Source organism: Methylobacillus gramineus, from assembly GCF_020532675.1.
GTDB classification, from domain to species: Bacteria; Pseudomonadota; Gammaproteobacteria; order Burkholderiales; family Methylophilaceae; genus Methylobacillus; species Methylobacillus gramineus.
This window is the reverse complement of sequence record NZ_JAJAVE010000001.1, coordinates 634,386-749,728: the sequence shown is the minus strand read 5'-3', so window position 1 is coordinate 749,728 and position 115,343 is coordinate 634,386. Positions and strand designations below refer to the sequence as shown.

The 115,343-nt window shown below is 49.6% G+C and carries 102 protein-coding genes, 2 tRNA genes, 1 other RNA gene and 1 pseudogene (2 of these 106 cut by a window edge); 43 read left to right on the top strand and 63 right to left on the bottom strand.

From position 1 onward, the window contains the following. The 5 genes from queG to LG201_RS03480 form a co-directional block, all read left to right on the top strand. Positions 1 to 961: the 3' portion of a tRNA epoxyqueuosine(34) reductase QueG gene (gene queG, locus LG201_RS03500; RefSeq protein ID WP_226770787.1), read on the top strand. Its footprint begins 119 nt before the window's first position; the window shows 961 of its 1,080 coding nt (coding positions 120-1,080); the start codon falls outside the window, past its left edge; the stop codon is at positions 959 to 961. A gap of 109 nt (positions 962 to 1,070) precedes the next feature. Beyond that, positions 1,071 to 2,657, top strand: coding sequence for an ArnT family glycosyltransferase (locus LG201_RS03495; RefSeq protein WP_404809721.1), 1,587 nt, complete (start codon positions 1,071 to 1,073; stop codon positions 2,655 to 2,657). 28 nt (positions 2,658 to 2,685) lie between these two features. Next, the gene (locus LG201_RS03490) at positions 2,686 to 3,657 is read left to right on the top strand and encodes a glycosyltransferase family 2 protein (RefSeq protein ID WP_226770785.1); all 972 of its coding nucleotides are present in this window, start codon (positions 2,686 to 2,688) and stop codon (positions 3,655 to 3,657) included. Continuing rightward, entirely contained in the window at positions 3,654 to 4,061 is a 408-nt protein-coding gene (locus LG201_RS03485) for a GtrA family protein (RefSeq protein ID WP_226770784.1), read from the top strand. The genes LG201_RS03490 and LG201_RS03485 overlap by 4 nt, the downstream gene beginning before the upstream one ends. Continuing rightward, positions 4,058 to 4,888, top strand: coding sequence for a ChbG/HpnK family deacetylase (locus LG201_RS03480; RefSeq protein WP_226770783.1), 831 nt, complete (start codon positions 4,058 to 4,060; stop codon positions 4,886 to 4,888). Before LG201_RS03485 ends, LG201_RS03480 begins: the two co-directional genes overlap by 4 nt. Positions 4,889 to 4,912: 24 nt before the next feature. Here the strand turns inward: LG201_RS03480 and LG201_RS03475 are convergent, their stop codons facing one another. After that, positions 4,913 to 5,434 (bottom strand): hypothetical protein, encoded by a 522-nt coding sequence (locus LG201_RS03475; RefSeq protein WP_226770782.1) that lies wholly within the window; start codon positions 5,432 to 5,434, stop codon positions 4,913 to 4,915. Between the two features lie 253 nt (positions 5,435 to 5,687). On the opposite strand from LG201_RS03475, the gene LG201_RS03470 reads away from it, so the two are divergent. Both LG201_RS03470 and LG201_RS03465 read left to right on the top strand, forming a co-directional pair. After that, positions 5,688 to 7,295, top strand: a complete 1,608-nt coding sequence (locus tag LG201_RS03470; protein WP_226770781.1) for a glycoside hydrolase family 17 protein — start codon at positions 5,688 to 5,690, stop codon at positions 7,293 to 7,295. Positions 7,296 to 7,347: 52 nt separating this feature from the next. Beyond that, positions 7,348 to 9,927, top strand: coding sequence for a glycosyltransferase (locus LG201_RS03465; protein ID WP_226770780.1), 2,580 nt, complete (start codon positions 7,348 to 7,350; stop codon positions 9,925 to 9,927). A 69-nt stretch (positions 9,928 to 9,996) separates the two neighbouring features. Here the strand turns inward: LG201_RS03465 and LG201_RS03460 are convergent, their stop codons facing one another. The 7 genes from LG201_RS03460 to glgC form a co-directional block, all read right to left on the bottom strand. Then, positions 9,997 to 12,450 (bottom strand): TonB-dependent receptor, encoded by a 2,454-nt coding sequence (locus tag LG201_RS03460; RefSeq protein ID WP_226770779.1) that lies wholly within the window; start codon positions 12,448 to 12,450, stop codon positions 9,997 to 9,999. A gap of 107 nt (positions 12,451 to 12,557) precedes the next feature. After that, on the bottom strand, positions 12,558 to 13,550 hold the full coding sequence (locus LG201_RS03455) for a FecR domain-containing protein (RefSeq protein ID WP_226770778.1): 993 nt from the start codon (positions 13,548 to 13,550) through the stop codon (positions 12,558 to 12,560). After that, complete coding sequence (locus LG201_RS03450) at positions 13,537 to 14,052, bottom strand: sigma-70 family RNA polymerase sigma factor (RefSeq protein WP_226770777.1); 516 nt, start codon at positions 14,050 to 14,052, stop codon at positions 13,537 to 13,539. Before LG201_RS03450 ends, LG201_RS03455 begins: the two co-directional genes overlap by 14 nt. A gap of 112 nt (positions 14,053 to 14,164) precedes the next feature. Then, a complete protein-coding gene (locus tag LG201_RS03445; protein ID WP_226770776.1) occupies positions 14,165 to 15,085 on the bottom strand; it encodes an ROK family protein in 921 nt (306 codons plus the stop codon). A gap of 34 nt (positions 15,086 to 15,119) precedes the next feature. Continuing rightward, positions 15,120 to 17,144: an alpha-amylase/4-alpha-glucanotransferase domain-containing protein gene (locus tag LG201_RS03440; RefSeq protein ID WP_226770775.1), complete on the bottom strand. Its 2,025-nt coding sequence runs from the start codon at positions 17,142 to 17,144 to the stop codon at positions 15,120 to 15,122. A 56-nt stretch (positions 17,145 to 17,200) separates the two neighbouring features. Next, positions 17,201 to 18,940 carry a glycoside hydrolase family 57 protein gene (locus LG201_RS03435; RefSeq protein WP_226770774.1) on the bottom strand — a complete coding sequence of 580 codons (1,740 nt, stop codon included), beginning with the start codon at positions 18,938 to 18,940 and terminating at the stop codon, positions 17,201 to 17,203. A 66-nt stretch (positions 18,941 to 19,006) separates the two neighbouring features. Continuing rightward, positions 19,007 to 20,290, bottom strand: coding sequence for a glucose-1-phosphate adenylyltransferase (gene glgC / locus LG201_RS03430; protein WP_226770773.1), 1,284 nt, complete (start codon positions 20,288 to 20,290; stop codon positions 19,007 to 19,009). A gap of 172 nt (positions 20,291 to 20,462) precedes the next feature. Here glgC and glgB point away from each other — a divergent pair, with 172 nt between their 5' ends. Beyond that, entirely contained in the window at positions 20,463 to 22,640 is a 2,178-nt protein-coding gene (glgB, locus tag LG201_RS03425; protein WP_226770772.1) for a 1,4-alpha-glucan branching protein GlgB, read from the top strand. 25 nt (positions 22,641 to 22,665) lie between these two features. On the opposite strand, the gene radA is transcribed toward glgB, so the two are convergent. The 7 genes from radA to rpsF form a co-directional block, all read right to left on the bottom strand. After that, a complete protein-coding gene (radA, locus tag LG201_RS03420; RefSeq protein WP_226770771.1) occupies positions 22,666 to 24,027 on the bottom strand; it encodes a DNA repair protein RadA in 1,362 nt (453 codons plus the stop codon). Next, complete coding sequence (gene alr / locus LG201_RS03415; protein WP_226770770.1) at positions 24,027 to 25,103, bottom strand: alanine racemase; 1,077 nt, start codon at positions 25,101 to 25,103, stop codon at positions 24,027 to 24,029. The genes radA and alr overlap by 1 nt, the downstream gene beginning before the upstream one ends. A 2-nt stretch (positions 25,104 to 25,105) precedes the next feature. Next, complete coding sequence (gene dnaB / locus LG201_RS03410; protein ID WP_226770769.1) at positions 25,106 to 26,488, bottom strand: replicative DNA helicase; 1,383 nt, start codon at positions 26,486 to 26,488, stop codon at positions 25,106 to 25,108. Between the two features lie 85 nt (positions 26,489 to 26,573). After that, positions 26,574 to 27,023 carry a 50S ribosomal protein L9 gene (rplI, locus tag LG201_RS03405; protein ID WP_226770768.1) on the bottom strand — a complete coding sequence of 150 codons (450 nt, stop codon included), beginning with the start codon at positions 27,021 to 27,023 and terminating at the stop codon, positions 26,574 to 26,576. Between the two features lie 11 nt (positions 27,024 to 27,034). Next, the gene (gene rpsR / locus LG201_RS03400) at positions 27,035 to 27,262 is read right to left on the bottom strand and encodes a 30S ribosomal protein S18 (RefSeq protein ID WP_025869803.1); all 228 of its coding nucleotides are present in this window, start codon (positions 27,260 to 27,262) and stop codon (positions 27,035 to 27,037) included. Positions 27,263 to 27,273: 11 nt separating this feature from the next. After that, positions 27,274 to 27,573 carry a primosomal replication protein N gene (gene priB / locus LG201_RS03395; protein WP_226770767.1) on the bottom strand — a complete coding sequence of 100 codons (300 nt, stop codon included), beginning with the start codon at positions 27,571 to 27,573 and terminating at the stop codon, positions 27,274 to 27,276. After that, the gene (gene rpsF / locus LG201_RS03390) at positions 27,574 to 27,960 is read right to left on the bottom strand and encodes a 30S ribosomal protein S6 (protein WP_226771912.1); all 387 of its coding nucleotides are present in this window, start codon (positions 27,958 to 27,960) and stop codon (positions 27,574 to 27,576) included. Positions 27,961 to 28,341: 381 nt separating this feature from the next. On the opposite strand from rpsF, the gene pgi reads away from it, so the two are divergent. Then, a complete protein-coding gene (gene pgi, locus LG201_RS03385; protein ID WP_226770766.1) occupies positions 28,342 to 29,991 on the top strand; it encodes a glucose-6-phosphate isomerase in 1,650 nt (549 codons plus the stop codon). A 75-nt stretch (positions 29,992 to 30,066) separates the two neighbouring features. Here the strand turns inward: pgi and LG201_RS03380 are convergent, their stop codons facing one another. The 4 genes from LG201_RS03380 to LG201_RS03365 are packed head-to-tail and all read right to left on the bottom strand — an operon-like array spanning position 30,067 to position 32,977. After that, on the bottom strand, positions 30,067 to 31,005 hold the full coding sequence (locus LG201_RS03380) for a S49 family peptidase (protein WP_226770765.1): 939 nt from the start codon (positions 31,003 to 31,005) through the stop codon (positions 30,067 to 30,069). 4 nt (positions 31,006 to 31,009) lie between these two features. Then, positions 31,010 to 31,360: a Rieske (2Fe-2S) protein gene (locus LG201_RS03375; RefSeq protein WP_226770764.1), complete on the bottom strand. Its 351-nt coding sequence runs from the start codon at positions 31,358 to 31,360 to the stop codon at positions 31,010 to 31,012. Continuing rightward, a complete protein-coding gene (locus LG201_RS03370; RefSeq protein WP_226770763.1) occupies positions 31,339 to 31,995 on the bottom strand; it encodes an HAD-IA family hydrolase in 657 nt (218 codons plus the stop codon). Before LG201_RS03370 ends, LG201_RS03375 begins: the two co-directional genes overlap by 22 nt. Beyond that, positions 31,988 to 32,977 (bottom strand): RluA family pseudouridine synthase, encoded by a 990-nt coding sequence (locus tag LG201_RS03365; protein WP_226770762.1) that lies wholly within the window; start codon positions 32,975 to 32,977, stop codon positions 31,988 to 31,990. Before LG201_RS03365 ends, LG201_RS03370 begins: the two co-directional genes overlap by 8 nt. Positions 32,978 to 33,562: 585 nt before the next feature. Between LG201_RS03365 and LG201_RS03360 the strand changes: the two genes are divergently transcribed. Continuing rightward, complete coding sequence (locus tag LG201_RS03360) at positions 33,563 to 36,247, top strand: Rne/Rng family ribonuclease (RefSeq protein WP_226770761.1); 2,685 nt, start codon at positions 33,563 to 33,565, stop codon at positions 36,245 to 36,247. Between the two features lie 82 nt (positions 36,248 to 36,329). Here the strand turns inward: LG201_RS03360 and uvrB are convergent, their stop codons facing one another. Continuing rightward, positions 36,330 to 38,369, bottom strand: a complete 2,040-nt coding sequence (gene uvrB / locus LG201_RS03355; RefSeq protein WP_226770760.1) for an excinuclease ABC subunit UvrB — start codon at positions 38,367 to 38,369, stop codon at positions 36,330 to 36,332. 119 nt (positions 38,370 to 38,488) lie between these two features. Between uvrB and LG201_RS03350 the strand changes: the two genes are divergently transcribed. The 3 genes from LG201_RS03350 (at position 38,489) to LG201_RS03340 (ending at position 41,963) form a co-directional block, all read left to right on the top strand. Next, positions 38,489 to 39,499: a S1 family peptidase gene (locus LG201_RS03350; protein ID WP_226770759.1), complete on the top strand. Its 1,011-nt coding sequence runs from the start codon at positions 38,489 to 38,491 to the stop codon at positions 39,497 to 39,499. A 134-nt stretch (positions 39,500 to 39,633) separates the two neighbouring features. Continuing rightward, positions 39,634 to 40,827, top strand: coding sequence for a pyridoxal phosphate-dependent aminotransferase (locus LG201_RS03345; protein WP_226770758.1), 1,194 nt, complete (start codon positions 39,634 to 39,636; stop codon positions 40,825 to 40,827). Between the two features lie 176 nt (positions 40,828 to 41,003). After that, positions 41,004 to 41,963 (top strand): hypothetical protein, encoded by a 960-nt coding sequence (locus LG201_RS03340; protein ID WP_226770757.1) that lies wholly within the window; start codon positions 41,004 to 41,006, stop codon positions 41,961 to 41,963. 52 nt (positions 41,964 to 42,015) lie between these two features. Here LG201_RS03340 and LG201_RS03335 read toward each other — a convergent pair whose 3' ends face one another. From LG201_RS03335 to LG201_RS03280, 12 genes and pseudogenes are all read right to left on the bottom strand, one after another. Next, positions 42,016 to 42,516 (bottom strand): DUF2059 domain-containing protein, encoded by a 501-nt coding sequence (locus LG201_RS03335; protein ID WP_226770756.1) that lies wholly within the window; start codon positions 42,514 to 42,516, stop codon positions 42,016 to 42,018. A gap of 424 nt (positions 42,517 to 42,940) precedes the next feature. Continuing rightward, complete coding sequence (locus LG201_RS03330) at positions 42,941 to 43,348, bottom strand: hypothetical protein (protein WP_226770755.1); 408 nt, start codon at positions 43,346 to 43,348, stop codon at positions 42,941 to 42,943. Positions 43,349 to 43,607: 259 nt separating this feature from the next. Then, positions 43,608 to 44,210 (bottom strand): annotated as a pseudogene (locus LG201_RS03325) (CCXG family PEP-CTERM protein); the annotation flags it as partial. A 351-nt stretch (positions 44,211 to 44,561) separates the two neighbouring features. Continuing rightward, positions 44,562 to 44,648: transfer RNA gene (locus LG201_RS03320), tRNA-Leu, on the bottom strand. 305 nt (positions 44,649 to 44,953) lie between these two features. Then, positions 44,954 to 45,592 carry a TonB-dependent siderophore receptor gene (locus LG201_RS03315; protein WP_226770754.1) on the bottom strand — a complete coding sequence of 213 codons (639 nt, stop codon included), beginning with the start codon at positions 45,590 to 45,592 and terminating at the stop codon, positions 44,954 to 44,956. Between the two features lie 82 nt (positions 45,593 to 45,674). Beyond that, on the bottom strand, positions 45,675 to 46,022 hold the full coding sequence (locus LG201_RS03310; protein ID WP_226770753.1) for a type II toxin-antitoxin system PemK/MazF family toxin: 348 nt from the start codon (positions 46,020 to 46,022) through the stop codon (positions 45,675 to 45,677). Beyond that, positions 46,022 to 46,270: an AbrB/MazE/SpoVT family DNA-binding domain-containing protein gene (locus LG201_RS03305; RefSeq protein ID WP_226770752.1), complete on the bottom strand. Its 249-nt coding sequence runs from the start codon at positions 46,268 to 46,270 to the stop codon at positions 46,022 to 46,024. Before LG201_RS03305 ends, LG201_RS03310 begins: the two co-directional genes overlap by 1 nt. Before the next feature lie 210 nt (positions 46,271 to 46,480). Further along, complete coding sequence (locus LG201_RS03300; RefSeq protein ID WP_226770751.1) at positions 46,481 to 47,860, bottom strand: sensor histidine kinase; 1,380 nt, start codon at positions 47,858 to 47,860, stop codon at positions 46,481 to 46,483. Beyond that, on the bottom strand, positions 47,857 to 48,528 hold the full coding sequence (locus tag LG201_RS03295) for a response regulator (protein ID WP_226770750.1): 672 nt from the start codon (positions 48,526 to 48,528) through the stop codon (positions 47,857 to 47,859). Before LG201_RS03295 ends, LG201_RS03300 begins: the two co-directional genes overlap by 4 nt. 9 nt (positions 48,529 to 48,537) lie before the next feature. After that, on the bottom strand, positions 48,538 to 51,627 hold the full coding sequence (locus tag LG201_RS03290; protein ID WP_226770749.1) for an efflux RND transporter permease subunit: 3,090 nt from the start codon (positions 51,625 to 51,627) through the stop codon (positions 48,538 to 48,540). Beyond that, on the bottom strand, positions 51,627 to 52,739 hold the full coding sequence (locus LG201_RS03285) for an efflux RND transporter periplasmic adaptor subunit (protein ID WP_226770748.1): 1,113 nt from the start codon (positions 52,737 to 52,739) through the stop codon (positions 51,627 to 51,629). Before LG201_RS03285 ends, LG201_RS03290 begins: the two co-directional genes overlap by 1 nt. 4 nt (positions 52,740 to 52,743) lie before the next feature. After that, positions 52,744 to 54,015, bottom strand: coding sequence for a TolC family protein (locus LG201_RS03280; protein WP_226770747.1), 1,272 nt, complete (start codon positions 54,013 to 54,015; stop codon positions 52,744 to 52,746). A gap of 194 nt (positions 54,016 to 54,209) precedes the next feature. Here LG201_RS03280 and LG201_RS03275 point away from each other — a divergent pair, with 194 nt between their 5' ends. The 3 genes from LG201_RS03275 (at position 54,210) to LG201_RS03265 (ending at position 55,333) form a co-directional block, all read left to right on the top strand. Then, positions 54,210 to 54,509, top strand: a complete 300-nt coding sequence (locus tag LG201_RS03275) for a hypothetical protein (RefSeq protein ID WP_226770746.1) — start codon at positions 54,210 to 54,212, stop codon at positions 54,507 to 54,509. A 41-nt stretch (positions 54,510 to 54,550) separates the two neighbouring features. Beyond that, complete coding sequence (locus LG201_RS03270; RefSeq protein ID WP_226770745.1) at positions 54,551 to 54,733, top strand: hypothetical protein; 183 nt, start codon at positions 54,551 to 54,553, stop codon at positions 54,731 to 54,733. Positions 54,734 to 54,892: 159 nt separating this feature from the next. Further along, positions 54,893 to 55,333: an HAD domain-containing protein gene (locus LG201_RS03265; protein ID WP_226770744.1), complete on the top strand. Its 441-nt coding sequence runs from the start codon at positions 54,893 to 54,895 to the stop codon at positions 55,331 to 55,333. A 13-nt stretch (positions 55,334 to 55,346) separates the two neighbouring features. On the opposite strand, the gene LG201_RS03260 is transcribed toward LG201_RS03265, so the two are convergent. From LG201_RS03260 to ada, 4 genes are all read right to left on the bottom strand, one after another. Beyond that, complete coding sequence (locus LG201_RS03260) at positions 55,347 to 56,060, bottom strand: GNAT family N-acetyltransferase (RefSeq protein WP_226770743.1); 714 nt, start codon at positions 56,058 to 56,060, stop codon at positions 55,347 to 55,349. Positions 56,061 to 56,078: 18 nt separating this feature from the next. Then, the gene (locus tag LG201_RS03255) at positions 56,079 to 56,777 is read right to left on the bottom strand and encodes a glutamine amidotransferase (RefSeq protein ID WP_226770742.1); all 699 of its coding nucleotides are present in this window, start codon (positions 56,775 to 56,777) and stop codon (positions 56,079 to 56,081) included. A 116-nt stretch (positions 56,778 to 56,893) separates the two neighbouring features. Continuing rightward, complete coding sequence (gene alkB, locus LG201_RS03250) at positions 56,894 to 57,547, bottom strand: DNA oxidative demethylase AlkB (protein WP_226770741.1); 654 nt, start codon at positions 57,545 to 57,547, stop codon at positions 56,894 to 56,896. A gap of 27 nt (positions 57,548 to 57,574) precedes the next feature. Continuing rightward, positions 57,575 to 58,666, bottom strand: coding sequence for a bifunctional DNA-binding transcriptional regulator/O6-methylguanine-DNA methyltransferase Ada (gene ada, locus LG201_RS03245; protein ID WP_226770740.1), 1,092 nt, complete (start codon positions 58,664 to 58,666; stop codon positions 57,575 to 57,577). A 190-nt stretch (positions 58,667 to 58,856) separates the two neighbouring features. On the opposite strand from ada, the gene LG201_RS03240 reads away from it, so the two are divergent. Beyond that, positions 58,857 to 59,495, top strand: coding sequence for a DNA-3-methyladenine glycosylase family protein (locus LG201_RS03240; RefSeq protein WP_226770739.1), 639 nt, complete (start codon positions 58,857 to 58,859; stop codon positions 59,493 to 59,495). On the opposite strand, the gene LG201_RS03235 is transcribed toward LG201_RS03240, so the two are convergent. After that, positions 59,492 to 61,720 (bottom strand): RelA/SpoT family protein, encoded by a 2,229-nt coding sequence (locus LG201_RS03235; RefSeq protein WP_226770738.1) that lies wholly within the window; start codon positions 61,718 to 61,720, stop codon positions 59,492 to 59,494. The two genes, LG201_RS03240 and LG201_RS03235, sit on opposite strands and share 4 nt — an antisense overlap. Before the next feature lie 277 nt (positions 61,721 to 61,997). On the opposite strand from LG201_RS03235, the gene LG201_RS03230 reads away from it, so the two are divergent. The 6 genes from LG201_RS03230 (at position 61,998) to cyoE (ending at position 67,958) form a co-directional block, all read left to right on the top strand. Beyond that, complete coding sequence (locus tag LG201_RS03230) at positions 61,998 to 62,360, top strand: hypothetical protein (RefSeq protein ID WP_226770737.1); 363 nt, start codon at positions 61,998 to 62,000, stop codon at positions 62,358 to 62,360. A gap of 839 nt (positions 62,361 to 63,199) precedes the next feature. Beyond that, positions 63,200 to 64,087 (top strand): ubiquinol oxidase subunit II, encoded by an 888-nt coding sequence (cyoA, locus tag LG201_RS03225; protein WP_226770736.1) that lies wholly within the window; start codon positions 63,200 to 63,202, stop codon positions 64,085 to 64,087. Positions 64,088 to 64,089: 2 nt separating this feature from the next. Beyond that, positions 64,090 to 66,069 carry a cytochrome o ubiquinol oxidase subunit I gene (cyoB, locus tag LG201_RS03220; RefSeq protein WP_226770735.1) on the top strand — a complete coding sequence of 660 codons (1,980 nt, stop codon included), beginning with the start codon at positions 64,090 to 64,092 and terminating at the stop codon, positions 66,067 to 66,069. 2 nt (positions 66,070 to 66,071) lie between these two features. After that, complete coding sequence (locus tag LG201_RS03215) at positions 66,072 to 66,689, top strand: cytochrome o ubiquinol oxidase subunit III (RefSeq protein ID WP_226770734.1); 618 nt, start codon at positions 66,072 to 66,074, stop codon at positions 66,687 to 66,689. Continuing rightward, the gene (locus LG201_RS03210; RefSeq protein ID WP_226770733.1) at positions 66,690 to 67,022 is read left to right on the top strand and encodes a cytochrome o ubiquinol oxidase subunit IV; all 333 of its coding nucleotides are present in this window, start codon (positions 66,690 to 66,692) and stop codon (positions 67,020 to 67,022) included. Between the two features lie 12 nt (positions 67,023 to 67,034). Beyond that, positions 67,035 to 67,958 carry a heme o synthase gene (gene cyoE, locus LG201_RS03205; RefSeq protein WP_226770732.1) on the top strand — a complete coding sequence of 308 codons (924 nt, stop codon included), beginning with the start codon at positions 67,035 to 67,037 and terminating at the stop codon, positions 67,956 to 67,958. A gap of 78 nt (positions 67,959 to 68,036) precedes the next feature. On the opposite strand, the gene LG201_RS03200 is transcribed toward cyoE, so the two are convergent. Beyond that, a complete protein-coding gene (locus LG201_RS03200; RefSeq protein ID WP_226770731.1) occupies positions 68,037 to 68,561 on the bottom strand; it encodes a hypothetical protein in 525 nt (174 codons plus the stop codon). A 55-nt stretch (positions 68,562 to 68,616) separates the two neighbouring features. Beyond that, positions 68,617 to 68,910 (bottom strand): hypothetical protein, encoded by a 294-nt coding sequence (locus LG201_RS03195; RefSeq protein ID WP_226770730.1) that lies wholly within the window; start codon positions 68,908 to 68,910, stop codon positions 68,617 to 68,619. Between the two features lie 140 nt (positions 68,911 to 69,050). Here LG201_RS03195 and LG201_RS03190 point away from each other — a divergent pair, with 140 nt between their 5' ends. Next, on the top strand, positions 69,051 to 70,253 hold the full coding sequence (locus LG201_RS03190; RefSeq protein WP_226770729.1) for a CynX/NimT family MFS transporter: 1,203 nt from the start codon (positions 69,051 to 69,053) through the stop codon (positions 70,251 to 70,253). 70 nt (positions 70,254 to 70,323) lie between these two features. Here LG201_RS03190 and ykgO read toward each other — a convergent pair whose 3' ends face one another. The 3 genes from ykgO to LG201_RS03175 form a co-directional block, all read right to left on the bottom strand. After that, a complete protein-coding gene (gene ykgO, locus LG201_RS03185; RefSeq protein WP_226770728.1) occupies positions 70,324 to 70,449 on the bottom strand; it encodes a type B 50S ribosomal protein L36 in 126 nt (41 codons plus the stop codon). Positions 70,450 to 70,544: 95 nt separating this feature from the next. Next, complete coding sequence (locus LG201_RS03180; RefSeq protein ID WP_226770727.1) at positions 70,545 to 71,543, bottom strand: serine/threonine protein kinase; 999 nt, start codon at positions 71,541 to 71,543, stop codon at positions 70,545 to 70,547. An 88-nt stretch (positions 71,544 to 71,631) separates the two neighbouring features. Continuing rightward, positions 71,632 to 72,159 carry a glutathione peroxidase gene (locus LG201_RS03175; RefSeq protein WP_226770726.1) on the bottom strand — a complete coding sequence of 176 codons (528 nt, stop codon included), beginning with the start codon at positions 72,157 to 72,159 and terminating at the stop codon, positions 71,632 to 71,634. Between the two features lie 354 nt (positions 72,160 to 72,513). Between LG201_RS03175 and LG201_RS03170 the strand changes: the two genes are divergently transcribed. The 4 genes from LG201_RS03170 to LG201_RS03155 all read left to right on the top strand — a co-directional run bounded on the left by LG201_RS03170 (position 72,514) and on the right by LG201_RS03155 (position 77,578). Beyond that, positions 72,514 to 72,603: transfer RNA gene (locus LG201_RS03170), tRNA-Ser, on the top strand. Between the two features lie 1,052 nt (positions 72,604 to 73,655). After that, on the top strand, positions 73,656 to 75,020 hold the full coding sequence (locus LG201_RS03165; RefSeq protein ID WP_226770725.1) for a sensor histidine kinase: 1,365 nt from the start codon (positions 73,656 to 73,658) through the stop codon (positions 75,018 to 75,020). 3 nt (positions 75,021 to 75,023) lie between these two features. Beyond that, positions 75,024 to 75,470, top strand: coding sequence for a response regulator (locus tag LG201_RS03160; protein ID WP_226770724.1), 447 nt, complete (start codon positions 75,024 to 75,026; stop codon positions 75,468 to 75,470). Between the two features lie 14 nt (positions 75,471 to 75,484). Further along, entirely contained in the window at positions 75,485 to 77,578 is a 2,094-nt protein-coding gene (locus LG201_RS03155) for an EAL domain-containing protein (RefSeq protein ID WP_226770723.1), read from the top strand. Positions 77,579 to 77,668: 90 nt separating this feature from the next. Here the strand turns inward: LG201_RS03155 and LG201_RS03150 are convergent, their stop codons facing one another. Then, the gene (locus LG201_RS03150) at positions 77,669 to 78,958 is read right to left on the bottom strand and encodes an adenylate/guanylate cyclase domain-containing protein (protein WP_226770722.1); all 1,290 of its coding nucleotides are present in this window, start codon (positions 78,956 to 78,958) and stop codon (positions 77,669 to 77,671) included. A gap of 142 nt (positions 78,959 to 79,100) precedes the next feature. On the opposite strand from LG201_RS03150, the gene ffs reads away from it, so the two are divergent. From ffs to recR, 4 genes are all read left to right on the top strand, one after another. Then, positions 79,101 to 79,198: signal recognition particle sRNA small type (ffs, locus tag LG201_RS03145), an RNA gene on the top strand. Between the two features lie 150 nt (positions 79,199 to 79,348). Further along, positions 79,349 to 81,136 (top strand): DNA polymerase III subunit gamma/tau, encoded by a 1,788-nt coding sequence (gene dnaX / locus LG201_RS03140; RefSeq protein ID WP_226770721.1) that lies wholly within the window; start codon positions 79,349 to 79,351, stop codon positions 81,134 to 81,136. Between the two features lie 27 nt (positions 81,137 to 81,163). After that, positions 81,164 to 81,490: a YbaB/EbfC family nucleoid-associated protein gene (locus LG201_RS03135; RefSeq protein ID WP_226770720.1), complete on the top strand. Its 327-nt coding sequence runs from the start codon at positions 81,164 to 81,166 to the stop codon at positions 81,488 to 81,490. Positions 81,491 to 81,506: 16 nt separating this feature from the next. Next, positions 81,507 to 82,106, top strand: a complete 600-nt coding sequence (gene recR, locus LG201_RS03130) for a recombination mediator RecR (protein ID WP_226770719.1) — start codon at positions 81,507 to 81,509, stop codon at positions 82,104 to 82,106. A gap of 35 nt (positions 82,107 to 82,141) precedes the next feature. Here recR and LG201_RS03125 read toward each other — a convergent pair whose 3' ends face one another. The 19 genes from LG201_RS03125 to LG201_RS03035 all read right to left on the bottom strand — a co-directional run bounded on the left by LG201_RS03125 (position 82,142) and on the right by LG201_RS03035 (position 103,252). After that, positions 82,142 to 82,828 carry an HAD family hydrolase gene (locus tag LG201_RS03125; RefSeq protein WP_226770718.1) on the bottom strand — a complete coding sequence of 229 codons (687 nt, stop codon included), beginning with the start codon at positions 82,826 to 82,828 and terminating at the stop codon, positions 82,142 to 82,144. Positions 82,829 to 82,831: 3 nt separating this feature from the next. After that, positions 82,832 to 83,551 (bottom strand): bifunctional 2-polyprenyl-6-hydroxyphenol methylase/3-demethylubiquinol 3-O-methyltransferase UbiG, encoded by a 720-nt coding sequence (gene ubiG, locus LG201_RS03120; RefSeq protein WP_226770717.1) that lies wholly within the window; start codon positions 83,549 to 83,551, stop codon positions 82,832 to 82,834. Beyond that, a complete protein-coding gene (locus LG201_RS03115) occupies positions 83,518 to 84,894 on the bottom strand; it encodes a TRZ/ATZ family hydrolase (RefSeq protein WP_226770716.1) in 1,377 nt (458 codons plus the stop codon). The genes ubiG and LG201_RS03115 overlap by 34 nt, the downstream gene beginning before the upstream one ends. Positions 84,895 to 84,952: 58 nt before the next feature. Next, a complete protein-coding gene (locus LG201_RS03110) occupies positions 84,953 to 86,050 on the bottom strand; it encodes an OmpA family protein (RefSeq protein ID WP_226770715.1) in 1,098 nt (365 codons plus the stop codon). Positions 86,051 to 86,131: 81 nt separating this feature from the next. Further along, positions 86,132 to 86,842 carry a (5-formylfuran-3-yl)methyl phosphate synthase gene (locus LG201_RS03105; RefSeq protein ID WP_226770714.1) on the bottom strand — a complete coding sequence of 237 codons (711 nt, stop codon included), beginning with the start codon at positions 86,840 to 86,842 and terminating at the stop codon, positions 86,132 to 86,134. Next, positions 86,839 to 87,414 (bottom strand): DUF447 domain-containing protein, encoded by a 576-nt coding sequence (locus LG201_RS03100; RefSeq protein ID WP_226770713.1) that lies wholly within the window; start codon positions 87,412 to 87,414, stop codon positions 86,839 to 86,841. Before LG201_RS03100 ends, LG201_RS03105 begins: the two co-directional genes overlap by 4 nt. Beyond that, positions 87,411 to 88,904, bottom strand: coding sequence for a DUF6513 domain-containing protein (locus LG201_RS03095; protein WP_226770712.1), 1,494 nt, complete (start codon positions 88,902 to 88,904; stop codon positions 87,411 to 87,413). The genes LG201_RS03100 and LG201_RS03095 overlap by 4 nt, the downstream gene beginning before the upstream one ends. Further along, positions 88,880 to 89,428, bottom strand: a complete 549-nt coding sequence (locus tag LG201_RS03090; protein ID WP_226770711.1) for a flavoprotein — start codon at positions 89,426 to 89,428, stop codon at positions 88,880 to 88,882. Before LG201_RS03090 ends, LG201_RS03095 begins: the two co-directional genes overlap by 25 nt. 9 nt (positions 89,429 to 89,437) lie before the next feature. Beyond that, entirely contained in the window at positions 89,438 to 90,760 is a 1,323-nt protein-coding gene (locus LG201_RS03085; RefSeq protein WP_226770710.1) for an adenylosuccinate synthase, read from the bottom strand. Between the two features lie 18 nt (positions 90,761 to 90,778). Further along, positions 90,779 to 91,951 carry an ATP phosphoribosyltransferase regulatory subunit gene (locus tag LG201_RS03080; protein WP_226770709.1) on the bottom strand — a complete coding sequence of 391 codons (1,173 nt, stop codon included), beginning with the start codon at positions 91,949 to 91,951 and terminating at the stop codon, positions 90,779 to 90,781. Between the two features lie 27 nt (positions 91,952 to 91,978). After that, on the bottom strand, positions 91,979 to 92,164 hold the full coding sequence (locus LG201_RS03075; protein WP_226770708.1) for a DUF2065 domain-containing protein: 186 nt from the start codon (positions 92,162 to 92,164) through the stop codon (positions 91,979 to 91,981). Between the two features lie 17 nt (positions 92,165 to 92,181). Beyond that, entirely contained in the window at positions 92,182 to 93,066 is an 885-nt protein-coding gene (gene hflC / locus LG201_RS03070) for a protease modulator HflC (protein ID WP_226770707.1), read from the bottom strand. Continuing rightward, positions 93,066 to 94,244: an FtsH protease activity modulator HflK gene (gene hflK, locus LG201_RS03065; protein WP_226770706.1), complete on the bottom strand. Its 1,179-nt coding sequence runs from the start codon at positions 94,242 to 94,244 to the stop codon at positions 93,066 to 93,068. The genes hflC and hflK overlap by 1 nt, the downstream gene beginning before the upstream one ends. A 24-nt stretch (positions 94,245 to 94,268) precedes the next feature. After that, a complete protein-coding gene (hflX, locus tag LG201_RS03060) occupies positions 94,269 to 95,396 on the bottom strand; it encodes a GTPase HflX (protein ID WP_226770705.1) in 1,128 nt (375 codons plus the stop codon). Between the two features lie 22 nt (positions 95,397 to 95,418). After that, entirely contained in the window at positions 95,419 to 95,664 is a 246-nt protein-coding gene (gene hfq, locus LG201_RS03055) for an RNA chaperone Hfq (protein ID WP_226770704.1), read from the bottom strand. Positions 95,665 to 95,917: 253 nt separating this feature from the next. After that, positions 95,918 to 97,312 carry a glutamate--tRNA ligase gene (gene gltX / locus LG201_RS03050; protein ID WP_226770703.1) on the bottom strand — a complete coding sequence of 465 codons (1,395 nt, stop codon included), beginning with the start codon at positions 97,310 to 97,312 and terminating at the stop codon, positions 95,918 to 95,920. Positions 97,313 to 97,463: 151 nt separating this feature from the next. Further along, the gene (locus LG201_RS03045; RefSeq protein WP_226770702.1) at positions 97,464 to 98,909 is read right to left on the bottom strand and encodes an efflux transporter outer membrane subunit; all 1,446 of its coding nucleotides are present in this window, start codon (positions 98,907 to 98,909) and stop codon (positions 97,464 to 97,466) included. Next, positions 98,906 to 102,019, bottom strand: a complete 3,114-nt coding sequence (locus tag LG201_RS03040; RefSeq protein WP_226770701.1) for an efflux RND transporter permease subunit — start codon at positions 102,017 to 102,019, stop codon at positions 98,906 to 98,908. The genes LG201_RS03045 and LG201_RS03040 overlap by 4 nt, the downstream gene beginning before the upstream one ends. A 12-nt stretch (positions 102,020 to 102,031) precedes the next feature. Next, positions 102,032 to 103,252 carry an efflux RND transporter periplasmic adaptor subunit gene (locus LG201_RS03035; RefSeq protein WP_226770700.1) on the bottom strand — a complete coding sequence of 407 codons (1,221 nt, stop codon included), beginning with the start codon at positions 103,250 to 103,252 and terminating at the stop codon, positions 102,032 to 102,034. A gap of 106 nt (positions 103,253 to 103,358) precedes the next feature. On the opposite strand from LG201_RS03035, the gene LG201_RS03030 reads away from it, so the two are divergent. Together LG201_RS03030 and LG201_RS03025 are read left to right on the top strand one after the other, a co-directional pair. After that, positions 103,359 to 103,979: a TetR family transcriptional regulator gene (locus LG201_RS03030; RefSeq protein ID WP_226770699.1), complete on the top strand. Its 621-nt coding sequence runs from the start codon at positions 103,359 to 103,361 to the stop codon at positions 103,977 to 103,979. Between the two features lie 77 nt (positions 103,980 to 104,056). After that, a complete protein-coding gene (locus LG201_RS03025; protein ID WP_226770698.1) occupies positions 104,057 to 104,401 on the top strand; it encodes a hypothetical protein in 345 nt (114 codons plus the stop codon). Between the two features lie 13 nt (positions 104,402 to 104,414). On the opposite strand, the gene LG201_RS03020 is transcribed toward LG201_RS03025, so the two are convergent. After that, the gene (locus LG201_RS03020) at positions 104,415 to 105,212 is read right to left on the bottom strand and encodes a ZIP family metal transporter (protein ID WP_226770697.1); all 798 of its coding nucleotides are present in this window, start codon (positions 105,210 to 105,212) and stop codon (positions 104,415 to 104,417) included. Between the two features lie 299 nt (positions 105,213 to 105,511). Between LG201_RS03020 and LG201_RS03015 the strand changes: the two genes are divergently transcribed. The 9 genes from LG201_RS03015 to LG201_RS02975 all read left to right on the top strand — a co-directional run. Continuing rightward, positions 105,512 to 106,207: a PEP-CTERM sorting domain-containing protein gene (locus LG201_RS03015; protein ID WP_226770696.1), complete on the top strand. Its 696-nt coding sequence runs from the start codon at positions 105,512 to 105,514 to the stop codon at positions 106,205 to 106,207. 142 nt (positions 106,208 to 106,349) lie between these two features. Beyond that, entirely contained in the window at positions 106,350 to 108,641 is a 2,292-nt protein-coding gene (locus LG201_RS03010; RefSeq protein ID WP_226770695.1) for a TonB-dependent receptor domain-containing protein, read from the top strand. 124 nt (positions 108,642 to 108,765) lie between these two features. Continuing rightward, the gene (locus LG201_RS03005; protein ID WP_226770694.1) at positions 108,766 to 108,981 is read left to right on the top strand and encodes a hypothetical protein; all 216 of its coding nucleotides are present in this window, start codon (positions 108,766 to 108,768) and stop codon (positions 108,979 to 108,981) included. 150 nt (positions 108,982 to 109,131) lie between these two features. Further along, positions 109,132 to 109,827 (top strand): PEP-CTERM sorting domain-containing protein, encoded by a 696-nt coding sequence (locus LG201_RS03000; protein ID WP_226770693.1) that lies wholly within the window; start codon positions 109,132 to 109,134, stop codon positions 109,825 to 109,827. A gap of 88 nt (positions 109,828 to 109,915) precedes the next feature. Further along, positions 109,916 to 110,536, top strand: coding sequence for a PEP-CTERM sorting domain-containing protein (locus LG201_RS02995; protein WP_226770692.1), 621 nt, complete (start codon positions 109,916 to 109,918; stop codon positions 110,534 to 110,536). Between the two features lie 53 nt (positions 110,537 to 110,589). After that, a complete protein-coding gene (locus LG201_RS02990; protein WP_226770691.1) occupies positions 110,590 to 111,216 on the top strand; it encodes a PEP-CTERM sorting domain-containing protein in 627 nt (208 codons plus the stop codon). Between the two features lie 85 nt (positions 111,217 to 111,301). Continuing rightward, on the top strand, positions 111,302 to 113,608 hold the full coding sequence (locus LG201_RS02985) for a TonB-dependent receptor domain-containing protein (RefSeq protein WP_226770690.1): 2,307 nt from the start codon (positions 111,302 to 111,304) through the stop codon (positions 113,606 to 113,608). 47 nt (positions 113,609 to 113,655) lie between these two features. Continuing rightward, positions 113,656 to 114,699 (top strand): hemin-degrading factor, encoded by a 1,044-nt coding sequence (locus tag LG201_RS02980; protein ID WP_226770689.1) that lies wholly within the window; start codon positions 113,656 to 113,658, stop codon positions 114,697 to 114,699. Between the two features lie 18 nt (positions 114,700 to 114,717). Then, on the top strand, positions 114,718 to 115,343 hold the 5' portion of the coding sequence (locus tag LG201_RS02975) for a heme/hemin ABC transporter substrate-binding protein (RefSeq protein ID WP_226770688.1). Its footprint extends 214 nt past the window's final position; 626 of the gene's 840 nt are visible here — the first part of the coding sequence; its start codon is at positions 114,718 to 114,720; its stop codon lies off the right edge, out of view.

Genomic DNA, 115,343 nt, shown 5'->3' with positions numbered 1-115,343 from the left:
CCACCGGCAATGGATAGAGAAAGGGTTCCATGGCGCCATGGATTATATGGCAAAACATGGCGACAAACGCACCCGCCCCCATGAATTGGTGCCGGGCACGGTCAGAATCATTTCTGCCCGCATGGATTACATGCCCCCCCACGCACGTGATAGCGACGAGGTCATGAGCAATAGTGAGCTGGCCTATATCTCACGTTATGCACTGGGACGTGACTACCATAAGGTATTACGTAACCGCCTGCAAAAGCTCAGTGAAAAAATTGCGGAACGTGTCGGTGAATTTGGCTATCGCGTATTCACCGACAGTGCGCCCGTGCTGGAAGTTGAGTTGGCACAGAAAGCCGGACTGGGCTGGCGCGGCAAGCACACCCTACTATTGTCCCGTACTGCGGGCTCCTGGTTTTTCCTCGGAGAGATTTACACCGACTTACCCTTGCCAATTGATGCGCCATTGGGCGGTCATTGCGGCAAATGCACGGCATGTATAGACATCTGTCCGACACAGGCTATCGTGGCGCCTTATGAGGTTGATGCAAGGCGCTGCATCTCCTACCTGACTATAGAGCTCAAGGAAAGCATTCCAGAGCCGCTACGCCCGCTGATTGGCAACCGCGTCTACGGCTGCGATGATTGCCAACTGACCTGCCCCTGGAATCGCTTTGCAAAGATGACCCAGCAGGCAGATTTTCATGTCCGCAATGGCTTGGATAATGTCAGCCTGATCGAGCTATTTGCCTGGGATGAGGCCACCTTTCAGGAAAAAATGGCAGGCAGTGCGATCTATCGTATCGGCCACACCCAATGGCTACGCAATATCGCGGTCGGATTGGGCAATGCCGCCAGCAGCCCTGCCGTGATCAATGCACTGGAGCAGCGTCGACATGACCCTTCCGCGCTTGTGCGCGAGCATGTCGCATGGGCACTGAACCAGCATGCAACATACGGATTAAAAAACGCATAAGAATTCTTTTTGCAGTCATATCAAAACAATATTGACTGACTGTATAATCGCCGCAATTTCAACCCTTTATAAAGACCAGCGCTTGTTTACACCTATCCTGTTCCGTCGTATGAGCCTGGTACTGTTTGCTGCGCTAGGCCTTTTTATTGCCTTCACCTTTTATCAGTATGGCATCAGCAATGATGAAGAGGTGCAGCATGTCTATGGTCGACTCCTTCTAGATTTCTACACCTCCGGCTTTGCTGACAAATCCGCTTTTGAGTATCGCAACCTGTTTCTTTATGGTGGTTTCTTTGACCTGATTGCCGCCCTGCTCGAACGCATGCTGCCAATCTGGGTATGGGATATGCGCCATTTGCTGTCAGCCCTGTTTGGGCTGGCCGGCATTGTGGCAGCCTACAAAATTGCACGATTACTTGGGGGCGAGCGTGCAGGATTTTTTGCTGTCCTGCTGCTGGCGGTCACTGGCTCATGGTCAGGCGCCATGTTCACCCACACCAAGGATGTGCCATTTGCCACCTGCATGGCCTGGGCACTTTATTACACCATCCTGATCGCCCAGCATCTGCCTAAACCCTCTTTAAAGTTGTCTGTCAAACTGGGTATCGCGATTGGATGCGCACTGGGCCTGCGAATTGGCGGTGCTTTTGCCGTCATTTACCTATTCATCATCATAGGCATCGCAGGCATGGTGAACAGCCACGGCATTCAGGCCCGCTTGCGCTATTGGCTGGATAGCGCCACCTCCCTGGTTCCGGCTGGCGTGGTGGCTTTTGTATTAATGGCGATTTTCTGGCCTTGGGGCGTCATGTCTCCAGACCATCCTTTAGAGGCAGCAAAATCTTTCTCGCACTTTGCCTTTAATATGCTGACCATCATGGATGGGGAAGTCATGAAGATCGGCGATGTACCGCGCTATTACCTGCCCGCATACTTGCTGGTGCGCTTGCCGGAGATTTTTCTCCTGGGCCTGTTTGGCTTGTTACTCAGCATTACGCTTGGATTCAAGCAGCTGCGTCAACACCAGCAGAATCTGCTGCCATGGCTAGCGGTTCTAGTGGCAGCACTATTTCCTATCCTATTCAACGTGCTCGACAAACCGGCGCTTTATAACGGTATACGACACTTCACATTTGTAGTGCCACCGATTGCAGTGTTAGCGGCCCTGGGGTTGACCATGAGCTGGGACACTTTGCAAGCATGGCCGCGCATACGCCAGGGATTTGGGGTGGCTTTTGTTGCCCTTGGCGCACTCACGTTGATTACCCTGCTCAGGTTGCATCCTTACGAATATATTTACTACAACAACCTCGCTGGCAATATGGCAGAAGCAGAAGTCGAGTGGGAAGGCGACTACTGGTCCAGTAGCCTGCGCGAAGCTTCCGACCTGCTGGAAGAGGAAATTTCCAGCAAGCCACGCCGTGATGCCAATGGCAAGATTATCCCTTATCTGGTGGCGGTATGCGCAGAGAGCATCCAGGGTACTGCCTATCTTGATCACCGCTTCAGTGTCACCAAAAACTGGGAGGCTGCAGACTTTTATCTGTCGACCACTAATATGGGGTGCAATAATGTCATGAACGGAAAGATCATTGCAGAAGTCGAACGCATGGGTGTGTTGCTTGCCGTGGTGAAAGACAGGCGTTCATTGCTTGCCCATCTGCGCAAGCCACGCATGGCTTCACACCGACACTAACCCTGACAACATACCGTAGACCGGATTTATGACGATAGATCGCACAACCGTTTCGCCGCACATCACAGTGATTGTGCCTGCCTACAATGAGGCATCGGCCATCACTGCCACGGTAGAAAACATTGCCAACCAGCTGTCCACCATGGGTCCACATTGGGATATCGTCGTTATTGATGATGGCAGCCGGGACAATACAGCGGGCATCGTACGTGCCCTGCCCGCCTACCTGCGCACCACGTTAGTCAGATTTTCCCGCAATTTTGGCAAGGAATACGCCATCACGGCAGGCCTGGAATATGCAACAGGGGAAATCGTCATCTGCATGGATGCAGATGGCCAGCACTCCTCAGATCTGCTGGATGTGATGCTGGAGAAGTGGCGCGAAGGTTACGATATGGTGTATGCCGTACGCCAGGACAGGGAAGTGGAATCTCAGTTCAAGCGTTGGGGCTCACGTATTTTCTACGAAATCATGACCTTAGGCGAACGCATCAGCATCCCGCGAGATGCCGGTGACTTCAGGCTGATGAACCGCAATGTAGTCGATGCCTTGCGCGCGCTGCCTGAGCACAACCGCTTCATGAAGGGCATGTATGCCTGGGTCGGCTTCAAATCGATAGGCATTCCCTACACCCCCTTGCCTCGCCTGCATGGAGTCAGCACCTTTTCCCGTATCAAGCTGATGCAACTAGCCTGGACCGGTATCACCAGTTTCTCAGTGATTCCCCTGCGGCTGGCAAGCGCAGTCGGCGGCTTGCTGGCGTTGCTGGCTTTTATTTATGGCATATGGGTCATTCTGGAAAAAATGTTTTTCCATGAGAGTATTCCAGGCTGGCCTACCGTGGTCGCCAGCCTGATGTTTTTTTCTGGGGTGCAACTACTGTTTATCGGGATATTGGGCGAATATATCGCCCGTATCTATGATGAAGTGAAGGGACGTCCGGCTTATATCGTGGCTGAGGTTTCCGCGGCTTACCAGAACACTTCCCCTGACGCATGAGTTTGCCACTTTCTACCCAGCTACGTTCGGTTTCCTGGTTTACCATCATCGGGGCACTGGCGGCTATCGTGCATTACGTGGTGGCCGTCACACTGGAATCACACAGCAGTCTGCGTCCAGCCTGGGCCAACCTGAGCGGATTCCTGCTTGCTTTTCCTGTGAGTTACCTCGGCCATCACTACCTGTCTTTCTCTGCCAACCAGTCATCCCATCTGCATGCATTACCCCGCTTTCTAGTGGTTGCCTGTAGCGGCTTTATTGCCAATCAGGTCTTACTGCTCAGCCTGTTGTACCTGTTGCCGCTCCCATTCTGGCTGATCCTGGGAGGGGTGATGGTTATTGTGGCGGTTGGCACTTATTTACTTAGTCATTACTGGGCATTTTCACGCCAGAACGGATCATGAGCACTCCCCTGATTCTCAGTGCAGACGACTATGCACAAAGCGATGCGATTGATGCAGGCATACTCTCATTAATCCAGCAGAAACGACTGACTGCTACTTCCTGCCTGACACTAAGCCCGCGCTGGCCTCTCGCTGCCAGGCGCATCACTGCCGAGATCAGGTACCAGGCAGATATCGGACTTCACCTGGACTTCACCCAGTATTCACGCATTATTCGCTACCCTCACCCGCAACTGATCGTGCGCACCCTATTACGCAGCCTGGATAGCGACAAAGTCCGTAGCTCCATACGCCAGCAACTGGACTTGTTCGAGCAGGCAATAGGAACCGCACCTGACTATGTGGATGGCCATCAACATGTGCACCAACTGCCACAGATCAGGGATATCCTGCTGAATGAACTGGCAAGCAGATACTCAAACACACTACCCTGGATCAGGGTCGCAACGCCGCCGTCTGCTGATGGCTTCAAAGGTAGGGTAATAGGTGCGTTGGGCAGTAAAGCCTTGAAGCAGGCGGCGCGCAAGCAAGGCTTTCATACCAGCGATGTATTGCTCGGTGTGTATGGCTTCAATGACACGCCTGCAGCATATGCCAGAAAGTTACGGCAATGGCTCGACATTGCCGTATCCGATGCTCATGAAGGCAATATCTGCGCTTTCATGTGCCATCCAGGCATAGGGACATCTCTTGCGGATGACGACCCCATATGGCAGGCCAGGCCGTTGGAGTATGAAGTGCTATCAAGTGATATATGGCCCGAACTTATGCAGGAACTGGGCATAGTGCCCATCAAAGGCAGCGAGCTATTCGAGGCTGCTAGATAAACCAAAGGCCCTTGCGGGCCTTGTTTATTGCTGCTTGGTTCTGGGAGGAACACTGGCCGGTTTTGGCGGTGTTTTCTCTAGGTTTTTTTCTTCCAGCGCTTTTTTCTCTTCCGGTGTAAGCACCTTCATGACGCAGTCTTCAGTACCATAGTTGCCACCGCTGTCATCGGGTTCAAAATACTCCTTGCGGAAGCTCCACCTATCCTTGCTGATCTTTTTGATCGTCGCAAGGCCAGTGCTATGGTCGACATTGTTTTTCTTGTCGCGAATATTGAAACTGATTGCCAGGTGGTTACCAACAGCCACTGCCTGACCATGGTAAAGCGTCGAGTTCACAGTCTCTGTTTCGTAATAATAGGCACCAAATTTTCCATGGCTACTGACACGATTCAGCCTGAGTGCAACATCCACTTCATAAGCGCCAATTGAGGAATTTTCTCCTTTGCACTCATACAGGCCGGTATAGTTGGGGCCAGTAAATGCAGGTTTTGCTTGAGCAATGCCTGAAAAGGCCAGCATAGCAGTGACGATGACTATTTTTTTCATCCGGGACTCTAGATTTAATTGAACAACAATTGCCTATTGTAACGCGTCCAGCCTGGATCGCATCAACAGCACTTAATATTTCTTAACACTTTTTGCATATTTTCCTGAAGATTGAAACTATTAGTAGATGCGGTTTTTTGTTTTTGCCTCCAAGGTGCATTATGATAGTGCGCTTGGATGGTGCATTCGCTGCCGCATCAGATTAAAAAATCATTCCTTCTATCACCCCAATAACAACGGTTACCTTTTCACTATGCTCAAATCTGCTGCTCTGTGGCGTTACAGTATTTTTAATTTCCTGCTGATTGCTTTTTTAGCCCACTGGTTCTGGCAACAAAATCAGCCTGTGGACATGATAGAGCCGCAACTACCAGCCAATGGCAAACTCAATTGTGTTTCCTATGCGCCTTATTATGGTAAGGATGAGTCCCCTTTTATTGCATCTACCGTTGTCGGGAAACTGCGTATTGAAAAAGACCTGGCGCTGCTATCAAAACGCTTTGACTGTGTCCGCACCTATTCGGTGAACCAGGGCCTGGACTATGTGCCAGAAGCTGCGTCCAAGCTGGGCATGAAGGTATTGCTGGGTGCCTGGATCGGGTATGTGAAACTTGAGAACGATGCGGAATTCAACCTGGCAGTTAATTTGGCCAATCAGTATCCGGATACGGTCAAAGGCCTGATCATTGGCAATGAAGTACTGTTGCGCAAGGAGCAGACTGAAGAAGTAATGCTGGGCTATCTGGAAGAAGCGCAGCGTCGTACTGAGGTACCCGTAACCTACGCTGATGTCTGGGAGTTCTGGCTGCAGCATCCCCGCCTGGAACAGGCAGTGGATTACATTACCGTGCATGTGCTGCCTTATTGGGAAGATGATCCACAAAGCGTAGATAACGCCATTCACCATGCCGAAGCCGTCATGGACAAGCTGGGCACCACCTTCAAGAAACCACTATTCATTGGTGAAACTGGCTGGCCTTCTGTCGGCAAGCACAGAAACGCCTCCATTCCGAGTCAGGTCAACCAGGCGCGCTATCTGCGTGAGTTCATCCAGGTAGCCCACGACAAAGGCTGGAATTACAACATGATTGAAGCCATGGACCAGCCATGGAAACGTATCCTGGAAGGTACTGTGGGCGGTTACTGGGGGCTTTACAGCACAGATCTTGAAAGCAAGTTTGATTTCAAGGGCCCAGTTGCTGAACGTCATGATGGCTTGCAGCCATTGTATTGGGCATTAGCGGGCTTATTGGTTTTCCTTGGTCTCACCTCCATCACCAGGGAGCGTCGCCTTCCTGCCATGGTCGCCATGGGCAGCTTGGGCATTCTTGTAGGTGCTACTGCCTATGTACAAACAGGCTACCTGGAGGCTGCCTGCCGCGACAGTACCGAGTGGATAGTCTTGGTCACCCTGACGCTGGTTGGCATTCTCGCCATGCTTAACCTGCCATCCTTGATCGCCAGGGGGCAGAACAAGTTCTCTGCAACTTTGCTATTTGTGCTGGTGTTTGCTGCGCTGGTGACGAGCTTCCTGTTGATTCCGAAGATGAGCTTCTTCCCACGTGACTTCAACCTGAATCCCACCATAGGCCATATCATTTACATGATAGATGGTCGTTATCGCAACTTCCCATTAGCGCTTTATGCCTTGCCCGCATTGCAATATGCGATTGGATTTTTATTGCTGGGGATCCTGCACCGTTCATCATTCGGGCGCTATCGCACAATCAACATCATTGCCTTGATCCTGGCCTTGTTATGCCTGATTGTGGAACCCTTGAATATTCATGCACTCCTATGGTTAGGAATCGTTGCTCTGCTGGCTTATGCCAGCTGGCCACGAAAGGGAGCCAAGGCATGAAGAAGGCAACATGCCGTTCCGCATTGACGTCGAGAACTCATAAAAAATTACTATGAAATTTATCAATAAATATAGCAGACCCCTACTGATCGCCCTGACGATTACCCTTTTGCATTTTGGCATTTGGGAGCTGATCAATCGGGCACTACCGCTGATCGAAGCCCCGCCTATCGTCAATGGCTTTGCTTACAGTGGTTATCAAAATGGCCAGAGCCCACAAGAGCGCAAGTATCCCAGTACCGCGGAGCTGATGAAGGATCTGGAGCTGCTCAAGCCTTATACCAATCGTATCCGTATTTACGGCTCGCTGGAAAATCCGGAGACCACTGCCTTGGCCGCCAAACTCGGGTTGAAAGTCACAGCAGGTGCATGGCTTGGACCGGAGAAAGCTGACAACAAGCGTGAGCTTGATGCGCTGCTGGCACGCGTAGCGCTCTACCCCAATATAGAACGCATCATTGTGGGCAACGAGGCTTTGCTACGCGCAGACCTGACTGTCGATGAAATGATCGCTTACCTGGAAGAAGCACGTCGTGTTTCGCGTGTTCCGGTATCCACCGCAGAACCCTGGCACGTCTGGTTGAAAAACCCACAGCTGGTCAAGCATGTGGACTTTATTGCCGTGCATCTTTTGCCCTACCACGAAGGTGTACCAGCTGAAAAAGCCGTCGACTATGCGCTGGAACGTTATAAGGAATTGATGGATACCTATCCGCGTAAAAAGATCGTGATTGGTGAAATCGGCTGGCCCAGTAAAGGCCCAACACTGGATGCCTCCGTGGCTTCCAATGTCAACCAGGCACGCTTTGTGCGCGAATTTCTCGCCAAAACTGCCCATGAAAACTACGACTATTACTTGATGGAAGCGATTGATCAGCCCTGGAAAGTCAAGATTGAAGGCTGGGCTGGCGCGTATTGGGGCATGTTCGATGCAGAGCGGCATGAGAAATACTCACTGCATGGCGCAGTTCCCAGGGATTTACGCTGGATTTCCAAAGCCTTGTGGGGTTCCTTTCTGGCATTCCTGCCTATCCTGTTCGTGGCAATTCGCTTCCGCCATTGGGGCATAGGCGCACAAATCTCCCTCGCTGTTCTGCTGCAAGCGTGTATCACTGTGCTGGTTGTCACCTGGAACCTGCCAGGAGATTATTACTACTCGCTACGCGACATGATTATTCTGGTGGGGCTGATCATGGCACTGCTTATGACCTCGGCCGTGCTCATGATTTATGCGGTGGAGTTCAGTGAAGTCATGTTCAAGGGCTATTGGCAACGTGCCTACAAGCCCGAGGCCCCACTTCCCGCAGAAAAAGAAGCTTTTGTTTCAATACACCTGGCCTGTTATAACGAGCCGCCTGACATGGTGATTGCCACGATTGCCAGCCTAGTCAAATTGGATTATACCAATTATGAAGTGCTGGTCATCGACAATAACACCAAGGACGAATCAAAGTGGAAGCCGGTAGAAGCCTATATGAGCACCCTGCCGGATAACTTCAAGTTCTATCACCTGCCACAATGGCCTGGATTCAAGGCCGGGGCGCTGAACTTTGCACTGCAGGAAACTGATCCGCGTGCCGAAGTGGTTGGTGTAGTGGATGCGGATTACGAAGTGACTACAGACTGGCTGTCGGCATTAGTGCCACACTTCGCCGACACTGGCGTTGCCGTGGTACAGGCACCCCAGGCGCATCGTGACTTTGAGAATAACTTCTTCGGTCGCATGAGTAACTGGGAATTTGAAGGGTTTTTCCGTATCGGCATGCACCATCGCCATGAGCGTAATGCCCTGATCCAGCATGGCACCATGACACTGGTACGCCGCAAGGCACTGGTGGATTTGGGCGGCTGGTCCGAGTGGTGCATCTGCGAAGACACCGAACTGGGCTTGCGCCTGCTCGAAGGTGGCTATGAGCTGCGCTATATCGACAGAACCTTTGGTCGCGGCCTCACCCCTGCCAACTTCGAGGCATTGAAGTCGCAGCGTTTCCGCTGGGCCTTTGGTGCCATGCAGATTCTCAAGCACCACATGCCGAAACTGCTAGGGAAATCGACACTCACCTTCGGACAGCGCTACCACTTCCTGACCGGCTGGTTCGGCTGGCTTGGTGATGGCCTGCAACTGATCTTTACGTTGAGTTCAATCGGCTGGACCCTCGCCATGCTGGCTTTCCCCAAATCGTTCAGCCTGCCAGTTTCCATCATGCTGACACCGGTGCTGTGCTTTCTGGTGGTTAAGGGCGCACTAGGCCCCATCCTTTACCGCAAGACCATGGACTGCAAATGGTCTGACATTCTGGGTGCATCACTGGCTGGGTTGGGGCTATCGCATACCATCGCACGCGGTATCATGATGGGCTTGATCCAGAAACGTGGCGTGTTCAAAACCACCAACAAGGGCAAAGCCGTCAAGGGCAGTATTTTCAGCCTGCTGACGCCTATCCGCGAGGAGTTCCTGTTCTTGCTGGCGTTGATCACAGCGGCCTCTGCCATGCTGTACTCACGTGGATTCGGCAACCTGGATGCGCAGTTGTGGGTCACCCTGCTTACCCTGCAATCTCTGCCTTACGTCAGTACCGTGGCTTGTCAGATTATTGCGCAGTTGCCGGACAGCAAGCCTAAGAATAAATGATCTAGTAATACACAAACAAAAACGGCTATGGAATCCATAGCCGTTTTTTATTTGCCAAGATTGCTAAAACTAAAAATCAACCGTTGCAGAAAGCAATAAGGTTCTTGGTGTGGAGATGGTTAAGCCACTTGCACCTGAGGGTGCTGCCGCTGATGCCCAATAGCGGCGATCAAACAGATTTTCTACATTGGCTCGCAATGTCACCGGGAACTGGCCTGCTCGCACTGCATAACGCGCACCTATATCAAATCTGGTCCAGCCCGGGATTTTCTGTAGATTGACGGCATCGCCATATTGTGAACTGCTGTAGATGGTACGTGCAGTCAAGGTCAAGCCTTCAACAGATGGTGTATCCCATTCGACGCCCAAATTCAGATTGGCACGCGAGGTACCAGGTGCCCTGGAACCATCATTGGTGCCATTAAGCGTCTGCGTCAGCTTGCTATCCAGCAGCATCAAGCCACCCAATATCCTTACGCCGGAAATAGGTTCACCAAAAATATTCAGTTCAGCCCCGACATTGCGCTGCTCACCGTTCAAACCAAAAATCCTGTTCTCGGTAAATGCACTGGGTTGCTCAATCCGGAATACACTCAGGGTAGTAGCAAAACTTCCTGAATCGATTTTGATGCCAGCTTCAAGCTGTTTGGACTTGATGGGTGGCAATACCTCACCAGGATTAATCACAGTGTTGTTATTTGGAGCCGCGGCCCCCTGCGACAGGCTTTCTATATAATTTCCGTAAATAGAGATATTGTCGCGTAATTTAAATACTGCACCAGTCGCAGGGGTGACTGCATTTTCATCATAACTTGAGATACGTGTACCCGATTCAAACCTGCCGACCTCTACCCGTTGAGAACGAGCCCCCAAAATAATTTGCAGCCGGTCATTAGCCAATGAAAGAACATCAGTCAGGGCAATACTATTCAACTCAGTACTCCCCTGTTTAGGAGTCTGCTGGGAAAATCCACTGGTCATCGGCTTTGTTAGCCTGGACGGATTGTAGATATTGGAATTGCCGCCAACCAGATCGTAACTTGCACTACCAAAAACCAGGCGGTATTTACTGGCACTCAAGGTGACAGCATGGCCCACTGGACCTGTATCAAACTTTGCCCGTACACCAGCTTCCGTCGTAAATACCTCTTCATCACGCAAGAATAATGTTGAGCTTGCCGAAAAGTTGCCGGCACTGGTTACCCTGGGATTGACTCGCAGAAAATCATAATCCGAGCGCCTACCGCCAAATGCGATATAGGTATTAATGTGCGCATTGAAGTCATATTCTGCGCGAAAAGCGGCATAAGTATCCCTGGTATTGGTATAAGTCCATTCTGGCGCAAAATTCTGCCCTATCCGCTTTGCATCAGGAACCAATGCCCCCGCGGTGAGCACTACTTTTTCTGGAGGTGCATCAATGTTTCTTTCCTGATGTCCAGCATCAAGAGAAAGGCGTAAGGTGTCACTACGATAATCCAGTGCAATAACACCCAATCCCTGCTTGATCGCCTGGTGATCAAATGCTGTCTCGCCATCATTTTGATATGCGCCATTGAAACGCACCCCGACACTGTTATCCGGGCCGAATCGCCGCCCAATATCCACATGGGTGCCTAATTGTTCCTTGGTGGCATAACGCGCTGTTACCTGCGTAATAGGCTTGTCAGTGGCACGCTTGGACACCACATTAATCGCGCCTCCCACAGCGCCTCCAGGTGACATGCCATTTAATAATGAACTGGTACCTTTGAGTATTTCCAGTCGCTCAATAGACTCGGCCGCAATGGCATACGTGGACAATATTCCATATAAGCCATTTAACGCGATATCACTATTGTTGATGGTGAAACCCCGGATAGAGAACTGATCAAATCGTCCTCCACGCGGGTTGGCACTACGTACTGACGCATCATTGGCCACAATGTCTGCAATCGTGCTTGCCTGCTGGTTTTGAATCAGCTCACGGGTATAGCCTGTGATGCTGAATGGCGTATCCATGAAATCACGATTCCCCAGCATACCAACGCGCGCACCTTTTGCCACCTGCGCACCGGCATATGCTGGCGGTAACTCGCTCTCTGTTGTCTGGGCACTAGCGGCAACCCTGACCTCGGGCAAACTACCGCCGTGAACCTCTGCTTGAGGCAGCTTACGCAAACCTACATTGCCATTTTCCTTGACGACAATATCCAGCCCAGAAGCTTGCAGCAGCTTGGCAAACCCCTGCTTGACTGTATAAGTGCCAGATAAGCCCTGACTGTTCTTGCCTGCCACCAGCTCTGGTTCAAAAGACAATAACACTCCTGCTTGCTGGGCAAACTGCGTCAGCGCATCTTCCAGCGCGCCTGCCGCAATGTTATAGCTCTTGCTGGATTCAATAACTGCAGGTTCTGCTGCCATGGCTTGGGTGCTCAGCAAAGGCATGCTGAGGGCACAAGCCAGGCACGCATGTCGTATTGCCTGTTTTAAGGTATTGGGATGGAATATTGCTGTGGCAATATCCTGTTGTGAGTACCACATGGTTGACTTCCTTTATCAGATTTCGAGTTGCGAGACTTTCATCTGATATACCGAAGCAGCAAACAAAACCTGCAGAAAAATATGAAATTTTGTTAGAAAATAAAAAATCAGGCTTGCGCCTTGACGGTGACCCACAATCCCCAACGCGTTTCCACATTGATGGGCAGCGTCTCTGTCAGTGCCTGTAATACCTTATGCGGCTGGTCGATCGGAAAGACTCCGGAAATACGCAGCTCTGCAACAGCATTGTCGCAATAGAGCCTGCCACGACGATATCGATCCAGCTCGGCAATAAAATCAACCAACCGCATGTGCCTGGCGACAATCACGCCATTGATCCACGACAGGATATCCGGATTCAATGCGGCAATCGGACCGATCTCATGCTCACTGAATAACAGTTGCTCTCCTGCTTTCAGTATCTGGCGAGCACTACCAGCAGTCACTTCCACCGCGCCTTCCAGCACACTGACCAAAGTATTGGCATGTTGTTGCCGCACCAGGAATTTGGTGCCAAGCGCCTGTAAGCTTCCATGGGTAGTTGCCAGAACAAAAGGTCGCTGATGCACAGCCGGATCATGCGCGGTCGTGATGAGTGCCTCCCCTTGATGTAAAGCAAGCTGGCGCAAATTATCAGCATACTGCACATCCATCGCACTGGATGTATTCAGCATGACAGACGATCCATCTGCCAACATTACCTGTTTGCGTTCTCCCACTCGCGTTGTGTATTCAGCCAGCATTGGGCGCCAGGGCAACCACTCATATCCGCTGCCGGCCACTCCTGCTGTCATCATGCCGATGGCAATGAATTTGAGGGCCTGACGCCGGCGCATCAAGACATTGGTTTTCTGTCGAATCAGGTGCTCATTACCCAATGCAGCATGCGCTGCATTCGCAGGGATTTGTTGTACCTGTTGACCCACAATATTGAGCCTGTCCCATACCAACTGATGCTGTGGATGCTGCATCTTCCATCGCTCACATGCCGCATGCTCTTCCTGGCTCGCAGTACCAGACTGCAATTTCACCAGCCAGAAAATAGCTTGCTCAACAATGCCTTGGTCAGGCCTGGGAGATTCTTGCTTATTGGTCTGCATAGATAACGGCATAACAGGCAGTGTAAGCACGTGTCATATACTGTTGCACAGAGCTAAGGGATACTTTCAAACGTTCTGCAATCTCGGCATATGTGAGCCCATCCAGCTGGGAGAGTAAAAATGCCTGCCTCACGCTGGATGGCAAACCATCCAGCATGGTATCCACTGCAACCAGGGCCTCTAGAGCCAGCATTCTGGCTTCAGGTGATGGTATCTGTGACTCGGGCATGGCAGCCAAGGCCTCAAGCAGAACTTTTTCCAGCGCAGACTTACGGAAATGATCCACCATCAGCCCTTTGGCAATCATGGTGAGTAAGGCTTTCGCCTCTTGGACGTACAAAGTCTCCCGCGCCGCCAACACCCTGGTGAAAGTATCCTGTGCCAGATCAGCTGCATTCTGTGGACAACCAACACGACCATGCAACCACTTCACCAGCCACCGGTGATGCTGATCATAAAGTTCACCGACAAGCTGAAGACTGAGGGATTGTTGAGTTTTCATGCAATGAATTGGGACGGAACTAAACCACAATGGAATAAAATTGAGAACTATTATTATTCTATGGCAGTTTTGAGGGAAAGAGGGATTAATTATTCGCTATGCGCTTAAATCTTTATGCCTGAGATGCAAGATAAGCCGCACCGATAATTCCGGCCTGATCACCACTTTGAGAAATGAGGATATTACTTTTTTCTTTTAACGCCGGAATAAGATCATGGTCTAGCTGATGCTGGAAGGCATCCTGCATATACTCCCACGCTTGGCTTAAGCCGCCTCCGAGCAGGATATTCTGCACATCCAGAATCTTGATCAGATGCGCTACCACTATGGCCAGAGAGCTACCCGCCAACTTAAAAGACTGCAGCGCCAACTCATCCCCTTTAGATGCAAGTTCTGCAATTTTCGTGGTAGATAGATACTCCCCGCTCAGTTTTTCATAGCTGATCGTGACGCCAGGTGCTGAGGCATATTGTTCCAGGCAACCTTGATTGCCACATCCGCAAGGCCGGCCACCGGGATCAACTATCAGGTGCCCTACTTCCATCGCAATTCCATGATCACCTGTAAAAGGCCTGCCGCCATGAATCAGGCCACCGCCTACGCCGGTACCAAGGCCAATGTAGGCCAGGCTCTTCCCAGGCTCACCTTGTAAAAGATATTCACCATACGCTGCCACCAGCGCGTCATTCTCAACCACAACCGGTAATTGCAACTGTTCAGCGAGGCCTCCCGCCAAATTCACATTGCGTAATCCTGGCAAGTTAGGTGACTGGGCTATCAAGCCACTAACAGGATCAATAAAACCAGGAAATCCGATCCCGATCGCACTCACTTCAGGATGCTCAAGGATGGCTTCCTGCACAGCCCCAACCGTCAGTCGCAGTATTTCCTGCCAGGCGACCTGCGGGGGATACTGTTTACAAAGGGAAGAGAAATCTGCAGGAAAACGGGTTTCATACAGGATCGTGGTCTGCTGTACCACCCCAACCCGCAGGTTGGTGCCCCCAATATCAACGCCTATGGACAATGTCATGTTTAACTTTAAATAATTTACTTAATAATATGATTTATATAATTTTAATTTCAACCTCCAGCTGATCTTGCAGTAGCTCGGCGGGCCATTCAAGCACCATAGTCACCGCCTGCATTATCTTTTCAAATCCGGCTTCTGATTGGGAGACCGAAAAATGTGGGTAGCCGGTATAAGCGCAGGGAATATTGCTTTTAAGGTGTACGGTGCCGCCCAATACTTCGTCTTCAAGAATCAAATGCTGTAAGTCTGCGAGTACCAATGGCTGGCCAAAACCTCCCAGCACTGCTTCCCCAGCACGAAAACGTCCTGCCGGGCCATCGCAGCTCGGCATCGCCAGATTGATTTCAACGCGGAATATGTCCGCGATCTGCTGCAGATCAACGAACTGGTAATTCACAACAAGCTTTTCCTTATCAATCGTGATCCTCTTGGACAGCTGATGACTACCTTCATCAGAGAGTTGCGCTGCAAACTCAAGACTTAAAGGCTTGGACGACTCCAGGTGCTGATAATGCGGTGCATACTGATTGCCATCTGGCTGAATCAGAAAGTCGTAGAAAAGTGTTTTGCGATATTCATCCAGCGCCAGATCAGCCTGGGTAATCTCATGCTTTGACCCCATCTGTTCATGTGGATTGGCAATGCCTTCCTCACTACGCTCATGAACCTCCTCCGCATTCACTTTGCGGTGATAATGCTCGGCTTGCCGGGTCAAGGTGTCTGCAAAATTATGGTTAAGTTTATAGCTATCCAGCTCTGCAATCGTGGCACTACCATCCAGCTTGACCACTGCCTGCAGTAACCCATTCTGCAGGAATATCTCATCCTCACCATCAAGATCAACATCCATGATCGTGATAGCTGCTCGAGATGATGATTGATCGAGCAAAGCTTCCAGGCGAATGATGGCGTGATACACCGCTCTGCGTAAATGCGGCAGATAAAGCCCGCCAAACAAGCCATGCCAGTAAGCGTCGTTGGCTTGTGCTTCATACAGTGCCTGCAACATGTCCGGCGTCTTTTTCTTTTCGGGCAAGGCGTGGTAGCGCCTGGATAAGCCCAGCATGCGCTTATGCATCCAGTTGGACTCAGGATAGCGCATCAAGAAATTACGCCAGATTCCGCCGCGTAAATACGGCTTGGTAATCTCGTAGCGGTCATTGTGCCGCTCTTGTGCCACCAGGTCTGCGTAATGATGAGCAGCAGGCACAGGCAGCGTCCATTCATTCATTTCGATATAAGAGGCGGTTGGCAGGTAAACAACCCCGCGAGTTTTGGCCTTGGCGTGATAGTCGGCGTAACGCAGGGGCTGTATCACGGACGAATTCAGCACCCCCTCAATAAAGCTACGCAACCAGCCCCGCTCATACACCCAGTTATAGGTTTCAGGCCAGATGCCAAACTTCTCGATATCATCAAAATAGATGGCAGCGGCTCGCCCGCTTTCATCCGCCAGGCCTTCAAGATATGCCACTACTTCCTCTGCCGGGGAAAACGGCAAACGATAGCGCAAGGCTTCGGAGATGGGGTATAAATCAAGCTGCCTGCCATCTTCTTCCGTGGTGTAGTAGCCATTCAACTGGCTGCTATCCTTTCCCGTGCAAATAAAATGGTAATCATCGACCGTCACGTAGCGAATCCCTGAATCCACCAGTGCCGGTACTACTGTGGAATCCCAGACCCGCTCGGTCAACCAGGCGCCCTGTGGCTTTTCTCCCAGGTTTTTCTGCAGAAAGTCGGACAAGCCATTGAGCTGCCCGATCCGGTCGCACACCGGTATGGAGGCAAGTACAGGCTCGGTAAATCCTGCACCAAACAGCTCTGCCTGCTCACGTGCCACCATTTCCTTCAGCAGCGCCATATCGTCCGGATAATGCTTGAGCATATATTCCAGCAGCCAGCCACTGATATGGATGGCAAAGCGGAAAGCCGGGTATTCATATAGCACTCTGAGGAAAGGGCCATAGCAACGCTCGTGGGCATCATCGAGCACACTCTCGAAATTGCCTACAGGCTGGTGGGCATGCACCCCCAATAACAAAGCAACCGTTCTAGCCAAATCATGCTCCTGTCTTGTTCATGTTTGAAGTAAAGATACCGCTGTCTTGCTTATGCTCAGGCTGACTCCTGCCCTCGCCGCATGGTGCCTGCATTGGCAGAGCTTGCGTCAGTTGATCCAGCACTAATCGCCTGACTCAAGGCACTGGGAACCGGTAGTTTGAGCAAGCGATATAAATTGCCAAGATTGCGCCGGTAGAGACGATCAAAACTAGTGACACTCAGTGATGAGTTGTAGTCACCAAACCACCAGAACCAGTCAGAGCCTTCACAAATCGCAAGTTGATGGGTGCACGCCGCAAGCTCCTCCTTGCTCAGCTTGCCTGCATGCACCACGCCGTCATACGCACGCTTGGCCTCACAAAGCAGATCCCAGCCCTTATTTTTATCGCTGCTGCCTATCCAGGTGCTAAAGCTGCCATACACCCAGCTACCCGCAGCAATCGCGGGCAAATTGCCAAGCGCAACGCTAGAGGGGTGTTGTTTGCACTTCTCCACCACCTGGCTGCAGGTCGTCATTTCAATGTCAGGATGCTGGCTTAATGCCTGGTAAAGCTGGTTGAGAAAGTAATAGCCGTTATAAGGGTAGTATTCCCAGGCATTCTCGCCATCAAGGATCACACTGACCACGGCATGCCGCTCAGAACTATTGGCCTGCTGTATTCCCTCCAGGGTATGAATGAAATCGGCGACAGCATTGTCCGCATGCAAGTTGGAGTATTCAAAACCGATCTTGTCTGACAAGTGATCATCGCGAAAAAAACAAATGATGTCCTGCTGCCCACTCGTCACACGATAAGGCTGATAGAGATATTCATTGCGAGGTGGCAATTCAACGCTATCAAAAGACTTGTATAGGCTGTTTGCCAGTACGCCCTCCCCGGTGGCGGCCCACTGGATGCCATGCTCTGCCATCAACGATAAGCCTTCGTGGGAAACTCCACCCTCCGCTGGCCACATCCCTTGGGGAAGCTTGCCAAAACGCCGGGTATGAGAGGCCTGTGCCTCCTCGATATGTGCCCGTGCACGCAATTTTCCCCCCGGATAATGCGAGAAATGGGGTAACGGGGCATAGGGCATGGCATCGCGGGTAGACCGAAAATCCAGGAGCAAAGGCAGGATGGGGTGATAATGTGGCGTGCTTGAAATCTCGATCCGGCCTTCGGTTTCCAGCTGTTTATAGCGTGGTATCAAATCCCTGATCAGGCCAGCGATCAGTTCAGACAATGCAAGCCTGTCTTCCAGCGTGAACTGGCTGCCCTTGGCCATCAAGTCCTGCACCAGCTGGCTGCTGCGACGTACACTTTCCCCGGTCCAGGCCAGGTGATACCAGACCAGCAGGTCTGCCATATATTGTCCGGAAAGATAATTGAACATGCTTTTGCCATGAGGCTCCAGCTTGCAATACATGTTGTACAGACACTGATAATGCTCGAACGGTGCCAGCATTTTTTCGTGATGACCCTTGAAGCAACTCTCGAGAATGAGGCAACGCTCATCCAGCGTCAGTATTTTCATGTCCTCTTTATTCAGCAATACCAGTAGGGGGTCGCGGATATTGCCACTGTCGAATTGCTCAACATAATCCTCAAGCTGATCCAGCAATACCGGCACAAAATTGAAGGTAGCACGTGCCTGGGGATTGCTTTCCAGGTGAAATGCCATGTCGGTGTAATCCTTGATGGCGTGCAGATAAGTCCACGGCAACACATACTCACCAGTGATCGTGTCGCGATAATCCGGCTGATGCATGTGCCAATACAGATTGAGATAAAGCTTTGGTCGGGATGAAGTCATGTTTACCTTTACATCAAAAATAACCTGAAGTATCCAGCCCGACCCATTGTCGGGACTTGCTATCTGTTAGCGTGCATGGTGTAGCGCTTGCCCTAGCATATCCGGGGTAACCAGGGTAATTCCCTTGTCTGAGACATGAAACCGCTTGCGATCAAGCTCGGGATTGATGCCGATCTCCATGCCATCGGGGATTCTGGCTCCCTTATCTACCACCACTCGATTCAATATCACATGCCGCCCAATATCGACCTTGGGCAAAATGACAGAATGGTCTATCGTGCTATAGCTATTTACCCTGACATCAGAAAACAGCACAGAGTTTCTGATACTTGCACCACTGATGATGCATCCGCCTGATACCAGGGAGTCGGTGGCCTGTCCACGCCGCTCTTCATTGTCGAATACAAATTTTGCCGGGGGCAATTGCTCCTGATAGGTCCAGATTGGCCATTGCCGGTCATACAGGTTCAATTCTGGCACCACCTTGGTCAGCTCCATGTTTGCTTCCCAATAAGCATCTATCGTACCAACATCACGCCAGTAATAATTACCATCAGCTGCCCCGACACAACTGTCGGTAAATCGATGGGCAAATACACGATATTTATTGATCAGGTAAGGAATGATGTCATGGCCAAAATCATGCGTAGAGTGTGGGTCATCGGCATCACGTATTAGTTGTTCGTAAAGAAAAGAAGCATTGAAGACATAAATTCCCATGCTGGCCAGGGCATGCGTAGGATCATTCGGCAGGGCTTTGGGCTCAGACGGCTTCTCGGTAAAGTCCACCACGCGATCGGCAGCATCAACCCCCATCACGCCAAATGACTTGGCTTCCTCCAATGGTACATTGATGCAAGCCACCGTCATGTCAGCCTTGTTGCGTACATGCGCAGCCAGCATCTGGCCATAATCCATTTTATAGATATGATCGCCAGCCAATATCAGCACAAACTCCGCACTGGTTTGGCGCAAAATATCCAGATTCTGGAACACGGCATCTGCTGTTCCCTTGTACCACTCTTCCTGAATGCGCTGCTGGGCAGGGAGCAACTCAACAAACTCATTGAACTCACCACGCAGGAAACCCCAGCCACGCTGTATGTGTTGAATCAGGCTATGCGCTTTATACTGGGTAATCACCCCCATACGACGCACACCTGAATTCATGCAATTGGACAAGGGGAAATCAATGATGCGGAATTTTCCGCCGAATGGCACTGCGGGCTTGGCGCGCCAGTTGGTAAGGTCTTTCAAGCGACTCCCTCTTCCACCGGCAAGGATCAGGGCTACAGTGTTTTTTGTCAGCGTACTGACAAAACGCGAAGAACTTAACTCATGCTGCTGCATTTTTGCCCCTCCTGATTTATAGTTTGGCTATTACTCGCCTTGCCAACAGAGCGCGAACCGGGCTCTTTCGCCTTTAATGACCTGCTCTTGAAACCATTATAGGCAGGAAGGTTCATACTAGGCTAGAGGATTTCTCCTACAGTGAATACCTAACCAACACGGACCTCCAAAATTGGCTAAGACAAAACAAGATCCACAGCTTGCCCTGATTCTTGATGCAAAACATCACGATCCATTTTCCTATCTTGGTCTACACCAGAACGGGGCAGCGTATGTCTTGCGTATCTTTCATCCGCATGCGGACAAGATATGGGTCAGCACTGCGCATGGCTGGGAAGCATTGCACCGTTGTCATGCAGGCGGCGTCTTTGAGTGGCTCGGCAAGGAAGCCCCGCCAGTTCCCTGTCGCATCAAGCTGGAGGAAAACGGTCACAGTTGGGAAACCCATGATGCCTATTCCTTTTGGACCAGTCTTTCCACGGATGAGCTGTACCTGTTTGGTGAAGGCAGGCTTAAACAGGCTTATCGATCTTTAGGTGCCCATCTCTGCGAGCAGCAAGGGGTGCAGGGTGTACGTTTTGTCGTGTGGGCTCCCAGCGCAGAACGCGTAAGTGTGGTCGGTAACTTCAATCGATGGGATGGCCGCATTCACTCCATGCGTGCACATGGCAGCAGCGGTGTTTGGGAAATATTCATTCCTGATCTGCAGGCTGATGATCTGTATAAGTTCGAGATTCGCAACCGGGATAGTGGCCAGATCATGGTCAAGACAGATCCTTATGGCTTTAGTTTTGAAAGACTGCCAGGCACCGCGGCCAAAATTACCCAGCACGATCAGCATAGCTGGCAAGATGCTCAATGGCTGCAAACCCGTGCCGATGCTGACTGGCTGCATGCCCCGTTCAATTGCTATGAGGTGCACCTGGGGTCCTGGCGGCGCCAGGCCGATGGTCACTTCCTCAATTACCGCGAACTCGCAGAACAGCTGGTGCCCTATGTGAAAGAAATGGGCTATACCCATATCGAACTGCTGCCGATATCAGAACATCCACTGAATGAATCCTGGGGCTATCAGACCACAGGCTATTTCGGCGTCACCAACCGCTTTGGCAGTCCTGATGATCTTCGCTACCTGATAGACCGTTGCCATCAAGAAAGTATTGGCGTCATCCTCGATTGGGTACCAGGACACTTTCCCAAGGACGATTGGGCATTAGCGCGCTTTGACGGCTCTGCCCTGTTCGAGCATGCAGATCCACGACTGGGTGAGCATCAGGAATGGGGCACCTATGTGTTCAATTATGGCCGCAATGAGGTGCGTAACTTCCTGCTAGCCAGCGCCCATTACTGGCTGTCTGAGTTTCATATAGACGGCCTGCGCGTTGATGCGGTGGCCTCCATGATTTATCTGGATTACTCACGCAAGGCGGGCGAATGGCTGCCCAACCGCCATGGTGGGCGGGAAAACCTCGAAGCCATCGACTTTCTCAAGCAACTCAACATCATGGTGCATGAAGACTTCCCCGGCGCACTTACCATCGCGGAAGAATCCACAGCATGGCCCATGATTTCACGCCCGGTGTATCTGGGAGGCCTGGGGTTTTCCATGAAATGGAATATGGGCTGGATGAATGACACCCTGTCTTATTTCTCCAATGACTCCATCCACCGTCGCTATCATCACGACAAACTGACCTTTGGCCAAATCTACGCCTACACTGAAAATTTTGTGCTGCCCTTCTCGCACGATGAGGTGGTGCATGAAAAACGCTCTTTGCTGGATAAAATGCCAGGGGATACATGGCAGAAATTTGCCAACCTCAGACTGCTATTCACTTACCAGATGACCATCACCGGTAAAAAACTCAACTTCATGGGCAACGAGTTTGGTCAGGGCAGAGAATGGAATGTCAATGCCAGCCTGGACTGGCATCTGCTGGAAAGCCATTGGCACAAAGGGGTTCAGCTACTGAGCCGTGACTTATCCCAGTTATATCAACACCTGCCTGAGTTGCATGAGCTGGATTTCGACCCGCAAGGGTTTGAGTGGATAGACTGTAATGATAGCGACCAATCCATCATCAGCTACCTGCGCAAGTCCAGAGACGGTAGCTTTGTGCTGGTCATGCTGAACTTTACGCCGGTATTGCGTGAAGGGTATCGGGTAGGCGTCCCCGTATCAGGCCAGTACCGGGAGTTATTCAACAGTGATGCTGAATGTTACGGTGGAAGCAATCATGGCAACGGCATTGGGTTGAAGTCAGACAATATGGCCTGGATGAGCCAGCCACACTCATTGGTGGTCACCTTGCCACCACTGGGCGGCCTGATCATCAAACTGGATAGCTGAGCACCGCTTGGATAGGCCTGGCAAGCTAGCTGTCGCGCATCAGTTGCAAGGCTTGCTCCAGCCGCTCTACCCCTTTGACTTCAATGCCGCTGATCGCCTGTTTGGGCATATTCGCCTTGGGCACAATCGCATGGGTAAACCCTAGTTTGGCCGCTTCACGCAAGCGCTCCTGGCCTCGCTGTACGGGCCGCACCTCACCAGCCAGCCCGACTTCACCAAATACAATCAGTTTGTTATGCAGTGGCTTGTTTTTTAATGAAGAAACGATAGCCAGCAATACCGCAAGGTCGACCGCAGGCTCGGAAATCCTCACTCCACCCACCGCATTGATAAACACATCCTGGTCAAAACAGGCCACGCCTGCATGACGATGCAACACCGCCAACAGCATCGCCAGGCGATTCTGTTCCAGCCCCACACATAACCGCTTGGGATTAGGCGCATGCGCTTCATCCACCAAGGCCTGCACTTCAACCAGCAAGGGACGGGTGCCCTCCTGCGTTACGGTAATACAGGAACCTGACACCTGTTCTGAATGATGGGAGAGAAACAAGGCTGAAGGGTTGCTGACTTCACGCAGGCCCTTTTCCGTCATTGCAAATACGCCCAACTCATTGACCGCCCCAAAACGGTTTTTGAAGGCGCGTACCAGGCGAAAGCTTGAATTCTGGTCACCCTCAAAATAGAGCACGGTATCGACAATATGTTCTAAAACACGAGGGCCTGCCAATGCGCCTTCTTTGGTCACATGACCCACCAGGATCACGGTAATGCCTAATTGTTTTGCCAACCTGGTCAGCTGCGCCGAGCATTCCCTGACCTGGGCAACCGAGCCAGGTGCCGACTGTAACGCCTCTGAGTAGACAGTCTGAATGGAGTCTATCACTGCCACTTCCGGCATATGTTTTTGCAGGATGGGAATAATCCGCTCCAGACTGATTTCAGCCAGCAGTTCCACTGGCCCAGCATTCAAGCCCAAACGCTTTGCGCGCATCGCAATCTGCTGTGCAGACTCTTCACCCGACACGTAAATTGATTTACGTTCTCCACCAAGGTGACACAGGGTTTGCAGCAAGAGCGTGGACTTCCCTATGCCCGGATCACCGCCGATCAAGACCACACCGCCTGGCACCAGCCCCCCACCCAGTACCCGATCAAATTCATTGATGCCAGTTGGATGCCTTGGCACATCTGCAGCCTCGACTTCTGCCAGCTTCTGCAAACCACTGGATTGCGCCAGTGAGGCAAAGCGATTATTACTGTTGGTGGTTTCTGCCACCGTTTCCACCAATGTATTCCACGCCAGGCACGCAGGACACTGTCCCTGCCATTTTGGGGTCTGTCCACCGCACTCGGTGCAGGTATATATCGTTTTAGCCTTGGCCATCAGCCCACCACCTTGAAAGGCACTCTGGGTGCGACTGCACAGAGCAATTCATATCCTACCGTACCTGAAGCTTCCGCCACTGCATCTACTGGCACCAAACCTCCCCATAACTCGACTTCACTGCCCACACCAGCTTCAGGCAAGTGAGTGATATCAGCAAACAACATATCCATCGAAACACGCCCTAGCGTTTGACTGATACTTCCATTAATCGCAATTGGCGTGCCATTGGGGGCATGCCGCGGATATCCATCAGCATAGCCACAGGCAATCACGGCAACTCTCGTTTCCGTCTCAGCGGAAAATCGGGCGCCATAGCCCAACGTTTCTCCAGCTTGCAGTACCTGCACTGCAATGACCTCGCTGGTGAATTGCATCACAGGCTGCAAACCATAATGGGCAGCCGCCACGCCCGTCACAGGTGACGCGCCATACAGCATAATCCCGGGCCGCACCCAATCATAGTGGGCTGCCGGGTGACGTAAAATTGTGGCAGAGTTGGCAAGCGAGATGGAATAAGGCAAACCCTGGGTCGTTTTCTGAAATACGCTTAATGGCAAATCAATCCCGCGCTCATCATCCGCGGTAGCAAAGTGCGTCATCAGGACGATATCCGGCCTCACTGCAGGACAAGCCTTGAGCCGCTTTACTACAGCGCCAAATAAATTCGGCTTGAAACCCAGGCGATTCATACCGCTATTCATCTTGAGGAATACTTGCAAGGGATGTGGCAGTTGAGGCACCGCCTGTTCAAGCATCTGCACCTGCTGTTCGTTATGTACCACGATGCTAATGCCATGGGCAGCAGCAGCGATCAACTCATCAGCCGCAAACACGCCTTCGAGTAATAATAACGTCTGGCTGTAGCCAGACTCACGCAGGGCCAAGGCTTCGCTCAAGCGCAACACACCAAAACCATCCGCATCCTCCAGGCCTGGTGAAGCACGCAGCAAGCCATGGCCATAAGCATCAGCCTTGACCACCGCCAGCACCTTGCTGGCCGGGGAAAATTTGCGCACCACTGCCAGATTATGACGTAATGCTGCCAGATTCACGGTGGCCTGAATTGCACGCATGGTTATTCGCCGTAACTGTCGTCGTATTGACCGACAAAGTTTTCAAACCGGGTGTTCTCACCGATAAAGGTCAATCGGACACGGCCAATCGGGCCATTACGCTGCTTGGCAATAATGATTTCGGCCGTTCCTTTGTCTGGACTGTCGGGGTTATAGACTTGATCGCGATAAATAAACAGGATCAAATCCGCATCCTGTTCAATCGCCCCGGACTCACGCAAGTCAGACATCACCGGCCGCTTGTCCGGCCGCTGCTCCACACTTCGGTTGAGCTGGGAAAGTGCAATCACTGGCACATCCAACTCTTTAGCCAAGGCTTTGAGCGAGCGGGATATTTCCGAGATTTCGGTCGCACGGTTCTCACTCTGCCGCCCTGCCGCCCCTGTCATCAACTGCAAGTAATCGATGACGATCAGTCCCAGCTTGCCGGTTTGCCTGTGTAAACGCCGCGCTCTTGCACGCACGTCAAATGAAGTGAGGCCCGCGCCTTCATCGATGTAGACCGGTGCCTCATTCAGCTTACCTAGCGCAGTGGTCAACCTGACCCAGTCTTCATCTTCCAGATTGCCATTACGCATGCGATGCTGATCCAGCTTGCCTATCGAGCCTATCATACGCGTCACCAGCTGCGTAGCCGCCATTTCCATCGAAAACACGGCCACAGGCAAGCCAGTATCCAATGCTACATTTTCTGCGATATTGAGGGAAAACGCGGTTTTACCCATGGAAGGTCGGCCTGCCACAATAATCAGGTCACCTGCCTGCATGCCAGATGTCATGGAATCCAGATCGGAAAAACCAGTAGGAATGCCGGTCACATCAGTGTGATTATCACGCTGATACAGATAGTCGATACGATCAGCCACCTGTGGCAGGATGGTCTTCATGTCGAGAAACCCCTGGGTCGAGCGCTTGCCACCTTCAGCAATCTGGAAAATCTTGGCTTCGGCCTCATCCAGCAACTGCTGCGCATCGCGCCCCAGCGGGTTATAAGCACTCTCGGCAATGCCTGAGCCCACCTCCACCAGCTTGCGCATAATGGCACGCTCACGCACGATTTCTGCATAACGGCGGATATTGGCGGCTGTTGGCGTGTTTTGTGCCAGTGCGCCCAGATAGGCGAGGCCACCCACACTAGACAACTCGGCTGAATTCTCAAGCGACTCAGCAACAGTCACGATATCTGCTGGTTTAGTACGCTCAATCAGGCGGCAGATATGATCAAAAATCAATCTGTGGTCATGGCGATAAAAATCACCGGGCCCCAGCAGGTCGGCAATTCTATCCAGGGCCTCGTTTTCAAGCAAAAGCCCACCCAGTACGGATTGTTCAGCTTCTACGGAATGCGGGGGAAGTTTAAGGGAATCTAAGGTATCGTCAGCCATGCGGCATTATAACAATGCCACCCAATAAAAAAGGCTGCATACGCAGCCTTTTTTACTCAACCCTGCTTAAAAAAACAGTGCTGGATTATTGCTCACCCAGTACGGAAACAGTGATTTCCACTACGACATCATGGTGCAATGCAATACTGATCTGATGATCGCCAATAGTCTTTAGAGGACCATCTGGCAGACGCACTTCAGACTTCGCAGTTTCAAAGCCTTGCGCAGTCAGCGCTTCAGCAATGTCACCAGTGGTCACTGAGCCAAACAGGCGACCATCAACACCGGCCTTTTGCGTCACTTGCAGCAGGAAGCCAGCCAGCTTCTCACCACGTTGCTGAGAAACAGCCAGTTGAGCAGCTTGTTGCTTTTCCAGTTCTACGCGGCGTACTTCAAATTCGGCCTTGTTGGACTCGGTGGCACGCTTTGCCTTGCCTTGAGGAATCAGGAAATTACGGCCGTAACCGTCTTTTACCTTAACGATGTCACCAAGATTACCCAGGTTTACTACTTTTTCTAACAGAATAACTTGCATGATCTAACCCCTTAGTGCTTGTCAGTGTATGGCAGAAGCGCAAGGAAGCGAGCGCGCTTCACTGCAGTTGTCAGCTGGCGCTGATATCTAGCCTTGGTTCCGGTAATACGTGCAGGGATGATCTTGCCGTTTTCATTGATGAAATCCTTCAACAGATCTGCATCCTTGTAATCTACTTCCTTGATGCCCTCTGCCGAGAAACGGCAGTAGCGGCGGCGCTTAAACATGTCACGTGCCATGATAAAACCTTTCAGATAATTTTTTCTAATGTTTGGATATGCAATACCAGCTGCGCACTCTTGAGGCTACGCTTTGCGAGGAAACCGGTCACATTGACCTGCGTACCCTCAGCAATTGTTTGCGTTTCCAGTGCCAGTTGGCCCATGACCATACTCGGCACATCACACTCAACCCTGCGCTTCATTTTTGCTTCAACCTGCTCAGAAACATGAAGCAGATGAAAGCTCAATACTGGTATTCCTGCCGGGGTGTAGCGTAGCTCTGCAATTTTTGCGAGCTCGGCGCTCAACTCCAGCCGATTAAAACTCACTTAAGCAGATGCTTGCTCTGCAACCGGTGCAGCAGCTTCATCCTTGGCAGCCAGCAATGACTTGGATTTTTCTTCCTTCATCATCGGGGATGGTGCAGTCACGGCTTCTTTGGTGCTCAGTGTCAGGTGGCGCAACACGGCATCATTGAACTTGAAAGCATGCTCAAGCTCATCCAGCACAGCCTGATTACATTCGATATTCATCAGCACGTAATGTGCCTTGTGGATTTTCTGGATTGGGTAAGCCAGTTGGCGACGACCCCAGTCTTCCAGGCGGTGGATAGCACCACCGTTGGCGGTTACCAGTGTGCGATAGCGCTCGATCATTGCTGGCACTTGCTCGCTCTGGTCCGGATGGACAATAAATACTACTTCATAATGACGCATAAACTCTCCTTTTGGATTAATAGCCTCCCGCATGCGAAAACGGTAAGGCAAGGTGGAAAACCCGAGATCATAGCCAGAAAATGTCAATTAATCAATCATTTTCCCTGATCAGCCATACACTATCTCATTATGGTCACACAAAAGTCAGGTTTGGTTAATTCAAATCCGGATCAGGCAGGATCATAGCAATCAGACTTAAAATTGTTTATTTACGCAGAATTGAATAGAATCATTAAGATTAAACTTGGTCAGTAATAGTGAGACAGGCAAAACCATTTAGACTTAAACTACTAGCCTAACCCGTCACTGGCATTGATATATCTCGTGCCCAGTAATTTTTGACCAGAAACCTCCAATCCTAAATAAACATATAAACTCGCAATGACGAACCCAACAAACTGTCCGGTATGGCATGACCTCAGCGCTCATTATCAAGAAATCCTCCCCCTCCAGATGCGTGACTTGTTTACCAGGGATGGGCGACGATTTGAGAAGTTCTCCCTAAAAACTGAAGGGCTGCTGCTTGACTACTCCAAGCACCGCATTACCGACGAGACCTTGCCGCTACTGTTCAAGCTGGCTCGAGATTCAAAAGTAGAAGAATGGCGTGACCGAATGTTTTCCGGTGAAAAAATCAACTTCACTGAAAATCGCGCGGTGTTACATACGGCCCTGCGCAACCGCACTAACACACCCATTCATGTAGATGGCAAGGATGTGATGCCGGAAGTCAACCGGGTACTGAATCAGATGCGCAGCTTTAGTGACCGCATCCGCTCTGGTGAATGGAAAGGCTATAGCGGCAAACGCATTACCGATATCGTCAATATCGGTATCGGCGGCTCGGATCTGGGGCCGGTCATGGTATGTGGCGCTCTGAAGCCATACGCCCAGGCTGGCCTGAACGCACACTTCGTTTCCAATATCGACGGCACACATCTCGCTCAAACATTGCAAGGGTGCAATCCTGAGACGACATTATTTATTGTCGCATCCAAGACATTTACCACCCAGGAAACCATGACAAATGCGCTATCAGCGCGTAACTGGTTCCTGGAAACGGCCAAAGATGAATCTCATGTAGCCAAGCACTTTGTGGCGATTTCCACCAATGCTGATGAAGTAAAAAAGTTTGGCATTGATGCCTCCAATATGTTTGAGTTCTGGGACTGGGTAGGCGGCCGTTATTCTCTCTGGTCAGCCATCGGCTTATCCATCGCCATTTATATTGGCATGGATAATTTTGAAGAATTACTCGCTGGCGGTCATGAAATAGACCAGCACTTCCGCACGGCACCGCTTGAAGAAAACATCCCGGTGATCATGGCCATGCTGGGTGTCTGGTATAACAACTTCTTTGGTGCCGACAGCCTGGCTATCCTGCCTTACGACCAAGGCCTTGCCCGCTTCCCTGCCTATCTGCAACAAGCAGACATGGAAAGCAATGGCAAGTTTATTGCCCGCGATGGGCGGGTTGTGCAATGCACCACCGGCCCCATCATCTGGGGCGAGGCTGGCACCAATGGCCAGCATGCGTTTTATCAACTAATTCACCAAGGTAACCGCCTGATCCCTTGCGACTTCATGATGCCGCTTGAAAGCCAATATCAACTTGGTAACAATGGCAATGAGCATCACTTGATCCTGCTGGCCAATTGTTTTGCGCAAACCAGCGCACTGATGCAAGGCAAGACACTGGATGAAGCCAAGGCTGAGCTAGTCGCACAAGGCCTTAGCGGTGAGGAACTTGAAGTATTACTGCCGCACAAGGTATTTGAAGGCAACCGCCCCACCTCCACCATTCTGTTCGACAAGCTGACACCGAAGACGCTGGGCAAGCTGATTGCCATCTATGAACACAAAATCTTTGTTCAAGGCATCATTTGGAACATCAATTCGTTTGACCAATGGGGCGTGGAATATGGCAAGCAGATAGCCAAGAAAATCTTGCCTCAACTGAGCGATAACAAGCATTCAACAGAATACGACAGCTCAACCAACGGTCTAATGAATCACCTTAAATTCAGATAGCAATTCTTTGATATAAAATAAAAAAGCCACGAAACATCGTGGCTTTTTTATTGCCTTGCGGCATGCACTTTGAATTTATTCCAGATTCAATTTCTTGCCGAGGAAACTGGCACTGACACTAGCACCAAGGCGCTTGGCAAAACGATCAGCTAGCCCTTCCTTCGCGGTAAAGTCCACCACGTTTTCCTGCTTGATAACTTCGCGAGCAACATAATCAGCACTACCCAAGGCATCTGCCAATCCCATTTCGACACTGGCTTCACCACTCCAGAACAAGCCGCTGAACGTTTCTTCTGTTTCCTTGAGGCGTTTGCCACGGCCTTCGCGCACTACTGCAATAAACTGGGCATGGATTTGATCCAGCATCTGCTGAGCAAACTCCTTGTGTTTAGGGTTCACGGGGGAAAATGGATCCAGCATCGCTTTATTACTACCAGCCGTCATCAAGCGGCGCTCAACCCCCACTTTGTCCATGACACCGGTAAAGCCAAATCCGTCCATGAGCACTCCAATGGAACCCACAATGCTGGCCTTATCTACATAGATCTTGTCCGCGGCAACGGCAATGTAATAACCACCTGAAGCACAAATATCCTGCACCACCGCATATACCGGGATATTCGGGTGCAATTTACGCTGACGCTTGATTTCATCGTTGATGATACCTGCCTGCACCGGACTTCCGCCCGGGCTATTGATGCGCAGAATAATGCCCTTGGTGCCCTTGCTATCAAACGCAGATTGCAGACTGGACACCACAGAATCGGCATTGACGGCATCGTCGCTACCAATCACACCACTGATATCAATCAGTGCGGTATGTTCCACTGAAGCACTGGAACCCTCATTCCAGCCCAAGGCATAGAACAAAACAATAAATAAATAAGTAAATCCTACCGACTTGAAGAAGATGCCCCATTGACGAGCGCGCCGCTGTTCCTTGACAGTGGCCAGTGCCAGTTGATGCAGGGTATCACGCTCCCAATTGGAGCCATTTGGGTGATTATCAGACATTCATTCAACTTTCCAGGTTAATCAATATAGTATCGTCCTGCTCTCTTGCCTGTATAGGTTCCAGCATCTGGCCCCGGCAAGGCCCGGCCACACAATATCCGGTATCTGGCTGATAATGCGCTCCATGCGTCGCACATATCAGGTACTGCTGAGTGAAATCAAAAAACTCGCCATGATTCCAGTCCAGTTCAATCGGCACATGCGCACACCGATTGATATAGGCATACACCTTACCATTGAAACGAATGGCAAAGCCGGTGATACGCGCCCCAAGTTCAGGAAGATCAAAACGCACACCCTGACCACCATCAATCAGATCCTGACTATGGCAAATTAAGCGTTCAATACCAGCCATTGGTCGAGTGTAGCAAAATCATCAAAATGTGCCAGCGGCGAATGGGGCAGCAAGCGCTCAAGCGGATGCGCACCATAGGTCACACCAAGACTGGCAACCTTTGCATTTTGTGCCATCTGCAGATCAAAACTGGTATCACCCACCATTAATGTACGCTCAGGCTCTACGCCGAACTCATCCATCAATTCCAGTAACATCTGTGGATGCGGCTTGGACTGGCACTCATCCACGCAACGCGTTCCATGCATATAGGCTCCCAGGCCACTGTGTTCAAGCGCATGATTCAAGCCTTTACGTCCCTTGCCGGTGGCCACGCCCAGCATATACCCCTGATCATTTAATCGGGAGACGGCATGTTTTGCGCCTGCAAACAACACCACATCATCTTCGCGCGCATGGTAGTGCACGTTATAGCGTGTAGCCATATGCTGGAGCTGCTCCTGGGTAATGACACCAAACAGTTGCTGTATCGCTTCACGCAGCCCCAGACCAATAATACTGCTGGCGGCCTCTTGCCCTGGATCATCAAGCCCAGCCTCAAGCGCGGATTTTCGTATACTGTCGACAATAATCTGGGTTGAGTTGGCAAGTGTGCCATCCCAGTCAAATACAATCAGGTCAAAACGCTTACTCACTGGGCAGCTCCCTGGCAGACTCAAGCGTATTAAGAAACTTCTCAAGCTCTTTAGGCAAAGGGGCGATCAATTTCAGTTTTTCTCCGTTAAGTGGGTGACGCAATGCGGTTTCTGCCGAATGCAGGAACATGCGTTTTAATCCACGCTTTTGCAAAGCTTTATTGACTGCATAGTCTCCATACTTATCATCGCCTGCAATTGGGAAACCCAAGTGAGAGAGCTGCACACGTAGCTGGTGCGTGCGTCCTGTCACCAACTGTGCTTCCAGCAAGGTAAATTCACCCAGGGATTTACGCAGATAGAAGATAGTTTCCGAATCCTGACCGTCATCCTGCACAGACACACGACGTTCACCACTCGGCAATACATACTTATGCAGAGGCAGCTTGACCTTGCGCTTCTGGTCAGTCCATTGCCCATGCACCAGCACAAGATAGCGCTTATCGGTTTGATTGTTGCGGATCGCATCATGCAATGCCACCAGTGCACTGCGCTTCTTGGCCAGCATCAATACACCCGAGGTTTCCCTGTCCAGCCGGTGCACCAACTCCAGGAACTTGGCATGCGGACGTTCCAGCCGCAATTGCTCGATCACGCCACGACTGATGCCGCTGCCGCCATGCACAGCAAATCCAGCAGGCTTATCCAATACCAGCATGGCATCATCTTCAAACACTATCGCATGTTCAAACTTGGAAACGGCTGGTGCTTTAGGTGTTGATTCAGCGTCTTGCAGGGCCATTCTCACGGGTGGCACCCGCACCTGATCCCCTAAGCTAAGCTTGAAACTCGCATCTGCACGCTTGCTGTTAACACGCACTTCTCCACTGCGAAGAATGCGGTAAATATGGCTTTTAGGAACCCCTTTCAGGGTTTTGGCCAGGAAATTATCGATTCGCTGCCCTTCACTAGCTTCATCTATTGTCAGTAGGTTGACTGCGGCGGGATTAAATTGATTTCTTGTTTTGCTTAAATTAGCCATCTCACCTATACTACGTCGATCTTGAAGTAAATGCGCTAAGCGCTTCTTCGGGAATGATTTACCCGCACTGGAAAACACTTTGGTTAACTCGCTCGCCAATTGAAATAAGTAGCGATTTTGTAATAGAAATAATGCGCTCTAGCCGCCGCAGACCAAAATTCTTAATGTGGCGCACGGCCCAGGATAGACTGAAAAAAATAGCATATTAGCCGATAATGACGGCTAATCCGAGACAGAATAGACGTATCGGGGTTTAGAACCCAATAGTTTACGAAAGCTTTCGTTAACAAATTCAAGCTGATACCGAACCATATCGATATTAGAAAATCTTTTTCCAAGTAGCTCAAGACGCTACTGTATGTGCTACACAGCACTCAGGAAGAAGCGGCCTGAAGGCAAATAATTGCCTAGCCGAAAAATTGAGAAACTATTGTTTCGCGTTACCTCCTGCGGATTTTAATCTGCTCGTATCGTGTTAATGTGGCCTGCATGACAGGCTCATATGACACTTCAGTCATAGCACTGCTCCGCCGCCAGAAATGGTACGGTCTGTTACCCGCTTAAGAGCGCGGGAGTAATACATCAATGAAACGCATGCTATTTAATGCGACGCAATCGGAAGAACTCCGCGTCGCTATTGTTGACGGACAAAAACTTATCGATCTCGATATTGAGTCCGCCGGCAAGGAACAACGTAAAAGCAATATCTACAAGGGTATCATCACCCGCATCGAACCATCCCTAGAAGCTGCCTTCGTTAACTACGGTACTGATCGTCATGGTTTCCTGCCATTCAAGGAGGTCGCTCGCAGCTACTTCCAGAATGATAGTGAAGCCAGTCGCGCCCGTATCCAGGACGTACTCAAAGAAGGCCAGGAACTGATTGTTCAGGTCGACAAGGATGAACGAGGCAACAAGGGCGCGGCCCTGACCACCTTTATCTCCCTGGCGGGCCGGTATCTGGTATTAATGCCGAACAACCCTCGTGGCGGCGGGGTATCACGTCGTATTGAAGGCGAAGACCGCAACGAACTACGTGACACCATGGCCCAGCTGGAAGTACCAAGCGGCATGAGCATCATCGCCCGTACTGCAGGGATTGGCCGTACCGTGGAAGAACTGCAATGGGATCTTAACTACCTGCTGCAATTGTGGACAGCAGTTGAAAGTGCATCCACCATTCAAAGTGGCCCTTTCCTGATCTATCAGGAAGGCAGCCTGGTTATTCGTGCGATCCGCGATTACTTCCAGCCTGATATCGGTGAAATCCTGATTGATACGCCTGATATCCATGAGCAAGCTGTTCAGTTCATGAATCACGTGATGCCAGGTAATGTGTCGCGCGTTAAGCTTTATCACGATGAAATCCCATTATTCTCACGCTTCCAGATCGAACATCAGATCGAGTCTGCATTCTCGCGTGAAGTACGCTTGCCATCCGGTGGTGCTATCGTTATTGATCACACTGAAGCCCTGGTTTCAGTTGACGTCAACTCCGGCCGCTCCACCAAGGGCAGCGACATCGAGCAAACTGCTTTTAATACCAACCTTGAAGCCGCCGATGAAGTAGCGCGCCAATTACGCTTGCGTGACTTGGGCGGTTTGGTTGTCATCGACTTTATTGACATGGAAAGCCAGCGCAATCAGCGCGAAGTGGAAAACCGCTTGCGTGACGCACTGCATCATGACCGTGCTCGTGTGCAAACCGGCAAGATTTCACGCTTCGGCCTGCTAGAACTGTCCCGCCAACGCCTGCGCCCAAGCCTGGGTGAGTCTAACCATATTCCTTGCCCGCGCTGTCACGGTACTGGCCACATTCGTGGTATAGAATCAACCGCCCTGCACATCCTGCGTATTACCCAGGAAGAAGCAATGAAGGAAAACAGTGCCATCATCCAGGTTCAATTGCCTGTTGAAGCGGCCACCTTCCTGCTCAATGAAAAGCGCGCTGAAATTCACAAGATTGAACAGCGTATGGGGGTACAGGTTGTCCTGATTCCTAACATCCACCTTGAAACACCTAACTACAACATTTTGCGTATTCGCCATGATGATGTAGAAGACACTGGTCGTGCCAGCTATGAAATGGTGGAATTGCCATCTGAGTCCATAGAGGCGGTTGTTGCCCAGGAAGTGAAGGCAGTTAAGGTGGAAGCAGCAGTCAAGGGTATTACCCCAGCCTCCCCAGCGCCAACCGTTAAGGAAAAACCGGTCGCCAGTGTTTCCCTGTTGGGACGATTCAAATCCTGGCTGTCCAGCGTGACAACTTCCAAGCCTGAAGACAAGCCGGCAGAAGAGACTCCACGCCGCGAACAGAGTGGTCGCAATCAGAATCAGCGTCGTAATGGTCGTAACAATCGCAATGACCGTAATGCACAAGGTGGCGAACGTACTGAACAACCACGTAACGACAATCGCAAGGAACAACAGCCTCGCGGCAACAATGAGAAACGCCAGCCGCAAGAGCCACGCGCCAACGCACAACAACAACCTCGCCAGGAAAGACCAGAGCGGCAAGAGCGCGGTGAACGTCAGCAAAAACCGCAGCAACAGCCGAATGCTCAGCCAGCAGCGCTGCAATCTGAAACTGGTGCAGTAGTAGAGGCCAATACAGAGCAACGCGGTGGTCGTCGTGGTCGCAATGGTCGTCGTGAGCGTCAGCCACGTAATGAAAACGGGCCACGTGAAAACCGCCAGAATGCCACCGATGAAGTTCTGCAGACTGAGCAAACCGTGTCTGCTGAAGATACACAGAAGCCAGTGACTACCGCACCTGTGCTAGAAACCAGAGTTGAAACCGTGGCTCCAGTCAAGGTAGACACTGTAAAAACAGAGGCCAAGCCAGAGGTAACGCTTGAGCCGGTAAAAACTGAAGCTGCCGCCATTGAACAACAGTCATCGGTTGCCCCCGTCAAGGAAACCAAGGCAAAACCGGTTGCTGCAAGCACATTGGAAGTAGTGGAAAGTAAAAAATCCACCGCCAAGGTAGATGCTGAAGTTGCTACAGAAGCGGCAGAAGCAGAAGCCAAGCCAGAAAAGAAACCGCGTGCTCCTCGTCGTCGCAAGGCAGAGCCAGCAGCAAAGCCGGTTGATCTTGCCGCAACAGGTATGCAGTTGGTGGAAACAAAGGCCGATGCATCAGCAGCAGTCGTTCCAGCTGCTGAAGAGCCAGCTAAACGTGGCACACGCAAGACAGCGGCATGGCAACAACCAGCTGCCACTGATGCCCCCGCGGCTGAACCATTGGTGATGGTGGAAACTCAGAAGTAATCTGACAACGCACTCGTCATAAAAAAAGCCCTGACTTGTCAGGGCTTTTTTGTGCAATGATTGCGCTTGATGAAAGTGAGGGTTACTTGGGCATATCATCCGGCATGACTGCACCATAAAACATGGTTTTCATTTTCTTCAGCTGATCCCTGAATTCTCCTGCTTTCTCAAACTCCAGGTTTTTTGCACTGTCATGCATGGCTTTTTCCAGGCGCTTCATTTCCTTCAATACCTGCTTTTCGCTCATGACATCGTAACTGGCCTGCTCCTCAGCCGCCTTGCGCTCACGCTTTGCATCATCCTTATCGTACACGCCATCGATAATGTCTTTAATACGCTTGGTCACACCTCTTGGAATAATGCCGTGTTCGGTATTAAAGGCTATCTGCTTCTCACGCCGCCGCAAGGTTTCATCCATCGCCGCCTTCATTGAGCGTGTAATCTTGTTGGCATAAAAAATCACCTGACCATTCAGATTACGTGCGGCCCGGCCTGAGGTTTGAATCAGGGAGCGTTCCGAGCGAAGAAAACCCTCCTTGTCGGCATCCAATACCGCCACAAGCGAGACTTCAGGAATATCCAGCCCTTCACGCAGCAAATTGATGCCTACCAATACATCAAACTCGCCCAGGCGCAAATCACGGATGATTTCCACCCGCTCCACTGTATCAATGTCCGAATGGAGGTAGCGCACTTTGACACCATGTTCAGCCAGGTAATCCGTCAGGTCTTCTGCCATACGCTTGGTCAGTGTCGTTGCCAACACGCGCTCTTTGATATCTACTCTAAGCTTGATCTCGGACAGCAAATCATCTACCTGGGTATCGGCTGGTTTCACCGTAATCTCCGGGTCAATCAGCCCGGTAGGCCTCACCACCTGCTCCACTACTTGTTGTTGGTGTGTGGCTTCATATTCCGACGGGGTTGCACTGACAAAAATACACTGGCGCAGGATGCGCTCAAACTCATCAAACTTGAGCGGACGGTTATCCAGCGCAGAAGGCAGACGGAAACCATAATCCACCAGGTTTTCCTTGCGCGCACGGTCTCCCTTATACATGCCGCCGACCTGAGGCACGGTGACATGGCTTTCGTCTATGATCATGAGCGCATTATCAGGTAGGTAATCAATCAGGGTCGGCGGGGCATCACCGGGTGAGCGCCCTGTCAGGTGACGGCTATAGTTCTCGATACCCTTGCAAAAGCCAATCTCATTGAGCATTTCCAGGTCAAACCGGGTGCGTTGCTCTATGCGTTGCGCCTCGACCAGCTTGTGGTTCTTGATAAAAAAGTCCACACGATCACGCAACTCATGCTTGATCGTCTCCATCGCGCGGATAGTCGCTTCGCGGGCGGTTACATAATGGCTGGATGGGAAAATGCGGAAGTTGTGGATCTTGTTGAAAATCTGCCCGGTCAAAGGATCGAACATGGTGATGCTTTCAATCTCATCATCAAACAGACTGATACGCACCGCTGTCTCGCTATTTTCCGATGGGAATACATCCACTACATCGCCTCTTACCCGAAAAGCCCCGCGCGAGAAATCAAAGTCATTACGGTCATACTGCATGCCAATCAACTTGTTGACGATATCACGCTGGGTAATTTTCATGCCTAGGTGAACATGCAGCACCATGCCATGATATTCCCCAGGGTCACCGATACCATAGATGGCAGACACTGTGGCAACCACAATGCAGTCCTCACGTTCAAGCAAAGCCTTGGTCGCGGACAAACGCATCTGCTCAATGTGTTCATTGATGCTGGAATCTTTTTCAATAAACAGGTCGCGTGAAGGCACATAGGCTTCAGGCTGGTAATAATCGTAGTAGGAAACAAAATATTCCACAGCGCTTTCAGGAAAAAACTCCCTGAACTCGGAATACAACTGCGCTGCCAGCGTTTTATTCGGCGCCATCACAATCGCAGGCCTGCCGGTACGCGCAATCACGTTGGCCATGGTGTAGGTCTTGCCGGAACCAGTCACGCCCAACAAGGTCTGAAACTTAAGTCCCTGGTTGATGCCTTCGGTGAGTTTTTCGATGGCAGCTGGCTGGTCTCCAGCTGGCGGAAATGGTTGAAAAAGCTTGTATTTGCTATTTGGGAAAGTGACAATCACAGCGATAACCAATAGAGTGGATAGACGATTTTAACAGGCATGCATCATCTATGTATGCCTGTTGGCTGATTGGTATCAATTCCTGCCTTAACCTGATGGCTTTAACGCTCGGAGGTGGTATGCGCTATCTGATGTTAATCACTGGTTTACTTGCCTTCCACCCCATTGCGGAAGCGTATGACAGGCAAAAAATGATAGAGCCATTCTTCTCCACCGTCATGGTGCGGGGATATCGTACTGACGGTGGCCTGGGTTATGGCTCTGGCATTGTGGTAGCGAGCAACAAGGTGCTCACCAATTGCCATATTTTCCGCGAAACAGGGCAACCCTGGGTTTCCCGCGGTGAAGATGTTTACCAGGTCGAATCAGTGCAGGCGGATCGTTGGCACGACCTGTGTTTGTTAAAGACCGCTGAATTACCGTTCAAACCCGTGCAGATTGGTGAAAGCAGTCACCTGAAAAAAGGCCAGGAAGTCACCTCGATCGGCCACTCCAATGGTGTTGCCTCGCCCATGGTGTCTGTGGGTAGCATCAAATCCATTTATTCGATGGACCAGGGCAACATTATCCGCAGCTCAGCCAAATTCTCGCTCGGCGCCAGTGGCAGCGGCCTTTACGATATGGATGGCAAGCTTATTGGCATCAACACATTCAAAACCATAGGCAGGCAGGCTTATTATTACGCCATGCCCATCGAGTGGTTAAATCTGCTGCAACAACGTGAGCCAGAAACCACCTTTCCCTTGGCTGGCCAGGCCTTATGGGAAGCCAGCCAGCAGTCCAGGTTGTATTTCCTGCTCATTGCCATCCCTGAGCTACAAAAAGACTGGCAAGGCATGGCTGATATTGCATCACGCTGGACCCAGGCAGAGCCAGACAGCAGCGATGCCTGGTATGAACTGGGCTTTGCGCAAGAACAATTGAAGGATCTCGTGCTGGCAGAACAATCATACAAACACGCAGTATCCCTGGATGAAAACAATACCGACGCCCTCTTCCGCCTGGGTTTGATTGCATCGAAACATGGTGACAAGATTGAGACTCACCAGATAGAGCAAAGCCTGGCAAAAATCAGTGAAAATCTGGCGGCAGAATTCCGCAAAGCCATCACTTGCACCGAACAATGCTGAAAAAATGGCTTTCTAACGTAGAAAATTAGCTCCTTGCAGCGAATATCGCGCACTGCCATATTTCGCAAGCATAATAATATGAGTAAAATTAGGGTTTTGCCGTAGTCTCTATAACCACTCATAGGATTTTGATCTTGGAACTCTCGCAGCGCGTTCAATCCATTAAAGAATCACCCACGCTTGCAGTTACTGCACGTGCCGCAAAGCTCAAGGCCGAAGGCCGCGACATTATCGGTCTGGGTGCAGGTGAGCCGGATTTTGATACCCCACAGCACATTAAAGACGCTGCAAAAAAAGCCATAGACCAAGGCTTTACCAAATACACCCCGGTGGCAGGTATCCCGGGCTTGAAAAAAGCCATCGTCGCAAAATTCAAGAATGAAAACGGTTTTGACTACACAGACAAGGAAGTGATTGTTGGTGTGGGCGGCAAGCAATGTATCTTCAATCTGGCATTGGCCGTGCTCAATCCGGGTGACGAAGTAATTGTCCCTGCGCCTTACTGGGTGTCCTATGCAGATATTGCACTGGTGGCCGGGGCCAAGCCCATCATCATCGAATGTGGCATCGAGCAAGGTTTCAAGCTCACAGCGGCACAACTGGAAGCTGCGATCACCCCGAAAACCAAGCTGTTCATGATCAACTCGCCATCCAATCCCACAGGTGCCGTGTATACACTAGAAGAGTTAAAAGCCTTGGGGGAAGTGCTGAAGAAGCACCCGCACATCCTGGTAGCCACCGATGACATGTATGAACACGTCAATCTCACTGGCGATCAGTTTTACAACATCCTTAATGCCACCCCTGAATTGAAGGATCGCTGTATTGTATTGAACGGCGTTTCCAAGGCCTACTCCATGACGGGCTGGCGTATCGGCTATGCTGCAGGTCCGGCCAAGATCATCAAGGCTATGGAAATTCTGCAATCACAATCCACATCCAATCCAACCTCTATTTCCCAGGTGGCTGCACAAGCTGCATTGGAAGGCCCTCAGGAATGTATTACCCCTATGCTGGATGCCTTCCGTGAACGCCATGAATATGTAGTGAACCGCTTCAATACTATCAAGGGCTTGAAGTGTATCAAAGCGGGCGGTGCATTCTATGCCTTCCCGGATGCACGCGAAGCCATTGCCAACTTGCATCAGGCAGGCAAAATCCCGGAAGCCACTGATATGGCGCTTTCGGAATATCTGCTCGAAAAAGTCGGGGTTGCCGTTGTACCGGGCTCAGCTTTTGGTGCCGAGGGATATTTCCGCATCTCGTTTGCCACGTCCATGGACAACCTGCGCAATGCACTGGATAGAATTGCTCAAGCATTAAGCTGATACGCTGTATATCCAATCAAAAAAGCCTGCTGATGCAGGCTTTTTTATTAAGCAATCAATGACGGAAGCTTATTCCTGCCAGGATTCATCAGCGTGTCAGAAAGATGTCATTTCCTCACCATATTCAATACAATAGCAATTAAGCCTAACGGCAACACAACTATAAAATGATATAAATGAAACTTAATCTCTGGCTACTCATGATTATGATCCTCGGTAAACGGGATCATAAATTCAACATTGTTGTCACCAACTCACAATTCGGGGTGCAAAAAATCCTGTCAGTGGATAACAGCAATGTCTACGGGCAATCTGTCAGCCCTGAAGGCGCCTTGTCCCGCAATGTCATTGCCAGCCCTATAGAGCGCTTCGCTTACAATAACCTGGTTGTTGAATATCAATACTCCGTTGCTGGAATCAGCGCATTCCGCAGGTATACCTCATTATCCAGGCTGTTACTTGAATTACCCTTCATCATTACCCCGCTGCATCGCTGGACAGCCAACCTCAAATATTACCTCACCACTACCCTGCTCAATCGCCGTCAAACAGAAGCCAAGGAACGTTATGAGCTTCTGCGGTTTATTGTGGCGCACAAAGCCATTTCGGACACCCCATTTACCCTGAATGAGTTAATGGCGGAAATGCATGGGTTTTTATGCTTTACGCAGGATGACAGGATCTGGCATTTACGAAAAATGAAATATCAACTGACCTCTTTGGTGGAAACCAAAGATCTTGAAGAGTCAGGCAAGAATGCATATAAAGTCGCGGGCTTGGCCTGGAAAAGCCTGAGTGACTTTCAGGAAGAAAATAGAAGGCATAGAGACAGTGGTCGTATACAAATGATCATCGTATTGCTGACACTCGCTATCACATTGTTTGCGGTGGCACATTCGGGGATTATTCGCTTACCCGTGTTGCTGGATTTACGCACACAGGTTCCAGAACCTTTAAAAAATATCCAGCTTCCACTCTATTCCTTTATGCAGCCAGACGTGCCAGCTCATCAATCCGTAGAATCCATCCTGCTGCAAAAACCAGAAGCTACCAGCCTGGAACATGCCATGAGCATTGAACAACATCAGCTCCGCAGTAACGATGACCATCCCAGGACTGAAGCAGTAAAGAAATAACTGGCAGGCAAGGCTATCAAGCAACAATACCTCCCCAACATCAAGATCAGGATTACTTGCTCTGCTTGATACGCTCTGCAGCCTCTAAAGCAATTTTCTGATATTGAGGAATAACCTTCTGATTTACCTCGGCAGTCAACTTCATCGAGTCATTTGCGAGCAATGGCATCTTCTGGTTAATGGATTTCCCCTCAGGCGAGCTATAAAACTTGATCGCCGCCTGCAACTCTTCTTGAGTAAACGTACGACGATAAAGAGGAAGAATCAACTTTACAATGGCGTCATAGGATAAATTTTCCTGCTGAATCTTGACAGCTTTATCTCCTGCTTCCTCCGCAATTTTCTTTTGCTTGTCATTAAGTTGCTGGTAACCAAGAGAGTGCAGCATATTATTCTTTAAAGCGTTATCAGCATTTGCTCTCATTCCATCCAGCGTCGCCCGGACATTAGATACTTCCATGAACTTCAAGATCAACTCATCCGAAGCCGTTGCTGCGTTTGCGCTACCCATCAAAGCGCATAGCATATAGACCGCAAAAGAGGCTTTTAACATGTAATTCTCCTTAATTATGAGGTGAAATGATCAAATCACGCTTGCATATCCCTATGCAAGATCAAAAGTATCATTTTTTTCATTTTAATGGGAATTACTTTATAAAATAAGCCGCATGAATAAATAATTTACTCTCAAAAATATATTCAAGTATTGAGAAAATCGATGACATCTTCAATGCCATTAAATCTAAATTACATTAACACTAACCTATATCCAATTGAATAAAATAGATAACTACGAAACTAACACTAGGATATGTGTAAATTCAGAACAGTCCATCATACAGTTCAGCCTGTTGATGCTCACCAGAGCAAGCTGCAAGATGAAATGGTCACATTGATCAGGCGGGAAGATGCTGAGGCTGTAAAGAGAAAGGATGCAGAGAAAAGAAGACTGCTTCTCTAACACATCTGGGTGATCACTACATTATCCTGAACAGCCTCAAAGGGTCCCCAGGAGGACTAATCAACTTATACTCCTGAGAAATACCGTTGGATATCGTAATTTCCTCAGATCCAGGCCTGCCCTGACAAGAGCCCCGCCCAGTATCCACCTTGATGACATGCTTGCCCTCGGTCAAAAAGAACGTGGCATATTCTGAAGGCAGAATAGTGTATGCGCGGATATTGTCTATATATATCTCATTCTCACAGCCCAGCCCTATGCCGGAAGGTGCGGCATCACGACGCACGGTCACATAGGCCCCGGTAAAGAACTTGGGGTAACTTGCATACACCCGGTCTTGCGGCACAGGCTTGCTGGGCACGTAATTAGCAGGATTGCTGGAACAACCGGCAAGGATCAAACCAATCAAAATAAGTAATCGCATGGTATTCATTCTATATCGAACTAACGACTGTGGATTTCTTAATTTACCGCAGCCAGACCTTTGAATGCCCAACCAACCATCCAGCGCACCCCATGACATTGACAACAGAGTAAACAAAAAAACCACCGGCACGACTAATTGGGCGGTGGTTTTCAGTCTGATATTTGCCATTAAGCTACATGGAAAATATCAGTGGTGAAATATTTACATCAATGGGCATCATCCACAATCCAACTCATTGATCATGCACCAAATAAAGTTAGATAGCTGCCTGCTTGCGCTTGCGTGTTGACACGAAACCCATCACCCCCAAACCAGCCAGCAACATGGCATAGGTTTCAGGCTCTGGCACAGCCGCAATCAATCCATCAGTGCTACTGAATGTCACAAAGTGATCAGCGCCATATGCCTTGAATTGTGCCTGCTGAGAACCATCACAGCATTGCTCCAGCCCATAGATATTCAATACATGATTACCAGCATCCAGATTCAAGCTGATAGCAAAAGACTGCGAAGTATTATCGTAATTTCCAGACCACCACATGTCATGCGTCTTGAAATCATAGACAATACCCTCAACAAACACCGCCCCACCGTAACGGAAATCCACTCCTGAACGAATCTCCCACAACCCGGCATTGGCTTCCGATACACCAAAATTCACAGTAGACTTGAATGCAAAGTCAGCATTGGCCACCCCCAAACAAACCCAAGTTTGAAATGCCATCATATATATCAACCGTTTTAGCGCCGTACCCGTGGGATGGATTAGCCACTGCTGCATCCACAACTGATTGGTAGGCCGCAGCACTGCTTTGCGAGCCAGCTGTTGAATCCCTGTCTCGATTTTGATTTCACTGGCCTGAGCATTGCCAAAATGAGGTGATTATCAAAGTCACCACAGAAACGACCAATGCATGTTTAGTCATGAGCCTTGTCCTATTAATAGAGATGAATGATCTGATGCCATACATCTTGCAAAGCTCGTGCAAAACACAAACAATCAACTAAGCAATTGATTTAAATAATTTAAAAATTTAATACTAATGTAATTTTGGAAAGCTATAGATGTAATTTCGACAGTGATAAATAGATATGATGAAATATCGACTGATCCATATTAAAAGAACCAATGTTGAGCGTGAAATCTCATATTCAAAACCGCCAATAGCACTGGGACTTTAGAAGCGAGGAATAACTTATTGAGTGTACTTGGTGCCCGGGGCCGGAATCGAACCGGCACGACCTTACAGTCGAGAGATTTTAAGTCTCTTGTGTCTACCAATTTCACCACCCGGGCAAGAGAGAGTGCTGAAACGCCTCGAACGAAGCGAGGCAGTATTCTATCACCGACTACTCGGAATTGAGTAGCCGATAATGAGAAAATTCAATATCGACGCGCTTCGGAAGCTGAATCTGCAATGCAAAACAATATTGACGGTATTTGACTTGTAATTCATTGAGTGTCCATAATCGCATAAGACTTTCTTACATAACAGGACAATGCACTTGCATTGGGGAAAATCGCATCGTTAATTGAGCAAGACTCACAAAAAATACTAATAGGCTGGACGGTATTGGGCCATCCAGCCTTTAGAATGACGCTTACCAGTAGTAACTCAACTGAGCATCAACCGTCCTGGAGGTACCATAGAAACAAGTGTTTTCACACACGCTGAGATATTCCTTATTGAGAAGATTGGTAGCATTGACTTGCAAGCTCCAGTGAGCTGAGAGCGGATAGACCGCCATTGCATCAACCAGTGTGTAAGAAGGCACGGTATAACCAGAAAGGTTGGCTTTGTCCTCGGTGCTACCGTTGTAGCGCACGCCTAAACTTAACCTCAAGCCATTTAATATTGTGCTTTGTGTGTGCTTGTAATTAAGTTTGACTGTTGCTTGATGATCTGGGATGAGCAATGCCCGTCCAGAGCTGACCGTCGTATAGTCCTGGGTTGCATGATTGCGAGTCAGGCTTACACGAGCTGAGAGATTGTCACTGATGCGCAAATCAGATTGCAGCTCGATACCACGGTTCTTGCGATCACCAATTTGAGTCTGGATGAATGTTAAAGGATCAGGTACTAGCGCGTTATCTTCTTTCAGATCAAAAAATGCGAGATTGAAGCTGCCCTTTATCCACTCAGGCCCATACTTAAGACCTACCTCCAATTGCTTACCACTATATGGCTTAATATGCCCGTTGATTTCTACCGGCGCAATTACCTTTGCCAATAGCTCCATGCAGGGCATGCTTGATTTTTATTTCTGCAGACATAGATCTGTGCTGAAGGTCAGCACACATTAAAGTTAAGGTGTTTACTATTTACCCGAGGATAATTGCCTCAAGCCTGGCCAATACCTCATCCAGCAAGAAATCAGGCACACTTTCTTTTAGTTTTGCCTTACGTATACGCCAATCGAGGGATTTAATCTGATGGCAATGGATGGCACCCTGTGTATCTATACCACTTCCCATTAATGTCACTACCGTGCCATATGTGCGTGCAGAAGCTGCAGCTCCTTGGGAAATCGGACAGATGACCGCCAGCCCCAATTTATTAAAGGCCTTCTGACTTACAATAAAACCAAAATGAGGGCCTTTCATTTCACTGCCAGCAGCAGGATCAAACTCAAGGTGAACAATATCACCCCGGTCCGGTATATAAGCCATTACAGCGTCTCCTGACCAACCACAGGCATCTCATCCCAACCTTCTACAGAGGGCAGCTTTCCGGCCGGCATTTCCGCCAACAGGTCAGTTAGCTTGTAGTGTGGTCGACGCTCTGGTTTCAATAACAAGCCTTCCTTGGTTATAGATACTTCCAGCGCTGAACCGACTACTGCACCCATTTGCTCTAAGAGTGCGGCAGGCAATCGGACACTTGCGCTATTACCCCATTTTTGAATTGAGAGTTTCATAAGACCTCCATTTAAGTATCCTCATTGTAGATACATGAAATGAAAATCTCAAGAGCAATTGTAGCAACGATGTATCAACATCTATAAGCGTTGATATTAGCGCGAAGAGAATGACTGTGTTGATATTATCAACGATATCAACATAAACTGACCTTTTTAAGGTCGTGCCGGTTCGATTCCGGCCCGGGCACCAAGTACATCAATACCTTACTAGCTCCTCCCTAATTTTCCCTGGTCAGCTACCAATGGCAATTGAATAGTAACTAATGTGCCAACGCCGTCAATTGGCTGGTTGATGGCGATACTTCCACCGTGATGGCGCACTATTTCACGCACAATCGCCAAGCCCAGGCCACACCCTTCCGGGCCTTCATCCAGCCGGTAAAAACGGTCAAATACCTGCTCACGCTGATCTTGTGGAATGCCGGGGCCGTTGTCTTCGACTTCTATCACACCTTGATTTGTATCTGCATAACAGCGGATAGTGATATTGCCTCCAACCGGCGTATAGCGCAGTGCGTTATCCACCAGGTTAGCGAGCATTTCCTGGATTTGCCACCGACTCGCTTCCACCTGTACATTTTCCAGGTTAAGTCCCAGGTCTATATTTTTTGCATAAGCCCGAGTCAGCCAATCCGCAGCAAGGTCTTGAATGGCATCGCTGATGTTGATGTGAGTGAACTTGTTGACGTCAGCCTCCCCTTCTGCCCTGGCCAGGGCTAATAACTGATTGGCCAGGCGAACAATGCGCCGGGTACTGGTCAACATGCGTTGATGCGACTGTTCACGTTCTTGTGGACTTTGCTCGCCAGACAGCTCCAGCTGCATTTGTAACCCAGCCAGAGGGGTACGCAATTGGTGAGCTGCGTTAGCTAGGAACTGATTCTGCAATTTGAGTGACTGATCCAGCCGTGCCAGCAAGGAATTCAGCGCAGTAATAATTTCGCGGATTTCCTCAGGTGCTTTGCCCTCGTCCATGGGGCTCAAGTCTGTTTCTGAACGGGCATTGATCTGGGCACGAATCTGCGCCAAAGGCTGCAAGCCTCGCCCTACCCCCACCCACAGCACCACGATAGCAAAAATGGCAAAGATCAGCTCCGGCACGATCATGTGCAACAAGGTTTTCTGCACCAAGCGGTTACGTTTATAGGTGGTTTCCGCAAGATAGAGCACGGCCCCCAAGGATTGGCTACGCAAGGCAACTACGCGTATCGGGTCACCATTGAACTTGGCATCGTAATACACCGGCTTGCCATCAACAGCTGGAGGATTAATCGGCAGGCCAGACTCTCCCGCAATAAAATGTCCAGCCTCATCAAAGATGGCGGCTTTAGCCGCATCGTAACTATCCAGCTCACTCTTGAGCAGCGAGCGCTCTATGGCTGGATAAGCACCTGTCCATGCACTTTTATCGGCAGGCAGGTTACGCTCCATGTTGTATGCCAGCTTGAGCAGGTGCTGGTCATATACTTCCCGCGCGGGTTCGAGCGCCATGAAGTAATCAGTGACAATCCCCACAGCCACCAGCAGGCTCAATGCGATCAAAAGCCATCTCAAGAGCTTTTGTCTGAGGCTATTGGCAACACTCATTGCGCAGGCTCTTCCAGCAGGTATCCAAAGCCGCGCACTGTGCGGATATGCACCCCATGGCTATCCAGCTTGCTACGCAGACGTGATATATAAACTTCCACGGCATTCAATGTAATGTCAGTTTTCCAGTCACAAAGCGTTTCCACGATGGCCTCTTTACGCACCACTTTGCCAAGATTGCGTAGCAAATAGACCAAGACATCCCATTCGCGGATTGAAAGTTCAAGCGGCTCCCCAGCTACATGAGCGCGTTGTGCTCCCAGGTCAATCAGCAATTGACCACAGGCAAGTGTGTTGCGCTCACTCAATGCATGGCGGCGCAACAAGGCACGAGTACGTGCGTGGAGTTCCGCCAGCACAAAGGGCTTGAGCATAAAGTCATCAGCCCCCAGGTCCAGTCCATAGACGCGAAAATCCACATCGTCGCGCGCTGAGATAATGAGCACGGGAATATTGCGATTGTGCTTGCGCAGGCGTCGTAGCACCTCAAACCCATCCATGCCTGGCAAGCCAATATCAAGAAGCACAAGATCGTAGCTGTCAGCTTCTATCATGGCATTTGCCTTGGTGCCGGTTTCAGCTAGGTCTACTGCGTAGCCTGCCTTGGATAGCGACTCGCACGTTCCTTCAGCAAGAATCGCATCATCTTCCACAACCAGTATGCGCATAAACCTCTCTTAATAAGCACTCTCGGTGCGGGAACTGTTGGGATAGTGACGGTAAATCCACCCAAACACCACTGGCAATACAAGCAGGGTCAGTATGGTCGTAGTGACCATGCCTCCGACAATGACCAATGCCAGAGGGCGCTGCGCCTGGGAACCAATCGCTTGTGACAATGCCGCTGGCAGCAATCCCAGTCCTGCCAGCATGGCCGTCATCAGCACCGGACGCAAGCGCATGGACGCCCCTTCAAGAATGGCTTTTTGCAGCCCATGCTCACCCTGATTATACAAACTCTTGATATAAGAGATAAGAATGACACCATCCTGGATGGCAATGCCAAACAAGGAAAGAAAGCCTATTCCTGCGGAAATTGAAAGCTCCTCACCTGCCAGATAAAGCGCCGCAATCCCACCTATGGTGGCAAATGGCACATTCAACAATACCAACGAGGCATCCTTGGCGCTGCCAAATGCAGAGTACAGCATGATAAAAATCGCCAGCAAGGTTAAAGGGACAATCACTGCCAGTTTTTTATGCGCTTCCTGCATCTGGTTGAACTGTCCATCCCATTGAGTTTTATAGCCACGCGGCAGGTCCACCTGCTCGCTTACCAGCTTCTGTGCCTCCGCTGCCGCACTGCCAAGATCCCTGTCTCTCACGCCAAAGCGGATAGCAATATAACGGCGTCCGGATTCTCGATAAATAAAGAAGGGGCCATCACTGAGCTCCACCGTTGCGACCATGGATAAAGGAATACGTTGCCCATCAGGCGTATCCACCAGCAACCGCTGAATCAAGTCCAGGCGATTACGTTGTGCCTCAGGAAAACGCAACGCCAGATCAAATGAACGCTCACCTTCCAGCACCTTGCTCACAGGGCTACCCCCAATGGCATTGATCACCAGGTTTTGTATATCTGCTACATTGAGCCCAAAGCGCGCACTGGCTTCTCGATTGACCCGTATATTCATGGTGGGCTGACCCAGCTCACGGAAAATGCCGACATCCGTCATGCCATCAATGCCGCGCAGTATGGATTGCACCTGCAATGCCTTTTCATGAAGCACTTCAAGATCATCCCCAAAGATCTTCACCGAGTTCTCACCCTTGACACCAGATAATGCTTCAGCCACGTTGTCCTGTATGTATTGCGAGAAGTTGTATTCAATCCCGGGAATGGCCTGCAAATAGCCTTCTACCCGCTTGACCAGGTCATCTCGTGTCACGCCTGCAGCCCACTCTTCAGGTTTTTTCAGATAAACCCCAAACTCTACATTGAAGACACCAGTGGCATCCGTGCCATCATCCGGTCTGCCGATCTGCCCGACCACGGTTTTGACTTCAGGCTGCTTAAGCAGATAACCACGCACGCGGGAGGCAAAATCAGAGGAGTAATGTAAATCCACGGTATTGGGTAGTGTGATACGCACCCAGAGATTATTCTCCTCCAGTGTGGGCAGGAAGCTGGTACCCAGGCGGCTCGCACCCACCAGCGCAATGCCAAACGCCAGCAAGGCAGCCACCGCCACCATCCCTGGCTTACGCAGCAATACTGCCAGCAGTGGGCGATACACCTTGATCAAGGCGCCTATCATGCCAGGCCTGTGTTCTATCTTATCCGGCTTGAACAGGAAAGATGCTGCTGATGGAATGAAGGTCAGGCTGAGGATCATGGAAGCCAGGAGCGCCAAGCCCATGGTATATGCCATCGGGTGAAAAATCTTGCCTTCAACCCCGCCCATAATGAAGAGAGGCGCATAAGCCATGATGATGATCATAGTGGAAAAAATCATGGGGCGCTGCACCTCCGCTGCAGCAGCCACGATAGTCTGGCGCAAATTGCTGCTACCATTTTCCATGCGCCGCATGATGTTCTCGATCACGATCACCGCCGCATCCACAATCAGGCCAAAATCGATTGCCCCTAGCGAAATCAGGTTAGCCGGAATTGCCAGCACCATGCCTGCAAATGAAACACTCAACGCTAACGGGATCACGATTGCCACTGCTATGGCGGCACGCAGGCTACCCAGGAAAACGAAAAGCACCACCAAAACCAGTGCCATCCCAAACAATAGCGTGTGATGTACGGTGCCCATGGTCAGGTCCAGCAACTCCTGCCTGTCGTAAAATGGCTCCAGGTGTATGCCTTCAGGCAGTAGACCACTACTATTGATCTGGTCAACCTTGCTATGCACACGCTCCAGCATTTCTGAAGCATTTCCGCCACGCCGCATGAGCACGATGCCCTCTACCGCATCTGGGTTATCGTTATATTGCACTACGCCCAAGCGTGGTGCGTAGCCAAACTCAACGCTAGCTACATCTCCCACTCGCACTGGAATGCCGCTTCTGGAGACGATCACGATATTACTTACATCCTCCAGGGTTTTCACCAGACCTATGCCCCGTACGACATACTGTTGCTCTCCCGACCTGAGATTACCGCCCCCTGCATTGGCATTAGCATTACCCAACGCCTCCACCAACTGGTTGAGCGAGATATTGTAAGCCTGTAGCTTTTTTACATCCGGCAATACCTGGTATTGCTTAGTAGGCCCGCCAAACCCATTGATATCAGCGATGCCAGGCACGGTCTTGAGCTGCCGATATATTTCCCAGTCCTGATAAGACTTGAGCAGCATGACGTCATCGCCACTCTCAGAGGCCACGCGATACCGCAACACTTCCCCCAAGGCGTCGGCATCCGGGCTCAGCTCACTCTGAATGCCTTCTGGCAATTCAGCGGTATCTAGTTGCAGTTGCACATTCTGGCGTGCAGTGAACGAGTCTGTACCATCCTCGAACTGCAGAGTAACAACCGAAAGACCAAACAATGAAACCGAGCGGAAGGTCTTGAGATGTGGCAGGTTGGCCAGCGATGTTTCCACCGGTACCGTAATCTGGCGCTCTATTTCATTGGTACCTCGGCCAGGCCACTGCGTGATCACCTGGACATTGAGCGGGGATATATTGGGATATGGCTCGATAGGCAACTTGTTGAAACTGATATAGCCCAGCACCAACAATCCCAGGCACAAGCCCATGATCAACAATCGCCTGCGCAACACCCCTGCGATAAAAGCCCCACTTGCCTGCATTATGCAGCACCTGACAATGTCTGATTGAGCAAGGTTGCGCCTCTTACCACCACTTTTTCTCCTGCATTCAATCCCTGCACAATCGCTACCAATCCATCCTGATAAGGCATGGTGGTCACTTGTCTTTTGCGGAAATGACCATCCGCCATTTCGACAATGATGTAATCCACCTGCAAGGAGCGGATGATGGCATCTGCTGGAACAAGTAAAGCCTGGCGCTTACCCACATTGAGGCTGGCAGTGGCAAACATGTCAGGGCGTAATCGCCCATCATTAGTGACGCGGCAACGCACTCTCAGCGTATTGCTTTCGCTATCCACGCTAGGAGCGATGAGGTCTACCCGGGCCGCATAGACTTGTCCGGGCAAGGCCTGCACATTAAGCTGCATTCCCTGTCCCAGCTTGATGCTTGCGTAGTCTTGCTCATACACATTGCCGTAAAACCACAGCGTTGAAACATCAGCAATCGACATGAAGCTGTCACCGAGGTTGATAAAGGCCCCTGGGTCCATATTGCGCACTGTGACCACACCACTGATGGGAGCGCGCAACAACAGATGCTCATTGATTTTCCCAGTCTGCTCCAGCTGACGTATATCCTGATCGGAAGCCCCCATCACCTTCATACGTTCTCGCGCAGACTGCAGGGTGGATTCAGCATCTTCTGCCAGCTCTTGCGTCGCCTTGCTACCCTGCAAAGTACGCCAGGTGTTGCGTGCCAAAAGCAGCTCATTCTGCGCAGAGATATATTCCGGACTGTAAAGTGCGGCTACAGGCTGCCCCTGCTTCACCGTAACCCCCTCAAATACCAGGATACGGTCCAGCCGACCAGCAATACGCGCAGACACCAAATGAATGTTTTCTGCATTGAATGCCAGTCTACCCATGATAGGAATCAGGTCATTGATTTCCCGGGACTCAGGTAATGCGCTATGAAAAAAATCTGGATCTAGCCTGTCTGCTCTGGGTGGTGACACTTGCGATGCAGGATCAGGCTGATTGCTGACCTCCGGGGACAGTGTCTGCACCTGATGCCAATTGATGGGCATGAGGATGGCACCTGCCGTTGCACCTAATACAAATACAATGATCAATACCAATGGCTTGCGCATGATGTCAGTCTTCCCCTCTCCCTACTGATGCGTCCAGCGCAGCTATTGCCTGTGCTAGACCTCCTTCTATGTGAGCAGCAGCAAGCTCGGTATCCCGTAAGTTCTGCTGCGCCAGCAACAAGCCGTTGAAATCACCAGCATTATTGGCATAGCTGTGCAGCGCCAATCGGTAAGCAGCTCTGGCCTCTGGTAAGCGTCGCTGCTCAAGCAAGGCTTTTTCGCTGACGACCTGCTGCACCTGGCTATAAGCATTTGCAATCTCCAGCTGCACCTGTCGCCATGCAACCTCAGTCCCAGCCTGAGCTGAAATCATTCCGGCATTGGCCGCGTTGACCCCAGCTTTCTCACTCTGGAAAAACCAGGTAGGTAGCACCAGATCGACCTCCAGGCCATATGCATTACCTGCCATACCATAAGGTGGATGGTCGCTGATCTTGGTCAGGATGAGCTGCATATCGGGGTAATAGGCTTTCTTGGCCAACGCCACATTTTTCTGGGCAGCTTCCAGCTGAAAAGCACTGTCGCGCAACGCAGGGTGCCTACCTTGCGCTTCATCAAGCAATTCAAATAAAGGCCTCAGGTCCAACTCGCCTGTTTCCTGCGCCTGTACTAGAAGCGGCTGAACAGGATTGCGACCAATAAGGCTATTGATACTTTGCTGTGCCACTGCAATCTGGCGGCGAGTCTGGAAGATATCATTTTCAGCACTGCCTTGTGCCACCTGCGCATTCATATAATCGACAAAGGCCGCCGCATTGTTGGCATAACGCACTTTCGCCACCTGCTTGAGCTGCTCGAGGCGCGCTATCGTGTCCTGGTTGATCTGCTCTTGCTTTTGCAAGGCAAGTAATTGGTAATATTGGGTTTTCAGTTGCGCCAGCAACTGCACATATAAACCATCAATCTGTGCGCCGGCACTGTCTGCCTGGGATTGCAGGATGTCAGCCGCCAGCTGCTTTTTTCCTGGGAAAGACATGGTTTGGGTGAGCCGGTAACTCGTCCCCTGGGAGCGACTCAGGTTGCCATGCGGGATCGGCGTTTGCTCCATGCCTACCATGGGCCTATCCCATGCAAGCGCTTGCGGAATTTGCGCCGCAATCTGCAATCGGCCCTGTTCGGCCTGCATGAATTGGGGATTCTGCGCCCGCAACTCCTGAGTGAGTTGCTGCAGGTTCATGCTGTGGGCATCTTCAGCCAATGCCTGGCAGGACACCAAAGCCAGCAGCAATAAAAACCGCCGCCCTGTTAAAGAGAGGAAATACCTTTTTTTACCCATGCCTGCATGGTATTGACCATACCCTACGTCAACCTTAATCCTAGCTGACAGAAAGCTGACGATTCAATAGTAAAGTCACATGATGAAAATAATTAAGAAGTTAAGTTGGTTCTGTAAATGAGTATCAATAATGCATTAAAATTCTGCGCGATGCATGTGCATCATTCATCCTCATTACTCAGGGTTATATAACAATGAAAAAGAATATTATTCCTCTACTGATGCTGGCTGCACTGGCTGGTTGCGCATCACCGGCCACCAAAGAAGCCATGCTGATTTCTGCTGAAACCGTGCAAAGCGTCAACCCGGCACAAAAAGGGAAATTTACCGTGGCAGCCGTGACTGGAGGTAAAGCAACCAACCCCATGTGGACCTCTCAGGTCAGCCAGGAAAATTTTGAAGGAGCATTGAAGGAGTCGCTTGTACTGGCCGGCCTGACAGCAACAGATGCCAATGGCTCCCAATATAAAATGATGCCAACCTGGTCTCTTTAGAGCAACCCCTGATCGGCCTGACATTTGATGTTGTGTCGAATGTGAACTATCGCGTATACAAAGATGGTTTTGAAAAGGTATTACCAATCAAGGCAACTGGCACCGCCACTTTTTCAGATGCGGCAGTGGCTATCGCACGTTTGAGGATAGCAAACGAAAAATCGATACAAAACAATATTGCTGAATTCATCAAGCAGCTAGGCAAACTGACAGACATCCAATAACGCGGTACGTGGCCCGTTCAATTCGGGCCACATCGAGATGTGCGGTAATAGATATTCCTTCTAATTCGATATTTGTAACATCACCTTAACAAATATCGAATATCCTATACATCCTTTAAATATCGGTATCGCTTTGATCAAGCCCATACCTCTACCTTCATGATTCTTTTTCTCAGCTTCGACGGTGTTTTACATCCGGCAGGACAGCTCAACCAAAGCTTTAGCAAACTCCCCTTGCTGGAAAGCTGGTTAAGAGCGCATCAGGAAATAAAAGTAGTTGTGAGCAGCAAATGGCGCAAGAACATGCCCTTTGAAGATATCTGCCATATTTTCTCGGACGATATCAAACCTCGCGTGATCGGCACCACGCCAGACTTACAAGAAGACTCGCAAGATGCGCACTGGCGATTGTCTGAAATTTTTGATTGGCTTAAATGCTGCGGAGACCAGCACCCGTGGATAGTGCTGGACGATGGGGAATTCCCCACAGCGTTTAATCGTTTAGTCCGTTGCGATCCAGATACCGGACTGACAGAACATGACATTCACGCCCTGACACAACTGAAATCAGAGATGACCTTGCAGGCCACAGCGCATTAACACTTAGCTGTTGTTAAAAAGTCTGAATTGCTTGCACCCATTCAGATAAACGTACAATTTGCTGCCCGGCCTTATCAAAATTGTCCGGCGCAAGCCACCGCAGATACACCTCACGCAATGCTGGCCACTCCTGATCAATGATGGAAAACCAGGCAGTATCACGGCTACGCCCCTTATAGACCACCGCCTGGCGGAACACCCCTTCAAAGCGGAAACCCAACCTCAAGGCAGCCGCACGTGACGGTGCGTTCAAGTCATCACACTTCCATTCATAGCGTCTATATCCCAGGTCATCAAACACGTGTCGCATCAGCAGGAACTGCGCTTCCGTGGCTATTCTGGACTTTTGCAGCAATGGTGAATACACCACGAATCCCACCTCAACCACGCCATTCTTAGGATCAATCCGCATCAGGGATAACGTCCCGATTGCACGTTCTGTCTCAAGATCAATCACTGCGTAATGCAGGGGATCGCTCGACGCTTCGAGCTCGAGCACATATTGCTCAAAACTGGTCAATGCGTCGAATGGGCCAACTGCAATATAGGTCCAGTCCCGATGGTCATCAGCCAATTGATAGGCGGCAAACAAACTCTCCGCATGCCGCTGACTCACTGGTTCAAGCCGGCAATAATGGCCAGCAAGTTCAACATGCGGTGGTAGAGGCCGCGTATGCCAGTCTGACAGATCGGGGCCTACTGGCTGTCCATAGTTGTTAAAGTTCATGTTTAACCAACTGTTCCTTTATTCAACATTTGCAATCCATTGTGTAATCACCGCTTTTAACTTTGACTGCAAAGCAGGCGCCAATTGCTGTCCCTGGGCACGTAGATGCGGCACCGATAAAGTACCTAACTCCCCCACATGGCCCACATACCAGCGCTCCAGCCCCGGGGCGGTAACTTCAATATGAAATTGCAATGCCAGCCCATGACGGCCATATGCAAAGGCCTGATTGGCATACAGCGCTGAAGACGCCAACAGTGTGGCCCCGTCTGGTAAATCGAACGTATCCCCATGCCAATGCAACACCTGGCTCTGACTATCCAAGACCTTCAATGGTGAAGCTTTGCCTGCGTCATTTAAAGACAAAGCACTCCAGCCAATTTCCTTGCCCTGCACACCCGCATAGACATTGGCTCCCAGAGCACGTGCCATGATCTGCGCTCCCAGGCAGATGCCGAGAGTAGCCTTGCCACTTTCCAGCCTGTGCCTGGTGACGTCGATAACCTGCTGCAGAAATGGGTAATCTTCTGTTTGGTAAACGCCAATCGGGCCACCCAATACAAACAGAAGGTCCACATTGGTGGCCTGCTCATAGTCCTCATTCGTTGCAGTCGGCGTATCTACATATTGCAGCGTGTACCCCGCCTCCAGCAAAATCGGGGCAATCCCATCCAGGTCTTCAAAGGCAAGATGGCGCAAGGCCATGGCAGTTTTCATGAGTTCAATTTCCTTATGTATACAATCCATCCACACAGCATTGATGCATGTGGAGATAATCTATCAAAAATTTACTTGGAGATTACCCGCCAGATTCAACAAATTTGCAGGACCAGTTATCTTCCTGCATGCCTAAACGTCAGGTTGATACGACACTCGCCAACCAGTGGATGCCGTCCCGGCTTGATGGGTAATATGCCATGGTAATTCAAGCGGGAAGCCCCTCCCCACACCACCACATCGCCATGCTGCAGTATCGTCCGTAAGGGCTTATCAGTGCGTAAGGCCCCGCCAAACAAGAATGTGGCTGACAACCCCAATGAGACCGAAACAATAGGCTGGGTAAAATCCAGCTCATTCTTGTCCTGATGCAGGCTTAGCTTGGACTCGGGCGCATAACGATTAATCAGGCAGGCATCAGGTTGAAACGCCTTAAACCCCGCATGATGGGCCGCCTGGGCTGCCAATGCCATAAAAGAGGTTGGGATGGCTGGCCAAGGCAGGCCTGATACTGGATCAATCTCATCATAGCGATAGCCGGTTTTGTCAGATACCCAGCCTAAGCTCCCAGCATTACTCATCGCCACCGACATACGAAAACCACCTGGTGTTACCATATGTCGCATCGGCGCTCTAGCTAATACAAGCTGCAAGTCTTGCCAGAGCAGCTGCTCAGATGGCAAGGCAAAACGCCTGAGAATAAAAGCATCCAGACCCAGCGCCTCGCAACCTTGCCCCGGTTCCAAATCCGCGAACAAATCCCCATTCATGCCGAGTATATGCTCCAGAAAGCCATACTATTGATCCTCACACTCAAGGCCTGACTCCTTATCGAGTAAGGCACGTTTACGCGCTATGCCCCAGCGATACCCGGCAAGATGCCCATCACGACGCACCACCCGATGGCATGGAATCGCCACTGCCAGCTTGTTTGCAGCGCAAGCAGAAGCCACCGCCCTGACAGCACGAGGACTGCCCAGTTTCGCTGCAATCTCGGTATAGGTAGCCGTTGTTCCAGGCGGGATATCCCGCAATAACTGCCATACCCGCTGCTGGAACGCCGTCCCTTGAATGTCCAACGGCAAACTCAGTCCCAAGCCAGGAGCTTCTATCAATCCGACCACCTGCGCCACCATCTCTTCAAACCCGGCATCGCCCCCCAATAGCTCAGCGTGTGGAAAGGTGTCCTCCAGCTCATGCAATAATGACTCTGGATCATCTCCCAGCAAAATGGCACATACCCCTTTCGTCGTGCTGGCGACCAGAATAGCGCCTAGCGAGCATTCTGCAACCGCAAAGCGAATTTGCATCTTGAGGCCGCCAGCACGAAACCTGGAAGGTGTCATGCCCAGGACAGACGTGGAGTATTCATAAAAACGGCTGCTTGCCTGGTAGCCGGCATCGAATATTGCCGCTGTCACGCTATCACTTTGCTTCAACCCCATCCGCACTCTTTTATGGAGATGGGCTGAGGTATAAGCCTTGGGCGTCAGCCCGGTGATTGCCTTGAATATGCGATGAAAGTGAAAACTACTTATGCCGGCCTGCTGTGCAAGCTGCTCTAAGCTGAAAGCATGATCTGCTTGCTCAATCATGTTGCAGGCATTTGCCACCATGACAGCCTGTTGTTCGGCAAGTGGGGGCTGATTGGGTTTACAGCGCTTGCAAGGCTTAAAGCCAGCTTGTTCTGCATCCTGGGGACTGGCATGAAAATCGACATGTTCAGGCTTGGGCCGTCGTGCACCGCAGGATGGGCGGCAATAGATACCTGTGGTGCTGACAGAATAGTAAAAGCGGCCATCATACGTAGCATCCCTTGCAAGTACAGCCTGCCAACGCAGGTCATGTTGCGTTGTTGCTGCTTTGATTGTCTTTAAAGAGAGTTTCATGATAGTGAACTTTGGGGCATATAGTGATGATCACCAATCTACCGACAGACTACAACCCTTGCATTCCGGATCTTGCTTTTGAATTCAGCATAATCAGCATCTAGGCACCTCAATATGCAATAGCAAGATTCAGGTGGAAAATTACACCAATAAAGATGATGCTGATCAATTCCACAGGTAGCATTGCAACATGCATTCACATATTCAAACAAGTGTGCCATTTGAACAGGCTACTCACTTTCTGGCAGCTGTAGATTCAGACTGGGCAGAGCTTATTGACGCCGCTGGCCCTTGCCTGTTGCAGGTTCAACCCGAACGTGAGCCTTATGAAGCCTTGGTCAGGGCAGTGGCTTATCAACAATTACATACCAAGGCCGGTGATGCAATACTGGCACGCCTACTTAATCTATATGGCGGTAAATTCCCTCCACCATCCGAATTATTAGCCACAGAAGTGGATACGCTCAGAGCCTGTGGTTTTTCCGGCCGAAAAATTGCCACCATTCATGGCATTGCGCAAGGTGTAAGTGATGGCATCGTCCCCTCGCGCTTACAGGCAGAGCAAATGACGAATGCCGCATTGATACATCAACTGGTTCAACTCAAGGGCATCGGTCAATGGACCGTAGAAATGTTACTGATGTTTGCTTTGGGCAGGGAAGATATCCTGCCAGTTGACGATCTTGGCATTCGGGAAGGATATCGCAGGCTTAAATCACTGGATGTAGCCCCAACCAGTAACGCTATGAAGTTGCTGGGAGAGCCCTGGAGCCCATATCGCACAGTGGCATCATGGTATTTATGGCGTATGCCGCGCAACAACATTTAAAGATGACGCTGGGCCTCGTTGACACTGGGCACCTGGCGTAATAGCGCCAACAATCGCCCAAGCTGATCCAGGCCTGAAATTTCAATTGAAAATCGCATATTCGCCAGATTATTGCGGCTTTGTGTTTTTACCTGGGTCACATTGATGCGCTCGCGTGCAAACAGGTCACTGATATCCCGCAATAATCCCTGGCGATCATAGGCTTCTATATCAATATCCACAGCCGCCAGCATTTCCTGACCACTCCCCCATTGCGTTGTCAGCAACCGGTCATGCTTATCCCCTGACATGCGCTTGATGAATGGGCAGGCCTGGCGATGAATCGTCACCCCACGATCCCTAGTGACATAACCAACTATAGGGTCTGGCGGTGCTGGTTTGCAGCACTTTGCCATATAAGTCATGAGATTACCGACACCTTCCACCAAAATACCTGAAGGTAAACTCTCTGTAGTTCTTGCCTTGATCGGAAAAGATAATTCAGCTGTTTCAGTTTTGGCGGGTATCTCGCTCTGCAAGGCCTGGGCAATTTGGTGCTCGCCTATTTCACCCCGGCCTATTGCTGCCAGCAATTCATCCAGCTTGGGGAAGTGCAGTTTTTGCGCAATTTTTTCCTGATTGAGATCAATCAATCCCAGACGATGTAACTCTTTATCTAGGCGAATGCGCCCTTGTGCAACATCTTCCTCAAAATTCTGGTAACGGAACCAATGGCGTACCTTGGCACGTGCACGAGCGCTTTGCAGGTAACCCAGATTGGGATTGAGCCAGTCACGACTAGGCGCGCCTTGTTTGGCCGCCATAATCTCAACCCGCTGCCCATTCTGTAGCTTGTAATTGAGCGGCACAATGCTGCCGTCCACCTTGGCGCCACGCGTACGATGGCCAAGGTCGGTATGCAGGATATAAGCAAAATCCACAGGAGTTGCACCCCGCGGCAAATCCACCACCTTGCCTTGTGGTGTCAGCACATAGACCTTGTCATGGAACAGCTCATTCTTGAACTGCTCAATGGCACCACCATTGTCCGACACATCCTGCTTCCACTCTAGAATCTGGCGTAACCACACAATTTTGTCATCAAACTTGCTGTCGGCCTTGCTACCCTCTTTATAGCGCCAATGCGCCGCCACACCGAGCTCTGAATGCTGATGCATTTCATGGGTGCGTATCTGGATTTCGAGTGGCAAGTGACGCGGGCCGATCACCACGGTATGCAGGGAACGATAGTTATTGCTCTTGGGACGGGCAATATAGTCGTCAAACTCTTTGGGGATGGGTTGCCACAGATTATGAATCAAGCCAAGGACCGCATAACAATCCTTGATATCGTCGACTAGAATGCGGACTGCGCGCACATCATACAATTCATTGAATGACAGATGCTTGCGCCGCATCTTGTTCACGATGCTATATATATGTTTGGGACGACCCGTCATTTCCGCCCTGATACCTGCCAGCGCTAGCTGGGCCTTCAGGGTATCCAGCACCTCATTGATATACTGCTCGCGTCCAACGCGCTTTTCAGCCAACAAAGTCGCTACTTCTTTATACAGCTTGGGCTCAAGAAAGCGTAGGGATAAATCTTCAAGCTCCCATTTGATGTGCCATATGCCCAAACGGTTGGCCAAAGGTGCAAAAATACTCTTGGCCTCGTAAGCAATTCGCTGCTGCTCAGGCTCGCTGGCACCATTCAGGCTACGCAAGGTTTCCACCCGGTCAGCCAGCTTGATCAATACCACGCGGATATCTTCCACCATGGCGAGCAACATTTTGCGCAGGCTTTCCACCTGGGCCTGTTGCGCCTCACCTTCCTTCTTCCGGTCTTTTCCCAGCATGATATCGGGGCGGCTGAAACCCTGAATCTGCTCCATCCGGGCAATGCCTTCCACCAGGGCGCAGATGCTCCCGCCAAATTGCTCGTGTATCACGGCTTGCCAGTCAGGCACATATTCAGGGCTGGCGTGCAATATTGTGGCAGTGACGGTATCCGCATCCATGCCCATACCGGCCAAGATAGAAGCAACTCCCACCACATGATGAAAGACTGTCACGCCGGTGATTTCAGTACGCCCGAGATAAACAGGCTGCACAAACTCACAAGCACGGCGGACAAGCAGCACTTCTTCAGGAGAAAATTTCTCGCCCAGGGAAACCAGCCAGGATTCGACATCCAGGGCCCCTTGGGCGCTGGCCTGGGACAAAAGATCAGGAACAAAAACCATACAGCATTATCTCATTAATCTACTCGATATGTCCTGTGGCAAAATGCGCTCCTATATCCAATAACTACCCTGGGAACCGCACCATTGCTTGCTCTTTTTATCACCATTTTGCAGCATATTTTCTGTAACAAGCACTTAGCAACGCTATCCTGACACCGCCCACAATCTTATCCACAAATAATGTGTATTAAATTCCTCCCACTCACCAGGGAAAGAAAAACTCAACTTTTTTCATGAATGGCGGTCTACTGGTTTCACAACTTCTAAGAAAGCTAACATGATGAAACATACATTAGCCACACTGACTATGGGCCTGATCACAGTATTCTCTGCTCAATCCTATGCCGCAGAAGATGTGTCAAAACTGAATCCACAGCCGGGTCAATGGACTACCGTAATTGCCATTTACGACCATCTGGATAATCACTACCTGCTGAAAACCTCGGTGCACAATGATATTGAATCCTGTGCCGCACGCCTGGAAAATACAGCGGCCCAGATTAAAAAGGCCAACAATGTCGTGTTTACCGCGCCACGTAACACCAAGGTGAGCTTTGAAAAAGAAGAAGGTATAGAAAATGAGGCCAAGGTGCTGGAGATACGCTGTGTGCTGGAACCATTCCAGCCTGAGCGTATTTAAGCTCTTACTGATTGATCAAAAAATGGCACCTCACTTGGTGCCATTTTTATTTCGCCTCCCTATTGGAAAAAAATAGTGCACCTACCGAATGTGCAGCCAGTAAACCCTGGTATTGCCATTCAATAGTTAGAAACTCCGACAGTCATATCGGAACAGCCCTGAATGTACTATTCAATGCATCTGAATATAGTGAATGTACTTAATCTCAAGTACACAGCGCACATGGCAAAATTTATCATACTGCTCATTATTGGCATCATGGTCGCCATCCTGGGTTACTGGGTAGTCGACATCATTGCCTTATCGGGTAGCTCTCATGGTTAGACTCGCCCTCAGGCAAGACTCATATAAATGGCTTCCTAGTAAGCCGAATCCATAACCTTAAGCCACCGGCGTGCAGCACTCAAACCATCTTTCCTCATCCTTGCCCCTCCCTGCTCCTCTCACGCAACAATGTAACAATTTGTTAACTTTTGGCGACACTTGTAACAAATTGTATAAATCCATTGAAAAATTCTCATCCAGCCTCTTGGAATTTGCCTTTTTGGGTGGGCCTGCACCGTATATTCGTATAAAATGTAGGGTTAATGAATAAGGGTTTGGGCGGCCAGTCACTTGATGTCCAGTACTTAAGTTACTTAGCCTTCAAACTTTCTTCATTGCAATTGTTGACGTGGCACCAATTTCACGATGACGATTGATAACCGGCTCGCGATGTCGCTTAGAGGCAACACTTGATTAAAGGCCACATTTAGCCTGTAAATTAGGGTTTGAGCGACGAAGCTCCTGTTAAGAAGTATGGTGGTGTTATGAGTCCTTTACATTCTTGAGATGCTGAAATGATAAAAAAGCGATATCCAAGACTTTTCAGTCTGTTGTCTTCCCTAGGTGTCACGTTGTTGTTAAGTGGTTGTGACTTTGTGTTGTTTGATCCAAAAGGCCAGGTAGGAGTAGAAGAAAAATCTCTTATCATCACGGCAGTTCTCCTGATGTTAATCGTGGTGATTCCTGTTATTGCCATGACCATCTTATTTGCCTGGCGTTATCGGGCATCCAACAAAAATGCTACCTATACACCCGACTGGTCGCACTCCAACAAAATTGAAATTGTTGTATGGACCGTCCCGGTACTGATTATTGCGGTGCTGGGTTATATCACCTGGGAATCAACCCACGCACTGGATCCGCGCCAGCCTATCGTCTCAGACCAGCCACAAATGACCATCCAGGTAGTATCGCTGGACTGGAAATGGGTCTTCATCTATCCGGAACAAGGCATTGCCACTGTCAATGAACTGGCTTTCCCTGCCAATATCCCGGTACGTTTTGAAGTCACCTCCGGCACTGTCATGAACTCCTTCTTCATTCCGCAGCTTGGCAGCCAGATCTATGCCATGGCGGGCATGAAGAACACGCTGCACCTGATTGCAGATGAGCCCGGCGTTTATCGCGGCCTGTCTGCCAATTACAGCGGCCATGGTTTCTCCGGCATGAAATTCAATGCCACCGTGACCTCGCAAGAAAAATTCAATGAATGGGTACAAGAGGTCAAGCAATCACCAACTGCTCTAGACTCCGACAAGTACGCCTCGCTGGAAAAAGCTTCATTCAATAACCCTATAGAACGGTTCTCTTCGGTGACGCCTAACTTCTATGACGTTATTGTTGAAAAGTACACACATGCTTCGGGTACGCATGCGCATTCACATTCGAAGGGCAAGGAGTAAACATGTTTGGTAAATTAACTCTGGACGCGGTTCCGTATCACGAACCGATCGTTATGATCACGCTGGCCATGGTCGGCGTGCTCGGCCTCGCACTCGTCGGGGCTCTTACTTTTTACAAAAAATGGCAATGGTTATGGTCCGAATGGTTTACTTCGGTTGATCACAAGAAGATCGGTATCATGTATATCATCGTGGCCATGATCATGCTGCTGCGCGGCTTTGCCGACGCCATCATGATGCGGGCCCAGCTGGCTGTTGCATCGGCGGGATCCGAAGGTTTCCTCCCACCGCACCACTATGACCAGATATTTACCGCACACGGCGTCATCATGATTTTCTTCATGGCAATGCCATTCATGGTAGGCCTGATGAACATCGTGGTGCCCTTGCAAATCGGTGCACGTGATGTCGCATTTCCCTTCCTGAACTCACTCAGCTTCTGGTTATTTGTCGTCGGCGTTGCGCTGATCAACATCTCCCTTGGCGTTGGTGAATTCGCACAAACTGGCTGGTTGGCCTACCCTCCACTATCTGGCATTGAATACAGCCCAGGCGTAGGTGTGGACTACTGGATCTGGAGCTTGCAGATTTCCGGCTTGGGAACGCTACTAACCGGGGTCAACTTCTTCGCGACCATCCTCAAGATGCGCGCTCCCGGCATGACGCTGATGAAGATGCCTGTGTTCACATGGACAGCCCTGTGTACCAACATCCTGATTCTGGCGGCTTTCCCAGTGCTGACTGTGACACTCGCCCTGCTGACCTTTGATCGTTATCTTGGTACTCATTTCTTTACCAACGATCTTGGTGGCAATCAAATGATGTACGTCAACCTGATCTGGATCTGGGGTCACCCAGAGGTGTACATCCTGATATTGCCAGCATTCGGTATATTCTCCGAAGTGGTTGCTACATTCACCAAGAAGAAACTGTTTGGCTATACCTCTCTGGTCTGGGCAACAGCCGTTATTACCATCCTGTCGTTCGTCGTATGGCTACATCACTTCTTCACTATGGGTTCCGGTGCCAGCGTTAATGCCTTCTTTGGTATTGCGACGATGATTATCTCGATTCCGACCGGGGTAAAGATATTCAACTGGTTGTTCACAATGTACCGTGGGCGCATTGAGTTCTCTACACCAATCATCTGGACCATTGGCTTCCTGATCACCTTTACTATCGGTGGTATGACCGGTGTTCTGCTTGCGGTACCAGGTGCTGACTTTGTCTTGCATAACAGCCTGTTCCTGATTGCCCACTTCCATAATGTGATTATTGGTGGTGTGGTGTTTGGCTATCTGGCTGGCTTTGTCTACTGGTTCCCCAAGGCATTTGGCTTCAAGCTCAATGAAAAACTGGGCCGTATCGCGGCCTATTTGTGGATCAGCGGTTTCTTCGTTGCTTTCGTGCCGCTCTACCTATTGGGCTTCATGGGCATGACACGCCGCCTTAACAACTATGACAATCCAGCATGGACGCCACTACTGGCAATTGCCTTGGTAGGTGCATTCATCGTGGGCGCAGCTATCCTGTTCCAGCTGTTGCAGCTTTACGTCAGTATCCGTGATCGCGATCAAAACCGTGACCTCACAGGTGATCCATGGGGTGGCCGTACGCTGGAATGGTCAACTTCTTCCCCACCGCCGTTCTATAACTTCGCCAAAGTACCTGAAGTGAAAGAACTGGATGCATTCTGGGAAATGAAGAAGGACGGCAGTGCTGACCATATCCCTGCCAAATATGAAAAGATCCACATGCCGAAGAATGCTTCTGAAGGCCTGATCATCAGCGCATTCAGCTTGGTATTCGGTTTTGCCATGATCTGGCATATCTGGTGGCTGGCTATTGTCAGCACCATTGGCATGCTGGCCACTTTCATTGCACGTAGTTACAACACAGATGTTGACTACTATGTGCCAGCGGAAGAAGTGGCAGCAATCGAAAACAAACATATTCAAGCTAAACAAGCGAGTCAGGCGTAACCATGTCTAGTCAAACTTTAAATACCCAGCACGCTCATGCTGAGGAGCATGAGCACCACCATGATGCAGAGTCCACCAAGATATTTGGATTCTGGATTTACCTGATGACCGACTGCATTTTGTTCGCGACTATTTTCGCGACCTATGCAGTCCTTAGCGGCAGCTTTGCCGGCGGGCCAACAGGCAAGGATATTTTCGAACTGGATTATGTCCTCGGCGAAACCTTCCTGCTGCTGTTCAGTAGTATCACTTACGGTATGGCCATGATTGCCCAGCACAAGGGTAATAAAGCAGGCGTACTCAAGTGGCTGGCAGTCACCTTCCTGTTCGGCCTCGGCTTCATCGTGATGGAAATCAACGAATTCCATCACCTGATCCACCAGGGTTTTGGTCCAGACCGTAGCGCCTTCCTGTCTGCCTTCTTCACGCTGGTAGGTACCCATGGCTTGCACGTGACCTGCGGTTTGATCTGGATGGCTGTGATGATGGCTCAGGTAGCATCAAAAGGCCTGACCACCACCAACAATACCCGCCTGATGTGCCTGAGCCTGTTCTGGCACTTCCTGGATATTGTCTGGATCTGCGTATTTACTGTTGTTTATTTGATGGGGGTGCTGTAAATGTCACACGGGCACGTTGATCACTCTGGCGCCAGCCACGGCAGCGTCAAGTCATATGTAATCGGCTTCATTCTTTCTGTCATTCTGACGGTGATTCCATTTGCGTTGGTGATGTTCCCCACCCTCGCTCCTGGCGTCATACTCACCAGCATTCTGGTGCTTGCCATTGTGCAGATCGTCGTACACCTGGTGTACTTCCTGCACATGAACAACTCCTCGGAGCAGCGCTGGAATGTCATGGCCTTCATCTTCACAATCCTGATTATCGCGATTGTGGTGATTGGTTCACTGTGGATCATGTTCCACTTGAACCACAATATGATGAGGCATTAAAAAGCCAATTTGATGAAGCAATATTTACTCATCACCAAGCCAGGTATTATCTTCGGCAACCTGATTTCGGTTGCCGGGGGTTTCTTCCTGGCATCGAGGGGCGAGATTGATTTCGCCCTGCTTCTGGCAACCGCCATTGGTATTTCCCTGGTCATCGCTTCTGGATGTGTGCTGAACAACTATATAGACCGTGATATAGACAGCATGATGGAACGGACGCGCAACCGTGTCATGGTGCAAGGACTGATCCCAGCCCATACTGCGATTATCTATGGCTGTTCATTGGGGCTGGCTGGCATTGCCTTGTTGTATGCCAACACCAATATGCTGACCGTTTGGCTATCGCTGTTTGGCTTTGCCATCTATGTCGGTGCTTACAGCCTTTATCTCAAGCGCAACTCTGTCTACGGCACGCTGATTGGTAGCTTGTCTGGAGCTGCGCCTCCCGTCATCGGTTACTGTGCAGTAAGTAACGAGTTTGATATGGGTGCGGTCATATTGCTGGTAATTTTCAGCTTGTGGCAAATGCCACACTCCTACGCCATCGCTATTTTCCGGCTCAAGGATTACACCGCGGCCTCTATCCCTGTACTCCCGGTAAAAAGAGGCATACTGGCCACCAAGAAACATATCGTGCTCTACATCATTGCATTTGTGATTGCAGCTATCATGCTAACCTTGAGTGGCTATACCGGTTATAGTTATTTGATCGTGGCAGGTGTCATTAGCATCTACTGGCTAGGGATGGCACTGGCAGGGTATAAAACCAGCAATGATCAAGTATGGGCCAAGAAGCTGTTTATGTTTTCGATTGTCACCATTACCGCACTGAGCGTCATGATGTCCATTGATTTCAAGCAGCCAGAGGAGCACGGATTGTGGCTCACCGCCCATTCAAGCTCTGCCCCAAGTGCCCAGCAGATCAAGGTAGATTAGACAGTCTGGCATGACCTTAATAAAAAAGCCGTTGCATGCAACGGCTTTTTTATTAAGGTGTTTATTCCCTCATCCAGCTCAGTCCGCTGCTTTAGCATGAAGCTGCATGGAATCTCCAATCACGGCCCTGGCAAGCTCGGTTTCCTTCTCTGTTTTTGTATTGGCAATCAGGACGGAATTACCCTGATTCACCGCATCCTGCACCAAGTCGGAGAAGTATCTATCCTGATTGGAGATGCCGTTTGCAGCGCCTATAAAACCACCTACCATCGCACCCCACCCTATCATCGCCAAAGGCGCCATGATGGGACTGGCAACAAACAGGCTGACATTGGCAGCCACAATGGCGATCTGTCCCAGTGCGCCAATGCCAGCACCCACCGTGGTGCCAATAGCGCTATCAACCACAACATTTTTCAGCACCTCATTACTATCCTCATCGCTTTTTATGTCGCTAGTACGCGCGGCAGCAATTTGAATCTGATCTTCGCCAATCCCTTTAGCAATTAATTGCTTGGCTACCGCATGGGCATCCTCTAGTGCAGGGTAAATCCCGGTAACGCTATCCAGATAATCAACCGCTTTGTTCGTGCTCTGATTCATTTAAATATTCCTTGTATATGCGCATTGGGTAGACCATGCCGGTTTTATTCAAACTTTATTGATTAAGCTCGCCCCGATTTATTTGTTCAGCATCAGGATCCAAAGCTGGAGCATTATCCTTAGACCTGCCCTCTGGGCGATCTAGATTAGTCTCTGGCCTTTTTGGACGCACAGCGCCATCTTTTGATGGATCAACCTTGCCGGGTGATGGCAGTTTGATATCGGGCTTGATGACAGGTTTTTTCTCTGCTGGCGCAAGCGGACTGTCCAGATCTATTTCAGCCGAAACTGCAAGATTGGGAACTGTGTACAAAATACCGGCCAGGAATATTGCAAGGGATTTACGCATGGCATCCTCCATCGTTAGGTAATACGCAATTAAAATGCACAGTCATGAAATTCAAGTGCTATCTAATCACCATAACCAGTCTAAGATGGAAGCGGTATCGGTTCATTCCTAAATCCACGTCAGACAGGACTGACCCTTCCATGAAAACCACACACCAGCCCGACGCCCCTCATCTCAGCCTTCATCAACGCATATTGTTGATTCTGGCCATCATGCTAGTGGCAGTAAATCTGCGCCCTGCCTTGTCCAGCATTTCTCCGATATTGACAGATATCCGGCTCAATATCGGCTTGAGCATCAGCCAGGCTGGGATATTGACAACATTACCTGTCGCTTGCCTGGGACTCTTTGCACCACTTGCCACCATTTTTTCCAGGAGATTTACTGCGGAGCGAATGCTGATTCCATTGCTAGTGCTTCTTGCGACTGGCATTGCCTTGCGCGGCACTCTAGGCATAAGCGGTCTATTTTTCGGGTCTTTTCTTTCAGGGCTATGCATAGGAATGATAGGCGTGCTGTTACCCGGGATTATCAAACGTGAATTCCCCCAGCAAGCCACTGTCATGACAGGCTTATACACCATGACCTTATGCCTGGGCGCTGCACTAGCAGCTGGATTTTCCGTCCCACTGATGCATGCTTTCGACAGCCTGACTATCTCACTTGCATTCTGGGCTTTGCCCGCCATACTCGCTGCGGTGCTCTGGTGGCCTTTCCGCAAGCTGGGCAAGTACAGCCAAATACCCAATGAGAACACCAGCACCTCTTTATGGCGAGATTCATTAGCCTGGCAAGTCACCATCTTCATGGGATTGCAAAGTTCTCTTGCCTACGGTGTATTTGGCTGGTTACCGTCGATTTTGCAGGAACGCGGCGCAACCGCTGCCGACTCAGGCATTTATCTATCCGTGTCGGTCATGGTTCAAGTGTTTTCAGCACTGGCTGTGCCCTGGATATCATCATTTCTACACGACCAAAAGCTCATCATGACACTGATGGTGGTCCTGATTTACCTTGGGCTGATGGGATCGGTATATGCGCCCGTTGAAAGCGTCTGGCTCTGGATGATCATCCTAGGATTAGGCCAGGGCGGTGGATTTGCCATGGCATTATCATTGATCGTGCTTCGTACTCCCAACCCGGTTATGGCTGCACAACTATCAGGCATGTCACAGGGAGTCGGCTATACCATGGCATCACTTGGCCCGTACTTCATGGGACTTATACATGAATATACTGGCAGTTGGCAGAGCATAGGCTGGTTATTTTCCGCTATCACGCTCGCAGGAATATATTTTGGTATTCAAGCTGGTGCCAACCGCTTTGTGCTTGAAAGAAAATAACACCCCCAGATCACTGACATAAAAAAGGGAAAGCATGCTTTCCCTTTTGGCCAACCTCGTCTTGACAGGCTTATTTCTGGCGAGCCTTGAAACGGGGATTGGTCTTGCAGATCACAAACACCTTGCCATGGCGGCGCACAATCTTGCAGTCACGGTGACGCGCTTTAGCAGACTTCAATGAAGAAAGGATTTTCATAGATAAACCTCATATTGAGAATGAGAAGATTATCCATCTTTCACCCTAAAATTGCAACATTGTTGCAATTTATTCATCAAACATCATTCTCCTACCTAACTATTACCACTCGGCACACTGAGTGGTGGCTCCTCCATCAAGGCAATTTGCTCCCTTAGCTCCAGTATCCTGTCCTGCCAGTATTTCTGGGTATTGAACCAGGTAAAGGTCATCGGGAATGCCGGATCATCCCAACGCCGCGCAATCCAGGCGGAATAATGGATCAGCCGCAAGGTGCGCAATGCCTCAACCAGATGCAATTCGGCAGGATTGAAATCATGAAAACATTCATAGCCTTCAAGTAGCTCTCCGAGCTGCATATTCATTTCGGCCCTGTCACCTGACAGCAGCATCCATAAATCCTGTATGGCAGGGCCAGTCCGGCTATCATCAAAATCCACAAAATGTGGTCCGTCATCCGTCCATAATAAATTGCTCAGATGGCAATCACCATGCAAGCGCAGGCTGCTGACTTTACCAGCCCTGGCATAACACTGCCGCACACCTTCCAATGCCTGCTCGACAACGCTGCGATAAGCAGGCTCTAAATCTGCGGGAATGAACTTGTTTGCCAATAACCAGGCTGCAGGCTCCTCACCAAAACTGGCAATATCAATGACTGGTCTATGCTGGAATGGCTCAAGCGCCCCTATCGCATGAATACGGCCAAGAAAACGCCCTATCCATTCCAACCGCCCCTCCTGATCCAGCTCTGGAATGCGGCCACCACGCCTGGGAAATACCGCAAACTTGAAATCGCCATACTGCTGCAGGCTGTGACCTCCAATCACCAGGGGGGCTACCACGGGAATCTCTGCCTCAGCCAAACGCAAGGAGAACTCATGCTCTTCCATGATTTGCGCGTCACTCCAGCGCTGGGGCCGATAGAACTTTACAATGACCGCAGGGGCATCCTCTATTCCTACCTGGTAAACCCGGTTTTCGTAGCTATTGAGCGCAAGAAGACGACCGTCTCCCATCATATCGACGCTGCTGATGGCATCAAGAATGAGATCGGGAGTAAGACTAGAGAAAGGAGCTGAGTTAGTAGACATGCCATTATTCTACAACGCCATGTCAAGCCCCTAGATAAATTGTATTAGATTTAATAAAATCAAAAATTTAATCACATAACCAAACAATCTACTTTAAATATGGTTTGAGGTGATGCATGATGGTGGGAGCATCGGGACTCACATCACTACTGTAGGCATAGACCTCTTCCGCATTAGGCAATATCAGGTATTTATGAAAATTCCACATGGGTGCCTCATGTGTCAGTGCCTTCAATTTTTTATAAAGCGGATTGGCATCAGCTCCAACCACTGAGCTTTTAAGCGCCATCGGGAATTTCACGTCATACGTTTGCTTGCAAAAATCCCCTATTTCCTTATTCGTGCTCAGCTCTTGCTGGAAATCATTGGAAGGAAACCCAAGCACCAACAGCTTGCCTTTGTATTGTTCAGAGAGCGCTTCCAGCTTCTCAAACTGTGGAGAGAATCCACATTTACTAGCTGTATTCACCACCAGAATCGGCACATTCTGATACTGGCACAGATCAACCTTATTACCCTGCAAAGTATTGATTTTATGAGTATATACGCCACTACATGCTGCCATTGCCTGCTGACTCAGCACTAATCCAAATACCGCAAGCAGAAGAAACTTCATCTCAACACTACCCCTGATTAACAATCCTGCAAGTTATGACCGGGCAATCGTACAAATGTTCTTACTTTCGCATGTTTGATTAACCGCTCGCTGAGAATACAGCGTCCTTTCAACCTGCTAATGTCAATCAGTCCAGCACATGAGAAAACCTCAGACAAGCAAAATCCATGACAATGACGCTTAACAACAGCAATATATATTGATCGTCAATGATCTACCCAGCTCCCGCATTAATAGCACCTAGCAAAAAGTACACTACAAAAGCTGTCCGCTATTGCGTCTACAAATTAAGGGAATTCTGCAAAATACTTGGTTTTGTGGAAAAACTTGATATATAATCCGGCCTCCATTCGCGGAGAGGTGGATGAGCGGCTTAAGTCACCACCCTGGAAAGGTGGCACAGGGGTAACTCTGTCGAGGGTTCGAATCCCTCCCTCTCCGCCACTAATGCTTAGAACCCCGATCCTACGGGGTTTTTGCATTTTTGGGGTATCAAGTCACTGTTAGCATTTTTGTAACAAATCAATATAGTCTAACTTGCCGCATACCTTCGTGTTTTTTCTTAATTACCTGCAAATTGTGTATCTTAGGGAAAACAGCATAACCGCTCCCTCAATACCTGAATAATTTCATACTAAGTCCCATCTGATTAGGGTAACTTTTCAATGTAAGTTATCAAACTTACCTCTTTAGTCTGCCTCGTGGTGCACCTTATTACTCAACTGAGTAATAAATTACAGATTGCCTTGATAATTGCAAAACCAACTGCAAAACTGGCTATTTTTTTCGTTCCACAAAAACTCTGTCAATACTCCGCTCTCGTATGTCATTTCACATAGCAAATATATATCTTCATGATATATGCTGCGCCAATCTGGCGAATGTCAGATATCTAAATCAACAAATACCAATCATAAGAAAAACAAACAATGGGAAAGAAACCTGACTGGATCATCCGGGGCGTGCTATTGCTTGCCATTTTATTCATATGCCTAATGGGTATTGGGCAATGGTTGTGGGCGGAGGTTATGCCTTAAAGTGAATAAATCAATAAGAGTAGGCTCACAATCACTTTACCAGGGCTAGGCGATTACGCTAGTAAGCCCGGCTAATTCATTTTCCAGACACTCTGCCACCTATGCATCCACCACTCTAGGCTGCGCACATCAATCGCGTGACTACATCGCATCCTGTATGCATTTTGAATAGTATTTCTCTTAAAATTTAGGGTAATTGGGCTTAATTTCCACCTCGTCATCTATCACACATGCATTGCGTAAATCAGTTGAAATGCATCATCCATCTGTTTAATAAATAAAAGCAATTGACTTTAATATGAAAAAAATGAAACATATCTACATATTTGACGCAGACATTGGCTAGGAGAACCCATACTCACAAGCCTCTTCCTTCAATAGGAACTTCAAATAAAACTGAATAACAACAATGCCCTTTTAAAAATAACTATATCCAATTAATTAATAAGGCTTTTAATCGTGAATCCCAATAAAAGTTGGTTAACTTTAGCCGGTTTATTATTGGCATTGACATTACTATTGAGCCTGTCTTACATCACCTACAACCGCACCAACCAATTCCTGGCCAGCTCGCGCTGGGTTGACCATACCTATCAGGTCATCCTTCAGCTCAATACCGTGTTATCTGAACTGAAGGATGCCGAAACCGGGCAACGGGGTTACCTGCTCAGCAATAATGATCTGTTTCTTGCCCCTTACAACAAGGCTGTCATTAACCTGCCGCGTCAAATCAAGCAGCTCCAAGATTTATCGGCACAAGACCAGGCAGATGTTGAGGCAATCAACACCATTAGTGACTTGATTTTGCAACGCCTTGATCACCTGAAAGTGAATATTGATCGCCAGCGTCAAGAAGGACAGCTATTTAATCATCCTGGTTTTACTGAGTCCCTGGAAAGTGGCAAGGCGATCATGGACAACATTAGAAACCTGGTAGGGGATATCTCCTTCAGGCAACAACGATTACTTGCAGACAGAGCAAAAGTCGCTGAAAGAGAAGCGTCGTCAACTCTGTCATGGATTGTCTTTGGCAATTTAACTGTTGTTATTTTGCTGATGTCCTCTTTCATCGTCATTATTAAAGAAGTCAAAAAAAGAATGCTCGCCCAACGCGAGGCTGAACAGGTGGCAGCCCAGCTTCAGGTCACGAATAAGGAACTTGAAAGTTTCAGTTACTCCGTCTCTCATGATTTGCGCTCCCCTCTCCGAGCCATTGATGGCTACTCGCGCATGCTGGAGGAAGACTATTCAGACATATTGGATCAAGAAGGATTAAGACTGCTTGAAGTCGTTAGAGTCAATAGTAAAAAAATGGGGCAACTGATTGATGATTTGCTGAATTTTGCGCGATCTGGCCGTAAAGAGCTTGTGCTGGAAGAAATAGACATACGCGCGCTTGCAAACGAAGCATGGAAGGAAGTAAATGCTGAAAACAAGCATCCCGATGTGCAATTTAACAATCAAGTCTCCCTGCCCAGCCAAGGGGATAAAGCATTAATCAAGCAGGTGTTATTAAACCTGCTCTCAAATGCATTGAAATACAGCAGCCCCAAGGCCATGCCTATCATATCGGTGACATCAGAGCATGCTAACAATCAGGTTTTATACACCATTACAGACAATGGCGTTGGCTTTGATATGACCTATGCCCATAAGCTATTTGGCGTATTTCAAAGGTTGCATACCAGTGAGGAGTTTCCAGGCACAGGGGTGGGGTTAGCTATCGTGCAAAGAATTATTGTGAGGCACGGCGGCAGTGTCACCGCCACCAGTATATTGGAGCAAGGCAGTGCTTTTAGTTTCAGCTTACCCGGGAGGATGTAAATCATGGATCAGATGCAAGAGGTCACCATACTGTTAGCTGAAGATAGCCCTACAGATGCAGAAATAACTAAACGCGCATTAAAGAAAATTGGGCTCACCAATAAAGTCATCTGGGTGGTCAATGGCCAGGAGGCCCTTGATTATCTCTTACGCGCTGGCACATATGCCAATCGCGCCTCGGATGAGCCCAAGCTGATATTGCTGGACTTAAAAATGCCCAAAGTGGATGGTCTAGAAGTGTTGCAAACCATTAAATCCCTTGATGCGACCAAGCATATTCCCGTCGTAATGCTCACATCCAGCGCAGAGGAGCAGGATATTGTTAAAAGCTATCAGTTAGGTGTGAACAGCTACCTGGTCAAACCCGTAGAGTTTGACCGGTTTGTAGAAGAGGTGGCCAAAGCCGGATGTTATTGGACCATCATGAATAAAACACCTTTAATGATGTAGAGAAGAACTTTATTTTGCGTATCCTCATCGTCGAAGATAATCCAACAGATGCTGAATTGGCATTGCGCGAGCTCACACGCTCAGGCTTAAAATACGATGCCATCCGCGTGGAAACTCAACCTGATTATCGTGAAGCATTATCCAGCTTCAGTCCCAGTATCATCCTGTCCGATTACTCCCTTCCGCACTTTGACGGCAAGACCGCACTCAATATCGCTCAAGAACAAGTACCGTGCACGCCCTTCCTGTTTCTCACCGGCACAATAGGCGAAGAAAAAGCCATTGATTTATTAAAGCTGGGAGCCACGGACTATATTCTTAAATCCAACCTCCCCCGCTTACCTAGCGCCATTAGAAATGCACTTGAACGGGCGGAGGAAAAAGCAGCCCTGCGGCGTGTAGAACAAGATCTATTAATCAGAAATCATGCGATAGAGGCCAGCGCAGTACCCGTCATGATCGCGGATATCACCCTACCGGGGATGCCACTCATCTATGTCAACAAGGCATTTGAGCGACACACCGGATACTCCGCAGAAGAGGCACTAGGACGCAATTGCAGCTTTCTGCAAGGAGAGGACACGGCACAACCCGAGCTAGAAAAGATACGCATTGCCTTAAAAGAGCGCTCTGCGGCTCAGGCAACACTGAGAAACTACAGAAAAGACGGAAGTTTGTTTCTCAATGAACTACACATTACTCCTGTGCGTGACAATAAAGGTGGAGTGCAATATTTCGTCGGGGTGCAAAACGATATTACCCAGATCAGGCAATATCAGGAAGCCTTGGAGCACCAGGCAAACTATGACGCCTTGACCGGCCTGGTGAACAGAAACCTGCTAAAGGAAAGAATCAAGCAAGCATTTAGTGAAGCCAGACGGCAATCCAGTATATTTACCGTAGCTTTTGTGGATATTGATAACTTTAAGCGCGTCAACGATAGCCTTGGGCACAGCGCAGGAGATGACCTGATCAGGATGGTGGGCCAGCGCCTGCAACGTTGTGTACGCGATGAAGATACGGTAGCCAGAGTCGGTGGTGATGAGTTTGTACTCGTATTGAAAGATCAATCCATGGAGGTCAGTCTGCTCATCATCATGCAGCGCATACAAACCGAAATGCTGCATCCGTTCCTGATCAATGACAAGCAACTGACGGTTACCTGCAGTATTGGACTGGCGAGCTTCCCACGGGATGGCATAGATGCTGAAACCTTATTAGCCAATGCAGACAGTGCCATGTATCAGGCCAAAACCACAGGACGAAACAATTTCCAGTTTTACGCAAAAGAAATGAACTCTGAACTCGAGGCCGAATTGGCACTAGAGCATGACTTATGGCATGCATTGGAAAATGAAGAATTTGTACTCAACTACCAGCCACAAATTGAACTGTCGACAGGCAAGATTATTGGGGTAGAAGCCTTGATTCGCTGGCAGCACCCGACTCGAGGCCTGATTCCTCCCAATCAATTCATCCCCATGGCAGAAGAGGATGGGCTCATCGTGCCCATTGGCAAATGGGTGTTGGAAACAGCATGCCGGGATAGCTTAAGACTGCAGGCTGAAGGCATTCCCCCCATTCGCATCGCAGTTAATCTCTCAGCACGTCAATTGGGGCAGCCTGACTTTGTCGATCAGCTAGAGGATGTACTGACGACTACGGGCATCAATGCGGAGTGCCTGGAGCTTGAGATCACAGAGAGCATGATCATGCATAACGTGGAGACTAATATCGAAGTGCTGAGAAAGATTAGTGCGGCAGGGATACAGCTTTCACTGGATGACTTTGGTACCGGATATTCAAGCCTGGCTTATCTACAACAATTTCCAATCAATCGTCTTAAAATTGACCAGTCGTTTATACGCAATATCGCCACTGACAACAGCTATGCCCTTATCTCCAGAGCCATCATCGGCTTAGCGCATAGTTTGGAAATTCAAGTCATTGCCGAAGGCATAGAAACCATTGAACAACTTGATTTCGTCAAAAGCAATCATTGCAATGAAGGGCAAGGTTATTTTTTTAGCAAGCCGTTGGAGTTTGAGTTTTTGCGCAGCCTGTTACGCAGCTCAAAACTAGTCAAACCATGCAATGCCTTATCTTAGTCACCCTTTCGATTAGCTTGTCTTCACGCAACAACCTCCAAGAATCCAGCACACTACATTACACAGTAGGAATGGCTGATTGATACATCCCTAGCACACTTCGTCCTCTATCTCATTGCTATTACTAGACCTCATAGTGCGTTTTGCTTTTAGCCAATATGTTTCAACACTCCCTTTACCTTTGATCTCAACCAGCCCTCTTGGCTCAAATACATAATCATCCTTCAGCAGTTGATAGCTTGCTGCTGATACCTGGATTTCATTTGGCAAGCCTGTATGTTCCATTCGACTGGCGACATTCACGGCATCCCCCCATAAATCATAACTAAAGCGTGTGTTACCGATAATACCGGCGACCACGGGGCCGCTATTGATCCCAATCCGCATGGCAAAAGGCCTGCCCGCTTGCGTTGATAACTCAGCAATCACACTAGGCACTTCCAACGCCATTTCTGCAATGATATGGGCATGATCCACCCTGGCATCAGGAGCTCCTGCCACCACCATATAGGCATCGCCTATCGTCTTGATCTTCTCCACCCCATACTTCTCGGCAAGCTGATCAAACCTTGAAAATACCATGTTGAGCAAATCAACCACTTCGGCTGGTGGCAGGTCTGCCGATATCCGTGTGAAATCGACTAAATCCGCAAACAGAATCGTCACCGCCTCATGGCTATCTGCTATGCGCTCATTACTGCCGCGCAATCTATCCGCCACCGATCCTGGCAAAATACTACGCAATAATCGCTCAGAGCGTGCTTGCTCCAAGGCAAGCGCTTCCATCACCTTGGATTTTTGCGATTGAAAATAGCGCATTGCGATATACAGAATGGTCGCGACCCCCGCCATATTGATCACAAAAAAGCTGTTTTTCAGGGCTTCTGGTATGGGCAAAGCATGCCCTGCAAATACAGCATTCAAGTACCAGGAAATAGCCGCCAGCACGGTAAACAGAAGAAACCAGGGCGTAGATTGCTTGGTGCCCAAGATCATCAATGCGCCAACAGGTGAGAGAATGGCCCAAAAAGCCACGCCACTTGACGCCTGAAATCCGCCAATCACCCATTGCATAAAAAATGGCATGACGAGCAGCATGACCAGCTGGGTAAAGGTAAACGAGTCGAACCGTTTTAAACGATAAAATATAAGCAGGCTACTATATGAGATGATGATGTAGACATAAGGCACGGCGGCCATGAATGCATAGCCTTCACCCAGGCTGGACAAGGCAAATATCCAGAACACGCATACCAGGCTTTCGGCAAATACCAGGAATGACAAAATCACTGTCCCCAGCACCATGGCAGTATCAGTGCCAAAAGCACTGCCCAACAAAGGCCGCAAGAGCCGCATCAAATACCGGTTAATTTGAGGCATGCAGGTGTTCTCTTCTTATTTTAGTAACCTCGCTAATCGTCACAATATATATGAAGCTATGGCTATAAGCCATCTCTTTACCAAGCAGCTATCTGTGCAATTTGCTGGCTGTTAATCAGGGAATTGAGGTAGAATCTTGGCTGGCGGGCCTCCCCGCATTGCAAAGTAGCCAACCTGGTCAGGTCCGGAAGGAAGCAGCCACAACTACTGAAGCAAGTGCCGGGGGTTTGGCTCGCCTCTTAAGATACTGACTTACTGATGAATTTCCAATGCATCAGTAATGCCTTGGACCTAAAGGTTTTGTTTCCGGCTTTACTCAGTAGTAAGTCACTTTGGGCCTGAGATGATGCAGACATCCATAACGCATGACACCATTGAGTTTACAAGCCCATGAGCTATCAGGTTCTTGCCCGAAAATGGCGTCCCAAATCATTTGATGCGCTCGTAGGTCAAGAGCACGTCGTACGTGCACTCACCAATGCCCTTGAGCAACAGCGCCTGCACCATGCCTATCTGTTTACCGGCACCCGCGGGGTAGGCAAAACCACCCTCTCTCGTATCCTGGCCAAATCCCTGAATTGCGAAACAGGCATCACCGCTCGGCCATGTGGCGTATGTGCGGCCTGTGTTGCGATTGATAAAGGCAGTTTTATTGATTACGTAGAAATGGATGCGGCTTCCAACCGTGGCGTGGAAGACATGACCTCGTTATTGGAGAAAGCCGTCTATGCGCCTACGCAGGGGCGTTATAAAGTCTACATGCTGGATGAAGTGCACCAGCTCACCGGGCATGCATTCAATGCCATGCTGAAAACGCTGGAAGAACCGCCAGCCCATGTCAAATTCATCCTGGCCACCACTGATCCCCAAAAAGTACCAGTGACTATTCTTTCCCGCTGCTTGCAATTCAACCTGCGCCAGATGTCTAGCAGTGGTATTTCGGATCATTTGCAGCATGTACTGCAACAGGAAAACCTTCCTTCAGAACCGATTGCCCTGCAACTGATTGCGCGCTCTGCCAATGGCAGTATGCGCGATGCGCTCTCGCTGCTGGATCAGGCTATTGCCTATGGCGGCAATAGTGTCAATGAAAAAGAAGTCCGCGCCATGCTGGGTGCGATAGACCAGAGCTACCTGTTCGATTTGCTCAACTCGCTGATTGATCATGATGGCGCCGCCCTGCTTCAGCAAGCACGTGCCATGGAACAACGTACGATTTCTTTTGATGCTGCCCTGAATGATCTCGCCAACTTGCTGCATCAGGTTGCCATTGCCCAAACCGTGCCTGAAAGCATCGCCAACGATCATCCCGAACGTAGTGCATTGCTGGATATTGCGGCCAAACTGGATGCAGAAAAATTACAGCTTTACTACCAGATAGCCCTGCTTGCGCGGCGTGACCTTGGATTGGCACCCGATGAGTTTGCTGGCTTCACCATGGCTTTACTGCGCATGCTGGCATTTAATCCTGGGGAACAGAAACCATCTGCACGGGCAAATGTACCGACCAATCGCAACACTGTAGAGGCTACAGAAACCAGACGCGGTGCCAGTGCTGCCCTATCCATGGCGACCAGCAAGGCTGAGGAAAAGCCAGCACCAGCACCTGTAGCACAAACAGATGTTGAGCATTCATATACAATACAAACAGCAAGTATCCCAGCTGCCGCCCAAGAACCAGAATACAGGCCTGTCGCCCAGCACTACTCGGTATCGGCAGAAGATACTCAACATATTGAAACACCTATTACATCACCAAGCACGACGGCAGCTGATATGGAAGTTTCTTCCCTCACCAGAAACTTTGATGGTAACTGGCGCACGCTGGTTGACCGCCTAAAGCTTGGCCTGGCAAGGGCGCTAGCCCAAAACTGCGAATTGGCCCACTTTGACGAGCAGAACATGACGTTTTCTGTCCCGCCATCGCAGAAACACCTGCTGGGCATGGGCTATGAAGAGAAACTACAAGCCGCTGTAGAACAGCACTTTGGCAGAAAAATAAAACTGCACTTCGATATTGGCGGCAGCGGCAACACGCCCGCTCAGCAAATCACTCATGAAAAAGCCGCCCTGCAGTCCTATGCAGAGGATGCCATCAATAATGACGGATTCGTACAGGCACTGGTCAACGACTTTGGTGCGCATATCATTCCGTCCAGTATTAAACCACTTCAATAAATACAATCTACTAAAAGGAACAAAGACATGATGAAAGGTGGCTTGGGTAACCTGATGAAGCAGGCCCAGCAAATGCAGGACAACATGAAACGTGCGCAGGAAGAACTGGCCAATGTTGAAGTTGAAGGCCAATCCGGATCGGGCTTGGTCAAGATTGTCATGAGCTGTCGTAACGAAGTGCGCCGTGTGAGTATCGATGATAGCCTGCTGAGCGATGATAAAGACATGCTGGAAGACCTTATTGCCACGGCCTTCAACGATGCCGTACGCAAGGCAGAAGCTACATCTCAGGAACGCATGAGCGGCCTGATGGCAGGCATGCCCATTCCTCCAGGCATGAAACTGCCATTCTAGAAAGCTAAGATAGCCCATGCGCAACCCTCCTGCCCTGGAACAACTGGTTGAAGCCCTGCGCTGCTTACCTGGTGTTGGGCCTAAGTCAGCTCTGCGCATGGCCTATCACTTGCTGCAACGTGATCGCAAGGGCGCTGGGGCTCTCGCACAATCGCTGGACAAAGCACTGCAGGTCGTCAGCCATTGCAACCTGTGCAATAACTTTAGCGAACACTCGGTTTGCCCCCTGTGCGCTTCTGAGAACCGAGACAAGTCATTACTCTGCGTAGTAGAAATGCCCAGTGACCTGATGATGCTGGAACAAACCCACTCCTACCAGGGCATGTATTTTGTACTCATGGGTCGGCTGTCGCCACTGGATGGCATAGGTCCGCGTGATATCCACCTGGACAAGCTGATCAAGCGTGCGCAGGACGGGGTAACGGAAGAGGTCATACTCGCCACCAATTACACGGTCGAAGGTGAAGCCACCGCCCATTATGTGAGTGAGTTGCTACGCTCGCGAGGACTTAAAGTCAGCAGGATAGCCAGAGGGCTTCCCATGGGCGGGGAAATTGAGCATGTGGACAGCGGAACGCTGGCACAAGCAATGCTCGAACGTCGCAGCGTACGCTAACCTTGCTTATTTAAATCGCGCTTTAAATACAAGTATTACATCAGCGAGTGCTCTGCAAGTGCAGTTTGCCAGTCAGATAGCGCAGGAAGCAACTCCAGCGGGGATTTAATCGCATAATCTGCGCCCCATGCCAATGGAGTATCAGCCGCATCAAGATAGCCATACAAAGCCACGACAGTCGGCATGCCTGCTGCAATCCCGGCCTGTATATCCCGCTCAGCATCGCCCACATAAATACATACTTCAGGCTTTGTCGATGTTTGTTCGCATGCCATGAACATAGGGTCAGGATAAGGCTTGGGGCGCGGTGCATCATCCGCACACACCAGGCATGCCAGACGTTGCTCCAGCTTTAATGCCGCAACCAATGGCTGAGAAAAGCGCCTGGGCTTATTGGTCACAATCCCCCACCTCATGCCCAACGCTTCAATCTTGGTCAGCACCTCATCCATGCCATCAAACAAGGTCGGCGCAGTGGCAAACACTTCATCATACAATGCCAGATATTCATCGCGCATGGTATTGAAGCCCTCATCAGCGGGGGTGAGGCCAAAACCAATACCAAGCAGTCCTTTTGAGCCATGTGAGGCATAAGGCCTGATCAGCGCCTGATCCAGCGGTTGCAAACCATGACGCTGGCGTTGGATATTCAGTGCCAGGCCCAGGTCAGGTGCGGTATCAGCCAAGGTACCATCAAGATCAAATAAAACCAGATGATGCATGCGTCACTTCACCGTTTGCAGGATGTAATTGACGGAAACATCCTCATTTAATTTGTATTGCTTAGTCAGAGGGTTATATCCCATACCCTTGAAACCCACTACATCCAGCCCTGCTGAGCGGATCCAGGATGACAATTCTGAAGGCTTGATAAATTTATCGTAATCATGAGTGCCGCGTGGCAACATATTCAAGACATACTCAGCCCCCACCACAGCAAACAGATATGCCTTGGGATTGCGATTGATGGTGGAAAAAAACACTTTCCCACCCGGCTTGACCAGCCTAGCACATGCATTCACTACGGCTGCCGGATCAGGCACGTGCTCGAGCATTTCCATGCAAGTCACCACATCAAAACTCTCGGGGGCTTCACTGGCCAGATCCTCTACCGAAATCAATCGATAATCCACCTTGGCCCCGCTTTCATAACGATGTAGCTGCGCAACTTTCAGCGCCTTCTCACCCAGATCTATGCCAGTCACCTCAGCCCCTCGATCACTCATGGACTCTGACAAGATGCCGCCGCCACAGCCTACATCCAGCACTTTCTTACCGGCTAGCGACGCATGACTATCAATATAATCAAGCCTGAGCGGATTAATTTCATGCAATGGCTTGAACTCACTGTTCTTGTCCCACCATTTATGCGCCAGCTCAGCAAATTTCTGCAGCTCGGCTGGATCTACATTTAAACCCCGTACTGACTCAGTTGGGTTTGCCATATAGCACTGATCTCCTTTAATTCGGCAGGTTCCATATTGGCATAGATGCCCTCCTGCCCTTCAAGTTGCTGATACCTTAATTCGCCAGCTACCCACACATGGCTAACATGCTCGCGCCCTAGGCTATAAACCAGGTGTGAAATCGGTTGAAAATAGGGCTGTATTTCGCTTGCCGTCATTTTGACCGCAACAACATCAGCCAACTTACCGACTTCCAACGATCCGATCTCACCCTCCTGCCCTAGCGCCCTGGCTGCATTAATAGTGGCCATCTCCAATGCCTGGGCGGCCGGCAAGGCAGTGGCATCGCCACTGGTGCCTTTGGCCAGCAAGGCTGCCAGACGCATCTCGGCAAACATATCCTGCCGGTTATTGCTTGCGGCCCCATCGGTGCCTATGGCTACATTAACACCGGCTTGCAATAAGCCTGCAACAGGCGCAATCCCATTGGCCAGCTTAAGATTCGATGTTGGGCAATGGGCAATGTGGCATCCATAACTAGCCAAATGATGAATTTCTTCCGGCTCAAGATGCACGCCATGTGCAGCCACTAGATTAGGTCCTAGCAAGCCCAACTGCTCAAGGCGTTGCAAAGGGCGCATCCCATATTTGGTCAGGCTCTGTGCAATCTCATCGCGGCTTTCGTGCAAATGCGTATGGATATTCAGGCCTAGCTGTTCAGCGTAGGTAATAATATTCTCAAACGTCCGATTTTCTACTGTATACGGGGCATGAGGCGCAAGGCTGGCCCGCACCAAAGAGTTATCTCGCCAGGCATCTCGGGCTTCCAAGCCCTTTTGCAAATAATCGTCCGCATCATTGGCATAAGCGGTGGCAGACTCCATCACTACCAGCCCTACATTGACACGCATCCCCGCCTTGACTGCAGACTCAGCAACCTCATTCGGGAAGAAATACATATCATTGAAATACGTCGTCCCACCGGCAAGCATCTCCGCACACCCCAAGAGTGTGCCATCACGCACAAAATGTGGCGAAACGAACTGTTTTTCTGCAGGCCAGGTATATTGTTGCAACCAGGTCATTAATGGCAAATCATCTGCCATCCCTCGCATTAATGTCATGGCGCCATGCGTATGCAGATTGATCAGCCCAGGAATCAGAACATGCTCGTTCAGTATGAGAGTTTGCAAGGCAGCATACTTCAGCCTTGCCTGTTCAGTCGGTAAAATATCGACGATACGTCCTTGATCAACAATCAGCGTGCAGTGCTCAAACAGCTGATTACGCGGTACAACGGGCACAATCCAACGCGCCTCTATGGCGGTCTGTACCTTGCTCGGGATATTTTGTTCAGAATTGTTCTGGTCGTATGTGCTCATCTGATCAACAACATAAAAAAGCCCCGCAGAGCGGGGCTTTTTCAACGGGGACGATTAATTATTCGCCAGCGCGTTGTACTTCAATTTCAACCACTACACGGCGATTTGGTTGCAGGCATTCAATTGCCTTTTTACCACGTACACCAGTGCACTCAGCTACAGGCTCAGCTTCACCCTTGCCAACTGCGTGCAGACGGCTTGCATCAATACCTTGGGAAACCAGGTACTTCTTGACTGTATTGGCACGACGCTCAGAAAGCTTCTGGTTGTATGATGCATCACCAACACGGTCAGTATGACCTGTGATCAGGATCAACTCAACTTCTGGGTGAGCCTTCAACTTTTCAACCACATCATTGTTCAGTGCAGTCTTACCTTCTTCTTTCAGATTGTCCTTATCGAAACCGAACAGAACTTCAGAAGACAAAGTCACTTTCTCAAATGCTGGTTCAGCTGGACCAACTGGCGCTGGAGCTGCTTCAGCCACTGGCTCTGGAGCTGGCTCTACAGCTGCAACTGGCTCTGGAGTTGGCTCTACAGCAGCCACTGGCTTAGGAGCACCAAAACGGAAGATAGCACCCAGATTCAGGTAAGTGTTACCAATAGTTTCGCTACCACCGGAAAGACCCAATGCAGGAACTGAATCAGTTTCCGCACGGCTCCAAACATGACGCAAGTCAGCTTGCAGACCGAAAGATTCGTTGATCAGGTACTGAGCACCAAAACCTACGTTGGCCATCCAGGAAGTTTTCTTACCACCAATGTCTGTACCATTTACAGAGTAGTCAACATTATTGCGGGCAGCACCAACACCAGCCAGCAAGAATGGACGGAACTTGTCACGGCTAAACAGGTAAAGAGCATCTACACCAAACAGGGTTTGGCGATACTTACCGCTAACACCATCAAGGTCATTACCAACACTATTGTGGCTCAGGCCAACTTGCACATCCCAGTGTTCGCTGATTTCCTTACCAAATTTCAGGAAGCCACCTACGCTACGAGGCTTAGCTTCAAGATCGCTGTCTGCGTGCAGAACATTAACACCTGGTAATGCATACCAAGCGCCATCATAAGCAACTTCATCAGCTGCAGCTACAGATGCGCCAAACGCAAACACACCTGCGATTGCTAGGCTAATCAGATTTTTTTTCATTCGATTTCACTCCTGGATGACTAACGGACGACTAGACTATACTCAATGCGTATACACCACGCAACGCTGAAAGCGCTGAAATCAAACCAGATCAGCATTTTCAGCATATGTGTTGTTATTATACAACACTAATTTTATTGCAGACACCTGCGTTTTACTCAGTTTTGCAACACGATTGAAATCTTCACACACCGCTCCTCTAACGCCAATGTAAGAAGGTTTCAGTTTATTCAGTTGTTTTATATTTTCAATTCTTAATGATCCAGCCAAGCCTGTTTGCAAGCCATGTGCAGATTCCACAAAATCTTGTAATTGATGCATAGACATATGGCTTAGCAGATGACTTCCATTCTTACGGGCAGTATCCAGCATCACACCAAAGAAACCCGCCTGCCTGAGCTGATGCACAACGGCTAAATCAGGACTCAAGTCTGCCATCAATACTGCCACAATCGAGATACTCTGCTGACTGATCAATGGTTTTAAAGCAGCAATACATGCCTCATGCTGCAAGGCTGTCCCAAAAAATCCAACCTTGACGATATCTACCCCGCAGGCAGCAACTGCTTTTACCGCATCCAGGATCAACTCAGGCTCCATCGGCAAATCACCAGTAGTCGCGCTGGTAATACGCCGACCATCAATCGCCAGCACCGCCTGTTCTATCACACTCAAGGGCAAAGCGCCCAAAGCGCCCTCCAGAGGATTCTTCAGGTCTATGATATCAGCTCCGGCTTCTAACGCCTGCAAAGCCTCTTCGACATTAGTCACACTTACCAGCAGCTTGATCATGCCTGGTTTGCTCCATTGATACCGGCCTTATAATTTTCAACCTTGTCGATCAACCATTGCCAGGCCTGCTTCTCACGTTCGCCAGCGGTCTTTTCAATCGCAATATTGAGATAGCGAATCTCATCATCGATTTTCTCAAGCGGTAACATATGCAAACGGCTGACCAGTACCGCCAATTCAATAACGGCAGCTTGCGCACGATTGAAACCACGGAATGGCGCATGAGTTTCGCTGTGACGTACCTGAAAATATAGCTCTGGGCGATGGGGATTATCCTTTACCTCAACCAGCTCCAACTCCTGATGTGCCAGCGCAGACTCAAGTACATAACCATTCACCGTGGTTGCTTTGCGTAAAGGCCATGTGCCATGTCCGGTCAAACTACCGGCAAATACCCGTACATCATCCGTAAAATTCAGCACAGCATGACCAGTGGTCAGCAGGTTATCGAGTGTGACGGAAGGTCGGAATGGGGCAATCAATACCAGACCGTCGCGCTCCCTCACACCAAAAGGGGCAATATGAGGCTGACCTTGATTATTCAGTGAGATCAGTATGCTTTCGTAAATCATGCGTCAGGCGCTTTCACTATCTTTCGTGGGCCGCAAGAGGGCTCAGTATCTTCTTCAATCTTACGTGGTCCACAAGCCACCTCTGCATCTTGTTCCACTCGCTTCTCACGCTTATCCTTGAGCGAGGCATCTCGATGTGACACCCTGCCCTCCTGGTCCTTATTGGGCGTAGCACATCCCCACTCCAGCTCCTCATCCTGGCTATAGCGTTTTTTCAATTGCCAGGCGATCTGCGCACGTGCCAATTCCACCCCAAGGTAGAACGCATGTGATCCATCATTATCAACATTAAGGTGTGGATAGAGCTTGAACGGATCGATATCGCAATGTATTCCATCGCGGTTGAATACATGCATGCCCTCTTTGCTAATAATGATGCGAAAACTGGGATCCTTGATCTGTAGCGCGAGCTCTTCTACCTCTTCCGGTGTATAGGTGAATGGCCGCTTATCATGCAGCCCTAACAAACCATTACTGTAATCGCGTGGCAATCGACTTTCTTCGCGTGCTGCATACATGATGCGGCGGGCAATATCAGCTTCAGCCACGGCATAAGTGGCATGCGTACTCACTGAGGTTGCAAGCACGGCATTGATCTTCAGCTCGGTAATGATGCCAAACAACATGGCATTGATACCTGTGGTATCTGCATCGGTAAGCTCTGTCAGATTTCCGACGCCCATCATGATATCGATGTCTGGATAACGCTTGCGCAGTCGCTGATAACGCACAATGGAGTCGGCAAATCCGAATGGAATAGGATCAAGAATCGCATCCGCGATAAATGGCTTACCGCGCTTGAGCATGCCCTCGATTGCACGATAAAGCGAACGGGGATTGGTGGGTGTTGTAGGAATCAGGATAGGCGTGGACTCAACCTCGTCCGCAATCCACAAGGTTTTTTCTGTCAGGCTCAGCAGATAATCGGCACCTGACCTGCCGGCCAATAACAGATCATCGGTATTCAAAGAGTCTACACTGACCTTGAAGCCCTCCTGCTTGAGTGCCTGAATCGAGTCCACCAGATGGGGAAATGGGGTATTGGGCAAACATCCCAGATCCACCACATCGGCCCCCTGGAGGCGAAACTCCAAAGCACGAGCCACCACACCCTCTACCGTGAGCTGAGGCGCTTCGACAATTTCGGCAAAAATCTTGACATCAAACATGGACAAATCCGGCTCGCGCCCTCCCCGACCAAAGAACTGTGGCAAATCCTTCAAATCATCAGGACCACGCTCCACAGGCACACCGTACTTTTCTTCCAGCAAACCCAGGTCTCCACGACAAAGCCCTGGCACGATAATACGGTCAGCGCCATTCGCATCAGCTAAGCGGCGCATAATCAATTGAGGAGTAAGCAAAGCGGCAACTGAGACGCCGAGTTGAGCCACTTGATAGCTGAACTCGGTGGGCTGCATTTCTTCCAGCACCTTGTTCAGGCTTTTTTCGGCAAGTTTACCGGTCAGGAAGAGGAGGTTTTCAGACATGCCAGCCTAGCCTGAATTGCTGCCTGCAATTGCTGCATATCGCTTGCCACCGTGGTTTCCTCAAAGGTTTTGAGTTTTTCCATGTTGTCCAGGTCAATACGTCGCGGATAGACTTTAACCATATGCTCACGCGGCGCTTCTGACTCAACTTCTGGTTCTGTATCACAGGCAAAGACGATGCTGGGTACGCCACATTTTCCAGCCTGCGCATAGATATTGGTGACCAGTGTATCTGAAATACCACAGACCATTTTCGCCACAGTATTGGAAGTGGCGGGAGCAATCACAACCGTGTGATAGGCGCCAAAATAGAACATTTCTACCGGAACCGCACTGGCAGTCTTGTCCTGAAAAACTTTGGCCACTTTATGCTTGTATCCATATTGCTGCAGAATCTCTGCCGCCGCACGGCTCAGGAAAAGATCCACCTCTTCCAGTTGATCGATTATTTCCAGGCATTCACGTAAATAATGACCTGAGCCGGTAATCGCCCAGGCCAATCTTGGTTTTTCTACATTCTTCACGACAGCAACTTAAATCTGGAATGGATGACGAAGAACGATAGTTTCATCGCGTTCAGGACCGGTAGACACAATATCAACCGGCACATCACACAAGGCCTCCAAGCGCCTGAGATAAGCCCTTGCATTCGCAGGCAAGTCTTCCCAGCGATTGATACCGAACGTATTTTCATCCCAGCCCGGCAGGGTTTCATAAACCGGTTTGCAGCGCGCCACATCATCGGCGCCAATGGGCAGCAGGTCTATAGATTTACCATCCAGCTCATAGCCGGTACAGATATTCAGCTCTTTAATGCCATCCAGTACATCCAGTTTGGTGATGCACAGACCACTCAAGCCGTTAATGCGCGCAGAGCGACGCAAGGCAGCAGCATCAAACCAGCCGCAACGACGCTTGCGCTTTGTCACGGTACCGATTTCCCGGCCCTTGTCCGACATCTGGAAGCCAGGAGACTCTATGGATTCAATATCCAGCTCACTCGGGAATGGGCCACCACCAACACGGGTGGTATAAGCCTTGGTAATGCCCAGCACATAATGCAACATGCTTGGTCCGACACCAGTACCCGCAGCAGCCTGACCGGAAATACAGTTCGAGGAAGTGACATAGGGGTAAGTACCATGGTCAACGTCCAGCAACGTGCCTTGTGCACCTTCAAACAACAGGTTTTCGCCCGCTTTGTTGGCTGCATACAGGGCTGCAGAAATATCTGCCACCATAGGCTGTAGCAACTCGGCCTTGGACAATGCTGAATCGAGCTGCTGTTGCAGGTCAACTGCCTCTGCATTCAGGTATTTGGTCAGTACGAAGTTGTGATAATCCAGCACTTCTGCCAGCTTTTCAGCAAAGCGTTCTGGATAAAATAGATCGTAAACACGCAGAGCCCGTCTCGCGACTTTATCCTCATAGGTTGGGCCTATGCCTTTACCTGTAGTGCCTATCTTGCGGCCCGGCTCACGGGCAGCCTCACGCGCTTTATCCAGACGTACGTGATAATCAAGAATCAATGGACAACCCGGACTCACCTTGAGTCGATTGCGCACTTCAAGTCCGGCTTTTTCCAGACCATCAATTTCATAGAGCAAGTGGCCAGCATCCAGCACCACGCCGTTACCGATATAGCACTTGACACCTTCCCGCACAATGCCGGAAGGCACCAGATTCAGCTTGTATTCACGCTGGGCTGCGCCCTGGCCAATCACTAGGGTATGACCAGCATTATGACCACCCTGAAAGCGCACAACGCCCTGGGCATGATCCGTCAGCCAGTCAACAATCTTACCCTTACCCTCGTCACCCCACTGGGTACCGATCACGACGACGTTCTTACTCATGAATAGACCTAAATAAATTTATTGATTTGATAATTGCGGGGCAGCAACGACAACCCACCCGTTATTTTGTTGAAGCAATTGCCGGTCACAGCCCAGTTCTTGTTTATGTGCTTCATGCCCGGGCAATTCTTGTATGACGATTTCCCCCTGCTCGCGCAGTTGCTCTATTGCCAGTTGCAACCCTGCTTCATTACTTGCTGGTGCAAAAATGGCTAGCGCACTCTCGGCCGGTGGCAAAGAACTCACAACCCCACGTAAATCCAGGCTGAAACCGGTCGCAGCGCGTGAACGACCAAACACCGCACCGACTTCATCATAGCGTCCACCCAGTGCAAGTGGTCCAGCGTAGCCTTGTGCATAAGCCGCAAAGACGATACCGCTATGATAGTGATAACCACGCAACTCAGCGAGATCAAAACAGACTTTGACATCCAGATCAGACAGACCAACACTGACCGCCTTAAGGTCACTCAATGCACGCCTGATTTCCGTATCAGCCGGCAAACGCTGGAGCGCTTCATCCAGCACTGCAACATCGCCATTCAGCTCAGTCAGACTGCACAAGGCATCAAGGATATTAGGATCAATATCTTTACCCAAAGCCCTGACTGCAGACTGATCTTTGCTTTGCAGTGCAGAGTACAAGCCCTGTTCTAATGTTTCATTGATGCCCGCGCGACTGACCAGACTGGAAAAGATACCGACATGACTAAAGTCAATATACAAGGTACCAAGACCGATGATCTGCAAAGCCTTGATCATTAATCGATGGATTTCGATGTCGCTCTCAACGCCTGCATGCCCATAAATTTCAGCGCCCACATGTAGTGGCTCACGTGTCTGCGCTAGGCCATCAGGTTTGGTACGCAGCACACTACCCGCATAACAGAGGCGACTAACGCCCTGGTTATTCAGCATATGCGCATCTATACGAGCAGTCTGTGGCGTCATATCGGCACGAATACCCATGAGCCTGCCAGTCAACTGATCCACCACCTTGAACGTCGCCAGATCAAGATCATGGCCTATGCCTGCGGTCAATGACTCCATATATTCCAGCATGGGAGGAATCACATACTGATAGCCATGCACCTTGAACAGATCAAGTAAACGCCGACGCAAATGCTCGACACGAGCAGCCTCTGCCGGCAGTACATCTTCGATGTATTCAGGAAGTAACCAGTTACGCATAAAATTTTCTATTAAGATTCAGAGCGACTAGTGCACAAACAGCACTATCAAAAAGCCGGCCAGCATGGAAGCCAAGCCGACAAAACGCAATTGACCATCCTTCATTTCCACCATGCGCTGAAAGGTCTGCCGCCAAGCCTGAGGGGCTATCAGCGGCAGCACTCCCTCAATAATCAGTACAAGACCAAAAGCCAGCAACAATGTCGAGTTCAATTGGTCAAGTCTCTGGCTTATTTGCTTGAGCTATTGCCACGACCGGAATTGCGCATGTACTTGAAGAAATCAGAGCTAGGCTCTAATACCAGTACGTCACTCTTGCTCTTGAAGCTATTACGATAGGCATCAAGGCTACGATAAAACGCATAGAATTCAGGATTCTTGCCATACGCTTGAGAGTAGATCTCGGCAGCCTTGGCATCGCCCTCACCCTTGATCTGCTGAGCTTCACTATACGCTTTCGCAATAATCACTTCACGTTGCCTGTCAGCATCAGCACGAATCTTTTCAGCTTCACTGGCACCTTTGGAGCGCAACTCGTTAGCAACCCGTTTACGTTCAGCTTCCATACGCTGATAAACAGACTCACTGACTTCCTGTGGCAAATCTACACGGCGCAGGCGCACATCCAGTACCTGAATGCCCATTTGGCGTGAATCACGATCAGCGCGTTGGCGCAGAATATCCATGATATTGCTACGTTCACCAGACACTACTTCATGAATCGTGCGCTTACCAAACTCAGCACGTAACCCATCATTCACGGTTTGGGAAAGACGACGCTCGGCTTGCAACTCATCGCCTTTGACCGAGACGTAGTACTTGGCTGGGTCAATAATGCGCCACTTGACGAAAGAATCCACCAATACATTCTTTTTCTCACTGGTCAGGAAGCGATCAGGCTCCACCCAGTTCAACGTCAGCGTACGACGGTCAAAATAACGTACATTGTCAACCAGCGGCACCTTGAAATAGAGACCAGGTTCCTTCTTGACCGCCACGATTTCCCCAAGACGGAAGACCAAAGCGTATTCGCGCTGATCGACACTGAAAGCAGACAAGCTTAGCAATAGCAGGGCCGCAATCAGACCTAGTAATATTGTTCCAATATTTTTCATTATCGACTCTCCCGATCACGGCTGCGGAAAGCATCACGCGAACGCTGACTATTGGCATCCAGATCCGGCAAGGCAGTGGGAACAACCGGCTGCACTGCACCAGCCGCAACAGGCGCATTACTGCTGCCAGAAGCAGAAAGCAGTTTATCCAATGGCAAATAGAGCAGGCTGTTGCCGTCCTTTTGATCCACAATCACCTTGCTCACGCTGGAAAGAATCTGCTCTTGGGCGTCAATATAAAGACGCTGGCGTGTCACTTCAGGAGCCCGCTGATACTGAGTCAAGACTTGCTCGAAACGACTGGCATTACCCTTGGCTTCATTTTCCACGCGCACTTGATAACCAGATGCTTCTTCCATCAGACGGGATGCAGCACCTTGCGCCCTTGGAATGACATCATTGGCATACGCTTGGCCTTCATTTTTCTGGCGCTCAAGATCCTGTCCAGCCTTCACCGCATCATCAAATGCTGATTGCACCTGCTCAGGAGGCTGCGCATTTTGCATCGTGACGTTCACAATGTTGATACCGGTCGAATAACGATCCAGCACTTCCTGCATCAACTGCTTGGCACGTACGGCAATTTCTTCACGTCCTTCATACAGCGCGAAGTCCATTTTGCTCTTGCCCACAATCTCACGAATCGCCGTTTCGGCAATGCCACGCACCGACTCTTCAGCAAAGCGATTATTGAACAAGGTATCTTCAACATTTTTAAGGTTGTACTGAACGGCGAACTGCAGGTCGATGATGTTCTCATCATCTGTCAGCATCAAGGATTCACGTAACTCGCGACCACGGCCTGAACCACCTTCTGCAGAGCGATAACCTACCTCTAGTGTACGCACCTGTTCCATATTGACCACAGTCACACTCTCAACCGGGTAAGGAAGATGCCAGCGCGGACCCGGCATGGTGGTTTCCACGTGTTTACCAAATCGCAGCACCACACCTCGAGAGCCCTGATCCACGATATAGAATCCAGTGGCAAACCAGATCACAGCAACCAGACCTAGTACGGGAAGAACAGGAATGTTCCGCTGCACTGGTTCCGGCGAACCATTACTGGAGCCTTTTCCAAACAAACCATTCAACTTGCGACTGAACTGGCGAAATACCTCGTCCAAATCGGGCGGACCATCGTTGTTACGATTGCCCCAACCGGGATCGTTAGCCATGCATCACTCCGAAAAATCAAAAAATTATGCGTTTATATTAGATTGAGTCAGTTTTTCATTCAGACCTTGCTGATGTTCCAGCAATACCTGACGTAACAGATCAAGCCCTTCACCTGTTTTGGCAGAAATACGCACTTTTGAAATTCTACCATATTCGTCACGCTCAAGCCCGGCTGGGATTCCCATCCGGTCAATCTGATTCAACACCAACACCTGCGGCACCTTGTCAGCACCGATTTCATGCAGTACCAAATTCACCTGCTCAACCTGCTCATCGCGATTGTCACTGGCAACATCCACCACATGCAATAGCAGATCAGCCTGAGCAGCCTCTTCCAGCGTAGCGCCGAAAGCTTCAACCAGCGCGTGGGGCAAATGCTTAATAAAACCAACGGTATCCGACACCACGACCGGGCCGCCTTCTGGGATATATACCTTGCGGGAAGTAGTGTCCAATGTGGCAAATAATTGATCCGCCGCATAAACACCAGACTGGGTCAGCCGATTAAACAAGGTAGATTTACCAGCATTGGTATAGCCAACAAGAGATACAGAAAGCACCTGCGAACGCCGCCGAGATCTACGCTGCATACCACGCTGCTGTCTGAGCTTGTCCAACTTTTCACGCAACTGTTTAACGCGGATGCGAAGCATACGCCTGTCCAGCTCCAGCTGGGTTTCCCCTGGGCCGCCACGCACACCAATGCCACCCTTCTGACGTTCCAGATGGGTCCACCCGCGCACCAAACGTGTAGATAAATGCTCTAACTGGGCAAGCTCAACCTGCAACTTACCTTCGTGGCTTTGGGCTCGCTGGGCGAATATATCAAGAATAAGCCCTGTGCGATCTACCACCCTAGCCTCAAGCAAGGTCTCAAGATTACGCTGCTGCGATGGACTCAAGTCATGATTGAAAATAGCGACCTGTGACTCGCTGGATTGCATGGCGGCAGACAACTCTTCTGCCTTGCCGCTCCCGATAAAATACTTCGGGTCAGGCTTGGGGCGACGGCCTTCTATTGTCGCCTTGATCTCCATGCCAGCACTGATTGCCAACTGGCGGAGTTCCTGCAAGCTTTCCTCGTATCCAGGTTCACCAAAATCCACACTGACCAGTACGGAAGCATATCCACCGCCTGGCCGGTCAAACATATAGACAGAAACTTAGCAAAGATTAATCTTCAGCAGTGGTGGATGGACCATGGGGAATGGAAACTGCACGACCTGGCACTATCGTTGAAATCGCATGCTTATATACCATCTGGGTGACAGTATTCTTCAACAGGATAACGTACTGATCAAAAGAATCTACCTGTCCTTGCAACTTGATACCGTTGACGAGATAAATTGAAACAGGCACGTGCTCTTTACGCAACGTGTTCAGAAACGGGTCTTGTAACATCTGCCCTTTAACGCTCATTTTCGTGCTCCTTTAACTTGTAATTCTATATATAGGGAGTTTTATTCTTAACTAACTTTACGTAAAAAAACCATACTCAAGCTAGCGCCCAGCATACAGGCCGCTAATGCTATGACAATGGGGGCCGTAGCAAATAAATCAAGTGACACCATCAAAATAGCCCTGCCATCCCATCCTCTGGCTATCAAGCTCGTATTTAGGACTACCTTCAATTCAATTCGTTCTACCTGCAGTCATTTTTTGCATAAATTAACTATGCAATAAAAGTCTGCATCCGCTCAAGCACCTTATCCTTACCCAGCAATGCCATCACAGCATCTATACTAGGGGACTGTGCACCGCCTGTCACCATGACACGCAAAGGCATGGCGACCTTAGGAAACTTGAGTCCGTTGCTCACAACCGCATGCTCAATTGCCACATGCAGATTTTCCACTGTCCATTCAAGAGATTCCAATTGCTGGAACAAGCCCTGCATCACCGGCACAATCTCTGGCGTAATATGTTTTTCCAAAGCAGCTTGATCAAGCTCAGGCGTTTGATAGAAGTAGGCAATACTATCCGCAAGCTGATTCAAAGTATTGGCACGATCACGATATAACGCGATCACTGCCTGTATATCTATCTGCTCATCAACCTCAACACCCTTTAGCGCAAGCCGCTTGATGATATCTTTGGCCAAACTAGTTAAATCAGCCTGCTTGATATAGTGCGCATTGAGCCAATTCAGTTTTTCTGTATTGAACTGTGCCGCTGAAGGCGTAATGTGATCAAGATCAAACCATTGACAGAACTGTTCAGTACTAAATATCTCATCATCCCCATGTGACCAGCCCAGACGTGCCAAGTAATTCAGCACCGCTTCAGGCAGATAACCATCCTCATCATATTGCATGACACTCACTGCGCCATGGCGCTTTGAAAGTTTCTGACCATCATCCCCAAGAATCATGGAAAGATGCGCGTATTGAGGAATCTTCGCGCCCAACGCGTGTAATAGATTGATCTGACGCGGCGTGTTATTCACATGATCATCACCTCGGATCACCTGAGTAATCCCCATTTCCCAATCATCGACTACCACACAGAAGTTGTAAGTTGGTGTGCCATCAGCACGCGCAATGATTAAATCATCCAACTCTTCATTGGAAATACTAATCTGCCCTTTCACCAAATCATCCCACACCACATTGCCGGACAACGGATTTTTAAAGCGGATAACAGGCGGAATTTCAGTTGGTACCACAGGCAACTCCTTGCCTGCTTCCGGGCGCCAACGGCCATCATAGCGAGGCTTTTTGCCTTCAGCCATTTGCTGCTCGCGTAGGGTCTCGAGCTCTTCTTTAGTGGAATAGCAATAGTAAGCCTTGCCCTCATTAAGGAGTTTGCTGATGACGTCTTTATACCTATCCATGCGCTGCATCTGATAGAACGGACCTTCATCCCAATCCAGCCCAAGCCAGCTCATGCCATCCAATATCGCCTGCACAGCCTCTGGTGTTGAACGTGCCACATCTGTATCTTCGATACGCAAGATAAACTGACCAGCGTGCTTGCGCGCATATGCCCAGGAAAACAAGGCTGTACGTGCGCCTCCAATGTGAAGAAAACCGGTGGGGCTGGGAGCAAAACGGGTGCGAACTGTCATGGGGAGTAGCGTGAAATATAAACGACGTATTCTAACATGCATGCACCCTGCCATGACTCATGGTGGCAAGCTTTGCCAAGGTTATGCGCAAAAAGAAAGCCGGCGTGAGCCGGCTTCTTATAGTCAAATGACGTGGATCGCCATCAAGGTCTTATGGCTTCACCTCATTCGAGGCGTTGTTATAAGCCTCGGCTGTTTTCCAGCCTCCGCCCAATGCCTTGAACAAATCCACCGTGGCAGTCAACCTTGCCTGGCGACTTTGAATGAAAGCCAATGCAGCATCATTGTATACACGCTGAGAATCAAGCACGTCCAGATAAGCGGAATAGCCTGATTTATAGCGATTCTCGGATATCTGCAGCGCCTTCTTTGCTGAGTCCTGGCTAGTATTCAACGCATCTTCGCGTTCACGGCTTTGACGCACTGTCACCAGCGCATCCTTAACTTCCTTGAATGCAGTCTGGACAGAACTTTGGTATGTAGCCAACACCTGCTTCTGCTTTGCCGTAGCCTGATCCACTCGTGCTGACAAACGACCTGCATTGAAAATAGGAAGATTCAAGCCCAACCCCAGAGACCAGATGCGTGAAGGTGACTCTAAAATACGGTTCAAGTCGGCACTTTCACCACCATAATTAGCGGTCAAACTGATGGTTGGGAACATCGCAGCCTTGGCAACGCCGATCTGTGCATTTTGCGATATCAAATCCTGCTCAGCCTGCCGAATATCTGGACGTGCGGCCAACAAAGCTGAAGGCAATCCTGATGGTGGAACTGGCGGCAAAGGCAGCTGATGAATGTCACCTTCCGGTACTTTCAATTCCAGATCACCAGTTAAGACAGCCAACTGATGCTGTACGATCTCGCGCTGGCGTACCAGATCAGCAATCTGGGCCACCAGGTTGGAATTGGCTACTTCAGCCTGATGCACATCAAGAATTGAAGCCACCCCCCCATCCAGGCGACGCTTGGTCAATGCCAAGCTTTCGCCTCGGCTATGGAGACTATCGCGCGAAATCGCTATTTGGGCTTCCAGACTACGTAACAACAGATAATTACTGGCAACCAATCCGGACAGCGATAGGCTGACTGTATCCTTGGCAAAATAAGTCCCCAATGCCTGCGCACGTGCAGACTCACGGGCACGACGTAACCTGCCCCAGAAATCCAGCTCGAAGGAAGTCCCAAGTTGCAGGTTATACGTTTCCCGAATCACCGGTACACCCGAGAAAATAGGGAAAGCGCCAGTCTCTGTGACCTTTTGGCGTAAACCGTTACCTGTCAGATCCACTTGCGGGAACAATGCTGCACCAGCCTCACGCATGGCAGCATCGGCCTCTTCTATCCGTGCAACCGCCTTGGCAATATCCAGATTTCCAGCAAAAGCCTTTTGCATGATGTCATTCAACACTGGATCCTGGAAAGTTTCCCACCAGCGATCAGCGTTTAGCGTTGCTTCAGAAACATCCTTGCTTTCACTGGCATCGCTGAATGATCCGGGTAACTTGGTATCAGGACGCTGGTAATCTGGCCCGACCATACAACCCGTTAGTGCAAGCGCTACTGCAACATGAATTAAATTAAGACGCTTCATCATGCTGACTCCTTCTTTTCATCGTGATGCGTCCGGCTGCTCGTATTACCTGATAACCAAGTAAAGAACATCGGAATAAAAATAGTCGCAACAAAAGTAGCGAGCAACATACCGCCGAATACGCCAGTACCCATAGATCGGCGCGCTGCAGCACCAGCACCAGTGGCAATCACCAGTGGCACGATACCGAGCACAAATGCCATAGAGGTCATCACGATAGGACGGAAGCGTAAACGTGCTGCCTCAATTGCAGCCTGCTTGAGCGGCAGCCCTTCCTCCAGTTTCTGACTGGCAAATTCCACAATCAGAATCGCGTTTTTAGCTGCAAGACCGACCAAGGTCACCAAGCCAATCTGGAAGTAAATATCGTTGGGCATCCCGCGGAACATAACAGCCAACAACGCCCCCACAAGGGCAAATGGCACCGCCATAATCACGGCCAGCGGCAAAGCCCAGGTTTCAAACTGCGCTGCCAGAATCAGGAACACCATGATGATGGCAAAACTGAAGGCAAAGATCGCAGCTGAGCCTGTCAGTTTTTCCTGATAGGCTTGACCAGTCCATGCCAGTTGATAACCTTCGGGCAAATTGTCCTTGGCAATCTTTTCAATCAGCTTGATTGAATCACCTGAACTCACGCCATAAGCACCACCACCCAACACTTTGGCAGACAGCAGGCCTTGATAGCGCTCAAGCTGCTCAGCCCCAATGATATTGCTGACCTTGCTTAAAGCCGACATAGGCACCATCGCACCTGCAGCGGAACGCACATATACGCGACCAAGGTCTTCCGGCTTCATGCGATACGCTGGTTCAGCTTGCAACTGCACACGATAAGTACGTCCGTTACGATTGAAGTCATTAACGTAGAGTGTCCCCATGGTGCTTTGCAGCGTGGTGTAAATTTCAGAGATAGGCACCCCCAGAGACAATGCTTTGTCTTCATCCACTTCAATCAATAACTGAGGGACTGTAGGTCGGAAGAAAGAGCTGATCCCTGCCAGACGCGAATCTTTGCGCAGGGCATCCATGAAGCTGTTCACCACCTCGGATAGATGCAAAGGATCTGGATCTGTACGACTCTGTATATACATTTCCATACTGCCAGAATTACCCAGACCACGAATAGCAGGTGGATTGAACGCAATTGCCATCCCGTCAGCCTGCATCATGCCGATGCCAAACAGCTTCTTCACAATATCATCTGCTGTATCTGTGCGCTCAGACCAATCCTTCATTCGCACAAACATGGTCGCAGCGCTGGACTTATTACCGCCACCAATCAGGTCAAATCCATTGATGACAAACTGGCTTGCCACAGCAGGATCCTGGGCAATAGCCTTGCGCACATTCTCCATGGTATTGGCGGTACGGGTCAGTGTTGAACCATCTGGCATAATCCCGGCAGTCACCACATAACCTTGATCTTCAGGCGGCACAAAGCTACCCGGCACAACACGGAACAGGTAAATAGCGGCCAAGATGATGCCACCAAACACCACAGCACCAATAATGCGATGACGTAGAGTCAAGCCCACCGTAGAGACGTAAAAATTAGTGAGCTTGTCAAAACCACGATTAAATGGACGGAAGAATCGCGACTCCCCATGCACATGCTTCAATAAAATGGCACATAAAGCAGGTGTCAGGGTTAACGCTACAATTCCCGAAATCACCACAGCCACCGCAACGGTCACGGCAAACTGACGGTAGAGCTCACCCGCAATACCGCCCATAAATGCTACAGGAACGAATACAGCACAGAGCACCAACACAATGGCGACCACGGCTCCGGACACCTGCTCCATGGATTTGATTGCAGCATTCAGCGGAGAGAGCTTTTCCTGTGTCATCAAACGTTCCACATTCTCCAGTACCACAATCGCATCATCCACCACGATACCAATCGCCAGCACCATCGCAAACAAGGTCAGCGTATTGATTGAGAAACCAAACAGCCACAAGCCGGCAAAAGTCCCAATCAGGGAAATAGGCACAGCGATAAGAGGAATCAATGTGGCACGCCAGCTCTGCAGAAACAGGAATACCACTAGCACGACCAGCAGCATCGCTTCACCCAGGGTATGAACCACCTCTTCAATAGAAGCTTTCACGAAATCACTGGTGTCGTAAGGCAGGCGATAATCCATATCTTCAGGAAAACGCTGCTTCAACTCATCCATTCTGGCCTTGATTGCATTCGCTGTATCCAATGCATTGGCACCAGTTTGCAAAAAGACAGGAATACCCACTCCTGGCTGACCATCCATGGTTGAGCGGATATTATAGTTCTGCGCTCCCAACTCAATCCGGGCAACATCTTTCAGGTGAAGCACGCCACTCGGGCCGTTTGCCTTGATAATAATATTGGCAAACTGTTCAGGCTCAATCAAGCGACCCTTGGCTGTCACTGTATAGACAATCTGCTGATCACTAGGCGCAGGGTCCTGACCAATCTTGCCTGCTGCATATTGCGCATTCTGCGACAGAATGGCAGCTGAAATGTCACTTGTCGTCACCCCAAGCTGCGCCATACGATCCGGCCGCAACCAGATACGCATGGAATAATCCTGGGTACCAAATATCGTGACATCGCCAACACCCTTGACTCGCTTCAGCTCATCCACAATATTGAGTGTGGCGTAATTGCTCAGGAATAGCGGATCATAGGTTTTGTTGGGCGAAACTAGCATCAATGCCATCAGAATGTCATTGGAACGCTTTTGCACAATCAGCCCTGTGCGACGTACATCATCCGGCAAGCGTGGCAACGCAATGTTCACGCGATTGCTGACATTGAACGTGGCTTGGTCAACATCAGTACCGGTTTCAAACGTTGCAGTAATTGTCAGTGTGCCACTGGAGTCAGCACTAGATTGATAGTACAGCAAGCCCTCAACACCACTGAGCTGCTCTTCAATAGGAGCAGCTACAGTCTTGGCCAGTGTGTCAGCACTAGCGCCTGGATAGGTTGCCGTCACCATCACGGTAGGCGGTGCTATTTGAGGATATTGTGCGATAGGAAGCTGGAGTGCAGCGGCAAGGCCGGCCAGCACCATGATGATCGATAATACCGAAGCAAATATCGGTCGAGTAATAAAAAATCTTGTCATATTTGCACTCGCTTAAGCGTGTTTGCCTGAAGGATTAGCCGCTGCCTTTTGTGGAGCACCACCTTCAGCAGCCGGAGCTTCCGCAGGTGGATGTGGCTGCACTGGTGCACCAGGCCTAATCTTGATCAGGTTATCAATCACGACTTTCTCGCCTGCGTTCAAACCCTTGAGAATTACCCAATTGCTGCCAATCCAGTTACCCGCAACAACGGGGCGTACAGTAGCCTCATTCTTTTCATTCACGACATATACAAACTTGCCCTGTTGAGAGCTCATGACCGAAGCCTGGGGCACCAGGAACACACCATCACGCTGACCAACAGTGACTTTGGCACGCACAAACTGACCAGGAATCAGTTGCTTGTCTGCATTATTAAAAGTAGCGCGCAACTGTTGCGTGCCCAAGGTAGGATCGATTTGGCTAGCCGCAAAGTTGAGCTTGCCATTTTCGCTATATTCCTTGCCGTCAGGCAACGTCAGGCTGATCTTCTGGACATTCTTTTCTGTCAACCGACCACCAAGCTGCTCTAGCTCATTATCAGACAAACTAAAACGTACCCAGATTGGGGAAAGCTGAACCACCGTGGTCAGGAGGCTATCGTTAGCAGAAACCAGGGCTCCTTCAGAAAACTGAAAGCGGCCAGAAACCCCACTGACAGGGGCCGTCACTTTAGTATAAGAGAGGTTAAGCTCAGCTTCGCGAATACTGGCCTCAGCCTGCTGCAAAGCGGCCTGAGCTACTGAATTGTCGGATACCGCATTGTCATACTCGCGCTGACTGATGGACTGCGACTCAAGCAAACCTTTTAGACGATCCGCTTCTCGCTGAGTCTGATCAATTTTGGCTTTCTGTTGCGCCCACTGCGCCTTGGCCTGTGCAAGAGCAATCTGGTAAGGCACAGGATCAATCTGGAATAGGGCTTGCCCCTCCTTCACTGCGGAGCCTTCCTCATACAAACGCTTCAGAAGGATGCCACCAACACGTGGACGAATCTCCACTTCGCGCGCGCCTTCCGTTTGAGCCACGGTTTCCGCACTAACAGGAACACTGGTAGGTTCGATTGAGAGCACGGTAACCGGCAATGCTTGTCCACCACCAGGCGGACCGGCTTGCTGCTCACTCTTACTACAGGAAATAAGAGTGAGTGCCGCCATCATGGCAACCACTATTTTTTTGCTAGACCCTAGCCCTCTATGATTGATATTGCCCTGATTGCTCACACGCACTTCCATATATAACTCCATGTCTTATAAACAAAATACTTGCTTACATTCATAATCGAATGTATATTATATACAAACATGAATGTATGTAAACAAGTTTTTCAAAGGTTAAAGTATGGCCCGCAAAACTAAAGAAGACGCAGAACTTACCCGCCAGCGCATCATTACTGCAGCGCGTGAAGTATTTGTAGCTCGCGGTGTAAGCCGCACGACTATAGAACATATTGCTTCTCATGCCGAAGTAACACGAGGCGCTGTTTATTGGCATTTCCAGAACAAAATGGAAATTTTCCACGCCTTGCGTGATCAGGCTTTCCTACCATTTATTGACCAGCTAGATGCTGCAATGCTGGACGAAACCACTGAAGATCCCCTAGGTACCATTGAAAGCTTTTTTTGCGACATCATCCGCATGCTCTCTGAAGACCTAGCCACTCAACAAACTTATGAAATTATTATGAGTAAGTGTGAATATGTAGATGAGTTCGCATCTGTATTGCAAAAAATCCTTAACAATTGCCAGTATTTCGTAGATAAATTTCAGTTGATCTACGAACGCGCTCAGCTCAAGAACCAACTTCATCCAAACCATAACCCAGCAGCATTAGCAATGGACTCTCATCTATTCTTCTCAGGCTTGCTTCATATGTGGGTTAAGGATACCACTAGTACTATTTTTAGAAACAACGCCATTCAACTCATCAAGAACCACATGCAACTACGTAGAGTAAGTTAAGCAATAATTAATCTCATCATCCTTGTCAGCTATCGATCATAACGATATGATTGGAAACATATAGCGAAAGGGAAATCTTGGATATTATTACTGGCGAAATTTACGGAAAACAATCTGGTAGCAGATTCGTCATGTATAACGTGCTAAAGGTGAGCAAAAACGTTATCACCCTGCAAAATATAGACAACCCTCTCAGCCTGTTTGAAACCACATCAGCCAAGCTACAAACGTCCGGCTATGTACGGATTAGCCAGACCCCCTATATCAACACAGCCTCTACCGGCAAAAAACGTAAATCCATACGCAAACCTACGCGCTGCCCTTACACCATGGATTTTCTGGAAGATCGTGCTGACTCACAGCGCCCTGCCCCTTTAATACCAGACTTATTCAGCTCAATAACAACTACCAATGCTTCATAAAGCAAACTAGCTATCACCCTGCATGCAACAACACCCCAGTTAACCAAATCGACCCTATACCAAGGCCAATTAACACAGCCTGTTGCAAGGTAGCACGCAATTCGGTGCGTTTATGCAAACCAGGAATCAGATCTGCCACCGCTACGTAGATCATGCTGGCAGCGGCCAGCCCCAGGATGGTAGGAATCCAGCTCTGGATAGACTGCAATGCAAAATAAGCAATCACCCCACCAATCAGGGTTGCCATGCTGGAGACTAGGTTAAACACCAGCGCTTGTTTCTTGGTGTATCCCGAATGCAACAGGATCAGAAAATCCCCCACCTCTTGTGGGATTTCATGGGCGATGATGGCGACCGCCGTCACTATCCCAAGCCTGATATCCACCATGAATGCTGCTGCAATAAGCACACCATCCACAAAATTGTGGAATGTATCCCCTATCATGATCATGAGCCCACTACGACCATGATCATGGATACCATGAGAGTGTCCACCATGATGCTCATGCGGAGAGGCATGAACTTCACACGCATCTCCATGACAATGTCGCCACAGGACCAGTTTTTCCAATACGAAAAACAGCAATATGCCAAGGAGCACAGTGGCAGACATCGACTGTATGCTGCTCGCCACCTCAAAAGCATGAGGCAAAATCTCAAGGAATACTGCACCTAGCAGGGCACCAATCGCATAACTTATCAACATTGGCACCCACGCAGCTTTCGCATTCAATGCAAAAAAAGCTGCGCACAGGACACTGAGCACACCACCAGCAAAGCTGACCAAAATAATCATTAGCAATATAGACATAAGCGCAAATTATACGGGATATGCCATGCTTTACTTCCGCCAGGGATTGCTTTTTTTGAGCGTACCATGTTAATCTAAATAATAATAGTTATTATTATCTTTCAATGAAAGAATAATACGACAAGCTCTCCAAGAATTTAACGTAGATACCCTAATAAAAGTTCAGATTTATAACGCTCTCGCTCATAGGGACCGCTATAAATGTCCCAACGGTGAGAGTCCGTGGGTTTTACATCAATTGAGTACTAGCGCCTTCTCGGGGAAGGGTTATCCGGGTGCTCTCAATTAAAGGATCAAAAATGACTTTAACTACAAAATTATCTGCCCTCGCGTTCGTTGCCAGTGCCTCTTTCAGCGCATCAGCATTTGCCATTGACAATGTATGGTTTGATGCTAATCCATGGGGTGATATTTCGAACACTATTGACTATGCTGAATGGGATACCTTTATAGGAAGACGAGATGCCTTTCCAAAACTGGGCGGCAACGCCTCAATCAATGCGAGCGCTGGTGTGTTCAAAACCAGCACCGGGAATCTCTACCATATCGGTTTAAATGATGCTACTGCGAACTATAATTTCATTTTGACCAGCAGTGGCAATGTGGGAGATGTATTTGACGCTTACCTCAAGGTCAAAACTAATGGCTCGATTTACAAAGACATTGCAACACTGGATGCGATCGTAAACGGTCAGGTTGTTAAACTCGAAGCCTCAAAAATCATTCAATACCATGCCATAGAAGAGTTTGAAGGTATGGGCTCAGGTTATGTTCAAGAAGCTTACTGGGTTTGGAATAACATTGCCATCACGGAAGAAAACCAACGCTTCAGCTTCAATGCAACCGCCAACCCACATGTTGGCCTGGACCAACTGGCATTGGCAACCATCGCAGTGGCAGCCGTACCTGAGCCAAGCACTTATGGAATGATGGCTATCGGTCTTGGCATAATAGGCTTGATGGGCACCCGCTCACGTCGGAAAAATCTTGGCTAGGTAACGTCAATAAAGTTACTTGTATTTAGCTCCGGCATCCCCCTACTTTAGTTAGAGTCAGGATGCCGGATTTCCATTCGTATGTTACCTGCCCACCACCATCATGACCATCAACCATTCCAGGTTACTACTATGTAGTTACGTGGTAGCACTTGTTTTATCTCTGCATGCCAAAGCAGTTTTTGCCAGTGAGGACGATTCTAGCGAAACGATCTCTGCAGCAAACACTAGCGGAACCGCATATCCAGAGACTCCCACAAATAAAAATCAGCAGCGCACGACACCTGCAGTAGAGAGCCAAGGCAATAATATATTGCCAGAAGTAGGTGTCAGCGCGAGCCGCATCAAACAGGATGCCGTCACCATTGACCGCACGCAAACCATCACCACGATAGAAGCCAAAGAACTAGAGCGCACCCAGCCAGCGACCATATTTGATGCCGTGAGAGATGTACCTGGCGTGGGAATTGAAGGTGGCCCACGTCCAAGTGGTATGACTTTCAGCGTACGTGGCTTTAATGACAGTGAAGATGTTCAGGTGCGCGTTGACGGCGTACCCAAGGGATTTGAGAAATACCGGTTTGGAGGTACCTTTGTTGAGCCGGAACTGATGAAATCTATTGAAGTACAACGCGGCCCGCAAATCTCTAGCGGCTCAGGTTCTATAGGAGGCACTATCCTCGTCAGAACCAAGGATGCTGCCGACTTACTCAAACCCGGACAACATTTTGGTGGAAGGTTAAAACTTGGCTACGGCAATAATAATGACGAACTCCAGAAATCCTATTTAGTCTACGCGCGCCCTCACGATGCTATCGACATTTTATACAATCGCTCCTATCGAAACTCCAATGACATTACTCACACTGATGGCAGCAAACTGGATGCATCTAACGTTGATTCCAAGTCGCAACTCCTAAAAATAAGCATTTTCCCCACGGAAAATCTAGAACTTGCTACCTCTGTAGTATTGCTAGAGGAATCTGGGTTGCAACAATACGATGCCACCGGCTCCAGCCAAAACATGTTCGGCAACGTCATCCGCACGATTGAAGATCTGAGTATTTCTGAAACCATACGCTGGAACCCCAACCACCCATGGATCAACATTGAAGCAACCATAGGCAGAGGACACACCGACCTCGAGGATGAATCGCGTCCAGGCATGAAGCGAAATAGTTCCTGCATAGCATCAGGCGCCATTAAGCCGTGCAGGAGTGATTACCACAAGCAAAAAGTCAAAAGCACAACAATAGACATCACGAATACCGCCAACCTCTATAGCCAGGGAGAGTTAAATTTCTCCCTGCTGACTGGACTGCAACACCGAGCTATTGAGACTGATATTCGAAGAACAACCGATAGCAAAGGAAATTCCATTTTTGACTTGGCATTTCCTGCGGATGGATTCTGGGCCGAGGGCATCTCAGGCAAGAAAGCCTATAGCGCCTTTTATACACAACCTCGCCTCCAAATTAACCGGCTGGGCATTATTCCCGGCTTTCGTATCGACTGGTACGACGTCAGCAGCATCGAACAACGAGTCAAGAACCACTTGGCCGAAAAAGGTTTGCCTGATGAGATCAGCTTTACTCACAAAACCTACAGCCTGGGCCTGACTTTCGATCTCATTCCCAAACAGCTCACCTTGTTCGGCAATTACGCCCAGGGATTTAGGCCACCCTCATTCAATCAATACTTCTCTTATCACAACGAAGCAAGCGATGGTTTTTTTGATCGATATGGGTTTGCAGCAAACCAGTATCAAGGCATTGGAAAATGCAATACACCCGACACCAACTACCTGTGTGGGAATGTTTACAAATTGCAGACCTCACTCTCCCGCGAAATCGGCTTGAGCTACCAGAATCCGCGGCTACTCGATAGCGAAGTGCAACTGACTTCCAAATTCACGTATTTCACTATTGAAACCGAACATCTCCTCACGTCATTCGAAATGGACCCAGTGACCGAACATATTAGCCAAGATGGTGTTGAAAGAAGAAAAGGTAATGAAATTGAAGCCAGCCTGCTCTATCGGGATTCTTTTGCCAGAGTCTCATTTTCCAATACTTGGGGAACTGACAGCACCTCAGCATCAGGCAAGCTCTACCGAGTGCCTGCAAAAACCCTGAATCTCACCGTGGGTACACAGTTACTGAAAAATCTTGGAATTAACGCCAGTTATAGAAAAGTTTCTGCCCGAATGGCCTGCTTATCGGAGCCATGTATAACAACCGAGGCTCATGACGGGTATGAGGTATTCAATGCCGGACTATATTGGATCGCCACCTCGAATCTAACATTTCGCTTACTGGGGGAAAATATCAAGAACAAAGATTACAACCTGAACGGTGGTCAAGACTTCTCAAGTTTCAAGGGTAATCGAGCTGCGGGACGCAATATTCGCCTCATTGCCGAGATAAGTTTTTAAATTCAATGCAGTGAATCAATCAACCTATTGATATTACCAATGATAATTGTTATTATTTAAATTAATATTAAGATTAATGTTCACACAGTCACTCCTTAAGTATAAAAGCGAAACCCCTATCAACATGCTACCGCCTAAAGCACCTGTAAAAACCTGCTTAATCAACCTACTTGATGAACTGATTGATCATGATGGGTTTGGTAGCCTCAAGGTAGATATTCGCCTGCTACGCCGAGGACAAAAGGAAATTATTATTGATTGTGGCAAGCAGTATCGCTTTGTAGTGGATTTCCAGCCTGCCGTATTGGAAAACAAGAACAGTCCAGTAACAGTCGATTAATAAGATTGGTTTTATGGTTTCGCCCGCTCATAGAGCGTAAACCATTACATTGCTTAACGGTGTGAGTCCGTAAGCCTAAATGTTGAATTGAGTGAGGACGCCTTCAAGAGGAAGGGTTATAAAACACTCAACTTGAATAAGGTATTTATCATGAAAATTTCAGCTTTAGCTTTCGCTGCTGGCATTGCCTTCAGCTCCGCTGCTTTTGCAGCACAAGATGAATGGGACAGCACAACAACGCCTTGGGGTAGCTCTGCAGTAACTGATTATGCAGAATGGAACTTCTTCGACTCTTTGACTCGCACAGGCCCAATCCCCAATGTGGGCAACGGTTTTGTTTCCAGCTACACCGCTTCTGTCCCTGATGTTGCAGGTGCTACTGACGGCACATTGAGCGCAGTTGGCTCCCCTATTGTCACCTCAACCAACAACATCTACAGCTTCCGTGAAAACGCTACTGCCTACACAGCCACCCTGGCTGGCACCACTGGTGGCGTGTTTGACGTTTACCTTCGCGTAGCGACTTTAGGTCTTGCACCCTCCTCTAGCGCTTACCTGAATGGCATTGCTGCTACTTCAGTTCAAACATTCTATGAGTACAACGGTACCCAGTTTGGCCTGGAAGATTCTGAGCGTGAATTCTACTTCGTGTGGAATAACGTGACCGGCGCCGACCTGTACACCTTCACATGGACTGACCTGACCGCCCATACCAGCCTGGACCAACTGGCGCTGGCTACTGTTGCGGTTGCCGCAGTTCCTGAACCAAGCACCTACGGCATGTTGGCGCTTGGCTTGGGCGTACTTGCCTTTGCGGGCCGTCGCTCACGTAAGAACAACGCTTAATTAATAAAAGCAAAATCAGGCAATACCAATGTACTGGCCCGCGCTCATAGCGGGCTGGTACTTTTCATTTCTACCGGGGTAATTAAACATGACATTATCAACAAAACTATCTGCCATTGCTTTGGCAGCAAGCACCACTTTTGCAACATCCGCATTTGCCACATCAAATTTCTGGGACTCAGCAACACCATGGGACGTTTCGCTGGTGTCACAATACGCAGCCTGGGATAACTTCACTTCTTCGCTCCATAACGCCACACCTGAGTTCGGCACTGGTGCAAGCTTGACCGAAACCAGCTCGGCAGCAAGTCTGACCTCCACTAAAAACATCTATAACGCATCGAATACCAGCAACTTTATCGCCACCCTGCTAGGTACCAACACCACTGGCACCTTTGATGTCTATCTACGCGCTGCTACTACAGGCACGCTGCTCAATACGAATGCCACCCTGAACGGTGTGGCCGCCACCTTGGTTGAGACCTACCTGTCTTCCGGCCGTGGCGTGGAGCAGGAAGTGTACTGGAAGTGGAACGATGTCAGCGCTGCCGGCATTTATGTTTTCAACTTCAAGGCGAATGAAACCCACCTGAGCCTAGATCAACTGGCATTGGCCGTTGTAACAGCTGTACCAGAGCCAAGCAGCTACGCCATGCTCGCCCTTGGCCTGGGTCTGGTTGGTTTTGCTGCACGCCGCAAGCGCGCTTAAACAGAAGCAATCTTCTATTTCATACCGATATTCAAAAAATTTAAGGATTTACCATGAAAAACAAGTTTTCTCTGATCGTCCTTGCCGCTTCTGTCGCTTTCAGCGGCTCCGCCTTAGCTGCGGGCAATGTTTGGGACTCAGCCACCCCTTGGGGCTCTAGCACTCTGGCTCAGTTTGCCGAGTGGAACACTTTCGATAGTGCTGCTTTTGACAACACTCCTGAATCTGGTACAGGTTCCATCAGCCTGTCTCCTGCAGGTGGTTTCCTATTTGACACCAACATTTACACGTTCAACAGCATCCCTACCGTTACTGGCACTCTGGCGGGTACCGCTGGCGTGTTTGACGTGTACCTACGTGTTGCCAGCCAAGGCAATCCACTGGTCAGCACCGCCACCCTGAATGGTGTAAGTGCCAGCAGCATACTGGGCTACACGGCTGCTGCCGATCTTGGTGCAGGCACTGAAGAAGAGCTGTACTGGGTTTGGAAAGGCGTAACTGGCGGTGACCTCTACACCTTCCAGTTCCAGGCATCGACCGCGCATATCCTGATTGACCAGATTGCTCTGGCCACCGTGGCTGTGACCGCCGTTCCTGAACCTAGCAGCTACGCCATGCTGGCACTGGGTCTAGGCATGCTTGGTGCTGCTGGCCGACGTGCACGCAAGCAAGCCAAGTAAACTTTGAGCTATTGAATACTCTGGCATATAGCCTGCTGTATGCCAGAGCCAGTATCCATTTGAAGATGATGTATTTCGAGCAAAGATGACCATTGCCAGCCCTAGTATCGCTTATTTCCATCTATGTTTGGTATTAGCAGTCCTGCTATCCCAACCAGCGCCGCAGGCCTTGGCAGCGGATGAGGAGAATGAGCTGGCACAAGCAAGTGAACCCGTTCAACAGTCTACCCAAGCCCCCGACCCGACGCGGAGTCCAAACGCAACCAGCAAAGCTGGTAGCCCAGAAGTGAACACCTTGCCCGAAGTCAGCGTAAAAAGCAGCCGCATCCGCGAGGAGCGCGTCAACCCTACACAATCCATTACCAAGATAACCGCTGAAGATCTGCAACGCATGCAGGCTTCATCGGTATTTGATGCCGTGCGTGGGACACCAGGTGTCAATATCGCCGGTGGACCTCGTCTAAATGGGATGGCCTTCAATATCCGTGGCTATACCGAAACCGATGTGGCCGTCTCTGTTGATGGGGTGATCAAGAATTATGACAAGTATCGCTCCAAGGGCACCTATATCGAGCCTGATCTGCTGAAATCGATAGAGATCAGTCGTGGCCCACAAATCAGCAACAATTCAGGCTTTCTGGGTGGTGCTGTCAAGACAGTGACCAAGGATGCCGAGGATTTCTTACTACTAGGCCAAAGCGTAGGTGGCAGAGTCAAGTTCGGCTATGGAAATAACAACGATGAATACCTTCGTTCATATATTGCCTATGCCCGACCCCATGAACGCATAGACCTGCTCTATAGCTATACCAATCGTCAATCAAATGACATCACGCAAGGCGATGGTGAAAAACTCGCTAACTCCCAGGTTGGTACCGTAGCTGAACTTTATAAATTCACCATTATTCCGGTAGATTCGTTACGTATTTCCACTTCCCTGAGCAAGCTGGTACAAAGCCCGACTGTACAACTTTACGATACCGTCACTGCTTCGCTGTTCACCAGCAGTCCTTATGTATTACGCGCGATTGATGAGGAAACCATCGCCCAGACCATCCACTTTACCCCGGATACTCCCTGGATTAATCTCAAGGCCACGCTGGGCATAGGTCACACAAAGCAAGATGAAACCCTGCCCTTTGGCTGGATAGGCAATTCCAACAACGCTGCTTCTCACTGCATAGGCTATACGGCATATAGCAACAGCACCAATCTTCCGCTCTCGCCCACCATCTCCGCAAACCGTTGCCGTGGTGACAGACTTGATGCCTATAATTTCAAGAACAAGAATTTCGATATTGCCAATACCGCCCGTGTTTATGAAAACAAGGACATCAGAATTTCCTTGCTGACTGGCTTGCAATACTTCAAGCAGGAGCGCGACCTTGAGCGTAGTTATGGCAATCCTGCCTCAAGCTCCGTCTCACAGGAACCCGCGACCGGCAGCCAGGTAACCCGCTCTTTTTATATCCAGCCTGAGTTCCGCTACAAACAACTGACCATTACCCCAGGCTATCGCCGGGACTTTATCGAACTCCAGGCCACAGGCGAAACCAAGGGCATGCTGGCATCTGAAAATCAGGCATCCAAGATCAATATAAGTGAGGAAATCTTTAATCTAGGCCTGGCATTCGACGCAGTTCCCCGTCACTTGACTCTATTTACTAACTACGCGCAGGGTTTCCGTGTGGTGCCTATCAGTGTGTTATGGGCCAATAGTGGTCGTGATGGCTCGCGCAAACTGCAAAGCGCCAGCTCCTGCCCAGCCGATGGCGGATCCTGCGATAGCGTCTACAAAACACAGCGCGTGGAAAATACCGAAGCAGGCCTTAGTTACACTCATCCGAATTTGTTTGGCCAAGCGATTGAATTACATGCCAAAGGCACCTTGTTCCGTAGCCATACCAGTAATCTGATTCAGGAAAGCGGTTTGCAGGACTCCCTGGAAATCCGCAACGGCTTTGAATTCGAAAACAGTCTGTATTACCGTAATTTCTATATGCAGGCCGGTTATTCACGCATAGATGGCAAGATTTACTATTTCAACGCCAAGGTGTCGAACCACCTCTACACCATTCCCGGCGATACATTCAACCTGGTGTTAGGCAGTAAGCTAGGGGAACACTGGGATATCAACTTGAATTACCGCCATGTCTCTGATCGTTACTACTCCGCGGATGTACCTGGCCCGACCTCAGGCGTGGAAGTACAATCCGGCTACGAATTATTCAATGCTGGCTTACGCTGGGCGCCCAGCAAACGTATGAATTTCAGGCTGGTGGGTGAGAACCTGGCCGACAAGTTTTATAACCTGGATGGTGGTTTCGCCGGGCAACTCGGCTTGGCAGCTCCTGGTCGCAATATCAAGTTTTATGCAGAATTTATTTACTAATAGTCCTAATATCTCTTTAAATTAAGCGCTAACAACGAGGAATCAGCATGAACCAGCTCTCGACATCAGAACAGCAATACCAGGCTTTTCACATCGCAAAAAAAGAACAAAAACTACGTAATCGTGAGGCCGCACAAGCGATTGGTATCAGCGAGGGCCAGGCCATTGCCAATGCGATTGGTCACGAAGCGATACGCTTAAATGGCCCGTTCAATGAGATTATTGCGGATGTGCCAAAACTGGGTCGTGTCATGGCGCTGACCCGTAATGAAAGCACCGTGCATGAAAAGCTGGGGACTTACGAGAATATCTCCTACGACCACGTAGGCCTGGTAGTCGGCCCCGATATCGATCTGCGCATTTTTTATTCGCAATGGAAGCATGGCTATGCGGTCAGCGAAGAATCCGAAAAAGGCACGCAACGCAGCCTGCAGTTCTACGACGCCACTGGCACAGCCATTCATAAAATCCATCTGAAAGACTTCAGCAATGTAGAAGGCTGGCATGAGCTGGTAGAAAAATATCGTAGTGATGACCAGACACCGGGCCAGCAAATTGAAGCTGCCAAACCAGCTCCTGCAGTCAAGCCAGATAGCGAAATCGACGCAGCAGGTTTCGCCAGCGCCTGGCTGGCTATGAAGGACACACACGATTTCTTTATGTTGCTGCGAAAATTTGGGGTGGCTCGGACTCAAGGCTTACGACTGGCACCTGAAGGGCATGCGTATAAGGTGCTCAATAATGCCACCAAGCTCATGCTGGAAGCGGCAGCTGCGGATGGCACCAGCATCATGTGTTTTGTCGGCAATCCTGGCAATATTCAGATTCATACTGGGCCGATCAAGAACGTGAAGGAAATGGGACCATGGATCAATGTGCTGGATGAATCATTCAACCTGCATCTACGCACAGACCTGATTGTGGAGTCCTGGGTAGTCAAGAAACCTACAGAAGATGGCACGGTGACTTCACTGGAAGTATTCGACCAACATGGTGAGATCATGGCGCAATTCTTCGGTGAGCGTAAACCTGGCAAAACCGAACTTGAAGCTTGGCGTAACATCGTGGCCCAGCTCCCTGCCCTGGCCTGAAACTGAAGGAGAGTATGGATGAAACGCTGGTATATCGTATTAGCCATTGGCATCTCTTTAATCAGCCCTGCTACAGAGGCGGCTGAGCGACTGCTGACGATAGGCGGTGCCGTCACCGAGATTGTGTATGCGCTAGGCAAAGGCAATGAAATCATTGCCAACGACATTACCAGCGTCTATCCAGAGGCAGCCCTTAAGCTCCCCAAGGTCGGATATATGCGTACGCTTTCAGCTGAAGGGCTGGTTTCGACCAATGCCAGCATCATTATTGCCGAAGCCGGAGCTGGCCCGCGTAACGTGTTGGATCAAGTGCGGAATGCCGGTATCAAAGTGGTACAACTAAGCGATGGTAGCCATACCCCTCAACAGGTTGCTGCTGACATCCGGGCGATAGGTAAGGAACTCAATGCAAGCAATACCGAAAAACTGGCCAGCCAATATGAGTCTTCCTGGAAACAGGCAGAAAGCAAACTAGCCGGGCTGCCAGGTCAGCCACGGGTGCTTTTCGTCATGAATAACTCTGGCCGAGGGGCACAGGTGGCTGGTGATGAAACTGCTGCCAATGCCATCATCAAACTCGCCCATGGCGAAAACGTGATGGCAGGCCAATACAAAGGTTATCGTCCTCTTACCGCCGAAGCCTT

What these genes read in the sequence shown, in the direction of transcription:
- hflX (WP_226770705.1), bottom strand. Translation starts at nt 95,396, where the DNA reads ATGTTTGACCGGCCAGGCGGTGGATATGCTTCCGTACTGGTCAGTGTG.
- glgC (WP_226770773.1), bottom strand. Translation starts at nt 20,290, where the DNA reads ATGCAGCAGCATGAGTTAAGTTCTTCGCGTTTTGTCAGTACGCTGACA.
- LG201_RS03330 (WP_226770755.1), bottom strand. Translation starts at nt 43,348, where the DNA reads ATGCGATTACTTATTTTGATTGGTTTGATCCTTGCCGGTTGTTCCAGC.
- LG201_RS03100 (WP_226770713.1), bottom strand. Translation starts at nt 87,414, where the DNA reads ATGATTTACGAAAGCATACTGATCTCACTGAATAATCAAGGTCAGCCT.
- LG201_RS03455 (WP_226770778.1), bottom strand. Translation starts at nt 13,550, where the DNA reads ATGCAGACCAATAAGCAAGAATCTCCCAGGCCTGACCAAGGCATTGTT.
- LG201_RS02990 (WP_226770691.1), top strand. Translation starts at nt 110,590, where the DNA reads ATGAAAAACAAGTTTTCTCTGATCGTCCTTGCCGCTTCTGTCGCTTTC.
- LG201_RS03235 (WP_226770738.1), bottom strand. Translation starts at nt 61,720, where the DNA reads ATGGTTTTTGTTCCTGATCTTTTGTCCCAGGCCAGCGCCCAAGGGGCC.
- LG201_RS03095 (WP_226770712.1), bottom strand. Translation starts at nt 88,904, where the DNA reads ATGTCTGAAAACCTCCTCTTCCTGACCGGTAAACTTGCCGAAAAAAGC.
- LG201_RS03470 (WP_226770781.1), top strand. Translation starts at nt 5,688, where the DNA reads ATGCTCAAATCTGCTGCTCTGTGGCGTTACAGTATTTTTAATTTCCTG.
- LG201_RS03015 (WP_226770696.1), top strand. Translation starts at nt 105,512, where the DNA reads ATGACTTTAACTACAAAATTATCTGCCCTCGCGTTCGTTGCCAGTGCC.
- pgi (WP_226770766.1), top strand. Translation starts at nt 28,342, where the DNA reads ATGACGAACCCAACAAACTGTCCGGTATGGCATGACCTCAGCGCTCAT.
- LG201_RS03180 (WP_226770727.1), bottom strand. Translation starts at nt 71,543, where the DNA reads ATGTCTACTAACTCAGCTCCTTTCTCTAGTCTTACTCCCGATCTCATT.
- LG201_RS03190 (WP_226770729.1), top strand. Translation starts at nt 69,051, where the DNA reads ATGAAAACCACACACCAGCCCGACGCCCCTCATCTCAGCCTTCATCAA.
- LG201_RS03490 (WP_226770785.1), top strand. Translation starts at nt 2,686, where the DNA reads ATGACGATAGATCGCACAACCGTTTCGCCGCACATCACAGTGATTGTG.
- LG201_RS03475 (WP_226770782.1), bottom strand. Translation starts at nt 5,434, where the DNA reads ATGAAAAAAATAGTCATCGTCACTGCTATGCTGGCCTTTTCAGGCATT.
- cyoE (WP_226770732.1), top strand. Translation starts at nt 67,035, where the DNA reads ATGAAGCAATATTTACTCATCACCAAGCCAGGTATTATCTTCGGCAAC.
- LG201_RS03450 (WP_226770777.1), bottom strand. Translation starts at nt 14,052, where the DNA reads ATGAAAACTCAACAATCCCTCAGTCTTCAGCTTGTCGGTGAACTTTAT.
- LG201_RS03315 (WP_226770754.1), bottom strand. Translation starts at nt 45,592, where the DNA reads ATGGAGCTATTGGCAAAGGTAATTGCGCCGGTAGAAATCAACGGGCAT.
- dnaX (WP_226770721.1), top strand. Translation starts at nt 79,349, where the DNA reads ATGAGCTATCAGGTTCTTGCCCGAAAATGGCGTCCCAAATCATTTGAT.
- LG201_RS03480 (WP_226770783.1), top strand. Translation starts at nt 4,058, where the DNA reads ATGAGCACTCCCCTGATTCTCAGTGCAGACGACTATGCACAAAGCGAT.
- LG201_RS02980 (WP_226770689.1), top strand. Translation starts at nt 113,656, where the DNA reads ATGAACCAGCTCTCGACATCAGAACAGCAATACCAGGCTTTTCACATC.
- LG201_RS03210 (WP_226770733.1), top strand. Translation starts at nt 66,690, where the DNA reads ATGTCACACGGGCACGTTGATCACTCTGGCGCCAGCCACGGCAGCGTC.
- LG201_RS03280 (WP_226770747.1), bottom strand. Translation starts at nt 54,015, where the DNA reads ATGGGTAAAAAAAGGTATTTCCTCTCTTTAACAGGGCGGCGGTTTTTA.
- recR (WP_226770719.1), top strand. Translation starts at nt 81,507, where the DNA reads ATGCGCAACCCTCCTGCCCTGGAACAACTGGTTGAAGCCCTGCGCTGC.
- LG201_RS03335 (WP_226770756.1), bottom strand. Translation starts at nt 42,516, where the DNA reads ATGTTAAAAGCCTCTTTTGCGGTCTATATGCTATGCGCTTTGATGGGT.
- LG201_RS03465 (WP_226770780.1), top strand. Translation starts at nt 7,348, where the DNA reads ATGAAATTTATCAATAAATATAGCAGACCCCTACTGATCGCCCTGACG.
- LG201_RS03310 (WP_226770753.1), bottom strand. Translation starts at nt 46,022, where the DNA reads ATGGCTTATATACCGGACCGGGGTGATATTGTTCACCTTGAGTTTGAT.
- gltX (WP_226770703.1), bottom strand. Translation starts at nt 97,312, where the DNA reads ATGACAGTTCGCACCCGTTTTGCTCCCAGCCCCACCGGTTTTCTTCAC.
- LG201_RS03215 (WP_226770734.1), top strand. Translation starts at nt 66,072, where the DNA reads ATGTCTAGTCAAACTTTAAATACCCAGCACGCTCATGCTGAGGAGCAT.
- LG201_RS03175 (WP_226770726.1), bottom strand. Translation starts at nt 72,159, where the DNA reads ATGAAGTTTCTTCTGCTTGCGGTATTTGGATTAGTGCTGAGTCAGCAG.
- LG201_RS03380 (WP_226770765.1), bottom strand. Translation starts at nt 31,005, where the DNA reads ATGTCTGATAATCACCCAAATGGCTCCAATTGGGAGCGTGATACCCTG.
- LG201_RS03020 (WP_226770697.1), bottom strand. Translation starts at nt 105,212, where the DNA reads ATGTCTATATTGCTAATGATTATTTTGGTCAGCTTTGCTGGTGGTGTG.
- LG201_RS03290 (WP_226770749.1), bottom strand. Translation starts at nt 51,627, where the DNA reads ATGCAGGCAAGTGGGGCTTTTATCGCAGGGGTGTTGCGCAGGCGATTG.
- LG201_RS03275 (WP_226770746.1), top strand. Translation starts at nt 54,210, where the DNA reads ATGAAAAAGAATATTATTCCTCTACTGATGCTGGCTGCACTGGCTGGT.
- LG201_RS03255 (WP_226770742.1), bottom strand. Translation starts at nt 56,777, where the DNA reads ATGAAAACTGCCATGGCCTTGCGCCATCTTGCCTTTGAAGACCTGGAT.
- LG201_RS03195 (WP_226770730.1), bottom strand. Translation starts at nt 68,910, where the DNA reads ATGCGTAAATCCCTTGCAATATTCCTGGCCGGTATTTTGTACACAGTT.
- LG201_RS03125 (WP_226770718.1), bottom strand. Translation starts at nt 82,828, where the DNA reads ATGCATCATCTGGTTTTATTTGATCTTGATGGTACCTTGGCTGATACC.
- ubiG (WP_226770717.1), bottom strand. Translation starts at nt 83,551, where the DNA reads ATGGCAAACCCAACTGAGTCAGTACGGGGTTTAAATGTAGATCCAGCC.
- LG201_RS03435 (WP_226770774.1), bottom strand. Translation starts at nt 18,940, where the DNA reads ATGACTTCATCCCGACCAAAGCTTTATCTCAATCTGTATTGGCACATG.
- LG201_RS03350 (WP_226770759.1), top strand. Translation starts at nt 38,489, where the DNA reads ATGCGCTATCTGATGTTAATCACTGGTTTACTTGCCTTCCACCCCATT.
- LG201_RS03045 (WP_226770702.1), bottom strand. Translation starts at nt 98,909, where the DNA reads ATGATGAAGCGTCTTAATTTAATTCATGTTGCAGTAGCGCTTGCACTA.
- ykgO (WP_226770728.1), bottom strand. Translation starts at nt 70,449, where the DNA reads ATGAAAATCCTTTCTTCATTGAAGTCTGCTAAAGCGCGTCACCGTGAC.
- LG201_RS03230 (WP_226770737.1), top strand. Translation starts at nt 61,998, where the DNA reads ATGATGAAACATACATTAGCCACACTGACTATGGGCCTGATCACAGTA.
- LG201_RS02995 (WP_226770692.1), top strand. Translation starts at nt 109,916, where the DNA reads ATGACATTATCAACAAAACTATCTGCCATTGCTTTGGCAGCAAGCACC.
- LG201_RS03135 (WP_226770720.1), top strand. Translation starts at nt 81,164, where the DNA reads ATGATGAAAGGTGGCTTGGGTAACCTGATGAAGCAGGCCCAGCAAATG.
- cyoB (WP_226770735.1), top strand. Translation starts at nt 64,090, where the DNA reads ATGTTTGGTAAATTAACTCTGGACGCGGTTCCGTATCACGAACCGATC.
- LG201_RS03040 (WP_226770701.1), bottom strand. Translation starts at nt 102,019, where the DNA reads ATGACAAGATTTTTTATTACTCGACCGATATTTGCTTCGGTATTATCG.
- LG201_RS03445 (WP_226770776.1), bottom strand. Translation starts at nt 15,085, where the DNA reads ATGACATTGTCCATAGGCGTTGATATTGGGGGCACCAACCTGCGGGTT.
- alr (WP_226770770.1), bottom strand. Translation starts at nt 25,103, where the DNA reads ATGCGTGCAATTCAGGCCACCGTGAATCTGGCAGCATTACGTCATAAT.
- LG201_RS03260 (WP_226770743.1), bottom strand. Translation starts at nt 56,060, where the DNA reads ATGAACTTTAACAACTATGGACAGCCAGTAGGCCCCGATCTGTCAGAC.
- LG201_RS03085 (WP_226770710.1), bottom strand. Translation starts at nt 90,760, where the DNA reads ATGAGTAAGAACGTCGTCGTGATCGGTACCCAGTGGGGTGACGAGGGT.
- LG201_RS03460 (WP_226770779.1), bottom strand. Translation starts at nt 12,450, where the DNA reads ATGTGGTACTCACAACAGGATATTGCCACAGCAATATTCCATCCCAAT.
- LG201_RS03375 (WP_226770764.1), bottom strand. Translation starts at nt 31,360, where the DNA reads ATGGCTGGTATTGAACGCTTAATTTGCCATAGTCAGGATCTGATTGAT.
- LG201_RS03305 (WP_226770752.1), bottom strand. Translation starts at nt 46,270, where the DNA reads ATGAAACTCTCAATTCAAAAATGGGGTAATAGCGCAAGTGTCCGATTG.
- LG201_RS03295 (WP_226770750.1), bottom strand. Translation starts at nt 48,528, where the DNA reads ATGCGCATACTGGTTGTGGAAGATGATGCGATTCTTGCTGAAGGAACG.
- LG201_RS03110 (WP_226770715.1), bottom strand. Translation starts at nt 86,050, where the DNA reads ATGAAAAAAAATCTGATTAGCCTAGCAATCGCAGGTGTGTTTGCGTTT.
- rplI (WP_226770768.1), bottom strand. Translation starts at nt 27,023, where the DNA reads ATGCAAGTTATTCTGTTAGAAAAAGTAGTAAACCTGGGTAATCTTGGT.
- LG201_RS03005 (WP_226770694.1), top strand. Translation starts at nt 108,766, where the DNA reads ATGCTACCGCCTAAAGCACCTGTAAAAACCTGCTTAATCAACCTACTT.
- LG201_RS03360 (WP_226770761.1), top strand. Translation starts at nt 33,563, where the DNA reads ATGAAACGCATGCTATTTAATGCGACGCAATCGGAAGAACTCCGCGTC.
- LG201_RS03030 (WP_226770699.1), top strand. Translation starts at nt 103,359, where the DNA reads ATGGCCCGCAAAACTAAAGAAGACGCAGAACTTACCCGCCAGCGCATC.
- cyoA (WP_226770736.1), top strand. Translation starts at nt 63,200, where the DNA reads ATGATAAAAAAGCGATATCCAAGACTTTTCAGTCTGTTGTCTTCCCTA.
- LG201_RS03495 (WP_404809721.1), top strand. Translation starts at nt 1,071, where the DNA reads ATGAGCCTGGTACTGTTTGCTGCGCTAGGCCTTTTTATTGCCTTCACC.
- LG201_RS03105 (WP_226770714.1), bottom strand. Translation starts at nt 86,842, where the DNA reads ATGATCAAGCTGCTGGTAAGTGTGACTAATGTCGAAGAGGCTTTGCAG.
- LG201_RS03115 (WP_226770716.1), bottom strand. Translation starts at nt 84,894, where the DNA reads ATGAGCACATACGACCAGAACAATTCTGAACAAAATATCCCGAGCAAG.
- hflC (WP_226770707.1), bottom strand. Translation starts at nt 93,066, where the DNA reads ATGAAAAATATTGGAACAATATTACTAGGTCTGATTGCGGCCCTGCTA.
- hfq (WP_226770704.1), bottom strand. Translation starts at nt 95,664, where the DNA reads ATGAGCGTTAAAGGGCAGATGTTACAAGACCCGTTTCTGAACACGTTG.
- hflK (WP_226770706.1), bottom strand. Translation starts at nt 94,244, where the DNA reads ATGGCTAACGATCCCGGTTGGGGCAATCGTAACAACGATGGTCCGCCC.
- LG201_RS03035 (WP_226770700.1), bottom strand. Translation starts at nt 103,252, where the DNA reads ATGGAAGTGCGTGTGAGCAATCAGGGCAATATCAATCATAGAGGGCTA.
- LG201_RS03365 (WP_226770762.1), bottom strand. Translation starts at nt 32,977, where the DNA reads ATGGCTAATTTAAGCAAAACAAGAAATCAATTTAATCCCGCCGCAGTC.
- rpsF (WP_226771912.1), bottom strand. Translation starts at nt 27,960, where the DNA reads ATGCGTCATTATGAAGTAGTATTTATTGTCCATCCGGACCAGAGCGAG.
- alkB (WP_226770741.1), bottom strand. Translation starts at nt 57,547, where the DNA reads ATGAATGGGGATTTGTTCGCGGATTTGGAACCGGGGCAAGGTTGCGAG.
- LG201_RS03265 (WP_226770744.1), top strand. Translation starts at nt 54,893, where the DNA reads ATGATTCTTTTTCTCAGCTTCGACGGTGTTTTACATCCGGCAGGACAG.
- ada (WP_226770740.1), bottom strand. Translation starts at nt 58,666, where the DNA reads ATGAAACTCTCTTTAAAGACAATCAAAGCAGCAACAACGCAACATGAC.
- LG201_RS03200 (WP_226770731.1), bottom strand. Translation starts at nt 68,561, where the DNA reads ATGAATCAGAGCACGAACAAAGCGGTTGATTATCTGGATAGCGTTACC.
- LG201_RS03000 (WP_226770693.1), top strand. Translation starts at nt 109,132, where the DNA reads ATGAAAATTTCAGCTTTAGCTTTCGCTGCTGGCATTGCCTTCAGCTCC.
- LG201_RS03300 (WP_226770751.1), bottom strand. Translation starts at nt 47,860, where the DNA reads ATGAGTGTTGCCAATAGCCTCAGACAAAAGCTCTTGAGATGGCTTTTG.
- LG201_RS03285 (WP_226770748.1), bottom strand. Translation starts at nt 52,739, where the DNA reads ATGCGCAAGCCATTGGTATTGATCATTGTATTTGTATTAGGTGCAACG.
- LG201_RS03160 (WP_226770724.1), top strand. Translation starts at nt 75,024, where the DNA reads ATGGATCAGATGCAAGAGGTCACCATACTGTTAGCTGAAGATAGCCCT.
- LG201_RS03150 (WP_226770722.1), bottom strand. Translation starts at nt 78,958, where the DNA reads ATGCCTCAAATTAACCGGTATTTGATGCGGCTCTTGCGGCCTTTGTTG.
- LG201_RS03080 (WP_226770709.1), bottom strand. Translation starts at nt 91,951, where the DNA reads ATGCGTAACTGGTTACTTCCTGAATACATCGAAGATGTACTGCCGGCA.
- LG201_RS03485 (WP_226770784.1), top strand. Translation starts at nt 3,654, where the DNA reads ATGAGTTTGCCACTTTCTACCCAGCTACGTTCGGTTTCCTGGTTTACC.
- rpsR (WP_025869803.1), bottom strand. Translation starts at nt 27,262, where the DNA reads ATGGCACGTGACATGTTTAAGCGCCGCCGCTACTGCCGTTTCTCGGCA.
- dnaB (WP_226770769.1), bottom strand. Translation starts at nt 26,488, where the DNA reads ATGGCTGACGATACCTTAGATTCCCTTAAACTTCCCCCGCATTCCGTA.
- LG201_RS02985 (WP_226770690.1), top strand. Translation starts at nt 111,302, where the DNA reads ATGACCATTGCCAGCCCTAGTATCGCTTATTTCCATCTATGTTTGGTA.
- LG201_RS03340 (WP_226770757.1), top strand. Translation starts at nt 41,004, where the DNA reads ATGAAACTTAATCTCTGGCTACTCATGATTATGATCCTCGGTAAACGG.
- radA (WP_226770771.1), bottom strand. Translation starts at nt 24,027, where the DNA reads ATGGCCAAGGCTAAAACGATATATACCTGCACCGAGTGCGGTGGACAG.
- LG201_RS03240 (WP_226770739.1), top strand. Translation starts at nt 58,857, where the DNA reads ATGCATTCACATATTCAAACAAGTGTGCCATTTGAACAGGCTACTCAC.